Annotated in this window: 108 protein-coding genes, 2 tRNA genes and 1 pseudogene (1 of these 111 cut by a window edge); 60 read left to right on the top strand and 51 right to left on the bottom strand. The window is 69.8% G+C overall.

What is annotated here, in order from left to right:
• A protein-coding gene (locus WYO_RS12335) for a hypothetical protein (protein WP_007562764.1) crosses the window boundary here: on the top strand, window positions 1-137 show its end. Its footprint begins 640 nt before the window's first position; only the last 137 of its 777 coding nucleotides appear in the window; its start codon lies off the left edge, out of view; the stop codon is at window positions 135-137.
• Between the two features lie 47 nt (window positions 138-184).
• Here WYO_RS12335 and WYO_RS12330 read toward each other — a convergent pair whose 3' ends face one another.
• Together WYO_RS12330 and WYO_RS12325 are read right to left on the bottom strand one after the other, a co-directional pair.
• Entirely contained in the window at window positions 185-1,693 is a 1,509-nt protein-coding gene (locus WYO_RS12330; RefSeq protein WP_039902815.1) for a malonyl-CoA synthase, read from the bottom strand.
• A 108-nt stretch (window positions 1,694-1,801) separates the two neighbouring features.
• Window positions 1,802-2,251 carry a DUF4188 domain-containing protein gene (locus tag WYO_RS12325; RefSeq protein WP_007562760.1) on the bottom strand — a complete coding sequence of 150 codons (450 nt, stop codon included), beginning with the start codon at window positions 2,249-2,251 and terminating at the stop codon, window positions 1,802-1,804.
• 54 nt (window positions 2,252-2,305) lie between these two features.
• On the opposite strand from WYO_RS12325, the gene WYO_RS12320 reads away from it, so the two are divergent.
• Entirely contained in the window at window positions 2,306-2,887 is a 582-nt protein-coding gene (locus tag WYO_RS12320) for a TetR/AcrR family transcriptional regulator (protein ID WP_007562758.1), read from the top strand.
• Window positions 2,888-2,896: 9 nt separating this feature from the next.
• On the opposite strand, the gene WYO_RS12315 is transcribed toward WYO_RS12320, so the two are convergent.
• Together WYO_RS12315 and WYO_RS12310 are read right to left on the bottom strand one after the other, a co-directional pair.
• Entirely contained in the window at window positions 2,897-4,306 is a 1,410-nt protein-coding gene (locus WYO_RS12315) for a malonyl-CoA decarboxylase (RefSeq protein ID WP_007562756.1), read from the bottom strand.
• Window positions 4,307-4,537: 231 nt separating this feature from the next.
• Window positions 4,538-4,729, bottom strand: coding sequence for a hypothetical protein (locus tag WYO_RS12310; RefSeq protein WP_007562754.1), 192 nt, complete (start codon window positions 4,727-4,729; stop codon window positions 4,538-4,540).
• A gap of 317 nt (window positions 4,730-5,046) precedes the next feature.
• On the opposite strand from WYO_RS12310, the gene WYO_RS12305 reads away from it, so the two are divergent.
• Window positions 5,047-6,222, top strand: coding sequence for an MFS transporter (locus tag WYO_RS12305; RefSeq protein ID WP_007562752.1), 1,176 nt, complete (start codon window positions 5,047-5,049; stop codon window positions 6,220-6,222).
• Here WYO_RS12305 and cobD read toward each other — a convergent pair.
• Window positions 6,215-7,243: a threonine-phosphate decarboxylase CobD gene (gene cobD, locus WYO_RS12300; RefSeq protein WP_047170794.1), complete on the bottom strand. Its 1,029-nt coding sequence runs from the start codon at window positions 7,241-7,243 to the stop codon at window positions 6,215-6,217. The two genes, WYO_RS12305 and cobD, sit on opposite strands and share 8 nt — an antisense overlap.
• Between cobD and cbiB the strand changes: the two genes are divergently transcribed.
• Together cbiB and WYO_RS12290 are read left to right on the top strand one after the other, a co-directional pair.
• The gene (cbiB, locus tag WYO_RS12295) at window positions 7,235-8,218 is read left to right on the top strand and encodes an adenosylcobinamide-phosphate synthase CbiB (RefSeq protein ID WP_007562747.1); all 984 of its coding nucleotides are present in this window, start codon (window positions 7,235-7,237) and stop codon (window positions 8,216-8,218) included. The two genes, cobD and cbiB, sit on opposite strands and share 9 nt — an antisense overlap.
• Window positions 8,219-8,327: 109 nt before the next feature.
• Complete coding sequence (locus WYO_RS12290; protein WP_007562745.1) at window positions 8,328-9,242, top strand: NAD(P)-dependent oxidoreductase; 915 nt, start codon at window positions 8,328-8,330, stop codon at window positions 9,240-9,242.
• Between the two features lie 5 nt (window positions 9,243-9,247).
• Here the strand turns inward: WYO_RS12290 and WYO_RS31540 are convergent, their stop codons facing one another.
• The 5 genes from WYO_RS31540 to cobU all read right to left on the bottom strand — a co-directional run bounded on the left by WYO_RS31540 (window position 9,248) and on the right by cobU (window position 13,553).
• Window positions 9,248-9,424: a hypothetical protein gene (locus WYO_RS31540; RefSeq protein ID WP_007562744.1), complete on the bottom strand. Its 177-nt coding sequence runs from the start codon at window positions 9,422-9,424 to the stop codon at window positions 9,248-9,250.
• A gap of 101 nt (window positions 9,425-9,525) precedes the next feature.
• A complete protein-coding gene (locus WYO_RS12280; protein ID WP_007562741.1) occupies window positions 9,526-10,875 on the bottom strand; it encodes an MFS transporter in 1,350 nt (449 codons plus the stop codon).
• A gap of 79 nt (window positions 10,876-10,954) precedes the next feature.
• Window positions 10,955-12,397, bottom strand: coding sequence for a cobyric acid synthase (locus WYO_RS12275; protein WP_007562740.1), 1,443 nt, complete (start codon window positions 12,395-12,397; stop codon window positions 10,955-10,957).
• Window positions 12,398-12,420: 23 nt separating this feature from the next.
• Complete coding sequence (cobO, locus tag WYO_RS12270; protein ID WP_007562738.1) at window positions 12,421-13,023, bottom strand: cob(I)yrinic acid a,c-diamide adenosyltransferase; 603 nt, start codon at window positions 13,021-13,023, stop codon at window positions 12,421-12,423.
• Complete coding sequence (cobU, locus tag WYO_RS12265) at window positions 13,020-13,553, bottom strand: bifunctional adenosylcobinamide kinase/adenosylcobinamide-phosphate guanylyltransferase (RefSeq protein ID WP_039902831.1); 534 nt, start codon at window positions 13,551-13,553, stop codon at window positions 13,020-13,022. Before cobU ends, cobO begins: the two co-directional genes overlap by 4 nt.
• 127 nt (window positions 13,554-13,680) lie before the next feature.
• On the opposite strand from cobU, the gene WYO_RS12260 reads away from it, so the two are divergent.
• Window positions 13,681-13,756 (top strand) — tRNA-Glu (locus tag WYO_RS12260).
• Between the two features lie 415 nt (window positions 13,757-14,171).
• On the opposite strand, the gene WYO_RS12255 is transcribed toward WYO_RS12260, so the two are convergent.
• Window positions 14,172-15,242, bottom strand: coding sequence for an IS630 family transposase (locus WYO_RS12255; RefSeq protein ID WP_007562734.1), 1,071 nt, complete (start codon window positions 15,240-15,242; stop codon window positions 14,172-14,174).
• A gap of 42 nt (window positions 15,243-15,284) precedes the next feature.
• Between WYO_RS12255 and WYO_RS29875 the strand changes: the two genes are divergently transcribed.
• From WYO_RS29875 to WYO_RS12235, 7 genes are all read left to right on the top strand, one after another.
• On the top strand, window positions 15,285-15,779 hold the full coding sequence (locus WYO_RS29875; RefSeq protein ID WP_081496967.1) for a hypothetical protein: 495 nt from the start codon (window positions 15,285-15,287) through the stop codon (window positions 15,777-15,779).
• 69 nt (window positions 15,780-15,848) lie between these two features.
• Window positions 15,849-15,924 (top strand) — tRNA-Ile (locus WYO_RS12250).
• Between the two features lie 157 nt (window positions 15,925-16,081).
• Complete coding sequence (locus WYO_RS30865) at window positions 16,082-16,264, top strand: hypothetical protein (RefSeq protein ID WP_007562733.1); 183 nt, start codon at window positions 16,082-16,084, stop codon at window positions 16,262-16,264.
• Window positions 16,265-16,549: a hypothetical protein gene (locus tag WYO_RS12245; RefSeq protein ID WP_007562731.1), complete on the top strand. Its 285-nt coding sequence runs from the start codon at window positions 16,265-16,267 to the stop codon at window positions 16,547-16,549.
• 69 nt (window positions 16,550-16,618) lie between these two features.
• On the top strand, window positions 16,619-18,862 hold the full coding sequence (locus tag WYO_RS29870) for a KAP P-loop domain protein (RefSeq protein ID WP_007562729.1): 2,244 nt from the start codon (window positions 16,619-16,621) through the stop codon (window positions 18,860-18,862).
• Between the two features lie 47 nt (window positions 18,863-18,909).
• Complete coding sequence (locus WYO_RS30860; RefSeq protein ID WP_128754990.1) at window positions 18,910-19,539, top strand: hypothetical protein; 630 nt, start codon at window positions 18,910-18,912, stop codon at window positions 19,537-19,539.
• Window positions 19,540-19,606: 67 nt separating this feature from the next.
• The gene (locus tag WYO_RS12235) at window positions 19,607-20,323 is read left to right on the top strand and encodes a thermonuclease family protein (protein ID WP_007562724.1); all 717 of its coding nucleotides are present in this window, start codon (window positions 19,607-19,609) and stop codon (window positions 20,321-20,323) included.
• Window positions 20,324-20,888: 565 nt separating this feature from the next.
• Here WYO_RS12235 and WYO_RS12225 read toward each other — a convergent pair.
• Window positions 20,889-21,458 (bottom strand): hypothetical protein, encoded by a 570-nt coding sequence (locus WYO_RS12225; RefSeq protein ID WP_128754989.1) that lies wholly within the window; start codon window positions 21,456-21,458, stop codon window positions 20,889-20,891.
• A 176-nt stretch (window positions 21,459-21,634) separates the two neighbouring features.
• Between WYO_RS12225 and WYO_RS12220 the strand changes: the two genes are divergently transcribed.
• Window positions 21,635-22,717, top strand: coding sequence for a YeeE/YedE family protein (locus WYO_RS12220; protein WP_007562718.1), 1,083 nt, complete (start codon window positions 21,635-21,637; stop codon window positions 22,715-22,717).
• Window positions 22,718-22,721: 4 nt separating this feature from the next.
• Here WYO_RS12220 and WYO_RS12215 read toward each other — a convergent pair whose 3' ends face one another.
• Window positions 22,722-23,672 (bottom strand): MBL fold metallo-hydrolase, encoded by a 951-nt coding sequence (locus WYO_RS12215; protein ID WP_230367253.1) that lies wholly within the window; start codon window positions 23,670-23,672, stop codon window positions 22,722-22,724.
• A 50-nt stretch (window positions 23,673-23,722) separates the two neighbouring features.
• Window positions 23,723-24,049 (bottom strand): metalloregulator ArsR/SmtB family transcription factor, encoded by a 327-nt coding sequence (locus WYO_RS12210; RefSeq protein WP_007562714.1) that lies wholly within the window; start codon window positions 24,047-24,049, stop codon window positions 23,723-23,725.
• A gap of 331 nt (window positions 24,050-24,380) precedes the next feature.
• Between WYO_RS12210 and soxC the strand changes: the two genes are divergently transcribed.
• The 12 genes from soxC to WYO_RS12150 all read left to right on the top strand — a co-directional run bounded on the left by soxC (window position 24,381) and on the right by WYO_RS12150 (window position 32,994).
• The gene (soxC, locus tag WYO_RS12205; protein WP_230367287.1) at window positions 24,381-25,562 is read left to right on the top strand and encodes a sulfite dehydrogenase; all 1,182 of its coding nucleotides are present in this window, start codon (window positions 24,381-24,383) and stop codon (window positions 25,560-25,562) included.
• The gene (locus WYO_RS12200) at window positions 25,546-26,214 is read left to right on the top strand and encodes a cytochrome c (RefSeq protein WP_039902808.1); all 669 of its coding nucleotides are present in this window, start codon (window positions 25,546-25,548) and stop codon (window positions 26,212-26,214) included. The genes soxC and WYO_RS12200 overlap by 17 nt, the downstream gene beginning before the upstream one ends.
• Before the next feature lie 20 nt (window positions 26,215-26,234).
• Window positions 26,235-26,582, top strand: coding sequence for a sulfur oxidation c-type cytochrome SoxX (gene soxX / locus WYO_RS12195; RefSeq protein ID WP_007562708.1), 348 nt, complete (start codon window positions 26,235-26,237; stop codon window positions 26,580-26,582).
• Between the two features lie 13 nt (window positions 26,583-26,595).
• A complete protein-coding gene (gene soxY / locus WYO_RS12190) occupies window positions 26,596-27,084 on the top strand; it encodes a thiosulfate oxidation carrier protein SoxY (RefSeq protein WP_007562706.1) in 489 nt (162 codons plus the stop codon).
• A 28-nt stretch (window positions 27,085-27,112) separates the two neighbouring features.
• Window positions 27,113-27,424: a thiosulfate oxidation carrier complex protein SoxZ gene (gene soxZ / locus WYO_RS12185; RefSeq protein ID WP_007562704.1), complete on the top strand. Its 312-nt coding sequence runs from the start codon at window positions 27,113-27,115 to the stop codon at window positions 27,422-27,424.
• Window positions 27,421-28,281, top strand: coding sequence for a sulfur oxidation c-type cytochrome SoxA (gene soxA, locus WYO_RS12180; protein WP_007562702.1), 861 nt, complete (start codon window positions 27,421-27,423; stop codon window positions 28,279-28,281). Before soxZ ends, soxA begins: the two co-directional genes overlap by 4 nt.
• An 8-nt stretch (window positions 28,282-28,289) precedes the next feature.
• Window positions 28,290-28,598 carry a hypothetical protein gene (locus tag WYO_RS12175; protein ID WP_007562701.1) on the top strand — a complete coding sequence of 103 codons (309 nt, stop codon included), beginning with the start codon at window positions 28,290-28,292 and terminating at the stop codon, window positions 28,596-28,598.
• Window positions 28,595-30,376, top strand: coding sequence for a thiosulfohydrolase SoxB (gene soxB / locus WYO_RS12170; RefSeq protein WP_007562699.1), 1,782 nt, complete (start codon window positions 28,595-28,597; stop codon window positions 30,374-30,376). The genes WYO_RS12175 and soxB overlap by 4 nt, the downstream gene beginning before the upstream one ends.
• Complete coding sequence (locus tag WYO_RS12165; RefSeq protein WP_007562697.1) at window positions 30,373-30,840, top strand: hypothetical protein; 468 nt, start codon at window positions 30,373-30,375, stop codon at window positions 30,838-30,840. The genes soxB and WYO_RS12165 overlap by 4 nt, the downstream gene beginning before the upstream one ends.
• Window positions 30,841-30,853: 13 nt before the next feature.
• Window positions 30,854-31,309 (top strand): hypothetical protein, encoded by a 456-nt coding sequence (locus tag WYO_RS12160; RefSeq protein WP_007562695.1) that lies wholly within the window; start codon window positions 30,854-30,856, stop codon window positions 31,307-31,309.
• On the top strand, window positions 31,296-31,811 hold the full coding sequence (locus WYO_RS12155; RefSeq protein ID WP_007562693.1) for a heme-binding protein: 516 nt from the start codon (window positions 31,296-31,298) through the stop codon (window positions 31,809-31,811). Before WYO_RS12160 ends, WYO_RS12155 begins: the two co-directional genes overlap by 14 nt.
• A gap of 274 nt (window positions 31,812-32,085) precedes the next feature.
• Window positions 32,086-32,994, top strand: coding sequence for a substrate-binding domain-containing protein (locus WYO_RS12150; RefSeq protein ID WP_230367288.1), 909 nt, complete (start codon window positions 32,086-32,088; stop codon window positions 32,992-32,994).
• A gap of 211 nt (window positions 32,995-33,205) precedes the next feature.
• Here the strand turns inward: WYO_RS12150 and WYO_RS12145 are convergent, their stop codons facing one another.
• Genes WYO_RS12145 through WYO_RS12135 form a run of 3 tightly spaced genes read right to left on the bottom strand, consistent with a single transcriptional unit; the run spans window position 33,206 to window position 35,600 of the window.
• On the bottom strand, window positions 33,206-33,976 hold the full coding sequence (locus WYO_RS12145; protein WP_007562690.1) for a hypothetical protein: 771 nt from the start codon (window positions 33,974-33,976) through the stop codon (window positions 33,206-33,208).
• Between the two features lie 32 nt (window positions 33,977-34,008).
• A complete protein-coding gene (locus WYO_RS12140) occupies window positions 34,009-34,935 on the bottom strand; it encodes a c-type cytochrome (RefSeq protein WP_007562687.1) in 927 nt (308 codons plus the stop codon).
• Window positions 34,932-35,600: a c-type cytochrome gene (locus tag WYO_RS12135; RefSeq protein ID WP_007562685.1), complete on the bottom strand. Its 669-nt coding sequence runs from the start codon at window positions 35,598-35,600 to the stop codon at window positions 34,932-34,934. Before WYO_RS12135 ends, WYO_RS12140 begins: the two co-directional genes overlap by 4 nt.
• A gap of 580 nt (window positions 35,601-36,180) precedes the next feature.
• On the opposite strand from WYO_RS12135, the gene WYO_RS12130 reads away from it, so the two are divergent.
• The 4 genes from WYO_RS12130 (at window position 36,181) to WYO_RS12115 (ending at window position 38,836) form a co-directional block, all read left to right on the top strand.
• The gene (locus WYO_RS12130) at window positions 36,181-36,876 is read left to right on the top strand and encodes a DsbA family protein (RefSeq protein WP_007562682.1); all 696 of its coding nucleotides are present in this window, start codon (window positions 36,181-36,183) and stop codon (window positions 36,874-36,876) included.
• Between the two features lie 62 nt (window positions 36,877-36,938).
• Entirely contained in the window at window positions 36,939-37,457 is a 519-nt protein-coding gene (locus WYO_RS12125) for a DsrE family protein (protein ID WP_007562681.1), read from the top strand.
• A 19-nt stretch (window positions 37,458-37,476) separates the two neighbouring features.
• Window positions 37,477-38,283, top strand: a complete 807-nt coding sequence (locus WYO_RS12120) for a TlpA family protein disulfide reductase (RefSeq protein WP_007562678.1) — start codon at window positions 37,477-37,479, stop codon at window positions 38,281-38,283.
• Window position 38,284: 1 nt separating this feature from the next.
• Window positions 38,285-38,836: a thermonuclease family protein gene (locus WYO_RS12115; protein WP_007562675.1), complete on the top strand. Its 552-nt coding sequence runs from the start codon at window positions 38,285-38,287 to the stop codon at window positions 38,834-38,836.
• 14 nt (window positions 38,837-38,850) lie between these two features.
• Here WYO_RS12115 and WYO_RS12110 read toward each other — a convergent pair whose 3' ends face one another.
• Together WYO_RS12110 and WYO_RS12105 are read right to left on the bottom strand one after the other, a co-directional pair.
• Window positions 38,851-39,450, bottom strand: a complete 600-nt coding sequence (locus WYO_RS12110; RefSeq protein WP_165486552.1) for a response regulator — start codon at window positions 39,448-39,450, stop codon at window positions 38,851-38,853.
• Between the two features lie 267 nt (window positions 39,451-39,717).
• Window positions 39,718-40,968 carry an FAD/NAD(P)-binding oxidoreductase gene (locus tag WYO_RS12105; protein WP_007562671.1) on the bottom strand — a complete coding sequence of 417 codons (1,251 nt, stop codon included), beginning with the start codon at window positions 40,966-40,968 and terminating at the stop codon, window positions 39,718-39,720.
• Window positions 40,969-41,295: 327 nt separating this feature from the next.
• On the opposite strand from WYO_RS12105, the gene WYO_RS12100 reads away from it, so the two are divergent.
• Window positions 41,296-41,619, top strand: coding sequence for a metalloregulator ArsR/SmtB family transcription factor (locus tag WYO_RS12100; RefSeq protein WP_007562669.1), 324 nt, complete (start codon window positions 41,296-41,298; stop codon window positions 41,617-41,619).
• A gap of 14 nt (window positions 41,620-41,633) precedes the next feature.
• On the opposite strand, the gene WYO_RS12095 is transcribed toward WYO_RS12100, so the two are convergent.
• The gene (locus WYO_RS12095; RefSeq protein WP_007562667.1) at window positions 41,634-42,950 is read right to left on the bottom strand and encodes a sensor histidine kinase N-terminal domain-containing protein; all 1,317 of its coding nucleotides are present in this window, start codon (window positions 42,948-42,950) and stop codon (window positions 41,634-41,636) included.
• On the bottom strand, window positions 42,947-43,609 hold the full coding sequence (locus WYO_RS12090) for a response regulator (protein WP_007562664.1): 663 nt from the start codon (window positions 43,607-43,609) through the stop codon (window positions 42,947-42,949). Before WYO_RS12090 ends, WYO_RS12095 begins: the two co-directional genes overlap by 4 nt.
• A gap of 106 nt (window positions 43,610-43,715) precedes the next feature.
• Between WYO_RS12090 and dsbD the strand changes: the two genes are divergently transcribed.
• The 4 genes and pseudogenes from dsbD to WYO_RS29010 all read left to right on the top strand — a co-directional run bounded on the left by dsbD (window position 43,716) and on the right by WYO_RS29010 (window position 47,465).
• A complete protein-coding gene (dsbD, locus tag WYO_RS12085) occupies window positions 43,716-45,500 on the top strand; it encodes a protein-disulfide reductase DsbD (RefSeq protein WP_007562663.1) in 1,785 nt (594 codons plus the stop codon).
• A gap of 34 nt (window positions 45,501-45,534) precedes the next feature.
• Window positions 45,535-46,167: a DsbA family protein gene (locus WYO_RS12080; protein ID WP_007562661.1), complete on the top strand. Its 633-nt coding sequence runs from the start codon at window positions 45,535-45,537 to the stop codon at window positions 46,165-46,167.
• On the top strand, window positions 46,167-47,015 hold the full coding sequence (locus WYO_RS12075) for a L,D-transpeptidase (RefSeq protein ID WP_007562659.1): 849 nt from the start codon (window positions 46,167-46,169) through the stop codon (window positions 47,013-47,015). The genes WYO_RS12080 and WYO_RS12075 overlap by 1 nt, the downstream gene beginning before the upstream one ends.
• Before the next feature lie 7 nt (window positions 47,016-47,022).
• Window positions 47,023-47,465 (top strand): annotated as a pseudogene (locus WYO_RS29010) (DsrE family protein).
• Between the two features lie 37 nt (window positions 47,466-47,502).
• On the opposite strand, the gene WYO_RS12065 reads toward WYO_RS29010, so the two are convergent.
• Complete coding sequence (locus WYO_RS12065) at window positions 47,503-47,961, bottom strand: DUF2892 domain-containing protein (protein ID WP_007562657.1); 459 nt, start codon at window positions 47,959-47,961, stop codon at window positions 47,503-47,505.
• A gap of 168 nt (window positions 47,962-48,129) precedes the next feature.
• On the opposite strand from WYO_RS12065, the gene WYO_RS12060 reads away from it, so the two are divergent.
• From WYO_RS12060 to WYO_RS29865, 6 genes are all read left to right on the top strand, one after another.
• Window positions 48,130-48,555 (top strand): YeeE/YedE family protein, encoded by a 426-nt coding sequence (locus WYO_RS12060; RefSeq protein ID WP_007562656.1) that lies wholly within the window; start codon window positions 48,130-48,132, stop codon window positions 48,553-48,555.
• Window positions 48,556-48,558: 3 nt separating this feature from the next.
• Window positions 48,559-49,008, top strand: a complete 450-nt coding sequence (locus tag WYO_RS12055; protein ID WP_007562655.1) for a DUF6691 family protein — start codon at window positions 48,559-48,561, stop codon at window positions 49,006-49,008.
• Window positions 49,008-49,814 (top strand): sulfite exporter TauE/SafE family protein, encoded by an 807-nt coding sequence (locus WYO_RS12050; RefSeq protein ID WP_007562654.1) that lies wholly within the window; start codon window positions 49,008-49,010, stop codon window positions 49,812-49,814. The genes WYO_RS12055 and WYO_RS12050 overlap by 1 nt, the downstream gene beginning before the upstream one ends.
• Window positions 49,815-49,833: 19 nt before the next feature.
• Window positions 49,834-50,745 (top strand): MBL fold metallo-hydrolase, encoded by a 912-nt coding sequence (locus tag WYO_RS12045; RefSeq protein WP_007562653.1) that lies wholly within the window; start codon window positions 49,834-49,836, stop codon window positions 50,743-50,745.
• Between the two features lie 11 nt (window positions 50,746-50,756).
• On the top strand, window positions 50,757-51,143 hold the full coding sequence (locus WYO_RS12040; protein WP_007562652.1) for a rhodanese-like domain-containing protein: 387 nt from the start codon (window positions 50,757-50,759) through the stop codon (window positions 51,141-51,143).
• 528 nt (window positions 51,144-51,671) lie between these two features.
• Window positions 51,672-52,385: a recombinase family protein gene (locus tag WYO_RS29865; RefSeq protein WP_081496966.1), complete on the top strand. Its 714-nt coding sequence runs from the start codon at window positions 51,672-51,674 to the stop codon at window positions 52,383-52,385.
• A 666-nt stretch (window positions 52,386-53,051) separates the two neighbouring features.
• Here the strand turns inward: WYO_RS29865 and WYO_RS30855 are convergent.
• The 7 genes from WYO_RS30855 to WYO_RS12005 all read right to left on the bottom strand — a co-directional run bounded on the left by WYO_RS30855 (window position 53,052) and on the right by WYO_RS12005 (window position 60,697).
• The gene (locus tag WYO_RS30855; protein ID WP_128754988.1) at window positions 53,052-53,666 is read right to left on the bottom strand and encodes an HGGxSTG domain-containing protein; all 615 of its coding nucleotides are present in this window, start codon (window positions 53,664-53,666) and stop codon (window positions 53,052-53,054) included.
• Between the two features lie 462 nt (window positions 53,667-54,128).
• The gene (locus WYO_RS32160; protein ID WP_052311416.1) at window positions 54,129-56,723 is read right to left on the bottom strand and encodes a bifunctional DNA primase/polymerase; all 2,595 of its coding nucleotides are present in this window, start codon (window positions 56,721-56,723) and stop codon (window positions 54,129-54,131) included.
• A gap of 29 nt (window positions 56,724-56,752) precedes the next feature.
• Window positions 56,753-57,208: a hypothetical protein gene (locus WYO_RS12020; protein ID WP_007562649.1), complete on the bottom strand. Its 456-nt coding sequence runs from the start codon at window positions 57,206-57,208 to the stop codon at window positions 56,753-56,755.
• Complete coding sequence (locus tag WYO_RS12015; RefSeq protein WP_007562648.1) at window positions 57,205-57,483, bottom strand: hypothetical protein; 279 nt, start codon at window positions 57,481-57,483, stop codon at window positions 57,205-57,207. Before WYO_RS12015 ends, WYO_RS12020 begins: the two co-directional genes overlap by 4 nt.
• 412 nt (window positions 57,484-57,895) lie before the next feature.
• Complete coding sequence (locus WYO_RS30845; RefSeq protein WP_128754987.1) at window positions 57,896-58,333, bottom strand: hypothetical protein; 438 nt, start codon at window positions 58,331-58,333, stop codon at window positions 57,896-57,898.
• Window positions 58,330-59,484: a tyrosine-type recombinase/integrase gene (locus tag WYO_RS12010; RefSeq protein ID WP_230367255.1), complete on the bottom strand. Its 1,155-nt coding sequence runs from the start codon at window positions 59,482-59,484 to the stop codon at window positions 58,330-58,332. The genes WYO_RS30845 and WYO_RS12010 overlap by 4 nt, the downstream gene beginning before the upstream one ends.
• A 454-nt stretch (window positions 59,485-59,938) precedes the next feature.
• Window positions 59,939-60,697: a DUF72 domain-containing protein gene (locus WYO_RS12005; protein ID WP_007562645.1), complete on the bottom strand. Its 759-nt coding sequence runs from the start codon at window positions 60,695-60,697 to the stop codon at window positions 59,939-59,941.
• Between the two features lie 67 nt (window positions 60,698-60,764).
• Between WYO_RS12005 and WYO_RS12000 the strand changes: the two genes are divergently transcribed.
• Complete coding sequence (locus WYO_RS12000; protein WP_007562644.1) at window positions 60,765-61,127, top strand: DUF4186 domain-containing protein; 363 nt, start codon at window positions 60,765-60,767, stop codon at window positions 61,125-61,127.
• Between the two features lie 84 nt (window positions 61,128-61,211).
• Here WYO_RS12000 and WYO_RS11995 read toward each other — a convergent pair whose 3' ends face one another.
• The 5 genes from WYO_RS11995 to WYO_RS11975 form a co-directional block, all read right to left on the bottom strand.
• Window positions 61,212-61,847, bottom strand: coding sequence for a methyltransferase domain-containing protein (locus tag WYO_RS11995; protein WP_007562643.1), 636 nt, complete (start codon window positions 61,845-61,847; stop codon window positions 61,212-61,214).
• A gap of 161 nt (window positions 61,848-62,008) precedes the next feature.
• Entirely contained in the window at window positions 62,009-62,767 is a 759-nt protein-coding gene (locus tag WYO_RS11990) for a DeoR/GlpR family DNA-binding transcription regulator (RefSeq protein WP_007562642.1), read from the bottom strand.
• Between the two features lie 58 nt (window positions 62,768-62,825).
• A complete protein-coding gene (gene pdxA / locus WYO_RS11985) occupies window positions 62,826-63,827 on the bottom strand; it encodes a 4-hydroxythreonine-4-phosphate dehydrogenase PdxA (RefSeq protein WP_007562641.1) in 1,002 nt (333 codons plus the stop codon).
• Window positions 63,824-65,110 carry a four-carbon acid sugar kinase family protein gene (locus WYO_RS11980; protein WP_007562640.1) on the bottom strand — a complete coding sequence of 429 codons (1,287 nt, stop codon included), beginning with the start codon at window positions 65,108-65,110 and terminating at the stop codon, window positions 63,824-63,826. Before WYO_RS11980 ends, pdxA begins: the two co-directional genes overlap by 4 nt.
• Window positions 65,070-66,083: a 2-keto-3-deoxygluconate permease gene (locus WYO_RS11975; RefSeq protein ID WP_007562639.1), complete on the bottom strand. Its 1,014-nt coding sequence runs from the start codon at window positions 66,081-66,083 to the stop codon at window positions 65,070-65,072. The genes WYO_RS11980 and WYO_RS11975 overlap by 41 nt, the downstream gene beginning before the upstream one ends.
• A 645-nt stretch (window positions 66,084-66,728) precedes the next feature.
• Here WYO_RS11975 and WYO_RS11970 point away from each other — a divergent pair.
• Window positions 66,729-68,462 (top strand): EAL domain-containing protein, encoded by a 1,734-nt coding sequence (locus WYO_RS11970; RefSeq protein ID WP_007562638.1) that lies wholly within the window; start codon window positions 66,729-66,731, stop codon window positions 68,460-68,462.
• A gap of 25 nt (window positions 68,463-68,487) precedes the next feature.
• Window positions 68,488-69,408, top strand: coding sequence for a BLUF domain-containing protein (locus WYO_RS11965; RefSeq protein WP_007562637.1), 921 nt, complete (start codon window positions 68,488-68,490; stop codon window positions 69,406-69,408).
• Between the two features lie 91 nt (window positions 69,409-69,499).
• Here the strand turns inward: WYO_RS11965 and WYO_RS11960 are convergent, their stop codons facing one another.
• Window positions 69,500-70,570 (bottom strand): malate/lactate/ureidoglycolate dehydrogenase, encoded by a 1,071-nt coding sequence (locus tag WYO_RS11960; RefSeq protein ID WP_007562636.1) that lies wholly within the window; start codon window positions 70,568-70,570, stop codon window positions 69,500-69,502.
• A 177-nt stretch (window positions 70,571-70,747) separates the two neighbouring features.
• Here WYO_RS11960 and WYO_RS11955 point away from each other — a divergent pair, with 177 nt between their 5' ends.
• The 5 genes from WYO_RS11955 (at window position 70,748) to WYO_RS29005 (ending at window position 76,249) form a co-directional block, all read left to right on the top strand.
• Window positions 70,748-71,911: an ABC transporter substrate-binding protein gene (locus WYO_RS11955; protein ID WP_007562635.1), complete on the top strand. Its 1,164-nt coding sequence runs from the start codon at window positions 70,748-70,750 to the stop codon at window positions 71,909-71,911.
• 44 nt (window positions 71,912-71,955) lie between these two features.
• Window positions 71,956-72,831, top strand: coding sequence for a branched-chain amino acid ABC transporter permease (locus WYO_RS11950; protein WP_007562633.1), 876 nt, complete (start codon window positions 71,956-71,958; stop codon window positions 72,829-72,831).
• A complete protein-coding gene (locus WYO_RS11945) occupies window positions 72,828-74,678 on the top strand; it encodes a branched-chain amino acid ABC transporter ATP-binding protein/permease (protein ID WP_007562632.1) in 1,851 nt (616 codons plus the stop codon). The genes WYO_RS11950 and WYO_RS11945 overlap by 4 nt, the downstream gene beginning before the upstream one ends.
• 5 nt (window positions 74,679-74,683) lie before the next feature.
• Window positions 74,684-75,442 (top strand): ABC transporter ATP-binding protein, encoded by a 759-nt coding sequence (locus WYO_RS11940; protein WP_007562631.1) that lies wholly within the window; start codon window positions 74,684-74,686, stop codon window positions 75,440-75,442.
• 243 nt (window positions 75,443-75,685) lie between these two features.
• Window positions 75,686-76,249 (top strand): SAM-dependent methyltransferase, encoded by a 564-nt coding sequence (locus WYO_RS29005; protein ID WP_047170798.1) that lies wholly within the window; start codon window positions 75,686-75,688, stop codon window positions 76,247-76,249.
• Between the two features lie 12 nt (window positions 76,250-76,261).
• Here WYO_RS29005 and WYO_RS11930 read toward each other — a convergent pair whose 3' ends face one another.
• From WYO_RS11930 to WYO_RS11910, 5 genes are all read right to left on the bottom strand, one after another.
• Complete coding sequence (locus WYO_RS11930; RefSeq protein ID WP_007562629.1) at window positions 76,262-77,605, bottom strand: amino acid permease; 1,344 nt, start codon at window positions 77,603-77,605, stop codon at window positions 76,262-76,264.
• Between the two features lie 178 nt (window positions 77,606-77,783).
• On the bottom strand, window positions 77,784-79,073 hold the full coding sequence (locus WYO_RS11925) for an FAD-binding oxidoreductase (RefSeq protein WP_007562628.1): 1,290 nt from the start codon (window positions 79,071-79,073) through the stop codon (window positions 77,784-77,786).
• Between the two features lie 8 nt (window positions 79,074-79,081).
• On the bottom strand, window positions 79,082-79,813 hold the full coding sequence (locus tag WYO_RS11920) for an amino acid ABC transporter ATP-binding protein (protein ID WP_007562627.1): 732 nt from the start codon (window positions 79,811-79,813) through the stop codon (window positions 79,082-79,084).
• A complete protein-coding gene (locus WYO_RS11915) occupies window positions 79,810-80,463 on the bottom strand; it encodes an amino acid ABC transporter permease (protein ID WP_007562626.1) in 654 nt (217 codons plus the stop codon). The genes WYO_RS11920 and WYO_RS11915 overlap by 4 nt, the downstream gene beginning before the upstream one ends.
• 5 nt (window positions 80,464-80,468) lie before the next feature.
• Entirely contained in the window at window positions 80,469-81,236 is a 768-nt protein-coding gene (locus WYO_RS11910) for an ABC transporter substrate-binding protein (RefSeq protein WP_007562625.1), read from the bottom strand.
• A gap of 149 nt (window positions 81,237-81,385) precedes the next feature.
• Between WYO_RS11910 and WYO_RS11905 the strand changes: the two genes are divergently transcribed.
• Complete coding sequence (locus WYO_RS11905) at window positions 81,386-82,003, top strand: cupin domain-containing protein (protein WP_047170797.1); 618 nt, start codon at window positions 81,386-81,388, stop codon at window positions 82,001-82,003.
• Between the two features lie 157 nt (window positions 82,004-82,160).
• Window positions 82,161-82,943, top strand: coding sequence for an SDR family oxidoreductase (locus WYO_RS11900; protein ID WP_007562623.1), 783 nt, complete (start codon window positions 82,161-82,163; stop codon window positions 82,941-82,943).
• A 7-nt stretch (window positions 82,944-82,950) separates the two neighbouring features.
• On the opposite strand, the gene WYO_RS11895 is transcribed toward WYO_RS11900, so the two are convergent.
• The 8 genes from WYO_RS11895 to WYO_RS11860 form a co-directional block, all read right to left on the bottom strand.
• Entirely contained in the window at window positions 82,951-84,327 is a 1,377-nt protein-coding gene (locus WYO_RS11895) for a TAXI family TRAP transporter solute-binding subunit (RefSeq protein WP_007562622.1), read from the bottom strand.
• A gap of 54 nt (window positions 84,328-84,381) precedes the next feature.
• Window positions 84,382-85,737, bottom strand: coding sequence for a CHASE3 domain-containing protein (locus tag WYO_RS11890; RefSeq protein ID WP_007562621.1), 1,356 nt, complete (start codon window positions 85,735-85,737; stop codon window positions 84,382-84,384).
• Window positions 85,738-85,994: 257 nt separating this feature from the next.
• Window positions 85,995-87,287: a family 16 glycosylhydrolase gene (locus WYO_RS11885; RefSeq protein ID WP_007562620.1), complete on the bottom strand. Its 1,293-nt coding sequence runs from the start codon at window positions 87,285-87,287 to the stop codon at window positions 85,995-85,997.
• Window positions 87,288-87,382: 95 nt separating this feature from the next.
• Window positions 87,383-88,699, bottom strand: coding sequence for an HlyD family type I secretion periplasmic adaptor subunit (locus WYO_RS11880; RefSeq protein ID WP_007562619.1), 1,317 nt, complete (start codon window positions 88,697-88,699; stop codon window positions 87,383-87,385).
• Window positions 88,696-90,420 (bottom strand): type I secretion system permease/ATPase, encoded by a 1,725-nt coding sequence (locus WYO_RS11875; protein ID WP_007562618.1) that lies wholly within the window; start codon window positions 90,418-90,420, stop codon window positions 88,696-88,698. The genes WYO_RS11880 and WYO_RS11875 overlap by 4 nt, the downstream gene beginning before the upstream one ends.
• Before the next feature lie 70 nt (window positions 90,421-90,490).
• Window positions 90,491-92,629 (bottom strand): hypothetical protein, encoded by a 2,139-nt coding sequence (locus WYO_RS11870; RefSeq protein ID WP_007562617.1) that lies wholly within the window; start codon window positions 92,627-92,629, stop codon window positions 90,491-90,493.
• Between the two features lie 210 nt (window positions 92,630-92,839).
• Entirely contained in the window at window positions 92,840-93,484 is a 645-nt protein-coding gene (locus WYO_RS11865; RefSeq protein WP_007562616.1) for a hypothetical protein, read from the bottom strand.
• Window positions 93,481-94,122 carry a hypothetical protein gene (locus tag WYO_RS11860; RefSeq protein WP_007562615.1) on the bottom strand — a complete coding sequence of 214 codons (642 nt, stop codon included), beginning with the start codon at window positions 94,120-94,122 and terminating at the stop codon, window positions 93,481-93,483. Before WYO_RS11860 ends, WYO_RS11865 begins: the two co-directional genes overlap by 4 nt.
• 120 nt (window positions 94,123-94,242) lie before the next feature.
• Here WYO_RS11860 and WYO_RS11855 point away from each other — a divergent pair, with 120 nt between their 5' ends.
• On the top strand, window positions 94,243-95,196 hold the full coding sequence (locus tag WYO_RS11855; RefSeq protein WP_047170795.1) for a hypothetical protein: 954 nt from the start codon (window positions 94,243-94,245) through the stop codon (window positions 95,194-95,196).
• Here WYO_RS11855 and WYO_RS11850 read toward each other — a convergent pair.
• Both WYO_RS11850 and WYO_RS11845 read right to left on the bottom strand, forming a co-directional pair.
• Window positions 95,184-96,362, bottom strand: a complete 1,179-nt coding sequence (locus tag WYO_RS11850; RefSeq protein WP_007562613.1) for a glycosyltransferase family 4 protein — start codon at window positions 96,360-96,362, stop codon at window positions 95,184-95,186. The genes WYO_RS11855 and WYO_RS11850 overlap by 13 nt on opposite strands.
• Entirely contained in the window at window positions 96,362-97,402 is a 1,041-nt protein-coding gene (locus tag WYO_RS11845) for a glycosyltransferase family 4 protein (RefSeq protein ID WP_039902793.1), read from the bottom strand. The genes WYO_RS11850 and WYO_RS11845 overlap by 1 nt, the downstream gene beginning before the upstream one ends.
• A 60-nt stretch (window positions 97,403-97,462) precedes the next feature.
• On the opposite strand from WYO_RS11845, the gene WYO_RS11840 reads away from it, so the two are divergent.
• From WYO_RS11840 to WYO_RS11820, 5 genes are all read left to right on the top strand, one after another.
• Window positions 97,463-99,517: an HAD-IIB family hydrolase gene (locus tag WYO_RS11840; RefSeq protein ID WP_039902792.1), complete on the top strand. Its 2,055-nt coding sequence runs from the start codon at window positions 97,463-97,465 to the stop codon at window positions 99,515-99,517.
• A gap of 31 nt (window positions 99,518-99,548) precedes the next feature.
• A complete protein-coding gene (locus WYO_RS11835; RefSeq protein WP_007562608.1) occupies window positions 99,549-100,433 on the top strand; it encodes a galactosyltransferase-related protein in 885 nt (294 codons plus the stop codon).
• 8 nt (window positions 100,434-100,441) lie between these two features.
• A complete protein-coding gene (locus WYO_RS11830) occupies window positions 100,442-101,563 on the top strand; it encodes a glycosyl transferase (RefSeq protein ID WP_007562606.1) in 1,122 nt (373 codons plus the stop codon).
• A gap of 178 nt (window positions 101,564-101,741) precedes the next feature.
• Complete coding sequence (locus tag WYO_RS11825; RefSeq protein ID WP_007562604.1) at window positions 101,742-102,659, top strand: galactosyltransferase-related protein; 918 nt, start codon at window positions 101,742-101,744, stop codon at window positions 102,657-102,659.
• A complete protein-coding gene (locus WYO_RS11820; RefSeq protein WP_007562603.1) occupies window positions 102,656-103,714 on the top strand; it encodes a glycosyltransferase in 1,059 nt (352 codons plus the stop codon). The genes WYO_RS11825 and WYO_RS11820 overlap by 4 nt, the downstream gene beginning before the upstream one ends.
• On the opposite strand, the gene WYO_RS11815 is transcribed toward WYO_RS11820, so the two are convergent.
• Window positions 103,711-104,439: a lysophospholipid acyltransferase family protein gene (locus WYO_RS11815; protein WP_007562602.1), complete on the bottom strand. Its 729-nt coding sequence runs from the start codon at window positions 104,437-104,439 to the stop codon at window positions 103,711-103,713. The two genes, WYO_RS11820 and WYO_RS11815, sit on opposite strands and share 4 nt — an antisense overlap.
• 353 nt (window positions 104,440-104,792) lie before the next feature.
• Here WYO_RS11815 and WYO_RS11810 point away from each other — a divergent pair, with 353 nt between their 5' ends.
• The 3 genes from WYO_RS11810 (at window position 104,793) to WYO_RS11800 (ending at window position 110,903) form a co-directional block, all read left to right on the top strand.
• A complete protein-coding gene (locus tag WYO_RS11810; protein WP_052311415.1) occupies window positions 104,793-107,216 on the top strand; it encodes a PAS domain S-box protein in 2,424 nt (807 codons plus the stop codon).
• Between the two features lie 136 nt (window positions 107,217-107,352).
• Window positions 107,353-108,852: an ATPase domain-containing protein gene (locus WYO_RS11805; protein ID WP_007562600.1), complete on the top strand. Its 1,500-nt coding sequence runs from the start codon at window positions 107,353-107,355 to the stop codon at window positions 108,850-108,852.
• Entirely contained in the window at window positions 108,849-110,903 is a 2,055-nt protein-coding gene (locus WYO_RS11800; protein ID WP_007562599.1) for a PAS domain-containing sensor histidine kinase, read from the top strand. The genes WYO_RS11805 and WYO_RS11800 overlap by 4 nt, the downstream gene beginning before the upstream one ends.
• The last annotated feature ends 20 nt before the right edge of the window (window positions 110,904-110,923 follow it).

Below are 110,923 nucleotides of genomic sequence, written 5' to 3'. Positions count from 1 at the left end.
GGGAGGTGACCAATATGGGCCGCGAGTTCGTCCAGACCGCCCTCGACCCGGACAACCTCAACGCGGCGGTCCGCAAGGCCGCGGATTCCGATGGCCACACGCCGCCGGCGAACGAGCGGGCTGCGCACAACCTCTAAAGAGGAAGTTGCCGCCTGCCAGCCTGGACGCTGGCGGGCGGTTTCATTCAGGCTCGATACAGCCCCGCATGCGCCTCGCGGAGCAGGTTTTTCTGCACTTTGCCCATGGTGTTGCGGGGCAATTCGTCCACGAACAGGACGCGCTTGGGGCATTTGAACCGGGCGAGCCGGCCCTCCAGGGCCGTCACGATTCCCGCCTCGTCCGGGGCGTTCGTCCCGCCGACCACCACGGCGGTGACCGCCTCGCCGAAATCCGGGTGCGCCAGGCCGATCACCGCGGATTCGACCACGCCCGGCAGGGCGTCGATCTCGGTCTCGACCTCCTTCGGGTAGACGTTGAACCCCCCGGAGATGATCAGGTCCTTGCCGCGCCCGACGATGTGGACGTAGCCCCGGGCATCGACCTTGCCGAGGTCGCCGGTGATGAAGAAGCCGTCCGGCCGGAACTCGGCTTCGGTCTTCTCGGGCATCCGCCAGTAGCCCTTGAACACGTTCGGGCCCTTCACCTCGATCATCCCGACCGCGTCCGGGCCCAAGGCCGCGCCGGTCTCGGGATCGACCACCCGCAGGGAGACGCCCAGCAGGGGGAAGCCGACCGTGCCGGCGACCCGGTCCCCCGTATAGGGGTTCGAGGTGCTCATGTTGGTCTCGGTCATGCCGTAGCGCTCGAGGATGGCGTGGCCGGTGCGCGCCTGCCATTCCCGGTGGGTCTCCGCGAGCAGCGGCGCCGAGCCCGACACGAACAGGCGCATGCCCCTGGCCGCCTCTTGGGTGAGGCCGGGTTCCTTGAGGAGGCGCGTGTAGAAGGTCGGCACGCCCATCAGGGCAGTCGCCCGGGGCATCAGGCTCAGGATCAGCTTCGGGTCGAGGCGCGGCAGGAACAGCATGGTGCCGCCGCTCGCCAGCACCGTGTTGGTCGCCACGAACAGCCCGTGGGTGTGGAACACCGGCAGGGCGTGGATCAGCACGTCGTCTTCGGTGAAGCGCCAGACATCCACGAGCGTGCGGGCGTTCGACGCCAGATTGTCGTGCGTGAGCATGGCGCCCTTGGAGCGCCCGGTCGTGCCGGAGGTGTAGAGGATCGCGGCGAGGTCGTCCGGCCCCCGGGGCACGTCCGCGAACGCCGTCTCGTGCCGGTCCGCGGCCTCGGCGGCGCTGCCGGTTCCCGCCGCATCCAGGGTCCAAACTTCGCGGATGCCCGCGGCGGCCTGCACCAGGGCCTCGCGTCGGCCCGGGTCGCAGACGAAGATCGTGGGCTCGGCGTCGCCGAGGAAATACCCGATCTCCGCCGGGGTGTAGGCGGTGTTGAGCGGCAGGAACGCGGCGCCCGCGCGCACCACCCCGAGATACAGGAAGATCACCTCGGCGCTCTTCTCGACCTGGACCGCCACCCGGTCGCCGGGCCGCACGCCGGCCGCCTGCAGGGCCGCCGCGTAGGCGCCGGAGCGGGCGATGAGATCCGCGTAACTGTATCGGCGCCCTTCCGGCGTCTCGATCACGGTCTTGGCGGGATCCGGGACGCCGTCCCGAACCAGGGAGAAGAGATGGTTCGTCATCGTGAGGCTGGAGCTATCACGGACCGCAGGGTTCAGGCAGCCATAGAACCGTTCCGGATCGCCCCGCAATCGCGGTCCGCCTCTCGCCTCCGCTTTCCGGGGCCTCTGTCAGGCCGCGAGCCGCTGCCGCGAGGACAGGAAGGCGCCGTCCGGGACGCGCTCCGGGGCGAACAGCCCGAAGCCGACGGGTGCCGGCATCCCGACATAGATCGCCTCCATGCCGCCCCGCATATACGCCTCGTGCCAGAAGCCGGAGCCCTGGGAGTTCCGGGAGAAGGCGCGCCACCAGGTGCGGTGCGGCTCCGAGCGGGTGAAGCGCTCCAAGCTCTCGAGGTCGCGCCAATACTGGCGCATGCCGACATGGTTCAGCCCGAACATCAGGTTTTCGTGGGCGAGCAGGCCCTCGGGCTGCCCGCGCACCGCCTCGGCGATGCTGCGCCCGAGCCCCATCAGGGCGAGCAGACCGCGCCAGCGCGTCACCCGAAAGCCGAGATACACCACGACGAGATCGGGATAGGCGGAGAGATCCACGGAGCGGCGGATCGGTGCGGCTTGCATCACGCGGCCTCCTGCGCTTTGTGTGCAGCGTAAACTTACCGCGGTGTGCGTACAGTGTCAACATCGACGGCCGAGAAGGCCTACCATCACGGCGACCTGGGCGCGGCCCTCGTGTCGGCGGCCCTCGACCTGCTGGAATCCGACGGCGCGGCGGCGCTGTCGCTGCGGGCGGTGGCCCGGGCCTGCGGGGTCTCGGCGATGGCGCCCTACCGGCACTTCGCCGGCAAGGAGCAGCTCCTCGAAGCGGTCGCCGCCCGGGGCTTCGAGGATCTGGCCGAAAGCCTGGATGCGGCCGACCGCTCGGCGGAGGGGGCCGAGGCCTTGGCCGCCCAGGGAGCCGCCTACGTCGCCTTCGCGTGCCGGCGCCCGGCCCTGTTCCGGCTGATGTTCATGACCCCCTGCCGGAAGCCCGACACGTCCCGGGCCTACCGGATCCTGGAGATGCGGGCCGCCGCGCTCGCCGGCCCGGGCATGCCCGCCGCCGACCTGACCCTGGCCGCCTGGGCGCTGGTGCACGGGCTCGCCGCGCTGATCCTCGACCGCCGGGTGCCCCTGGAGGCCGGCGAGACCGAGGCGGTCGCCCGCCGGATCACCGGGCAGTTCGCCCGGCTGACCGCTGGCCTTACCGAGGCGTGAGCCGGGCGGTCAGGCCTCGGCCAGCACCACCGCCCGCGGCGGCGGCAGCTTGGCGCGCAGCTCCCGGGTCACCGCCGGCGAGGCCGCCACGGTGCCGAGATTGGCGTAGGTCTCGTGGTTCTTCTCGATCGCCGCGAGATCGTAGAGGTAGTTCACCATCAGCCCGTGCGACTGGGCCAGCCCCTTCTTCGAGGTGTCGCCGAGGAAGTTGATCCGGTCCAGACGGGCGCCGTTGCCGAGATGGAACCGGGCCACCGGGTCGAGGGGGCGCCCGCGCTCGTTCTTGGCGCGCAGGAAATAGGCGGCCGCGGCCGGGATCAGCGCCTTGCGCACCGTCTCGGCCCGGGCCTTGTCGGCGTGCCAGTCCGGATCGTCCAGCGCCCGCAGCACCTCCACGTCCTCCGGCAGCAGCCCCTGCGGGCTGTCGGCCCGGCGCTCCCGGGCGAGCCAGGCGGCGAAGCCCGGCACCGGCGAGAGCGTGACGAAGGTCTTGAGCGAGGACACCTCGCGGGTGAGGTCCTCGACCACCTGCTTGATCAGGAAATTGCCGAAGGTGACGCCGGCCAACCCCTTCTGGCAGTTGGAGATCGAGTAGAAGATCGCCGTGGTCGCCGCCCGCGGCTGCAGCGGCTTGCGCTCCCGCGACAGGATCGGGGCGATCGCCGGCGCGACCTGATCGGTGAGCGCCACCTCGACGAAGATCAGCGGCTCGTCGGCGAGCGCCGGGTGGAAGAACGCGAAGCAGCGCCGGTCCGGCGGCTCGATCCGGGCGCGCAGGTCGTCCCACCCGGTGATCGCGTGCACCGCCTCGTACCGGATGATCTTCTCGAGGATATGGGCGGGCGTGGTCCAGTCGATGTGCCGCAGCACCAGGAAGCCCCGGTTGAACCAGGAGGCGAACAGGTGCTCGAAATCGGAATCGAGGCTGTCGACGGCGTCGAGCACGGCGGGGTCGGCCTCGGCGCCCGTGCGCAGCGCCTTGCGCAGGTCGAACAGGTCCTCGCGCATCCGCACGAGGCTCAGCGTTCCGCCGCGGGCCAGGTTGAGGCGGCGGATCAGCTCCTGGCTGCGCGGCTCGGCGGCCTCGTGCAGGGTGCCGAGGCGGGCGCGGGTCGGGTCCGCCCGGTAGGCAGCGATCGCCTCGTCGACGGCGGCATGGTCCGCGTCGAAGTCGAGGGCGATCCCCCGCAGGAAGGCGTGGCGCTCGGTCTGGCCGAAGCTGGCGTAGCGGTCGAGGATCAACCGGGCCAGCGCGACCCCGGAGGCCTCGCCGCGCCGCGAGATCAGGTCCTCGCACAGCTTGACCAGCTCGCTCGCGCTGGCCCGGCCGGTGATGTCGCTGCGGCCGATGCCGATCAGGTCGCGGCCGCGCTCGCTGATGGTCTGAAGCAGGTCGCCGAAGAAGGAGATCGCCGCCATGACCCTCGCACTGACCCCTGTCGGACCGGACCTGATGCGTCTCCGGTCTCATGACGCCGGCGCATGGCCCCGCGCATCCGTGAGGGCCCGGCCCTCGTTGCATGCTGGTCCCGGCTCTAAGCCACCATTCTACGGTGGCGGGGCGGTCGCGACCAGAGCTTGACCGGTCGCGAAAGGCTCACCGTGCGGCCCCGAGACGAAGGTCGTGTGACGGCGCGATCCCGGAATGCCTCAGTGCCGCTCGGCCAGGGTGGCGAGGTCGGCCCGCTCCCGCCAGTCGCCGATGCCGTGGTGGCGGGCGAAGCGGAGCTCGGCGGCCCGGAGGGCGCGGTCCGGGTCGCGGGCCCGCATGATCTCGACGGCCCCGATGGTGAAGGGCACCCCGAGGATCTCCTTGGCAAACTCGACGCGGTAGTTCGGCATCCCGTACTCCCTGCTGCGGTTTTTCCGGACGTGTCGTTCGGAACGAATCCGGCCCGAAAACCGTATCCGGGTCACGAACCCAATTGTGCGTTCGACGCCCGGCACGCGGACGGCCGGAACCGCGTCGATGGCATATGGTGCAGGACGCCGGACCGTGAAGGGGCGCGGGGCGTGACCGAGGGCTGCAGCCCGGGCGCTTGCCGCATGGCGCGCCCGGCCCGTATCGGTCCCGGCTCTTCCCTCCCCGACACGGATTCCACGATGGCCCCCATGCCGGCCCTGAAGCGGCGGCGCGCCTGCCCGCCCCCGACCCTGCCGTGACCACCATCCTCGACGCGAAGGCCCGGCTCGGCCTGACGCTGATCGCCGGCGGGGCGGTCGCCAACATCTATTACAACCAGCCACTGCTCGGCCTGATCGTGTCCGAGTTCGGCGACGCCGCCGCCCTGTGGGTGCCGACCACGGCGCTCGTCGGCTACGGGCTCGGCATCATTGGGCTGGTGCCGCTGGGCGACGCCCTGCCCCGCCGCCGGCTGATCGTCTGGCAATGCCTTGGCCTCGCCGTGGCGCTGCTCGCCGTGGGCCTCGCCCCGAACCTCGCCTGCCTGGCGCTCGCCCACCTTGTGGTCGGCGTGCTCGCCTGCGCGGCGCAGCAGGCGGTGCCGTTCGCGGCCGAACTCGCCCCGAATGCGAGCCGCGGCCGGATCGTCGGGCAGGTGATGACCGGGCTGCTCACCGGCATCCTGCTCGCCCGCACGGCGAGCGGGTTTCTGGGGGCGCATCTCGGCTGGCGGGCGGTGTTCCTGGCCGCGTCGCTGCTCGCGCTCGCCATGGCCGGCATCGCCCGGGCGACCCTGCCGCACACGCCCCAGACCCAGCGCCTGCGCTACCGGGCCCTGATGCTGTCGATCCTGCACCTCGCCCGGTCGCAGCCGGTGCTGCGCACCGCGAGCCTGTCGCAGGCGCTGCTGTTTGCCGCCTTCAACGCCTTCTGGGCGACCCTGGCGCTGCTGGTCGAGAACCCGCCCTTCGGGCTCTCCGCGGCCGGGGCCGGCCTGTTCGGGGTGATCGGCGTCTGCGGCGCCTTCGTGGCGCCGGTATCGGGCCGCTTCACCGACACGCGCGGCGCGAAGCCGGTGGTGCTCGGCGGCAGCCTGATGGTCGCCCTGTCGTTCCTGGTGCTCTGGGCCGGGGGCACGTGGTCGCTGGTGGCGGTCGGGATCGGCGTGCTGCTGATCGATATCGGCATGAACGGCGCGCTCATCGCCAACCAGACCCGGGCCTACGCACTGGTCCCGGGGGCGCGGGGCCGGATCAACACCGTGCTGTTCACGACGCTGTTCGTGTTCGGGGCGCTCGGCGCCTTCGCGGGCTCGCAGGCCTTCCTGGTGGTCGGCTGGCCCGGCGTCTGCGCGGTGGGCCTCGCCTTCTCGGCGCTCGCCGTTCTGGTGGCGGCCCGCGATCCGCACGGGCCGGCGACGCCGACTACTTGAGCACCCGCGAGAGGCGGCACCATGCCGCCTTCCCCGCCGGCAGCCCGAACCGAAGCCGTTCGGGTCGCTCGGGGAAGCGCCGCACCGCGATCCCGGCTTGCGCGAGCCGGCGGTACAGGCCCGGCCCGTCGGGAAAATCGGCGGTGCGGAACAGGCTGGTGCCGCCGACGATCGTCCCGCCGCCGCGGGCGATCAGCCGGTCGAGGCGCTCGGCATCCGCCGCCCGGGCCTGGGCGGCCTCGGCCCGCCACGCCGTGTCCGACAGGGCGGCCCGGCCGATCGCCAAAGCCGGCCCGGACACCGCCCAGGGGCCGAGGGCGGTGGCGATCCGGTCCGCCGTCCCCGGCTCGGCCACCGCGAAGCCGAGGCGCAGGCCCGCGAGCCCGTAAGTCTTGCCGAAGGAGCGCAAAACCACGAGCCCCGGGGCCGCGTGCGGGCACAGGCTCGCCACCGGCTCCAGGTCGGCGAAGGCCTCGTCGGCGACCAGCAGGCCGCCGCGGGCGCGCAGCGCGTCCGCCAGGGCGAGCCGCTCAGGTAACGGATGGGTCCGCCCGTCCGGATTGTTCGGATCGACCAGCACCGCCACGGCCGCGTCGCCGATCGCCGCGATCCCGTCAACCTGCGCCACCCTGTGCCCGGCCCGTGTCCAGGCGGCTGCGTGCTCGGCATAGGTCGGGCCGATCACCGCGACCCCGGTCGGCGCCACGAGCCGGGGCAGGGTCTCGATCAGGATCTGGGTGCCGGGGGCGGGGACGACATGCGCCGTATCGGGCGCGCCGTAGGCCATGGCGGCCGCCTCCCGCAGGGCTTCGCCCTCGGCGGCGGCGGGAAGCCGCATCCAGGCGCTGGCCTCCACCGGCGGCACGGGATAGGGGACCGGATTGATCCCCGTCGAGAGGTCGAGCCAGGGCTCCGGCGCGTCCGGGAAGGCGTGTCGGAGGCCTCCGAGATCGCCGCCATGGGGGATTGGCCCCGGGATCGCCCCCGGCCGCGGAGCGGAATTCCAGAAACGATGGTCCATCCGCCCGATACGCTCGCCATCCTCGCCCTCGCCCTCGGGATCGAGGCGGCGTCCGGCTACCCGGACGCGCTCTACAAGGCCATCGGCCACCCTGTCACCTGGATCGGCCGTCTGATCTCCGGGCTGGAGCGCGGCCTGAACCGCGGGTCCGAAGGGCGGCGTCGGGTCGCCGGCTGCCTCGCCCTGGTGCTCCTGCTCGCCGCCACGGGGCTGCCGGCCTGGGCGCTCACCGGGCTCGCCCTCTGGGCCGGCCCCCTCCCCGGCTTCCTGCTGCTCGGCCTGCTCTGCGCGAGCCTGCCGGCGCAGCGCAGCCTGAACGACCACGTCGCCGCCGTGGAGACGGCCCTGCGCGCGGGCGGCCTCGAGGCCGGACGCCGCGCCGTGGCGATGATCGTCGGGCGCGATCCCGACCGGCTCGACGCCCCGGCGGTGTGCCGCGCCGCGATCGAGAGCCTGGCCGAGAACTTTTCCGACGGGATCGTGGCGCCGTCCTTCTGGATCGGCTGCCTCGGCCTGCCCGGCGGCGTCCTCTACAAGGCGATCAACACCGCCGACAGCATGATCGGCCACCGCACCCCGCGCTACGCCGCCTACGGATGGGCCGCGGCGCGGCTCGACGACCTGGTGAACCTGCCGGCCTCGCGGCTCGCCGGCCTGCTGATCGTCGGGGCGGCCGCCCTGCGCGGCGCCGATGCGCGCGGCGCGCTCCGGGCGATGGCCCGCGATGCCGGCCGCCACCGCTCGCCCAATGCCGGCTGGCCCGAGGCCGCCATGGCCGGGGCGCTCGGCCTGCGGCTCGCGGGCCCGCGGGTCTATGACGGCACCCTCGTCCCCGACGCCCATATGGGCGACGGCCGGGCCGAGGCCACGGCCGACGACATCGCCCGGGCGCTGAGCCTGTACCGCACGGCCTGCCTGATCCAGGGCGGCCTCGTCCTGGCCCTGCTGACCCTCTGGTTCGTCGGGATCGGCTGACCGGACGGCGCGAGTCCAAGTGCTCGGTGCAATGTGCGCGCCGCCGGACCGGTATCCAATGCGGCGGCGCGCGTTCTAAGCTCGGTCGAGCGGGACCGAGGAGAAGCCCATGCGCGCGGTGTTCGTCGATGCCAGCGAGACCCTGGCGGCGGTGGCGCGGCGCCTGCTGCGGCCGGACGATCCGCCCTTCGCGATCAATCTCCAGCCCGACATCGCCCCGGAGGATCTGCCGGCTCTGCTCGCCGGGGCGGAGGTCGCGGTGATCGACCACACCGCCCTCCCCGTCGCCGTGGCCCGCGCCTGCCCGAGCCTGCGGCACGCGGTGTTCCTGGGCACCGGCGCGCGCAGCTACATGGACCCGGAGGCGCTCCAGGCCGAGTGCGGCGTCACGGTCCACACGATCAAGGGCTACGGCGACACCGCGGTGGCGGAATGCGCCTTCGCGCTGCTCTGGGCCGCCGCCCGGGGCCTGCCCGAGATGGACCGGGCGATGCGGGCGGGGCGCTGGCTGCGCACCGAGGCGATCCAGCTCACCGGCAAGACCATCGGGCTGATCGGCTTCGGCGGGATCGCGGCCGAGATGGCGCGGCTCTGCCGCGGCGCCGGCCTGCGGGTGCTGGCCTGGAACCGGACCCCGAAAACGCATCCGGGGGTCGAGTTCGTCCCGCTCGAGCGGCTTCTGGCCGAGAGCGACGTGGTCTCGCTCCACCTGCTCCTGACCGAGGAGACGCGCGGCTTCCTGTCGGCTGCGCGCATCGCCGCCCTGAAGCCCGGGGCGATCCTGATCAACACCGCCCGGGGTGTGGTGATCGATGAAGCTGCCCTGGTGGAGGCCCTGCGCGCCGGGCGGATCGCCGGGGCCGGGCTCGACGTGTTCACGGTCGAGCCGCTGCCCGCCGACCACCCGCTCGCGTCACTGCCGAACGTCGTCCTGTCGGCGCATTCGGCCTTCCGCACGCCCGAGGCCAGCGACAACCTGATCGGCGCCGCCCTCGACCATTGCCGGCGGATCGCCGGCGGCTGATCCCGTCAGTGCTCCGTCCCCGGCATGTTCTGACGCGGCGCCCCGCCATGGTCGCGGATCACGTTGGACCGTTCCGGGGCGCCCTTGGCGTCGGCGACCTGCTTCCGGGCCGCGGCGGCCAGGAACCAGACGACGCCCAGAGTCCCCAGGGCGAGGATCAGAAGCGGAATACCTTCGCTCATCGCGGTGCCCTCCTGGATGATGGTCCGCAGGGGCACGGATTTGCATCATCGTGCCGGACGGTCCGGCATCAGGCAGTATAACGCGCGATACCGTCCGATGTTCAGGCCGTGCGCGGGGCCGGGGATGCCGCCGCCCGCTTGGCCGCGTCCCGCCGCAGGGCAGAGAGCACGATGAACATCAGGCCGGCCCCGATCGCCAGGCAGGCGGACAGGAACAGCATCGGCACGAGGTCGCTCTGGGTCTGGTCGCGGATGAACGGGACCATGTTCTGCGCGACGAACCCGCCGAGATTGCCGACCGAGTTGATCGCCGCGATCCCGGCCGCCGCCGTGGCCCCGCGCAGGAAGGTCGCGGGCATCGACCAGAAGACCGGCTGGGCCGAGAACGTCCCGGCCGCCGCCACGCACAGGCAGACGAACTTCACCGCGTTGCCCGGCAGGATGACGCTGAGCGCGAGCCCGGTCGCCCCGACCAGGGCCGGCCCGACCACGTGCCAGGTCAGGGCGTTGCCCTGGGCGCCGGTGCGGGCGGCGTGGCGGGGGACCCACCACAGGGCGACCGCGGTGGCGGCCCACGGGATGATGTTGAGGAAGCCGTTGGTCAGGTTCGAGACCCCGAACCCCTTGACCACCGTGGGCAGCCAGTAGCCCAGCCCGTAGGCGGCGAGCGGCAGCGAGACGTAGACCCCGGCCAGCATCAGCACGCGCTTGTCGAGGAGCGCCGCGAACGGATTGCCGTGATCCACGAGGCCGCCGCTCTCGCGCTCGGCTCGGAGCGTCTGGGCGAGCCAGGCGCGCTGGTCCTGGGACAGCCAGGGCGCCGTCTCGGGGCCGTTCGGCAGGATCAGGAGCACGACTGCGGTCATCAGGATCGCCGGCGCCCCCGTGGCCAGGAACACCCATTGCCAGCCGGCCAGCCCCAGGACCCCGTCGAGGCCGAGCAGGGCCCCGCCGATCGCCGCGCCGACGGCGTTGGCCACCGCGCTGGCGATCATGAACCAGCCGATCATCCGGGCCCGGTGCGCCTGCGGGAACCACAGCGTCAGCGCGAACAGCACCCCCGGGAAGAAGCCGGCCTCCGCGGCGCCGAGCAGGAAGCGCAGCACGTAGAACATCGCGGCGTTTTGGGTGAAGCCCAGCAGGATCGTGACGATGCCCCAGGTGAACATGATCCGGGCGAACCAGACCCGGGCGCCGACCCGCTCCAGGAACACGTTGGCGGGCACCTCGAACAGGAAGTAGCCGAGGAAGAACAGCGACGCGCCGAGCCCGTAGGCGGTCTCGCTGAGACCCAGGCTGCCGACCATGTCCAGCTTGGCGTAGGAGACGTTCTGCCGGTCGATATAGGCGATCAGGTAGAGCAGGCCGAGCAACGGCATCAGCCGCAGGGTCACCGTGCGGACGGTGCTCTCGGCAAACTCCTCGCTAACCAGGGGCTGCGTGGGGGGCATATGGCGTTCCTCTGGACCCGTGCGGCCCCTCGTGGCGAGGGCCGGCATTACACAGAGTAATCCCTGGCCCGGCCCTCGCCTACCGGGCAAGCGCCAGGAGTCGGTCGCAGTCGACATGGGCCGCGATGTGTCGCGCCAGGCCGTCGAGCGCCGCCTCGACCCCGGCCTCGTAGCCCGCCCCCTCCGAGACCGTGCCGAGGCGGGTGAGCCAGGCGGCGCGCTGGGCATCGTGCGCGAACAGCCCGTGGACGTAGGTCCCGGCCACCAGCCCGTCCGCCGAGACCGCCCCGTCGACGCGCCCGTCGGCGAGGCGCAGCAGCGGCCGGGCCGCGTCGGGGCCGTGCGTGGCGCCGATATGCATCTCGTAGCCCGTAAACGGCACCGCATCGGGCAGGCTCGTGCCGGTGGCCGCGGCCAGCCGCTTGTCCGGTGTCATCACGGTCTCGACGTCGAGGAGCCCGAGCCCCGGCACCGTGCGGGGTGCCCCCTCGATCCCGTGCGGATCGGCGAGGCTGCGCCCCAGCATCTGGAAGCCGCCGCACAGGCCGAGCACCCGCCCGCCCCGCCGGACATGGGCCCGCAGGTCGATGTCCCAGCCCTCGGCCCGGAAGACGTCGAGATCGTCGATCGTGGTCTTGGAGCCCGGCAGCAGCACCAGGGCGGCCTCGGCGGGGATCGGCGTTCCGGGGCGCACCAGCACCACCGACACCCCGGGCTCGGCCCGGAGCGGGTCGAGGTCGTCGAAATTGGCGATGCGCGGCAGCACCGGCACCGCGACCGTGACGGTCCCGGCCGGGCGCGGCCCGGAGCCCGCGAGCCCGAGCACGTCCTCGGCCGGCAGGCGCGCGGCCTCGGGGAAGTGCGGCACGAGGCCGAGCGGCGCCCAGCCGGTCCGCTCGGCGATCAGCCGCATCCCGTCGGCGAACAGGCTCGGGTCGCCCCGGAAGCGGTTGACGATGAAGCCGGCGATCATCGCGGCGTCCTCCGGGTCGATCACCGCCTTCGTGCCGACGAGGCTGGCGATCACGCCGCCCCGGTCGATGTCGCCGACCAGCACCACCGGCGTGTCGGTAGCCCGGGCAAAGCCCATATTGGCGATGTCGCCGGCCCGGAGGTTCACCTCCGAGGCCGAGCCCGCGCCCTCGACCAGGACCAGGTCGGCCTCGTCCGTCAGTCGCGAAAAGCTGTCCAGGACGGCGTGCATCAGCCGCGGCTTCCAGGCTTGGTAGTCGCGCGCCTTCACGGTGGCGACCATCCGCCCCTGCACCACCACCTGGGAGCCGATCTCGCTCTGGGGCTTGAGCAGCACCGGGTTCATGTGCACCGAGGGCGGCACCCGGGCGGCCCGGGCCTGGAGCGCCTGGGCGCGGCCGATCTCGCCGCCACCCGGCGTGACGGCGGCGTTGTTCGACATGTTCTGCGGCTTGAACGGCCGCACCCGCAGACCCCTCTCGGTGAAGGCGCGCGCCAGCCCCGCCACGAGCAGCGACTTGCCGACATCGGAGCCGGTGCCCTGGATCATCAGGGCCTTCTTCGGGGGCGGGCTCAGAACTCGATCCCCTCCTGGGCCTTCACGCCGGCGGAAAAATGGTGCTTCACGCTGCCCATCTCGGTGACGAGGTCGGCGGCCTCGATCAGGTCCGGCTTGGCGTTGCGGCCGGTGACGACCACGTGCAGGTCCGGCCGGCGGCGCGTGAGGGCGGCGACCACCGCGTCGAGGTCGAGATAATCGTAGCGCAGGGCGATGTTGAGCTCGTCGAGGACGAGCAGGCGGATCGTGGGATCGGCCATCAGGCCCTCGGCCACGGCCCAGGCGTGGCGGCAGGCGGCGATGTCCCGGGCCTTGTCCTGGGTCTCCCAGGTGAACCCCTCCCCCAGCGTGTGCCAGGCGACCCGGTCGCCGAAGACCGCGACCGCGTGGCGCTCGCCGGTATCCCAGCCGCCCTTGATGAACTGCACCATGCCGACCCGCCAGCCGCGGCCGAGCGCCCGCAGCATCAGCCCGAGCGCCGCGGTGCTCTTGCCCTTGCCGGGTCCGGTATGGACCATCAGCAGACCCTTCTCGAGGGTCTTGGCCGCCACCTCGGCGTCCTGCACGGCCTTGCGCTTCTCCATCTTCTCCCGATGACGGGTCGCGTCGTCGCTCATGCGGAGGCTCCGGAGATGGGGGCTTGAAGGGGGGCTTGGGGCTTCACGACCAGCGGCAGGCCGGCCACGGTGAGCACCACCCGGTCGGCCCGGGCGGCGAGCCGCTGGTGCAGGCGCCCGGCCTCGTCGCGGAAGCGGCGGGCGAGCGCGTTGTCCGGCACGATCCCGAGCCCGACCTCGTTGCCGACCAGCACCAGCGGCCCCGGTGCCTGCGCGCAGGCGGCAAGCAGTTGCGCGACGGCCGCCGCCACATCGGCCTCCGCCAGGATCAGGTTGGTGAGCCACAGCGTGAGGCAATCGACCAGGACGGGCCCCGCCGCCGCCGCCACCGCCTCCGGCAGGGCGAGCGGCACGTCGCGGGTCTGCCAGGATCCGGTGCGCCGGGCCCGATGCTGGGCGATGCGCGCGACCATCTCGTCGTCGAAGGCCTGGGCGGTGGCGAGATAGAGCCACGGTCCGGGACAGGCCTCGATCAGCCCCTCCGCGTAGGCGCTCTTGCCGGAACGCGCCCCGCCGAGAACGAGGGTCATGCGGGGCGGGATCTGCACCATGCCCCTCCATCGCCCCAACCCGTCCCGCGGTCAAACCCGCGCTACCATGCGGATCGACGGTTGCCGGACGCGCCGCCGCCGACTATAGAACCCCGGCCTAGCCAAAGCGCCCTTCGTCTAGCGGTCCAGGACGTCGCCCTTTCACGGCGAAAACACGGGTTCGATTCCCGTAGGGCGCGCCAACAAAATCAAGCACTTAGCTGAATTTGCTGGCGCGGCTCACATTCCGGTCTCACATAGCTTGGGTTCGACGGCTGGTGTGGCTGTAGCTAGCGCGCGTCGACGAGAGAGACGTTGCTAGCGTGGCCGGCCAGGCAGTGGCGGGAACCTCGCGGTTTCACACGACCACGATGCCGCTGTCGTTGGTGGTTGGTCCCGGAGCCACGGCGGAGCCAATTGACCGAAAGATCGCATCAACGGAGTGTGGCAGCATGCCGCGCGACGTTGAGAGGCTCCGGGCAGGCGTCACGTTGAGCACCGCGAGGACCAGGGGAGTGCAATGATACGGTTTGCGACTGCGCCTCTGATCCCGAGCGCCAAGAAGGAAGAAGTTGAGTCACCGATGGCAAATGACGACACGCTCGCTAGTGCACTGACTCATTCGGATGGTGCAGCGTTGCCATTGACGGCATCGAGGATGGCGGCGGCCGGCTTGGTCCAGACGAAGGGCTTCGGCCTGTCGTTGTGCTCGGCAATGTAGCGGTTGATCGCAGCCTGAAGGTCGACGATCCCGCTGAAGCTGCCCCGCTTCAGCCTGCGCCGGGTCAGGGCCGAGAAGAAGCCCTCGACGGCGTTCATCCATGAGGCCGAGGTCGGGGTGAAGTGGAAGATCCAGCGCGGATGCCGGGCTAGCCAGGCCCGTACCTTCGGGTGCTTGTGGGTGGCATAGTTGTCCAGGATCACGTGGATCAATTTGCCGGCCGGCACCGCCGCCTCGATGGTGTTGAGGAAGCGCAGGAACTCGTCGTGGCGGTGACGCTGCATGCAGCGGCCGATCACGGTGCCCTCCAGCACGTCGAGCGCGGCAAACAGCGTCGTGGTGCCGTGACGGACGTAATCGTGGGTCTGGGTTTCGGGACGACCTGGCGTGACGGGTCGGCTTGGGCGGGTGCGCTCCAGGGCCTGGATCTGGCTCTTCTCGTCGAGCGAGAGCACGACGGCGTGGCGCGGCGGATCCATGTAGAGGCCGACGATGTCCTCGACCTTCTCGGCGAAGGCCGGATCGTTGGAGCGCTTGAAGCTGCGGACCCGATGCGGCTGGAGGCGGTGGGCATCCCAGATGCGCTGGACCGACCGCAAGGAGATCCCGATGGCTTGCGCCAGGGCGCGGCCGGTCCAGTGAGTGACCTCACCGGGCGGCTCGGAGCAGGTCAGGGCGAGCACCTCGGCGACGGTGTCGGTGGAGTGAGGCGGCTTGCCGGGCGGACGGGTTTTATCGCGCAAGAGGCCCTCGACGCCTTCTTCGGCGTAGCGCTGTTGCCAGCGCCAGACGGCTGGCCGGCTGACACCGGCCTGGTGGGCGACGTCGAGGACGGAGAGGCGTTCGGCCGAGAGCAGGACGATGCGGGCGCGCTGGATGTGCTTGAGAGGCCGGGCCCGATCGACGACGATGGCGGACAGGCGCGCCAGGTCGGCGGCGCTGGGGATCACGCAGACAGTCTGAGCCATGCCTCAGACTCGCATGCCTCACGCGCCTTGTGAATCCTCTGAATGCGTCAATGCACTAGGGCCTTGGCCAACGTTAGGCACCAGCGCGAGAGCCTTGAGGCTGAGTACGAGCGCGTGAGCGGCGAGCTGACGAAGCTCCGTCTCGCTGAGCGGTCACTTGCATCTATCGTGGAAGGCACACCGCTGGACGAGCCTGCCGACGATCTGTCAACTCGTCGTCGCGCGCCAGCGAGCGTGGACCGGCCTCGTGGTAGCCGTGGCCCCCGGGGACCGCGCGCCAACTCTGCCAAGGGGCGGTTAAAGGCGCTCCTTGAGGAAGCTGGTTCTGAGGGTCTGACGCACGCCGAGATCAGCGAGCGCCTGACAGACGTGGCGGCCACCACCCTGAACACGTACCTCAGCGTGATGGCTAACAGCGGCGAATTAGAGCGGCAGGGCGATAAGTACCGGGCCGGTGCTCCGGCGGCGAGCGCAGCGGAGGAAGGCGCTGTTGAAGACGATCATGAAGACCGCGAAAAGGCTGAGGCCGCCGAGTAGCCTCGCCAGTCTTGCGCTGCTCTGTTGACAGGTTGCGCCTGCAGGACAGCGAAGGCTATGCGGGCTCGGGGGCCTGTAGCTCAATGGTTAGAGCCGACCGCTCATAACGGTCTGGTTGCAGGTTCGAGTCCTGCCGGGCCCACCATATCGAAGCCGCCGGCGTCATCTTCATCGACGAGAACGGCGAGGGGCTGCGGGTGCGACCACGGAAAGCGGCATCCGATGCAACCTAGAGCGTCTTGCGTACTGACTTAGTGGAAATACGCCCTAGGTCACTCGCCCACAGGTTGCGAGGAGCGCCGATGTCCGAGAGCCCCAGCCACGTTCAAGGCTACCGCGAGACGAAGGCGGCAAAGGCTGCCGACAGGTACGATCAAGCGAACGAAGTCTGGGCGGAGGTCGAGGCGGAACGTCGAGCCGTCAACGAGCGGACAGCAAAGTTACGTGCGATGCGGCTGGCCCGCGAGAGTGAAGCGTCCTCGTAGATGAGGACGAGCCGCGTTCTGGCCGCTGCCCTCCTGCTGATCTCCTGCACTGCTGCGGCCGCCGCGTGTCAGTGCACCGGCTGCGGCTGCAAGGGCGGCCCAGGCTTCCGCGGGCCGAACGGCCGGTGCGTCAGCTACAAGCAGCTCGACAAGGTGTGTGGATCGCCGCCGACTTCGAAGTGCGTCTTCGAGCGCCACAAGCAAGAGTGCGAGCACGAAGGCGCGATGCCGGACGAGAAGGGCATGGAGCGCTACCGCCGTAGCATCGAAACCATCACACACTGACCGACGCCGACGCGATCTCTATCAACGAGAGCGGCCGAAGGGCAGTGCTTAGGAAAGCGCATTCGAAGCATGTCCCGACCTCAGTTCTCTGACGACAACCCCAAAGAGAACCCATGGACCGAAGACCGGCTGGGCTTCGCGCCTTTCGCCAAACGGCTGGCGGACTCGATCTTAGAGGTCGATGCCCCAAACGGCTATGTCATTGGCCTACAGGGCGCTTGGGGATCCGGAAAGTCGACCGCGCTCAATTTCGTTCAAGCCTTTATCGAAAAGCACAATGAAGAACTTGAGGAAGGCAAGAAACCGATCCACGTGATCGATTTTCGGCCATGGATTGTCTCCGGTCACCAGGACCTCATCGAGTCATTCTTCAAGATCATCACTGAGCAACTTGCGGATCAGAAGGACGCTTGGGCTAAGCGACGGAAGGCAGGGTTGCGTGCGCTGCGGAAGAACGTCGATCCGGTTGTCGATGCCGCAGCTGCCATAGGGAGCATCCTCGCTCCTGGGGTCGGAACTCTGGCCGGCATCGGGATCAAATTCGCCAGTGAGGCGGCCAAGAAAGGCGGTGCGAGTAAAATAGATGAATGGCTAGCAGAGCCTTCCCTTCAGTCTGCCTACGAAAAGCTGCGAAAGCGCATTGTCGATCAGGACGAAAAATTCCTAGTGATCATTGATGATCTTGATCGGCTCACAAAGGACGAAATTCGAACCATTATGCAAATGGTCAAGACGTTAGGGCGATTGCCTCACGTTGTATATTTGTTGGCCTATGATCGGAACATTGTTTGGCCGGCTCTTGATGATGGTCGGAAATCGGAGAAATTCGGCCCCGGATTCGCCGAGAAAATCATACAACAGGAAATCGAGCTACCTAAGCCTAGCCGAAATGCTTTACTGTCCTTGCTAGACACTGAAATAGGATTTCTAACCGGAAATATTTCACAGAGCGACAGATGGTATCGTATAGTGGTGGACGGTGTGCATAATTGGATAAGATATCCACGAGATGTTGCCAGACTTTCAAACGCTGTAAAATTTACTTGGCCGGCGATTGAAAATGAGATTGATCCGCAGGATGTGCTGGCGATGGAAGGAGTTCGCTTATTTGAGCCAGATCTATTCGATTGGATAAGGGGCAATCGAGAGTCAATATTCGGTACTGGCAACTGGGATATGGCAACGGACACGGGAAAGGCGAAAGCTGGAGACGCATTCATGTCTTTGTTTCCGATTTCCAGTCAAGAACGAAATGCGAGGCTTCTGTGCCTTTTGATCCCTTCGATGACAAAATTGTTTGAGAAAAAGCACATTTTTGCACTCAATTCAGAGACGCATGTTCGAGTTGTGAACCGGCGAGGTATTGGATCTGAGCAGGGATACGATGCCTATTTCGGTCTTCACATTCCTGATGATAGCATATCAGTCAAAATAATTGAGCGCGCGCTATCTCATCAGACTACTCGAGCAGAACAGCTAGCTATCATGCGGGGCATATTCTCTCGTGAGGCAAGTCCGAATCGACCTCCTATTGGTGAGTATTTCCAGGATTTGCGTTTTCGTTTACATGAAGCCTCACAAAACAGCGCTCCCATTAATCTGTTGGAGGCAATATTTGATTTCGGGGAGGTGATACTGAGCATTGATAAAGACGTTGGCGCGCTTATGCTTGGACCTCAGGCCAATGCATCCCTTTTGTTGTTAGAAATTTGCAAGCTCAACAGGAGTGAGGAATTTAAAGATCGACTAATCAAGTTATTCGAGTCTCGACCATCGCTCTGTTTTGCTGCTGGATTTTGGGTTTGGCGTGCCGCGGAGGCAGGTCTTATAAAAATTGATGGACATACTAGAGAAGATACTCTCGACGAAAATCTGGTTCGACAATTGCATGGCATATTATCAACGCATATCGAAGAGAGTATCGAGAGTGGAGAAATTTACAACGAACCGGTCTATTTCCATATTTCCGAAGTTTGGGCATTCAACGACAATGATAAGAAAGTTAGATCATGGATTTCGGCATCTTCATTGGCCGATGGTCGCTTTTTGGCGAAAATTTGCCGTGGCATTCTAGGGCATACTGTAGGATCGAATCCTCGCCGGTACTCAATGCACGAGGCGCCAAAGGAAAAATTTTATGATGTTTCTCAGCTTCATACTGCTGCAGAAAAGCATGTGGACGATCCTGATCTCACAGAAGATGAGCGGTCAAGGATCAAGACGCTTCGCACAGGCTTGGCGAGTTTGTTAGCTACACGAGCAGCCGCTGAAGCTTCGGCATCATCTCCGCAGGGCGATGGCGAAGAAGACTGACCACCGTCTACCGCGGCCCAGCACGACGTCGTTGAATAGGTTGCCGGTTGTCGAAGCTCAGCTATCCTGCCCCGATGCGCACAGTCCTCGCAGCCCTCGCTCTCATCGTCGCTACCGGTGGGGCACACGCACAGAGCGCGTCGGACATTGCCGCCTGCCGGGACGTGAAGGACTCGCTGCTCCGTCTGCGGTGCTTCGACGATGTCTCGAAGCCGGCGGCTCAGGCAGCGCCCAGCGCTCCCACCGCGGCGACCAAGCCGAAGACGCCGGACTTCGCCGCCTATGCAGCCGTTCCATACCGCGGACCCATCGGACTCCCGGATTTCCGAGGCCGTGACCGCCGGCATGCCTCATATCGAACCCGCATCTTGGCCGGCGCCAGGGCCGGTCCGAACTTCGCGGGCCACCTCGCCCTTGTGCCGATCGGCTGCGGTGCCGGATGCGTGTTCGTGCCCGTGGTCGAAGTGCAGACTGGAAGGGTGTTCGACTCACCTCTCGGGGGCGAGGATCAGCTGTCGCTCGACATGAAATACCAGGTCAACAGTCGGCTGATTGCCGCTCGCTATATCGCGGATGAGCGCTGCAAGTTCGAGGAGATCGTCTGGACCGGCAGTTCGTTTCAACGAGGTGCGGTCAGGGATCTCGGCGAGCGGGAGGCGTGCTGGGCAGCAGATTAGTCCGCTCGCGGACTCTCCGTGGCGCTGCGCCGCGCGACCTACGAGACTGGCTTACCCGCGGGCAAAGATGCGCTATCGCTCGCAGATGCGCCACGCCCTTGCTGCCCTCATGCTGCTCACCGGCCCGACCCTGGCCGCCGAGCCGATCGTGGGCCGTGCATCCGTCACCGACGGCGACACGGTCGTGATCCGTGGGACCCGCATCCGCCTGCACGGCATCGATGCTCCGGAGAGCGCGCAGCTCTGTCAGGACGCGGCCGGCAAATCCTACCGCTGCGGCCAGGTAGCGGCCTTTGCCCTAGCGGACCGAATAGGCGAGGCGAACATCTCATGCGAGCCGCGCGACACCGACCAGTACGGCCGCACTGTTGCCGTGTGCCGGAAGGGCGAGGAGGACCTGAACGCCTGGATGGTGAGCCAGGGCTATGCCACAGCCTACCAGCGCTACTCCCGCGACTACGTCGGGGTCGAGACCAGCGCGAGGGCACTGAAGCGCGGCCTATGGGCCGGCACGTTTGATCCGCCTTCGGACTGGAGGCGTGCCAAGCGCGCCAGCGGCGTTGATACCCGGCCGGAGATGGAGAGGCCTCCGGCAGCCACGCCGGCGCCCATACAGGCCGCCTGCGCGATCAAGGGCAACATCTCGCGCAAGGGCGACAAGATCTACCATCTGCCCGGTACCCGAGACTACGACCGGACCGTCATTGACGCAGGCTCCGGCGAGCGAATGTTCTGCAGCGAGGACGAAGCGAAGGCGGCGGGTTGGCGGGCGCCGCGCGGCTGACCGGGTCTCTTGTCGGGGCAATTGGAGCCGCTGATCGGCCCTGTGCCGATCCCTCGAGCCCTATCCCCTGCTTACGATCACCGCGAGCCTAGACAACCACAGCGCGAGAGCGACAATCTCTGGTGGCTTGGAGATCGTCATGCGAATCGCAGTTGCCGCAGCCGCCTTCCTGGCCTTCGCTAGCTGCGCCCAGGCAGAGGAGGTCGCCTACTTCGCGATCTACTATCAGGGGGCCGACCAGATCACCTTGAACGCACAGGCGACGCCGATCCCCGTGCCTGCAGTCGGGTCCGCGATCGAGGTGTCCGATCAAGGCCGAGGGTTGCGCGGGTATGTGCGCAGCGTCTCTCACGAGGTTCAGCGGACGAGCGGCCCGGTCCCGTTCCGCTTCTACATCCTGAAAGTTGAGATTGATCCGACAGTGCCCGCAAGGGCGACAGGTCCACGCGGGTTCCGACGGTAGGACGCAGTCAGCTTAGCGCCTTCACTCCTGATCACCTGCAGCTCAGGCCGCGCCGGCCGGCCCGGGATCTGGGCGGTAATGTTCAACGTCATGACCCCTCCCTCAGGTCCGGTCGCTCAGGTCTTCCTTCGCACCGGGCTCTGAGATGCCCATGTCGGCCGTCAGGCCGCCACGGCTACGCACCCGCACGGCCGTCGCCCGAACGCCACTCCGGCGAAGACCCGTGATATCGATCTGGCCGTGGAAGCTGGCGTTCTCGAACCGCTCCGCCGCCGCGTGCATGCGGTCCGCAGCGGCCTGCATGTCGGCCCTGCTGCCGCCCCCGCTCAGGCCACCCGGCGACAGGTCAGGGATCTCTAACCCGCTGCGGGTGATCGACCGGACCGACCCGTCCGGCATCTTCATCGTGGCGTTGCCGAGGTCGAGGCCTTCCTTGCCGTCGAGGCCCTTTATGAGGCGGGGCTCGCCGTCGGGCGACTTGGCTGCGACTGGGCCGTCCTTCGGCATCGGCACCGGTGTGATCGTACCAATGCCCTGGCGCTTACCGATCTCAGCAGCGAGACCGAAGCCGGTTGCAATCTTGTATGAGGCATATCTCGATGCCACGTAGCCTCCGCCGACAATCATAGAGGCGTTGCCCGAAGCGGCCACCTGACTGATCAGGACAACCACCTGAAAGCAGGCGTAGCAACCGCCGGGTATTCATGTGCGAGGGCGTTGACCGCATTTCGCGAACGCCCGCACCATCGGAGGACAGCCTTCTGATCCTATGGATTCGCGGCTGAGTGTTCCTCCCAAGCAGCCTCATAAGCTTCCCTTAAGCCGAGCCTTGAAGCTTCTTGAGCTCAATGAGCCCCGAGCCGATCGAGTTCGGCGAGGCGATGGGAGGAATGATGGAGCCGCATCTCATTCGTGCGGCCCTAGGTTTCGGCATCGGATTTGCGCTCGGTTTTGCAGCGCGGCGCGGCCGCTTCTGCACGCTCGGTGCTCTAGAAGATGCCGTCTATGGGCAGGATACACGGCGTCTGCGCGCCTGGGCGCTGGCCATTGCCGTGGCAATGGTCGGGGTCCATGGCCTTCAATTGAACGGGCTCGAACTCCACCGAACGCTGTACGCCTCATCCCAACTCGAACTCGGCCCCTTGGTCTTCGGCGGCCTCACCTTCGGGTTCGGCATGGCACTCGTCGGCAATTGCGCCTTCGGGAATCTCCTGCGGCTCGGCGGCGGGGATCTGAAAGCTTTGGTCGCTCTCCTCGTCGCGGCCGTCTCGGCGGTGATGGCGATGCGCGGGCTCACCGCCGTCGTGCGGGTGAAAGCGATCGATCCTTTCTACGTGGCGATACCCGGCGGGCGCTTGCAACTCCTTCCGGACCTGCTCGGCGTCGGGCCACCCGCATCGATGATCCTCGCAGTCGCCTGCGCCGCCCTCCTCACGGGCTACGCCCTCGCGGATGAAGCCTTCCGGAAGGACCGGAAGCTCGCGGCGGCGGCGGTCGTCATCGGTTTGTGTGTGACCGCGGGCTGGTGGGCGACAGGTTTCGCCGGGTTCGATGCGTTCGGGACCGAGCGGCCGCTGTCGCTGAGCTTCGCCCGGCCGGTCGGCGACACCGTGCTCTTCGCGATGCTGGCCTCCGGGATGCAGGTGGATTTCGGGATCACCTCAGTCCTGGGCGTGCTGATGGGGGCGTTCATCGAGGCGCGGCAGGCGCAGCGCTTCCGCTGGGAGGCCCCGGACGATGTGGGCGAGTTGCGGCGGCACATCGTGGGCGCGTTCCTGATGGGCACCGGCGGCATCACGGCGCTGGGCTGCACCATCGGCCAGGGCGTCACCGGGATCGCGACGCTGTCCATCGGGTCGGCCATCGCCCTGGCGTCGATCGCCCTCGGCGGCCGTGTCGGCCTCTACTACTTGGTGGAGCGGCAGGTATGACCGCCTAGGGTTCGGGCTTCTTGCCGTCGCCGAAATTCGCGCCTTCGAGCTCCAGGAAGATCCGGTAGGCGTTGCCACGGTTGTTGGCGGTGAAGGCCGGGAGCGTGTCGTAGGCCGACCAGTCGGCGGCCCGATATGCGACGTCGAAATCGGTCCAGGTGTCGACCGCCGCTTTCATGACCCGCCGGACATCGGCGATGTAGCCCGCCGTGAAGGCGATGGCCTTCGCCGCCTCGGTCGAAGGCTCGCCGTGACCGGGGATGATGAAGCGCGGCTTCAATCCCTCGACCTGCTTCAGGGCCGCCAGCCAGCGGCCGGTATCGACGTCGTCGCTGTTCATGTGCGGGATGCGGCCATTCTGGACGATGTCGCCGGCGAACAGGACTCCGTCCGGCTCGACCATCATCATCATGTCGCTCGCCGAATGGGCGGGCCCGGCATAGAGCAGCACGAAGCGCTTGCCGCCGAGCGTGAGGGTCACCCGTTCGGCGAAGGTGATGTCGGGCGGCACGATCCGCGTGTGCTCGTCGACCCAGGGGGAAAGCGCTCCCTGCCGCTGGCGCAGGCGGGCGTCGGCCCGTTCGTCGGCAGTCTCGTCGTTCTCGCGGTACTCCGCGGCCCGCTCCTGAGCGATCACGACGGCGCCGGTATGGTCCTTGAACGCCTGCAGCCCGTAGATGTGGTCGGCGTGGTAGTGGCTCACCACGACGTAGCGCACCGGCTTGTCCGTGACCTTCCGGATCTGCTCGAGGAGCGCCCAGCCGAGGCTCGGCGTTCCGAGGGCGTCGTACACCACCACTCCGTCAGCCGTGACCACGAAGCCGCCATTCGAGGTGTTGCCCTCGTTGGCTTGGCTCGGCACGCCGGTGTTTCCGAGGCTGTAATAGACCGGTTCGCCAGGCACCTGCGCGACGGTGAGCGGCCTGCTGATCGGCGCGTAATCAGAAGCGGACACCGACCCTGTGAGCAGGACAGCCAGGATCAATGCGGCCCGCCGGATCATCCCTACAGGTCCTTGCAGTAGAGCTGCTTCAGGAGCCCAATCACCGCGACGGCGTTCGGGTCCTTGACACTGTAGTAGAGCGTCTGGGCCTCCCGCCGGAATGTCAGCACCCCATCCTCCCGCATCCGCGCAAGATGCTGCGACAGGGCGGACTGGCTGAGCCGAAGCTCCTCGACCAATTGGCCGACAGACAGTTCCCCGTGCACGATCAGCAAGCAGGCAATCATCAGCCGGTGCTCGTTTCCGAGCAGGCGCAACAGGCGCACCGCCTCAGCGGCCTGCTCCGCGAAGGCATCCAGGGTCGTCTCGTCGATCGTCGTCGCCTGCATGGTCTCGCAAAACCGGCTTGGCCCAATCGCGTTGGGCAGGGGGAAGGTGTCGCCATGGTTGCCTGAACGCGGCGCCCTGGCCAGTCAGCAGACCGCCACAGCACCGCGATGATCCGTATATCAGGTTTTTCTAACTTTAGTATTGACTGATAGAAGACGGCTGGCTAGCCCTAGTGAAACGGCAGAAGCCGGTCAATTCGGGAGGAAGCCGGTGACGAACCGGGCTGACGGGCGCACGCCGCGGGGCGGAGCGTCGACGCGATCTCTTGCCCATTCCCCTGGTCGCCGGAGTTTCCTGCGCCTCGCGGCGGTCGGGGCCGGCGGGGCAGCGCTGCCCACTCTGGCCGGCGCCGGGGAGGCCGGGCCGCCGGCTGAATATCCCTGGTCGCAGAGCCTCGGGGCCGGCGTCGTGGACAAGCCCTATGGCCAGCCCGCCGCGCAGGAAGCGGGCGTGATCCGCCGCAATGTGCCCTGGCTGACGGCGGGCACCGAATCCTCGATCAGCTTCTCGCCGATCCAGGACCTGAAAGGCATCCTCACGCCCAACGGCCTGTTCTTCGAGCGCTACCATGCCGGCCGGGCCGACGTAGACGCGGAGCAGCACCGCCTGATGGTCCACGGCCTCGTGGAGCGTCCGCTGCTGCTCTCCATGAGCGACATCGTCCGCTACCCGTCCGTCTCGCGCATCCACTTCATCGAGTGCCCGGCCAATGGGGGCATGGAGTGGCGCGCGGCGCAGCTCAACTCCCTCCAATTCACCCACGGCATGATCTCCTGCGCCGAATGGACCGGCGTGCCGCTCGCGACGCTGCTCGCGGAGGTCGGCGTGAAGCCCGAGGGCAAGTGGGTGATGTTCGAGGGCGCGGACGGCGCCCACATGAACCGGTCTCTCCCGCTGTCCAAGTGCCTGGACGATTGCCTCATCGCCTACGGCCAGAACGGCGAGGCGCTGCGGCCCGAGCAAGGCTACCCGCTGCGCCTCGTGGTGCCGGGCTGGGAGGGGAATGTCAGCGTCAAGTGGCTTCGCCGTATCAAGATCGGCGACCAGCCGTGGTACACCCGCGAGGAGACCTCCAAGTACACCGACCTGATGCCCGACGGAAAATCCCGGGGCTTTACTTGGAGCATCGACGCCAAGTCGGTCATCACTTTTCCCTGCCCCGAGAAACCGCTCGGCAAGCCGGGTCTCTACGAGGTGCGCGGCCTCGCCTGGACCGGCAACGGCAAGGTCAAGCGGGTCGACGTGTCGTTCGACGGCGGTGTCAACTGGCAGGCCGCCACCCTGCATGAGCCGGTCCTGTCGAAGGCCCTGACCCGGTTCTCCCTGCCCTGGCAGTGGGACGGCAAGCCAGCCCTGCTGGAATCCCGGGTCATCGACGAGACCGGCTACGTGCAGCCGACCATCGCGGATCTGCGCAAGATCCGCGGCGTCAATTCCGTCTACCACAACAACTCGATCCAGACCTGGCAGGTGAAGCCGGATGGCAGCGTGTTCGATGTCCAGACCGCTTGAAGCCCTTCTCGCCGTCGGCGCGCTCCTCGCGCTCGCAGGCCCCGCCCTGGCCGGGGACAAGCCTCTCTACGGCTACGGCACGCGCCCGACCCAGGCGCAGATCGACGCCTGGAACATCGACGTGCGCGGGCAGGACGGCCTCGGCCTTCCGGCCGGCAAGGGCAGCGTCGATCAGGGCAGCGAGGTCTTCGCCGAGAAATGCGCCGCCTGTCACGGCACCTTCGGCGAGGGTGTCGACCGTTGGCCGAAGCTCGCGGGTGGCGAAGGCACCCTGAAGGCGGACCGCCCGGAGCCGACGGTGGGCAGCTACTGGCCCTTCGCGGCGACCCTCTACGACTACATCGGCCGGGCGATGCCGTTCCCGAACCCGCGCAGCCTTGCGCCGGACGAGGTCTACGCGCTCACCGCCTACATCCTGAACCTCAACAACCTCGTTCCCGGCGACTTCGTGGCCGACAAGGACAGTCTGCCCAAGGTCGGGATGCCCAACCACGACAACTTCACCTGGGAGGATCCGCGGCCCGACACCCGCGCCGAGCCGTGCATGAGCAACTGCCGCGATCCGAAGGCGGTCACCATCACCTCGACCGCCGAGGGCAAGACCCTGACCCCGCGCACCACGGGGCCCCTCGACGACATGCAGCCGAAATGACGTCCCCGAAGGAGGCCCCCATGCGCCGGCATCCCGTCACGGCACTCCTGGCCGCCGCCCTGATCCTCGCCCCGGCGGGAGCCGCCCTGGCGCAGGGCGATGCGGCCGAGGGGAAGGCCATCGCGTTCGACCGCGGCCGGGGCAACTGCCTGTCCTGCCACGCAATTCCCGGCGGCGACCTGCCGGGCAATATCGGCCCATCGCTGGCGGGCCTGAAGGAGCGCTACCCGAACCGCGAGGACGTCGTCGCGATCATCCGCGACGAGACCTTGCGCAACCCGGCGACGGTGATGCCGCCGTTCGGGCGGAACCTGCTCCTCTCCGACCGGGAGATCCGGTCCGTCGTCGAGTACCTCTATTCGTACTGAAAGGGAGGCCGTCATGGCTGCCTATGACAGCAAGATGTTCGACCGTCGCTTCGTCCTCCGGGCGGCGGGTCTCGGGAGCGTTCTGGCGGCGACCGGCTTCGGTTTCCCGCTCCGGGCTTCGGCCAGTACCGCGGCCGCCTATCCCGCCGATGCCTTCAAGCAGAAGGGCGAGGCGGACGCCGTGAAGACGCTGTTCGGGCAGGCCGCCACGGCCTCCGACAAGGTGAAGCTCGACGCGCCCGAGATCGCCGAGAACGGCGCCGTCGTGCCGGTGTCGGTCAGCACCGACCTGCCGGACGTGACCGCGATCGCGATCCTCGTCGCCGAGAACCCGAGCGCGCTGGCCGCCCTGTACAAGTTCGCGCCCGGCACGCCGCCCACCGTGGCGAGCCGCCTGAAGATGGCCAAGACCACGCCGGTCATCGCCGTCGTGGAGGCCGGGGGCAAGCTCTACAGCGCGACCAGGGAAGTGAAGGTCACGGTCGGTGGCTGCGGCGGCTGACGACGATCACACGACGGGAGGAACACAGATGCCATCGACCATCCGCGTGCGCGCGACCGCCAGCGGCGACCAGACCGATGTCCAGTCGCTCATCCAGCATCCCATGGATTCCGGCTATGTGAAGGATGCCAAGGGGGAGCTGATCCCTCCGCACTACATCGAGACCGTCACCTTCGAGCATGACGGCAAGGTGGTGCTCACCGCCTTCTGGGGGCCGGCAGTCTCCAAGGACCCGTACCTGAAGTTCAAGTTCTCCGGGGCCAAGAAGGGCGACGAGCTCAAGGTTACTTGGACCGATAATCTGGGCAAGACGGATTCGTCCGTCGCCAAGATCGGATGAGTGCCCGCCACGCCCCGGCGGCCGGGCTCGCCCTGGTCCTCGGCCTCGCCGTCTGCGGCATCGCCGGGGCGCGTGCCGCCGACGCCGTCGATCCGAAGGCCGATATGAAGGCGTTCCAGGCCTATTTCTACGAGAAATTCCCGAACGTGAAGCACGAGGACTTCGTGAACGGGCCGTATTCGATGGACGAAGGCATGCGCAAGCAATGGGAAGAGAAAGAAGAGTTTCCTCCCTATGACTTCGCCGTCGAAAAGGGCAAGGAACTGTTCGAGACGCCGTTCAAGAACGGCAAGACCTTTGCCGACTGTTTTGAGAATGGCGGGATCGGCGTGCGCCAGACCTATCCGCGCTTCGACGCCAAGCTCGGCGAGGTCGTCACGCTCGAATACGCGGTCAACCGCTGTCTTACCGAGAACGGTGAGACGCCCTATTCATACGTGAAGGACGACATGGCCGCCGTGACCGCCTACATGGCGTTCACCTCGCGCGGAAAACCCTTCGCGATCACGGTGCCGGACGATCCGCGGGCGCTCGCGGCCTACGAGGCCGGCAAGCAGTACTTCTACACCCGCCGGGGGCAGCTCAACTTCTCCTGCGCGAGCTGCCACGTCCAGAATCCCGGCCGCCGCATCCGCGCCGAGGTTCTGGCGCCAGCGCTCGGCATTACCGCGGCCCTGCCGATCTACCGCTCCGAATGGGGCGGGATGGGCACGGCGACCCGCCGCTACATGTCCTGCAACAGCCAGGTCCGCGGCACCCCGCTGGCGCCCGACGACCCGCTCTATCGCGACGTCGACTATTTCCTCTCCTTCATGAGCAACGGGCTGCCGATCTCCGGCCCCGGTGCGCGTCCGTGAGGTCCGGCATGATCTCGGCATTCGCGCGCGTGGTCCTCGTGTTCCTTCTGCTCCCGGGCTCGGCCGCCCTGGCGGCGAACGCGCAGGAAGCGAACGACGCCTATGCAGCGGCCAAGGCGCTGTCCGACAAGGCCGCCGCCAACAAGAACCAGTGGCCCGCCACGGCGACGGCACTCGCCGCCGCGAAGGCCGCGAGCGAGGCGGGTCGCACCGACGAGGCCCTCGCCAAGGCGAAGGAAGCCGAGGCGCTGGCCCGCGCCTCCATCGACCAGACCGAGCGGGAGAAGACCGCCTGGAAGGATGCGGTGATCCGATGACGCGCGACCTCGACGCATCGAGCCCCGGCCTGCGCCGGCGGCAACTCCTCCAGGCCGGCGGCGCCGCCCTGGCACTGCCGTTCCTGTGGCGCCGCGCCCTGGCGCAGGACACGGGCGCCGGCCTCTACGAGCTGCAGCCGTTCGGCAATGCCCGCCTCCTGCACATGACCGACACCCATGCCCAGCTGCGGCCGGTCCTGTTCAGGGAGCCGAGCGTCAATATCGGCATCGGTGCGATGCGTGGCCGCCCGCCCCACCTTGTCGGCGAGGCGTTCCTGAAGCGGTTCGGCATCGCCCCCGGCAGCCGCGAGGGCTACGCCTTCACCTATCTCGACTTCGAGGCGGGCGCGAAGCGCTACGGCCGGCTCGGCGGATTCGCGCATCTGCGGAGCCTCGTCGGCCGGCTGCGCGCCGAGGCGCCCGGCGGCCATGCCATGCTCGTGGACGGCGGCGACCTCTGGCAGGGCAGCGGCCTCTCGAATGCCCGCAAGGGCGCCGACATGGTCGAGGCAGCCAATCTCCTGGGCATCGAGGCCATGACCGGCCACTGGGAGTTCACCTACGGGCAGGATGGGCTTCGGGCCAATCTCGACCGGTTCAAGGGCGAGTTCCTGGCGCAGAATGTGTTCCTCACGGAGGAGGCGGCCTTCAACGAGGCGCCGGCCTTCGATTCCGCGTCCGGCCGGGTGTTCAAGCCGGCGACCGTGAAGGCGTTCGGCGACCGCCGCGTGGCGATCATCGGTCAGGCCTTCCCCTACGTGCCGATCGCCCACCCGAAGCGCTTCACGCCGGACTGGACCTTCGGCATCCGCGACCACGAACTCCAGGCCCTGGTGGACGACCTCCGGGGGAAGGAGAAGGTCGACGCCGTGGTGCTGCTCTCCCACAACGGCATGGATGTCGATCTGAAGCTCGCGAGCCGCGTCTCCGGTATCGACCTCATCCTCGGGGGCCACACCCACGACGCGGTGCCCGAGCCGGTCGCGGTGGAGAACTCCGGCGGCAAGACGCTGGTCTCGAATGCCGGCTCGAACGGCAAGTTCCTGGCGGTGGTCGATCTCGACCTCGCCCCGGGCTCTCTGCGGGGCATCCGCTACCGCCTGCTCCCGGTCTTCGCCGACCTCCTGAAGCCCGATGCCGAGATGGAGGCGTTGATCGCCTCCCTCGAAGCCCCGCACGCGGCCGCGTTCGGACGGCGCGTCGCAACCGCGGAAGGCCTGCTCTACCGCCGGGGCAATTTCACCGGCACGATGGACCATCTGCTCTGCGACGCCCTGCGCGGGCAGCTCGACGCGGAGATCTCCCTGTCGCCGGGCTTTCGCTGGGGCACCACGACGCTCGCCGGCGGCGAGATCACGGCTGCCGACGTGCTGGCCCAGACCGCGACGACCTATTCGGAGGTCTACGTCCAGCCGATGACCGGCGCCCAGATCCGCTCGATCCTGGAGGATGTCTGCGACAACCTCTTCAATCCGGATCCGTATTATCAGCAGGGCGGTGACATGGTCCGCGTCGGCGGCCTGAGCTATCGCTGCGAGCCCGGGGCCGAGAGCGGCAAGCGACTCTCGAACCTCACCCTCACGGGCGGCGCCCCCCTCGATCCGGCCAGAACCTACAAGGTGGCGGGCTGGGCCTCGGTGAACACGCAGGAGGGCAAGCCGGTCTGGGAGGTTCTGGAGGCCCATCTCGGGCGCTCGGGCAGGGCCACCCTGTCTGCCGACAAGCCGGTCGAGGTCGGTGGCGTCGCGGGCAATCCCGGCTATGGCGGAGCGGCGTGAGCCGGTTCGGCCTCCCGCGCAGGCTGCTGCTCGGCGCAGCTCTGGCTCCGGTCGCCGCACAAGCGGCCGGAACCGTCGGCGGCGGCCCGGCGCCGGAGGTATCGGCCTTCGCCGAGCATCGCCTCGCCCTGCAGCTCTCCGAGCGCGAGCCGCACCGGCAGGACCTCGTGCTCAGCGTCGCCAACAACGTGCTCAAGGCCTATGGACCGGACAAGGTCGCCATCGAGGTGGTCGCCTTCGGCCCCGGCATCGACCTCCTGCGGGCGGAGAGTCCCCGGAGGAGCGCGGTCGACAGTCTCGTGTCGCAGGGCGTGCGCTTCGACCTGTGCCTGAACACCGTCGAGACCATCGCCCGCGAGACCGGGCAACGGCCGGCGCTCAACCCGCACGCCATCCCGGTCGAGGCTGGGGTGGTGCAACTCATGACGCTCGCCGAGGCCGGGTACATCCTGGTCCGGCCCTGACCGGGGATCCGCCATGCGACAGCCCGCCCGACGCCTGATCCTGCTCCTGCTGGCCGGGCTCGCCGCCGCCCCGGTCTCAGCCGCCGAAGCGGGCAAGCAGCACCGCGTGGTGTTCCAGGTGGACACGGCCGACCCGGCCACGATGAACCTGACGCTCAACAACGCCACCAACGTCGTCGACTACTACCGCGCCAAGAACGAGGAGGTGGAGATCGACATCGTCGCCTTCGGGCCGGGCCTCGCCATGTACCGGGCCGACAAGTCCACCGTGGCCGACCGGATCGCGCACTTCGCCGATTACGGCTTCCCGTCGAAGATCCAGTTCTCGGCCTGCAACAACACGAAGACCGCCATGGAGAGGGCCGAGGGCCATCCGATCACGCTGCTGCCGCAGGCGACGATCGTCCCATCCGGTGTGGTGCAGGTCATGGAGCGGCAGGAGCAGGGGTGGAGCTATGTACGGCCGTAAGGTGATCAGCCGGCGCGCGGTCTCCGTCGCCCTCGCGAGCCTGTTCCTCGTCCGCCCGGCCGCGGCAGAGGAGGCGCTCGTCACCTACAAGTCGGTTTCACCCGACATCGCCTTCGAGATCGCCCAGGCTGCCTTGAAGCGGTGCCGGGAGGACGGGCTTCAGGTGGCGGTCGTGGTCATGGACCGGTTCGGTGCGCCGCTCGTGCTGCTGCGCGACCGCTTCGCCGGCCTGCCCTCGGCGACCACGGCCTCGTCCAAGGCCTACACCGCACTGAGCTTCCGCAGCACCACGGCGGAGTTCGCCAAAGGCATCGCGACGCAGCGCCTCGATGCCGGCCTCGGCCGGTTGCCGAACGTGGTCGCCATGGCCGGCGGCCTGCCCATAGAGGCGGGTGGGGGCATCGTCGGCGCGGTGGGCGTATCCGGCGCGCCGGGGGGCGACAAGGACGATGCCTGCGCCGCCGCCGGCATCGAAGCTGTGCGGGACAAGCTGGATTTCTGAGGCGACCGGACCTTGTTGTCGTCATCGACTTTCGAAGACTTCATCCCCTCCAGAGAGTTCAATGGCAAAGCAGCGGGGCATCTTGCAGCGCTCCACCCTACACCCGCCGAAGGACTTTTCCGTTCGGATCCTTATCGTCCCATCGTCTTGAGGCATGGCAAGGCATCGACGTTCGTTTGACGCTGACGGCGCGAAGCCGCCAACGGAGGAACCAATGCTCTCAGCAGGATGGCGCACCCTGATTGCGATGGCGTGCGCGACGAGCGTCCAAGTGATGCCGGGCTACGCTTCAGAACTCTCTGTCGACCGGTTACCGCCCTGGCAGAATGGCGCCAACAACCCCGCCCAGGACAAGGGCCTGGAATTTACGGTCAAGGAAGCTGACAACCTCGCCGACTTCCACGGCGATGTTACGAATGCTCGCCTCGTGCTCTATGTCGGCGGCAATTACTTCTTTGCCATGGCACCGCTGGTGGCGGCCTTCGAGGCGAAACACACCGATCTCAAGGGCCGCATCTATTACGAGACCATCCCGCCTGGGCTCCTCGCGCGGCAGATGAAGGCCGGCGGGCGCATTACCGTCGGCAACATGACCTGGACGGCTAAGCCCGATGCCTATTTCTCGGGGCTCATGGCCGTGAGGCGTCTGATCGAGGCCGGCGAGCTCGTCGGCCCTCCGACGATCTACGCCACGAACCAGCTCGCAATCATGGTTCCCAGGGGCAACCCGGCCGGGGTGAAGGGTCTGGCCGATCTCGCCCGGCCGGGCCTCAAGCTCGCCATGCCGAACCCAGAATTCGAAGGCGTGGCCCGCCAGATCAAGGCCGCTTTAGCCAAGGCGGGCGGTGACGCACTGGTAAAGGCGGTCTACGAGACCAAGGTCGCTGACGGCACGACCCTGCTGACCAGAATGCATCACCGGCAGACGCCCGTCTGGCTGATGCACGGGCGCGCCGAGGCTGGCATGACGTGGCGCTCCGAAACAATCTTCCAGGAACAGGCTGGATTGCCGACTGGGCGCGTCGACATTCCGGCCGACCAGAATGCCACGGGAATCTATGCCGGCGCGGTGGTCAAGGACGCCATCCATCCCGCCGAGGCGAAGCTCTGGCTCGACTTCCTCATGAGCGACGAGGCCAAGGCGATCTTTGCCCGCTACGGCTTCGGCGAATATCGACCCTGAGCTGCCCTGGGTCGGGCGCTACGCGCCAGAGCGCGGTTGAGCGCTTTCAAGCTCCGGTCGTCCCTGGAACAAAGTTCGTGGGCGAAGGCGTTTTCCAAGTATACCGCCTCCGACGAGCGTATCGGCCGCCTGGTCGCCGATGCCTCCGTGGCCCAGGCAAGGGTGAGCAGCCCGACGAGCGCCAGCACGGCTGTCCCAGGCATCGCGCGCCTCACTTCGCGTAATGGAAGCCAGCCTGCTGCAATTCGGGCAGCGTGCCGACGGCCCCGGGGGTGAGCACCACGCCTGGGATCAGGTGGTTCGTGAGTTCTGCCGCCAGTGCGTCGTGCGATAGCTTGTCGGGGTTGAGGTCGCGCTTGATGAGCGCGGCCGCCTGCTCCCAGATCGCGTTGTGGCAGGAAAGGAACACGACGCCCCGGGCCATCAGCGCGGGGATGGAATTGTTTTCCGGCGAGAACACGCCCGCCGGATCCTCGAAACTGGCGGCATCTGCCTGCGCCGCCTTCTTGGCCACGATCAGCGTGTTGATTGCGAAGGCCTCGCCAGCGAGCTTCGTCAGTTGATACTTGTCCCACATCGCCTGGTCGTAGAGGGCAATGTTGGCCGAGCCGTGCGTTGCCGAAGCCGCCAGGAAATCGGGGTGTCGGAACGACCAGACCTGATTGTTCAGGGCGTTGCGCATCAGGTTGAGCCAGGGCCCGCCGATCTCGGTGTTGTCCCAGACCTGCCGCGGGCCGCCCCGGTAGGCAATCACCGCCGACAGGGCCTCGTGATCCCAGAGGTCGGGCCGGTCAAGGATCATTGGAACGGACTTGAATTCGCGACGCCGGGGCGCCTTCGCTAAGCACTCCGAGAGCGCGCCCAAGGTCCGCGCACCCTCCGGCGATTCGGCGGCGCCGGCTGTCGTGGCGGAACGGGCTTCGGCAAGCCCCGCCGCGAGACCGGCACCGAGGGCAAAAAGCGTGCGGCGTTCAGGATTCATCTTAGTCCCTCCTGTCTGACCCCGACGACGGATCAGCGCGCCACCGTCCCAGCGGGCGAGGACTGGGCGCCGAGCGTCACGCCGTCCACGGTCTGCCCGTAGAAGTCGTAAGGGCTGTCGTGATGGGCGGCGCGCGTCGCGGCGAGGTCGCCGGTGAAGCGTGGGTCCTGCGGGCGCTCGCGGCTGTCGATGTAGGCCGCCACGTCCCAGGCTTCGGCATCGGTCAGGCTGTTGCCCTGGCCGAGGGGCATGTTGGCCTTGATGAAGCCCGCCGCGTTGACGACGGAACTCATCCCCGCACCCCAGTTGTAGGACCTGCCGCCCCAGAGTGGCGGGAAGACGAGCGTCCCGTCAGAACTCGCTTGGCCCGCGCCGTTCTCCCCGTGGCACAGTGCGCATTTCGCAGCGTAGACCTCCCGGCCGTGGGGGATGTCGAGGCCTTTCGGCTTGGTCAGCTTCGGATAGCCTTGGCCCGGAAGCTTCACCCCCACGGGAGCGCCGTGGGCGAGGAAGGCGGCGTAGCTTTCCAGCGCGACCAGAACGGGATCGCCGAGCGGCGGCGCCTTGCCGTTCATGCTGTAGCGGAAGCAGCCCTGAAGCCGCTCGGCGAAGGTGTTCACGTGCCGGTTCTTGGCGCGATAGGCCGGATACGTCACGTAGGCGGCCCAGAGAGGGGCCGAGTGGCCGAGACGGCCTCGGTCAAGGTGGCAGTTCGTGCAGCGCAAATCGTTGCCCACGAAGGCTGGAGCCTGGTTGCGCGTATCGTGGAAAATGTGCTCGCCGAGCCGGATGACCTTGCCGAGGTCGTCATCGGGGATCGCCGAATCCGGCGGCGGTACGAACGGGGGGACAGCCCCCTCTCGATCGGCCCCTGCCGCGCCGATCTGCGGCAAGGCCAAGGTAAGTCCGAGGGCCAGGACAGTCGCCAGCGACGCCGCGCCGTGTCTCGTGAGGCTCATCGGCTGTCTCCGACCTGTGAAGCCGGTAGGGCGGCGTAATAGGCGGACACGGCCGCCCCGTCCTGGTCGCTGAGCTTGTCGGCGATCCCCTTCATCAGCCCGAGCGGATCGTTGTGGCGTGTTCCGGTCTTCCAGGCGGAGAGTTGTGCCATGAGGTAGGCGGCCGGCTGGCCGGCAAGCGCAGGGAAGGCGGCGCCGACGCCCTGTCCCGCCGGACCATGGCATTGTCCGCAGGCGGGTACTCCTCGCGACCAATCGCCCGTCTCCGCTAGATTTCGGCCGCGGGAAGATATGGCTCCGTCCGGGGCAGAGGCCTCGGCCGCCTTCGGTGCGGGGAGTCCGGCGTAGTAGGCGGCGACCGCCCGTCGCTCGTCCGACGTCAGGGCCTGGGCGATGGCGCCCATCGTCTCGTTCTCCCGGCTACCGTCGCCGAAACTGTCGAGTTCGTGCGTGAGATAGCCGACAGAGAGGCCGGCGAGGCGGGGAAAGCCACCTTCGATGCTCCCGCCCCCGTCATCCCCGTGACACGCGGCACAGGCGGGTGCGCCGGTCTGCGTGCCGTTCCGCGCGATCTCGCTGCCGTCGATGGCGCAAGCTGGACTGGCAGCGAGAAGGACCATCAGCCCTCCGAGAGCGATGCGGGCTTTCCCGCCTTTCAGTCCCATCGACCCCTCCCGCGTCTTCGGTTTTACTTTCCGGCCAGGTCGGAAGACATCTCGCCAGCCTCACCGCTCCGCTTAAGCCAAGCTTAAGACGGCCTGATAGCGTCGTCTTGAGGCAATACCTATGCGCTCCTCGTCGTGGAAGACGATCCGATCCTGGAGAACGGGCTGACCTTCGGCGGAACACCCGCCGACTGCGTGGGCAGATGCGACGAGGCGGCCGCTGCTTTGGCGACCTGCGGCAGCCAGCCACCTTCGCCGCGGGCCGATGACATCCGACCGGTCGCTTGGCAAGGAGAGGCCCATCTCTGCAACCCTGTGCGACCGACCCCTTCGGGATACCGCTGGCAGCACCCCAGGACCCAGGTGCCCGCACTCGCCTCGCGATGGTCGAATCCTGACGCGCATGGCGCACGGGGACTACACCTGGGTCATCCCCGTCCCTCTCCTCACTTAAGCGTCACTTAAGCTTGCAGGCCGAGCCCCGTTCGACGTCTCGGCGCTTCGGCAACCAGCCCTCCCGGTCACCCGGCTGAGCGGTGGCTGTCGCGACCCGACGGCAGGCGTTCCAGGGGTGAATTCCATGCTGCCTCCGAACCGGCGACAGACTTTGCGGCTGGCCCTCGGTGCCGTGGTGGGGTCCCTCATCGTCGATGCCTCTGCCTGGGCGGACGACTTCTGGTACGACCTGCATGGCGACGATGGCGGCCCGGTCCGGAACACCAGATTGCCCGGCGAGCTGACCGGTGAGCTCGCCGGCCTTCCGAGTATCATCTGGGCCGGCTCGCGCGACGACGCGCTGACGCTCTACGAATTCTACGACGACAACTGTCCTTATTGCCGCGGCGCCGCCAAAGACATCGACCGGATTCTACGTCAGACTCCCGATCTTCGTCTGGGATTGATCAACAACGCTGTCCTCTCGCCCCGCTCGGTCGAGTCGGCGAAGGTCGCGTTGGCGATGCTCAGCCTGAAGAGATCGAGCCTGGCATACGCGCTCCAGCAACGGCTGATGGCGATGTCGGGACCCGCCGACGGCGAACGCGCGCTGCGGATTGGCGTCGAGCTCGGCGTGGATCGCGAACTGCTTCGTCAGCGGGCTGAGAGCGCCGAGGTCAAGACGATGCTCAACCGGCAGATGCAGTCCGCCGCCGATCTGGGCTTGTCGGCGACCCCGGCCTTCGTGCTCGGGAACAGCGGGATCACCGGCTATCCGGGATCGAAATCGCTTTCCAAGATCATCGCCGCGGGGCGCGTCTGCGGCGAGCCGGTTTGCTGAGCTATTCCCCGCCCACAACGCCCCACATTGCGACATCCGCACATTCGCCGAAGGACCTGATCATGAAACGCAACTTAGCCGCCTGCGCAATGGCCTGCATTCATCTTGCCATCACGATCCCGCTTTCTACCCCAGCCCTCGCACAGGATCTCAATGCCAGCGGGCTTCATATCGACGTTCCCGTGAAGGTCAGGGACAGCCGCGTGGCCTTCAACATGGACCATCTGGCGTTCAACGGCGATCAGTCGATTGGACTAACATACATGCAACTGATGCTGAAAAACTATCGAGCGTCCGGGGCGAAGCTGGAGATCATAGCCGTCTTCCACGGAGCAATCGGGTACCTCTTGCTGGATGATGCGGCCTACAACAGGGCTCGGAAGACCAACCGGGGCAACCCGTACAAGGACGAGATCCTGGATCTGCAGAAGCAGGGTGTTCGATTCGAGGAATGCGGCCAGACGGCCCGGAACAACGGGTGGGTGAATGCCGACCTTATTCCCGGCGTGCTGGTCAATTCGGGCGCCAACCTTCGGCTGGTGCAGCTGCAGCAAGACGGCTTCGCCGAAATCCATCCTTGATCAGTGAGCTCCAGGCGACGTGAACGCGATCTCACTCGGCCCGTTGGTCCTTGACCCTGAACGTCTCGCGGTCGTGGCCGGCATCGGCGCGTACCTGGCGGCCGCGTCGGTCCTCGCTCCGCGGTTCGGCCGGGGATTGTATGCCTGGGCGGCGTGGACCGTGGTCGCGGCCCTGGCAAGCGCGCGGCTCGGCTATGTTTGGGAGAACTGGCCGTCCTTCGCGCCTGCGCCCTGGCGTGCGCTGGCGGTGTGGCAAGGCGGCTTTCAGCCCGGCGCCGGGCTTCTCGGGCTCGCGCCGGTCAGCGCCATCTACCTGCGCTCTTGGCGTTCTGTGGCGGCCGGCACAGCGGCCGCCGGTGGCGGACTACTCGTCTGGCGGGTGATCAGCCTTCTCACCGCGGCGACGCTCGGCCAAGCCGCGCCCGACACGCTGTTCGAGCAGCTCGAAGGGGAGCCGCTCGCCATCAGCGACCTGCGCGGCCGTCCTGCGGTCGTCAACATCTGGGCGACGTGGTGCCCCCCGTGCCGGAGCGAGATGCCGTCGCTCGCTCAGGCCGCCGCCGCCGAGTCGGCGGTCGCCTTCGTCTTCGTCAACCAGGGCGAAAGCGCCGACCGGGTTCGCGCGTACCTCGCCGCGAGCAAGCTCTCGCTCGCGCATGTGCTTCTGGACAGGGGCATGGAGGTTCCTCGCCATTACGGCACCCGCGGCATCCCGCTGACCCTGTTCCTGCGTGCCGACGGGACCCTCGCGGATATGCATACGGGGGCGATCTCCGATGACGCGCTCGCGGCGGGAATCGCGCGGCTGCTGAAAAGGCCCCGATAGCGTGGCCGTACCGAAGCGCGCACTCGCGATGAGCCGGATGTGGGGACGAGACGCCAGGCTGCGTTGTGTTGGCGCGATCCTCCTGACCGCCGCCCCCGCCTGTGCTGGCGACACCCTGACCGGAGCCGCGAAGGTTCTGGACGGGGACACGCTTGAGCTGCAGGGCCGCCGCATCGATCTGTATGGCATCGACGCCCCCGAGGCCGAACAGGTCTGCGCGCGGGCCGATGGCAGCCAATACCGGTGCGGGCAGACAGCGGCCGGCGCGCTTCGGCAGCGGATCGGAACGACACCGGTGTCCTGCACGCCGCAGGGCGGTGCTACGCAGGACCGACTGACGGCGGTCTGCCACGTTGGCGAGACCGACCTCTCGGCGTGGATGGTGGCGCAGGGGCATGCGCTCGCGCTCCGCGACGTCACCGGGGCTTATGCGGCGACGGAAGGCGTCGCGTGGGGCCTGCGGGTCGGCCTGTGGGCCGGCGTCTTCGACGAGCCAGCCAGCTGGCGGCGGTCCCACCGTCGCGCGGAGCCGATAGAAGGTGGCGAGCGATAAGGTGGTGGCGCGCCTCAACGCGGATCGCCTGCCGAACAGGGCCTGCGCCTGGCGAGATCGGCGCTGCCGGGCTCCGGCAGTTCGAGAAGGCGCCGCAGGGTAAGGGGCCTGACCCTCAGCAAGCGCGCGGCCGCGGGCAGGTTGTTCTCGACGCCCCGCAAGGTTGCGTGCGCGTGCAGGCGGGCCGCTTCCGCTAGGCTCGTCACGCTAGGCAGCGGCGCCGAGCCATACCCTGTCCGTACCAGGGTATCGATCTCGTCGGCCGAAACCGGTTGGGTCAGGAACTCGTCGGCACCTGCCTTGATGCAGGCGACGGCGCCTGACAACGAGGCGATATGCGACAGGAGGATGATCCGAATGTCCGGACTGAGTGCGCGAAGGGCGCGAACTGCGCAGGCGGCTTCTCCCGCGAGACTGCTGTAGTCCAGGACCGCCGCCGAAGGGACCGGGGCCGATAGGTCGTCGAGGGTCTCGGGAAGCCTCTCATAGGTCGTGACGGGATACCCGCGCGATTGGAGAGCCTCGGCGAGCATCATCGCCCCTTGTCTGTCGGCATTGACGAGAAGCAGGGCGCCGGGAAGTACCGCGTCACGTGTTGTTTCGGCTGGATCCATCGGCGCCTTCTTCGTTCTCTGTTCAGCCAGGAAGCGTGACGTCCCCTTCGCGTCAGCCCTCGGTCGGGAGCATCGACGGGTATGCGAGGCACCGGGCGCCGGTCCCTCGCGTCGCCGCTCAGGCCGCGCACGGCGACACATTCCCACTATGTCCTTCATCAGGGCTCTCTCCGTCGCAAGCGAGGGAAACGCGAGGCGCCCCGGTGACGTGGAGCATGCAGCCCGGGGCGCCGCTCTGGATTGCCTCGCCTGCGAGGGAGAGCAGCTTCAGGCAGCTTCCTCGGCCTTGCGGGGCTTCGCCAGCCACTCGCGGCCCTTCAACATGGCCTTCCAGTAGATCGGCGGCAGCATCCGCTCCTTCAGGAACCACGCCAAATGGCTCGGCTTCGTCCCGTCGATCAGCCACGCGGGGAAGCTCGGCATCAGCTTGCCTCCGTAGCCGAACTCGGCGAGCACTACCCGCCCGCGCTCGACGGTGAGAGGACAGGACCCATAGCCGTCATAGATGGCGGCAGGAGCGCGACCGTCGAGGGTGGCGAGCAGGTTCTCTGCCACAACCGGCCCCTGCTTGCGCACCGCGGCCGCCGTCTTCGCGTTCGGAGCCGAGCAGGCGTCGCCCAAGCCGAAGATATTGCCAAATCGACGGTGACGGAGAGTGCCGGGATCGACCTCGACCCAGCCGGCCGAATCCGCCAGTTCGCTCTCTCGAATGATGCCTGGCGCCCGCTGAGGCGGACAGACGTGCAGCATCTCGAAATCGCGCTCGACGATACGGAGAGTGCCGTCGGCATCCTTCGTGGAGAATCGGGCCCGCTTGGCCTGACCATCTACCGCCGTCAGGGTCGATGTCAGGTTCAGATCGATCCCATAGCGCTCGATGTAGCGCATGAGGGACGGCACGAAGTGCTCGACCCCGAACAGGGTGGCGCCGGCAGAATGGAACTCCACATCGATGTCTTCGAGGCGGCCAGCTCGGCGCCAGCGGTCGCAGGACAGATACATGGCCTTCTGGGGAGCGCCCGCGCACTTGATCGGCATCGGCGGCTGCGTGAACAAGGCCCGGCCTCCACGAAGGTCTCGCACTAGCCGGTCGGTATAGGGAGCCAAATCAAACGAATAGTTCGACGTGACACCGTTCTGGCCCAAGGTGTCCCGCAGGCCCTCAATCCCATCCCAGTTGAGTTCGATGCCTGGCGCGACCACGAGGGCGTCATAGCCAATGCGCGTTCCGTCCGTCAGGCTGAGCCGGTTCAGCGCCGGCTCAAACCCGGCAACCGCCGCTTGATGCCACTTGGCGCCAGTAGGAAGGGTCGATGCCATCGCCCGGGCAGTCTTGGCTTGGTCGAAAATGCCGCCGCCGACCAAGGTCCAGCCAGGCTGATAATAGTGGGTGTCACGCGGCTCGATCACGGTGACGTTGAGATCGGGTCGGCGCCGAAGCAGGCTCGCGGCGGTCGCAAGGCCGCCAGCACCACCGCCAACGATGACGACAGTGGCATTGGTGAGGGGCAGGGTCATAGGAAGTGATCCATTTGGATGAACGAAGCACCGCTCACGCTTGGGTGCGCATCGGCTCGACGCAGATGGGCGGGTGACTGACGCTATTCCTCTTCACGCAGCGAGAGGCGGCCCGGCTTGCCCGAGCGGTCACCTGGTTCGAGGACAGCAGGCTCTTAGGGCGGCCAGAGTTTCCTTCGCGAGGTTCAGGCGGTTGGCTCGCCGTGAAGGGCACTCGTCGAGGGGCGTTCGTTCTCCTTTCGAGCTACCAGGGGCAATAGAGCGTCGCTGGCCTTATATGTTAGATTATTCTAAATAAGTCAATGCTAATTTATAGGACATGCCCGCGTGGATGCCGTGACGCCCTCCGACCTGCTGCACCTCCAAGACAAGACGGCCGATGCGGCGCGGCTGTTGCGCCTGCTCGCCAACGAGAAGCGCCTCCTCATCCTCTGCCTGCTGATCGCGCGCGGCGAGATGGACGTGACCAGTCTCGCCGAGGCCGTTGAACTCAGCCAGTCGGCCCTGTCGCAGCATCTCGCCAAGCTTCGCGAAGACGGGCTCGTGGCGTTCCGGCGAGAGAGCCAGACGCTCTACTACCGATTGGAGGATCCGCGGGCGGCGCGCGTGCTCGCGACCTTAAAGGATATCTTCTGTCCGAACCTCGGCTGAGCGCACGAGCGCGATCAGCCTCGGAAGATCTCCGCTTCAAGCCCCGGCCGGTCAGACCGGTTGCGGAGCTGCAGGCTCAATCCACTCCGGCGCGACGCCAGTTCCGCGATGGCCAGCCCGAGACCGCTCCCCGTCGCACTCTTATGGCGTCCCCGGAAGAAACGCTTCGTCACGTGCGGCAATTCCTCGTCTGGAATGCCTGGACCCTCATCGCGCACGAAGACGCCCCCGCCCTCCGGTCGCCGTCCCCACTCGATCGTCCCGGTCTCCATGTGCTGCACGGCATTCTCGTGCAGGTTCCTGACAGCGAGGCGCAGGCTGTCCGGGTCCCCGCGGATCGTGAAGCCCCGCAGCTCGGGATCGATGACGGTCCGGATGCCGGGCGGCGTCCGCATGGTCCTCACGGTCTCGGTGACCAGCGCGCCCAGCTCGACATCCGTCAACGGCCGGGCTTCCGTGGCGGCGTCGAGCCGGGCGGCGTCGAGGAGCTGGCGAACGAGATGCGCGGTTCGGTCCACCGCCGCCATGATCTGGCGGAGCGCGGCCCTTGTGACGTCCGGGTCCGTGGCGGCCAGCGCCACCTGGGCCTGGGTCTTCAGGCCGGTCAGCGGCGTACGCAGCTCGTGCGCGGCGAAGGCTGTCACGTCCCGCTCGTGACGACGGGCCGCTTCGACCTTAAGGAACAAAGCGTTAAGGGCGGCGGCCAGGGGACGCACTTCCGTCGGCGCCAGTGCGGCGTCGATGGGGCTCATGTCGTCGGCGTCCCGTGCCGCCAGGTTTCGGGCCATCAGCCGCAAGGGGCGGAGGCCACGCCCCAGGCTCACCCAGATCAGCAAGCCGAGCAGCGGGACGATGAGGAGGGCCGGCGCGAGCAGGCCCATGATGAGGTCCGTGACGAGGCGCTCACGCAAGCCGAGGCGGTCGCCCACCATGACGCGGACCCCCTTCTCGGGCTCCTCGACGGTGAAGACCCGCCAGGTCTCGCCATCCACCTCGCGCTCTGAGAAGCCCGCCGGCGCATCGCTCAGGCGCCGCTCGGGGGCGCCGCTAGACCGTGCCACCATCCGACCGTCGATGGACCAGATCTGGCAGGAGAGCTGCCGTTCGTAGGACATCGGGGCCTGGAACGTGCGCGGTGTCCCGTCCGAATCCGGGCCGCCCACCGCACCGACGAGCGAGCTGACCATGCGCGCGGCTTCCTGGAGGCGGTTGTCGAGGACCCGTTCCACCTCGCGCCGGGAGCCCAGGTAGATCCACGCCATGGCGCTCAGCCAGATCAGGCCGGTCGCGAGCAGGAGGATGGCGAAGAGCCTGACGCGCAGCGACTTCATGCGACGGCCCTCATGCGATAGCCGAGGCCGCGAACCGTCTCGATGGCGTGTTTGCCGATCTTGGCGCGCAGGTTGTGGATGTGGACCTCGACCGCGTTGCTCTCGATCTCCTCCTGCCAGCCGTAGAGCCGGTCCTCCAGTTCGGACTTCGAGCGCAGCACGCTCGGCCGTTCCATGAGGGCCGCCAGCACCATGAACTCGCGCCGGGAGACGGTGACCGTCGCCCCGTCGACCGTGACGGTCAGGGTGCCGGGGTCGAGCCTAATGCCGCCGTGCTCCAGGCTCGCCGCCGCTCGTCCCGAGGCCCGCCGCACGACGGCGCGGATCCGGGCGGAGAGCTCGTCGAGATCGAAGGGCTTGCTGAGGTAGTCGTCAGCTCCACCATCGAGCCCCGCGATCCGGTCCGCCACGGCGTCCCGGGCCGTCAGCAGGAGGACGGGTGTTCGGTCACCGCGGCCGCGCAGGCTGCGCAGCACGTCCAGGCCGGAACCGTCCGGCAGCATCAGGTCCAGGACAACGGCACCGAACCGGCTCGCCGCGAGGGCGGCATCGGCGTCGGCGCACGTGGCGACGCAGTCGACCGTCGCGCCGCTCATGGCGAGGCCGGCCCGGAGGCCGTCCGAGATGATGTGGTCGTCCTCGACGACGAGAATGCGCATGCATGTCTCCCTGGCTGTCCGGCACCCTCCGAGCTTGGCTTAAGCCTGGCTTAAGCTGCGCTTCCGACCCGCGGCGGACCGATCCGATCCCGGACCCCGCCCGCTCATGCCGAACCTTTTCGCCCACATTGGTCTCGCCATCCTCGTCTGGACAGGCGCGGCCCTCTGGTCGCCGGGGCAGTGTCAGGAACAGTCCGCCCGGCGGACGCCTTTCACTCTCACCGCCACCCGCGAAGCCGACCTCTCGCTCCGCCTGCATTGGACCATTCCTCCCGGCACTTACCTCTACCGGGACAAGATCGGGGCAGAAGCCAGGGCCGGCCTTGAGCTTCCCGTCAGCACCGCGCCGGGCGAGACCAAGGACGATCCGAATTTCGGGCCCACGGAAGTCTACCACGGCTCGGCCGAGGCCATCGTTCCGGGCACAGCGCTCGCCAGCCTGCGGGAGGTGCGGGTCACCTTCCAGGGCTGCGCCGAGGGGGGCATCTGCTACCCGCCGGTCACAAAGCGACTGGACCTCGCCGCCCTTGCAAACGCCGATGCACCCTCAGGCGGCGAAGCCGTCCGTGCCGCCGAGCCTCCCGGCGGGACGGCCACGACGGCCTCGCGCCCGGGCGTCTTTCCCGCCGGACCTGCCATCTTCCTCGTCGGCAACCTGACCGGCGTCCTAATGGGGATGTTCGGGCTCGGCCTCCTCCTGGCGTTCACCCCCTGCGTGCTGCCGATGGTGCCGATCCTGTCGGGCATGCTGGTCCGCTCCTGCCAAGCGCTCACGCCAGGGCGGGGGCTCGTGTTGTCCGGGAGCTACGTCCTCGCCATGGCGGTAGCCTATGCTAGCCTCGGCGTCGCGGCGGCATGGCTGGGTCGCAACCTGCAGGTCGCCCTCCAGACACCCCCGGCCCTCGGCCTCATGGCCGCCGCTTTCGCCGCACTCGCCCTGTCGATGTTCGGTCTATTCGACCTCCAGGCACCGCGCTGGTGGCGAGATCGCCGGAGTGGCGCGCCCGCGGCGAAAGGGGGATCGATCCTCGGCGCCGCGCTGCTCGGCTTCAGCTCGGCCCTGATCGTCGGGCCTTGCGTGACGCCGCCTCTCGCCGCCGCGCTCCTGTACGTCGCCCAGACCGGCGACGTCCTGCGCGGCGCGCTGGCCCTGTTCGCGCTCGGCCTTGGGATGGGCGCACCGCTCGTGCTGGTCGGCACGTTCGGCGCCGGTGTCCTGCCGCGGTCCGGCCCATGGCTGGTGCGGGCCAAGCAAGCGTTCGGCTTCGTCTTCCTGGCGCTCGCGGTCTCGCTGATCACCCGCCTGCTGCCGGACGGGCTGTCGCTCCTGCTCTGGGGCGCGCTCGCCATCGGCTTCGGGCTGTCGGTCGCGGCGGTTGCCACGAGCGGCATCCCGGCGCGCGTGGGCAGGACGGCGGGGATCGTGACCGTCGCCTACGGCTGCGCCCTCGTCGTTGGCGCCGCGGCGGGCGGATCCGCCCCCCTCGGACCGCTCGCCGGCTTCGGCTTTCCGCAGGTGGGTCGGGCCACCGAGGCCCGCACGGTTTCCTCCGTCTCCGCATTCGAGACCGCCCTCCAGGCCGCACGTGCCGAGGGGAAGCCGGTGCTCATCGAGTTTGCCGCCGACTGGTGCACCGTCTGCAGGACGAATGAGCGGACGGTCCTGGCCGATTCCGGGGTCCGCGAGAGGCTCAAGGCCGTCTCGGTTATCCGGGCCGACGTCACCCGCGACGACGCCGACACGCGTGCCCTGATGCGGCGCTTCGAAGTCGTCGGACCGCCGACCCTCATCCTGATGCGCCCCGACGGGGGCGAGGTGCGGGAGGGTCGCACCGAGGGCGAGCTCACGGTCGAGGCCCTGACCCGCCGCCTCGCCCTGGTCGGCGCCTGAGCCAGCCGCCTTTGACAACCCCACGGAGACCGTCATGGACCGCAGGACCCTGCTCGCCCTTCTGCCCGCCGCCGCGCTCGCGCCGACCCTGCTGGCACCGCCGGGCATGAGCCAAGCCTTCGCCGAAGGCATCGACGCGAATGCCATCCTCAACGACCCCGAGGCGCCTGTCTCCGGCAACGCGAAGGGCGACCTGACCATCGTCGCCTTCCTCGATTACAATTGCCCCTTCTGCAAGAAGTCCGAGCCCGACCTACTCCGGCTGGTGAAAGCGGACGGACGGATCCGCCTCGTCCACAAGGACTGGCCGATCCTCGGCGACGCCTCCGTCTACGGTGCCCAGCTCGCCCTCGCGGCGAAGTACCAGGGCCGCTACGACGCGGTGCATCGGGCGCTCATGGCCATTCCGGGCCATAAGATCCCGAAGGAGCGGATGCTGGAAGCCGTGTCCGCCGCGGGCGTCGACATGGCCCGCTTGGAAGAGGACCGGAAAACCCATCAGGCTGAGATCGCCGCTCTGCTCCAGCGCAACCTAGACCAAGCCGATGCTCTCGGCCTGCAGGGCACGCCCGTCTTCCTGATCGGCCCGCTGAAGGTGGCCGCGGCCCTCGACTTTGACGGATTCAAGCAGGCTGTGACCCAGGCGCGCGCCAGGGGCCGCTCGTGATGCGGCGGGCCTTGCGTCTCCCGGCATTGATCGCGCTCGCCGCGGCACTCGGCGCCTGCACGGCCTCGATGGGGGCGCCAGCCCGTGTCGCCGGAGCCAGGCCACACATCGCGCCGGATGCCGTGCGCCGGTACGCGACGATCACGGACGAGCCGTTCCCGGTCGAGGCGGTCGATCCGCGCGACCTCAAGGCCCGCAACGTCCGTCAGGTGGTCGACTTCCCCACGAAGGAGCCGCCCGGCACACTCGTGGTCGATCCCTACAGGCGGTTCCTCTACCTCGTCCTGGAGGGCGGCAAGGCGATGCGCTACGGGGTCGGCGTCGGCAAGGCGGGTTTCGAATTCACCGGCGAGGCAACGATCGCCCGCAAGGCCACCTGGCCGCGCTGGACGCCGACGCCCGACATGATCCGCCGGGACCCGGAACGGAATCGGCGCTGGGCCGGCGGCATGCCGGGCGGGGAGAGGAATCCCCTCGGAGCCCGGGCGCTCTACCTGTTCAAGGACGGCAAGGACACGCTCTACCGCATCCACGGCACCACGGAGCCATGGAGCATCGGCGAGGCGGTCTCCTCCGGGTGCATCCGCATGCTGAACCAGGACGTCATCGACCTGCATCGGCGCGTGCCCATCGGCACGAAGGTCGTGGTGCTCGGGTCGCGGGGCACCCTCGACGCCGCGCGCCGGGTCGGGCCGGAGACGACGGGCAGCGTCGGGAGCGGCACGTCCGCCGGACCGGAGCCTGAGGACGGGTTCGATCACGCGCGGCTCGACAGCCTGTCCGCCGGCCACCCGAAGGCTCCGGAGCTGCAGACTGACGACGGAGAGCCCGACGACGACCGTCGTTAGGAGCCGAATGCGCGCGGTCCTGCTCGCGACCTCGGAGCGGGCGCCGCCCCGGCCGGCTCGGCAGCGCCGGCCGGGTACTACGCGGACCAGAAGGTGGTCTATCACAACAGTGGGGGCGGTCCGGACGGTACCGCTTACTTCGAACACCTGCTCGGCAATCTGCGCAACCATGTGGAGGCCGTAGGCAAGGAGCACGTCGACATACGCGTGGTGAGCCTCCGCGACGGGGTCGCGCTCCTCCAGTCTGCCGTGGACAACAAGGATCTTGCCGGACGCATCGATGCCCTCCGGGCCGCGGGCGTCAGGTTCCTGGTCTGCGCCAACACGTTGAGGGAACGGAAAATCGACCGCGGCGCTCTCTACGGCGTGAGCGAGGACGATATCGTGCCGAGCGGCGTCGCCGAGTTGGCGCGCCTGCAGGGCATGGGGTTCGACTACATCCACCTTTAGCTCGGCGAGAAGGCGAGGCCGTTCCGGCGTCCTACCATCAGAGCCTGGCCGCCATGAGCGCGTGACCCGCCCGGGTGTCGTGGTCGCCCGGGCCCGGTCCGATGGGGCCGAAATCGCCCCGGAGCGCCTTCAGAGCGTTGCGCTCGACCTCAATCTCGCGGGCCGTGCGGAAGCCGAGCCGCCGAAGCACCGGCAAGGGCGGGCACCAGCCCTGAACGGCGTGCTGGAGCAGGAACGCTGTCACCGCCAGCGGCAGGGCGAGCCAGCGCCGGTCGGCGGTCATGCCCAGCACGGTTCCGGTGAGCGCCAGCGTCGCGGCATTGGCCTCCAGTGTCCGCTCGATGTCCCACTCCGCGTCGAGCTCGCGTATCCGGCGACCGATGGCCTGCGGGTGCTCGGCATGCCAGCGGACACTGGCATTGAGGTCGGCGGCGATGCGCTGGTTGTCGTGCGCGCCTGTGTGAAGCGGGACCCGCTTCGCCGTTCCGGGGATCATTGGCCATCTCCCTCTTGACGTTAGATTAGAAATATCTAATTAAGCATCATCTAATTCTGCTGCGGTTGAGTGCGGGGGGGCCACCCGTCCAACGACAACCGCGGAAGTGGCCTGAGGATCATGCGGCGCCCACGGGTTTGCCGCTGCCGCAGCTCGGGAGAGATCACCATGGACGGCTTCACGCCACTCAGCGCTACCCTCGGCGGCCTCATGATCGGCGCCTCCGCAGCCGTGTTCCTGCTCCTCAACGGACGCGTGGCCGGCATCAGCGGCATCCTCGGTGGGCTGCTCGCCCGGCCGTCACGAGAGACCGGCTGGCGGATCGCCTTTCTGGCCGGCTTGGTCCTGGCGCCGCTGGTCTATGCCGGCCTGGGAGGCAGCCTGCCGCCGGTGACGGTTGCCACTTCGTTCCCGCTCCTAGTGTTCGCGGGCCTGCTCGTCGGGTTCGGCGCGCGCCTTGGGGCCGGCTGCACCAGCGGCCATGGCGTCTGCGGCATCGGTCGCGGCTCACCCCGCTCCCTCGTCGCGACGGGCACCTTCATGGCCGTCGCCATCCTGACCGTCCTCGTCACGCGTCGCCTGCTCGGAGCCTGAGCCATGGCCAAGATCGCCTCCGCCTTTGCCGTCGGCCTGCTATTCGGGCTCGGCCTGCTCGTCTCCGGCATGGCTAACCCGGCCAAGGTCCTCGCTTTCCTCGACGTGACCGGACGTTGGGACCCGAGCCTCGCCCTCGTCATGGCGGGCGCCGTCGCGGTCTCGGCCGCTGGCTACTTGATCGCGAGGCGCAGGCGCCGGCCGCTGCTTGCGCCACGGTTGGAGATCCCGACCCGGCGCGATCTCGATCCGCGCCTGATCACCGGTGCCGCGATCTTCGGTGTGGGCTGGGGTCTTGCCGGCCTCTGCCCCGGGCCGGCGCTGACCATCCTCACGGTCGTTCCAGCCCAGGCCGCCACTTTCGTGGCCGCCATGGTCGTCGGCATGCTGCTGTTCCGCCTTGTGCCCTCGGCGGCCTCGAAGCCCTCGGCGGTGCAGGGAGTGGACGCGTGATGCCCAACTTGCTGACATCCGGCCTCGCGACCGGCTCGGGCGGGGTCGTCGGCGTGATCCTCGGCCTCGTTGGCGGAGGGGGCTCGATCCTGGCAGTTCCGCTCCTGACCTACGTGGTCGGGGTGAGCTCGCCTCACGTGGCCATCGGCACGAGCGCCCTGGCGGTTTCGGCCAGTGCGGCGGGCAACCTCGTCCCGCATTGGCGCGCCGGGATGGTGAAGTGGCGGTGCGCGGCGGTGTTCTCGCTCGCCGGTGTCCTTGGTGCGCTCGCCGGCTCGGCGGCGGCCAAGGCGGTCGCTGGGCAGAGCTTGCTGGCCCTGTTCGGGGTCGTGATGCTCGTCGTCGGGGGTATGATGCTGCGCAAGCGGCGCGGCGCGGGCGATCCGGACGTGCGCCTGACCAAGCAGAGCGCCCCGGTGCTCCTGCCCTGGCTGCTCGGCATCGGCTTCGCCGTGGGCCTGTTCTCCGGCTTCTTCGGCATCGGCGGAGGGTTCCTGATCGTGCCGGGCCTGATGCTGGCGACGGCCATGCCCCTGCCGATGGCCATCGGCACCTCGCTGGTTGCGGTCAGCGCCTTCGGCGCCGCCACCGCGGCGAGCTACGCCGCCTCCGGCCTGATCGATTGGCCGCTCGCCGGCCTGTTCATCCTCGGAGGCATGCTCGGCGGCGTCGCGGGCGCCCGCCTCGGCAAGCGCCTCGCCGCGCACAAGCGCGCCCTGACCATCACCTTCGCCGGCCTCGTCATCCTGGTCGGCCTCTATGTCGTCGCCCGCGGAGCGCTACCGCTCCTCGGCGCGGCGACCTGAACCCGGACGGAGGAGATTCATGTCGGACCAGACCACCGCGCCCTTGCGCGGACGGCCCATCGTGACGGGCTTCCACGACGAGCCGACCGGCAGCATCCAGTACGTCGTCGCGGATCCCGACACGAAGCGCTGCGCCATCATCGACCCGGTGCTCGACTTCGACCCGAAGTCCGGCGCGACCGCCACCCGGTCCGCCGACGCCCTGCTCGCCCATATCGAACGTGAGGGCTACGCGCTGGAGTGGATCCTCGACACGCACCCGCACGCCGACCACTTCTCGGCGGCCGGCTACCTGCACGACAGGACCGGCGTCCCGACCGCCATCGGCGAGAAGGTCGTCGCGGTGCAGCGGCTCTGGAAGGGGCTCTACAACCTGCCCGACACGTTCCGAACGGACGGCTCACAGTGGTCGCGCCTCTTCGCCGACGGCGAGCGCTTCGGGATCGGCAACCTCGACGTCGAGGTGATGTTCACGCCGGGCCACACCCTGGCCTCCATCGCCTACCGGGTGGGGGACGCCGCCTTCATCCACGACACCTTGTTCATGCCCGACAGCGGCTCGGCGCGGGCCGACTTCCCGGGCGGCGACGCGCACGTGCTCTGGCGTAGCATCCAGCGCATCCTGGCCCTGCCGGACGAGACGCGGCTGTTCACCGGACACGACTATCGCCCGGGCGGGCGGGCGGCGGCGTGGGAGAGCACCGTCGCGCGGCAGCGGGCCGAGAACAAGCACCTGACGGAGACCGAGACCGAGGAGGCGTTCGTGCGGATGCGCGAGGCGCGCGACCGTGAGCTGCCGATGCCGAAGCTCATCCTGCCTTCGCTGCAGGTCAACATCAGGGGCGGCCGCCTGCCCGAACCCGAGGCGAACGGAAAGCGGTACCTGAAGATCCCGCTGAACGCGCTCGACGGCGCGGTTTGGGGCGAGTGATGGAGACGATCATGACGACGAAGAGCGCGAAGGACTTGGTGGCTGAGGCGAGCCGCGCGGTGGAGACCCTGTCGGCCGAGGAGGCGTTGGCGCGCCTCGGGCAGCCGGACACGGTGTTCGTCGACGTGCGCGAGGGCGAGGAGCTGAGCAAAACCGGCAAGATCGCAGCAGCGGTTCACGTGCCGCGCGGATTCCTGGAGTTCCAGGCCGATCCGTCGAGCCCGACCCACAGGGCCGAACTCGGAGGTGGCAAAAAGCTGCTGCTCTACTGTGGCTCGGGTAATCGCTCGGCGCTGGCTGCCAAGACGCTCATGGACATGGGGATCGGCCCGGTCGCTCACGTAGCCGGCGGCTTCTCCGCGCTAGAGAAAGCGGGCGGGCCAGTAGAGCGGATGTGACCGCAGGCGAACTGTATCCGGCGCTTGGCCCCTACAACGGTTATCCTCGGCGTTTAAGTCCTCACCTGGGGACAAGTGTCGGCGTGCCGCCTGAGGCGCAGGCACGGGCCGAAGTAAACTGGACAAGTGTCTGTTTCGAGTTGGGAAGCGGGCCCCACGATTGCCGCCGCTCATGTTCCGCTTCGAGTCACATGGAGGTCGACTGAGCCGCAATGAAGGCCCGCTTCTGCCGTTTGAACGCCGGAAGCGGACGAGCCGCTTTCGGCCAAACCTAATCATTTCTAATTGCCGCTGCGCTGAGATGCTGATCACGATGCGGACATTTTGTCCGGATCGCCCTCGCGAGCGCAATTTTGTCGACGTGTCTGGCGAGCGCTGACAGAGCTGCTGCGTGGGTATACCGGGAGGGGGCATGCCCCGGGATAGAGCCACCCTCAAAGGTGCAACGCTCACCTAAGCGCCATTGACAGACAGTTTCCCTGTATCACTCTGTGCAATGTCCGTTGCACAGAGTGATACATGTAGCTGATGGCCCATAGCCGCTTCATCTCCTACCTACGCGTCAGCACCGATCGACAGGGCCGGTCTGGGCTCGGACTGGAAGCACAACGCGCAGACGTTGCTGACTACCTCAATGGTGGCGCCTGGAAATTGGTCGCCGAGGTAGTCGAGATCGAGAGCGGCGCGAACAGTGAGCGGCCGGAATTGGCCCGTGCCCTTGCGCTCTGTCGCGCCCACCGCGCCACGCTTGTGGTTGCCAAACTCGACCGGCTTGCCCGGGATGCGCATTTCTTGCTCGGCCTGCACAAAGCCGGCGTCGACTTCGTCGCGTGCGACATGCCTGCGGCGAACAGGATGACTGTGGGCATCATGGCGGTGGTCGCCGAGGAGGAGCGGCGGATGATCTCTGCCCGGACGAAAGCTGCTCTCGCGGCCGCTAGAGCGCGAGGTCAAACGCTTGGAGGTTTCAGAGGCCGGGCGGGCACGGCCGCGGACACAGCCAAGGCTCGTGCTGCCCGCGGACGCAAGGCCAACGCTCAAGCCGAGGCTCTTGCGCCAATTCTGGCGCGCCTCGATCCGACCGGTGTAGCGTCGCTGCGCGCTGTTGCGGCCGCATTAGAGTGCGAAGGGATACCTACGCCAAGCGGAGGCGGTAGATGGACTCCAACCGCCGTAAGAAGGCTGCGCAGCCGCCTTGCGCCCGAAAGAGAATTGGGCGCCTCAGCCAGCAAAAGCTTATAGCCGGCTGATCGCACCGGTGCCCTCCCCTGCCGATTCTGGAATATGCAGGAGTGCTGCCCAGTTTCACATAAGCACACGCTGTATGAAGTTCCGCGTATTTCATCTGTCTGATCTGTCTGATGACTAGCCATCGATATCAGACAAAGTGTCTTATTTGACTTGAGGTGTAATTTGTGTTGTTTATTGGGCATGCAGTCGGTTCGTTTTGCTGATTGGAAGGATGTGAGCAATGATGCCATTTCTTAGGAAACATGATAATGGCATATACTACATACATTGGGTCGAAGGCAGGCGTAGCCGCAGGAAAACAACTAAAATGCGGGATGATCGCAGCGCGGTGATCTATTTCGCTAACTGGGTGCTGGACGAATGGGCGGCTCTGCCATTCGTTCCACCAAAAAGTCGAGACGCGCGTATGAGTGCTGTCTGGGAGAGACTAAAGCCGAGGTATGACGAGGAGCGCCGAGCCGAGTGCCGTGCGATCGCACAGCGTCAGGCCGAACGTCGTGCTGGCTAGGCGATCGCGCTGTGACGCTGAACTTGCACGGGGTGCTTCGAGCTTGATGATAGGATTTGTGCAGCTCAGATGCGCTTTGAGCGGTGACGCGTCGGACATTTTGTCTGATGCTCGATGGTCTGCCCAAAGCCATTTGGCCATTGAGCGTTTCAGTCGAACAGCCCACTGATTGGTGTCTCGTTCTCTGTGGGCTCCGTTATCTCAGCGTCGAGCTGCGCGATGTGAGCCTGAAGCCTCGCCCGGAGCATCTCGAGTTCGGCTCGATCCGGCGTCGGCGCAGAGGGTGGCTCACGCATAATCGTCTCGAGCCACCGGCGCGCCTCGCGATTGCGGCGCACATGCGCTCGCTCCGCCGCGCTGCCGGGCTTGTGCGTCCGTTGCCACTCCTCGTAGCGTGCACGCTCATCCGCCGTCATAGCCGCAACCCGAGCGCGCTTCTCACGCTGTTTCCAGGCCTTGTAGGCGTCGCTGCGCGGCTTGCCTGTTGGCAGGCCACTGGGGAAGCCTGGTGTATGCCAGCCAGCTGGTCCGTCGCCGCGCGGCGTGGCACCGCCGTGAAGTTTGCACCGCTTCCGGCCTTTTGCTGGGATCTGCCGGCAGGGCTCACCGGTCGATTTGGCCATCGCACCGCAGATCGGGTGCAGGTGCCGTTCGGCGTTGAACCGCCGCAGCGCCGCGTTGGCGATGGCGCGGAATTCGGTCGAGGATGACCAGGGGTGTGGCTGCCTCGGCCGGTCGTTCGTGCCCGGCAATCGTCGTTTCATGGTACGACCTCGTGAGGTATGGCGGTCAGCCCGCCGTCTCGCCGGCAAGCGGATGTTTTGTCGGCTGGTCCCCGAAGCGCCCCGTCGTTCGCCGCAGCCCACCGCTTCCGCATGGCCTCGCGCGGCGGAATCGGGGCGACCGCCGCTACGGCGTCGACCTGGCGCAGGGTCTCGAAGGTGCGGTCGAACAGACCGACAGATAGATGGGCGCTCGTGCGCCAGCAGCGCAGTCGGGCGATGCACACGGCGTGTTCGAGGTCAGGGACAAACGGGCCCCGAGCGTCGGCCGTGGTGATCATGACCGACCATACACTCAGCAGACGGGGGTTTGGGGTGTTTGGGGGGTCGGTTCTACCTCTATACAAGAAACTGTCGCTGCTTCTTCCCGCGTAATGATCATAGGAACCCCCCAAAACCCCCAAAACCCCCGTGAAGCATCACCCATGGTCAGGATGCTAGCCGTCATCGTGGACCGCTCGTGGCGGGATCGATCGCGCAGAGCGAGAAGCGGTTGCCGTGGCTGCCGTCGACCTTCATCTCGATGCGCAAGCTGTCGACCACGCGCCCGCTTATGCGTGCCAGCCATTTGCCGAGGCGCCGGCTACTGACCGCGCCGCCGTCGCCGGCCTGTCGCAGCAGCAGGTCGCGGAATTCTGGCCTCAGAAACTCCTGCTGATTGGGATGGAGGCTGCTGGAGGGCGCCTTCTCGCACGCGGACTTGATAATCGTGTTCGTGGTGAAGCCGCTCGACAGCCCCAGTTGCTCCTGCCAGTGACCGAATAGCTCGCGGATGGCGGACAGTTCGGGGTCCTCCTCGCGCGCAGTCTCCATGCTCGCGCACGGGTCCGGCTGGCCGAGCCAGATCAGCGGCGCGCGCACCGCCTCGGTCCAGTCCTCGTAGCTGCCGACCGGACCGCACACCTTCGGTGCGCCCGCGGCACGGTAGGCCCTGATGATCGTGAGCACGGCCGCGACGTACCGGCCGCGATCGGTCATCACCCTGTCGATCGGGTCGAAGTCAAAACCGCGAAGCTCGGGGCGCTCGGCCTTGGTGTCCAGGGTGCAGAGCACGGTGCGCCGGGTCATGTCGCCGACCAGGATCAGGCCGTTGCCGGTGGCGAACACCGTCGCGCGGCACTCCAGCTCGGGCGCCTCGCTCTTGCCGAGAATCCGGACCCGCACGAGCGGCCGTTCGGTGAGCTGGCACAACATGTCGCCGCCGAGCTCGCCGTTGACGTTATCGATCGACACGATCGGCACCGCCTCGCGCAGCAGTGCGCCGAGCCGCTTCTCGGTCTCCTCCTCGGTCTTGCCGGCCGCGATCACCGGGCAGCACCGTCCGGTGGCGATAGTACTGGCGAGATCCACGAGGTAGCTCTTGCCCGTGCCCGGCGTGGAGGCGCGGATCGCGTGGAGGGGGGCGGTGGTCAGCACGCTGCGTACCAGCGCAGTGAGGATGCCCGACAGCGCCACAGCGCGGTCGACCGGGCCGACGAATGGGAAGCCGATCAGCAGGTCTTCCAGGAGTTGCAGCGCAAGCTCGGCGTCCGCCCGGCTCGGATGCTCAGGGATCGCCGGCATCCGAAAGTCCCGATCCAGGGAGAGGAACAGCCGAGTCTCGGGATCGTAGCCGGGGTGGTCGAGGATCGTGCCGTCCGCGCGCAGGGTCGGCGTGGTGATGATGCCCGCGATCGGGTGCAGCTGCCAATCGCCGTCGCGGGCGAGAAGCGCGGTCATGATCTCGGCCGGTGGGTTGATCGTCACCCAGTCCTTCGACCGCCCGTCGAAGCGCTGGTAGCGGACGGTTCGCGCGACGTGGTCGGCGAGGCTGTGCACGCACATCGGCTTGAGGCGCGCCGCCGTCGTCTGATGCCCCTTCGCTGCCGGAACGGCCTCGATCACCGGCCGGACGAGGCTGCCGGAGCGGGTGAAGATCGGCACGTCCGCCGCGAGGATCGCCTGCTCTGTCTCGGTGACGGCGCGCGGCACCTCGCCGTTGACGACACGGATGGTGGGGAGGTCGTCGAGCCCATCTTCTCCGTCTGTGGCAGAAGATCCACTGCGGCGCTCCTCACGGTTCTGGACGGGCGCCCCGGAGCGTACTTTGCGCTCAGGAAACGCGCGCGGCTTGGCGGCGCCGGAGGTCAGCCCGCTCTCGATTGTCGCGAGGGCAGCGTGCTGGCCGTCGTCTTGGACGAGGCCGCTAGTGACCGCGGCCTCAAGGAGACGATGCGTGGCCGTGCCGGCGTCGAGGCGACCGGCGCCGACGAAGGTGCCGAGCTTGAACGCGGCAACGTTCAACACCGAATTGCGCTGGCCCCGCGGCGCCTGAGCGACGGCGGCGCACTCTTCCTCGACAGCACGAAGGATGTAGCTGTCGGGCACGTCGCCGTTGATTGCGCGGGAGCGACCTCCGTTCGATCTCGCGTCGGGCTCATGCTCAGGCGCGACTTCGGCGCGGGGCGATACTTTGGATGCAGGTGTCGGCTCCGCCTTCCTGAGCAGGTCGAGCAGCCGGTCCGGGACACGCGCGAACTGGAATGCGTGCTCGGGCTGCGCGAGGCGGTACTCCCGGCCGTCCGCCCTCCGGCTCGGTGCGGCGATGATGTAGCCGCCAATTCCGCGCACGTCGATGCCAGGTGGCAGGGCGCCGCGGCTGTTGGTGATGGTGATGCTCTCCGGGTACGCGAAAAGCAGGTGGAGGCCACCGCTGGGGGTGATGTGCGTATGGGTCGTGGGCACATCGCCGTGCGCCGCGGTTACCCACTCCCAGGCCGCTACCCCGTCCGGGTCACCCGGCTTCTTCGGCACGTCTTGGTCGATGGCGAACAAGCCGGACTCAGGACCGGTGCGCAGGCCGATCATGGCGTGCGGGTGCTCGCGCCACCACGCGCGGATCTGCGCCTCGTCGCAAGTCGCCTTGTAGAGGCCGCCGGTCTTGGGGATCGGGTTGCCGTTCGCATCCTCGTCCCGCGGGACCAGCGGCTGCTTGGTCGCTGGGTTGCAGGGGAGCACTGGGATCCCGTGGCGGGCATAGATGAGGGCGTGCTCGACCATGCTGACGCTATGATCGGAGGGGCGGGCATTCACTGCGCCGTCTCCCTCACGCTGACGAGGATGAGCGCGGCGTTCGGGTTCTCAGCCCTCACCATTCCGACCCATTCTAGTTCGCGCTCAGGGCGGGTCTCGATGACGAGGCCGTTCGATCCGAACGCGATAGGGGCCTTAACCGCCTCCTCGTAGGCAATCTTCAAGGGTGCGGCGGCAACGATGGCGACGACGCGAGATCGGGCGATCAGGCGGCGGACCGATTTCGGATGGAAGCCGGCCGGCCCCATCGCTGTGTGCATGTCGTCCCCAATGATCGCGATGAAGGGCTTGGTCTTGGGGACGTCAAACCGGCCGGCGTGCTGGGGTATCGTCGCCCAGGCGACGCCGTGGTCGCGCACGGCCAGCAGGATCGGGCGCATGTGATCCGGCGCGAACGCGAGCGCTGTGTCGAGCCGGGAGCGCGGCAAACCGGTGTGGAAGGCGACGCTCATCGATCGCTCCCACCTTGCTGTAGTCGCAGGGTCAGCGTGACGAAGCTAGCCGTGACGATGACCTCCTCATTGAGGCTGTGGGCTACTCCAGCGACCTCGACGATCTCCTCGCCAATCCACTCCTCGCCGTGGTTCGCGCGGCAGCGAAGGAAATTGGCAACGTCTAGAACGGACACGCTTTGTCCGGCGCGCATGTGCTTGAGGAGGCGCATACGGTCGGCGACCGCGCTGCGAGCAGAGGTGGGCATCTGCCCAGGCGTTTTACTCTTCATCATCGGAGGGCCATGCGCGCCGCATTGGATCGCTTTGCCCGTGCCGCGGCGCCGCGGTTTCCCGGCCTCCAAGGCTCGGCGTTCTCAACGAGGCTCAAGACACCCGCAGTCTCGACGACAACCCGGCCGGCGAGGCGCTTGAGCTTCAGCCGACCTTCCGATGCCAGCCGATAGATCGTCGTGCGGGAAAGCCCTGTGACATCGCCGGCGACGTCCATGCGGAGGTGCGGCCGCTTTTGCCACGGGATGGCATCACGTCGCTCGGCGGGTCTTGGTGAGCGGGTCATGATGATCTGCCTCGTCTGATCTGTCGGACGACATGACCATAGCCGGCAGACAGAGACCTGAGGCGCAGACAAAAACTCGATTGGCCTAAGTCATTGAAAAATAGTCGAAAGTACGTGAAAAATTTCGATCATGAATTTTCTTCCGCGCGACGCCTCATGGCTCGCCGCTCACGCCTGTACTCCTGTTTGACGGCATCTATTTTGCGATGTGGCTCTTGCTCGGCGACAGCAGCTGAGAACCCGTGCTGTCCGGTGTGTTGAATGACTTTTATGATGCGTAAGAGAGCGACAAAGTCCGACACCGGCGGCCGTCCAGGCTTAGCTTCGCGCCACTCGTAGACCGGCTTCGGTGGCCCAAATGGCCTTACCGTTTCACCTGTAATCGGGTGTGTTACGAGTTCTGGATTCCTGAGACGTTTAAGGTAAAGCTTCATTCGAGCTGGCTTTGCCTTGAGAGAAGATTTTTCGATCACCGGCGCAGCGTTCTTCGATTTTTTGACCGGACGCCCTAGATACTTCCCATTTACGGTGCGCTTGGTCTTCGCGAGCTTCCGCGCCATCTTCATGCTGCGGCTCCGTCGACAGGCTGCAGCGTGGGTACTGGGCTCGGTGCCAGGGGCGTGACGGCTCGGCGCGCGATCTCCTCCGTCGCCTCGACGATGTAGGCGGAGTAGTGGTCCTCAATCATCTGCACGCTGGTATCGTGCAGTGCCGCGACGAGCCTTACCGGTACGCCAGCGCTCAGCGCCCGCACGATCGAGCTGTGGCGCAGGCACAGCATGACCGTCCCGGGGGGCGCCTCGGCCCGGGTCCGAGCCCTGTCCCATAGGCGCAACGCCGCCGAGGCTGTGGCCCAAGGCCCTCGATCGACCCGCTCCCAGGTGACGGGCCCGACTTGTCGATGCCGCCAATGCATCAGGAGCGGCTCGTGCCCGCGCCGGCCGGCGAGGACGGGCTGCAAACGCTCGATCACGTCGGCTCCGACCGGCACAGCGATGGGCGTCGGACGCTTACCAGCGCGGCCCTTGTTCGAGGGTGGCACCATGATCCGACCACGCGCGGCCTGCACGTCGCCCACGGTGATCCTGGCGACCTGCGAATGGCGAGCTCCCGTGGCGGCCATGACCAGCACGAGCCGCCCAAAATCGCCGGTCTCGTCAACGACGAAGGCCGCGTCGACCAGGCGCCGGATCTCGGCGTCGGGCAGGATCTGCTTGCGCGCGCTTGATCCTGCTGAGATTGCCTTCGTGCCGGTGCGGATCTCAGCGGCGAGCGTGGCCGGCAGCGCGCGAAGATGGTGTTCGGCGGCTGCATTGAGAGCGGCGCGCAGGTCGTTCAGCAGACGGTTGACGGTGGTGGGTTGCAACTCGCCCGATAGGCGCTGTCGCCAAGCCCGGATGGTGCTAGCATTCAGCTTCGCGAGGTGCGTATCAGCGAAGACCTGATCAGAGAGGACGTGCTTGCCGAGGCGCTTCTCGGCGTCCCTCCCCGCCGCTGGAGCACGCGCTGAGCGGGCGGCGACATAAGCTTCGACTGCGGTGCGGACGCTTAGGACCTCGGTACCACCCCCCTCCCCTTCGCCGTCGAGACGACGTACCTGAGCGCGCGCCCATTCGATGGCTGCCGTCACCGCAGCTGGGTACGAGAGGGCGTCTGGATCCGATCCAGGGTCGTCAGCCTGGGCGAGGCGTTGCTCGACGCGGTTCCCATCGATCACCAGCTTGACGATCCAGGCGCCAGGTCCTCGCGCAGGCTTGCGGTAGCCCAGGCTAACGCCGCCCCGCCCTCCTGAAACACCCTGCCAGCGTGGGTTCTTAGCCGGCGGAAGCCGGGCCCGCTTAGCGACACTGTCGAAGCTGCTAGGTTTTGCCATCGATTGGTCTCACACAGCGTCTCACACAGACCGATCGACCAACTATGATAGCGGGAGACGGGAAATGCCAGTATGCTGAGCGGATTACCGCGTTCGCTTTTATCCTCTCTGCCTCGTGGCGGCCCTTTCACGGCGAAAACACGGGTTCGATTCCCGTAGGGCGCGCCACTTGCGCACGGAACTGCGAGCGGCGGGTACGGTCGCGCCGCGCGATCCAGTCAAGGCAGGCTCCGGGTTCTCCTTGGCACCGACGCTGCGGATCGGATCAGCCCGGTCGAGGATCGCCCTCCTTCGGAGATCAGCGTGCCGTGATGACGGCGCGCTCTGTTGCGAGCGCGAGCATCTCCAGAGCGTTCCCGACGGCGGCAAACTCCGCGGTGTTGTCGAAGATGCACCAGGCGCGGCGGCCGAGGGCCCTGTGCTGGTGCAGGCGCTCGGCCATCCGGGTGAGGATGGGCGGCTCGTAGGCCGAATGGTACATCCGTGGGGAGCCGTGGAGCCGGTAATAGATGAGGTCCGGCCAGCCGCCCGGGGTGCCGGCCCCTCGCACCGGCGCGGGGTCGGCGGCGACGCGGGCGATCGCGAGGTCGGACAGGCGCTGATCGACGTCCTGCGCAAACCAGGTGGCGTGGCGCGGCTCACAGACGACGTCCCCCGGGAAGGCCCGCCGGAAGCCCGCCAGAAACGGCGCGGCGGATGCCGGATCGAAGGCCAGACTCGGCGGAAGCTGAAGCAGCAGGGGCCCGAGCTTCGGCCCGAGGCCCGCCACCTCGGCCAGGAAGCGATCCAGGGCTTCGTCCGTGCCGACCAGGCGCCGCGCATGCGTGATCGTCCGCGGCACCTTCACGGCGAAGCGGAACCCGTCCGGCACCGCGGCGGCCCAGCGCGCGTAGGTCGTCACCCGATGGGGTCGATAGAAGGACGTGTTGATCTCGACCGCGGAGAAAAGCTGCGCGTACCGCTCCAAATGGCTGCCGGCTTCGGGGAAGTGCGCGGCGTGGACCTTCGGCAGGCTCCAGCCGGCGGTTCCAAGGGCGATGGGGTGTGAGCTATGCATCGGATCCGACGACGGGCCATAAGCCGGGCCGGCCAGAGGGGCGCCAGGCGATCGGGTAGGTCTGCGCATGCGCGGGGTTGAAGAGGTCTTCGATCGTCTCTCGCGGTCCGCATTCCGTCAGCGCTTTCGGCTTTCGGCCGCCGACCGGGCCTACCTGGATGAGAAGGGGCTTCCGACGGTTCTAGAGCACGCGCGAGACTTCGTGAAACGGCGCCTCGCGCCCGCAGAGCCGAGGAACGACGGCAAGCAGACGCCGTTTCGCGGCCATCCGGTCTTCACGGCGCAGCACGCGACAGCCACCTGCTGCCGCGGTTGCCTGGCCAAGTGGTACGCCGTCCCGGCCGGGCAGGCGTTGACCGCCGCCGAGCAGGCCCATGTGGTCGAGGCCATCGGCCGCTGGCTGCGCGCTCAGGGCGGCGACGGCGCCTGACGAGGCCCGCGCCTCCCCCGCGATCCCAGGTCGAGACCGACGCCCCGCGGATCGGCTCCCGGACGCGAGCGGCCGGCGCGTCGGCTAGGCCGTGGCGGTCCAGCCCAGGACCGCCGTCAGCGGATCGCCGGCGTCGCCTTCGGGCTTCAGGATGCGGGCCTCGATGCGCGCGAATCCCGCGCGCTGCAGATACAGCTGCACCAGTTGCGCGTGGCCCGTGCCGTCGAGGGCGCTCCAGATCGCGACCGCCTTGGTCGGGAAGCAGCGGTTCGAGAAGCTGATGACCACCGGCGCGCCGGGGCGCAGGACCCGCGCGACCTCGGACAGGACGTCCACGGGGCGCTGCAGATACTGCACCGAGACGCAGATCAGGGCCGCGTCCACGCTCGCCGTGTCGAGCGGCAGCTGCGGCTGCGCGTTGAGATCCTGCATGAAATGCCGCGTCAGGCGCGGATTGGCGGCCAGCTCCGCCGCGTTGAGGCCCTGGCCGATGACGCGCGCGTAGGCGACCTCGTCCGGCAGGTGGCTGATCCAGCTCGACATCAGGTCGAGGACCACACCGCCCGGGGGGACGACCGCCCTGTAGAGGTCGGTCACGGCGGCGATGGCGGCGGCATCGATATGGGTGACGAGGCGCGGCTGCGCGTAGAAGAGCGGGTCCGGACTGCGATCGGGCTTGGCGAACGCCTCTGCGGGCAGCTCCGGCAGATCCTGAACCATGCGGGGTATGCCTTCGTGTCGCGCCAAGGGCCGGATTTGCGCCGCGGCGCCCGCCCCGGGGCGGGCGGACGCGATGCCACCCTGAGATAGGCGCGGTGCGCCCTGCGGCCCGCCGCGGCGCAAGATGCCGCATCGGACAAGGATCGAGGGCGGTCCGCGCCTCAGGCGCCGGCCACCACCAGGTCGGCGCCGGCCTCCGCGAGGCTGTGCCGCTGGTCCTGCGGGACGGCCGCGTCGGTGACCAGAATCCAGCGCCGCGGCAGGGGCGCCCAGGCCATCTGCTCCGCCCGGCCGAGCTTGCCGGCATTGGCGAGCACGACCGTCTCCCGCGACTGCGCGATCATTGCGGATTTGAGGGCGACCTGATCGAGGCTCGCCTCGCACAGGCCGCGTCCCGCGACCACGCCGTCCGCGCTCATCACCGCCCGATCGGCGGTCATCCGCTGCAGGGCTTCGATGGCCAGCGGGCCGACGGTGCTCATGCTCGTGGCTCTCAAATTGCCGCCGAGCACGACGAGATCGATCCCGGGCGCCTGGGCGAGACAGGGGAGCAGCGCGAGATTGTTCGTGATGATGCGCAGGCGCCGGTCGAGCAGGAGGCGCCCGAAGGCCGTCACCGTCGAGCCGGCATCGAGGATCAGGGTCTCGCCATCCGCGATGAGCGCGAGGGCCGCGCGGGCGATCGCTAGCTTCTCGGGCCCGTTGATCGCGAGCCTCTGGTCGAGGGTCGTCTCGGGCGCCGCCCCGGCCAGTATGGCGCCGCCATAGGTCCGGCGCACCGCCTTGGTGTCGGAGAGGTGCTGGAGGTCGCGCCGGACGGTCGAGGCGGAGACGCCGAACCGGTGCGCGAGATCGTCGACGTCGATCTCACCCAGCCCAAGCGCCTCCAGCAGCCGCGCCCGGCGTTCCGTCCCGCGCATAAACCCGCTCTCTCACCCTGCTCCCGGCGGGAGCGCCTCGGTCCGTGCCGGCGCCCCGTCAGGCCGCCTGCGATTTCGGCGCCAGCTCGACCGCCTGCCGCAGCGCCTCGATCAGGCTGCGCTCGTCCGCGACGCCCGTGCCGGCGATGTCGAAGGCCGTGCCGTGATCGACCGAGGTGCGGATCACCGGGAGGCCGACCGTGATGTTCACCCCGGCCTCGAGACCCAGCACCTTGATCGGGCCATGCCCCTGATCGTGATACATGGCCACCACCATGTCGTAATCCCCCCGGCCGGCGAGGAAGAACAGCGTGTCGGCCGGCAGGGGCCCGCGCACGTCCCAGCCCTTGGCGCGGCAGGCCTCGACCGCCGGCGTGATCTTCTCGGCCTCCTCGCCATGGCCGAACAGGCCGTTCTCGCCGGCATGCGGGTTGATGGCGCAGACGCCGATCTTCGGCTCAGCAATGCCGGCCTTCACCAGCACCGCATGCCCGCGGGCGATGACGCGCTCGACGAGGCCGGGCTCGATCCGCGCGATCGCGTCGATCAGGCCGATATGGGTCGTGACGTGGATCACCCGGAGCTTCGGGGAGACCAGCATCATCGACACTTCCGGCGTCCCGGTGAGGTGCGCCAGCATCTCGGTGTGGCCGGGAAACTTGTGGCCGGCCGCGTGCAGCGCCTCCTTCGACAGGGGCGCGGTGCAGATGCCCTGCGCCTGCCCCGCCTGCACGATCTCCACGGCCGCCGCGATGCAGCGATAGGCGGTCTCGCCGGCGACCGGGGACAATTGCCCGAACGGCAGGTCCTCGGGGACGCATTTCAGGTCGACGCATTGGACCGCATCCATGCCGAAGGCCGCCGCGCCCGCGTCGGCGAGCGAATCGACCCCGATCGTGGCCCCGACGATGCGGCCCGCCTGCCGCAGGCGCCCGGCATCGCCGACCACCAGCGGCTGGCAGATCGCGTGGACCTCCGGGTGCGCCAGCGCCTTCATGATGATCTCTGGCCCGATGCCAGCGGGATCGCCCATGGTGATGGCGATGGTCGGACGGGTCATGTGAGACTTCCTTCGGTTCGAACGTGGCGCAGGCGGTCCCGGATGCGCACGAGGCTGTCGGCGTCGCCGAAGGCACCCGCCTTCGTGGCGATCGGGATCGCGAGTTGCCCCAAGGTGAGGCCGAGCGAAACACCCGGCTCGATCTCGTCGGTCAACTGGATGCCGTGGACACGAAAGCGCGTCAGCAGCGCGGCCGCGGTCTCGCCGCCCGTGGCGGCGAGCGCCCCGATCCGGCCGGCGATTGGGGCGAGGGCGTCGGCCAGCGCGTGGGCCAGCCGGGGGCCGAGGCTCATGTCAGGTTCGCCCCCCAGCATGATCTCGACCAGGACGTCCTGGCCGGCGGCCAGCCGTTCCGCGAGGGGCGTCGCCAGGTCCGGCCGGCCCTCCACCGCTTCGAGCAGCGTCTCGGGCGCGACCGGCAGATGCGCCACGGCGCCGTCGGCGAGGAGGCGCCGGGCGCCCGCGCGCGAGACCTCGGCGAGGGAGCCGACGACGAGGAGGGAGCCACGCCGGTCGGGCGCGATCCGGACCGGCGCGAGGGCGGCAACGGGGCCGGCCGCCGCGAGCGCGTGCGCCAGCCCGGCGCTGCCGATGAAGACGGCCGACGCCGTCGCGGCGAGGCCGGCCTCGGCGATGCGGGCCAGATCGGCGTCGGTTTCGGCATCGCAGACGGCGATCTCGGCGGGACCGGCCGCGGCCTCGGCCAGCGCGCCGGCGAGTTGCCCCCCGCGCACGATCGGCAGGGTGAGCGTCGTGGACCGGATTCCGGCCGAGGCCAGTATCGCGCCGAGATCGGCGCTGGCGTAGCTATGGTCGCGCCGCCACACCTCCGCCTCCTCCAGCGGGCGACCGCCCACCCGCACCCGGCCCTCCAGCGTGGTCCGGCCGGTCCCGGGGAAAGCCGGCGCCAGCACGCCGAAGGCCTGGCCGGACCGGGCGCGCAACTGCGCGAGCGTCGCGGCGATCTCGGCGGCGGGCTGACCGCGCATCGTCGAGTCGATCTTCTTGAACAGGCGCCGGTCCGCGCTGTGCAGCCGCCCCAGCAGGGCCGCGTGGCGCTGCGCCGCCGCCTCGGCGGTGAGGCCGCGGCTGTCGGCGTCGTAGGACAGGATCGGGATCCGTTCGTCCTGCACCGCCTCGCCCCAGATCACGGCCGCGGCGTTGCCGCGGCGGCGGAACGCCACCGCGCAATCGGCGGCGCCCGTCAGATCGTCGGCGAGGATGAGCCAGCGCGCGTCCATCTCAGGCGCGGCGGACGGGTGCGGGAACGACCGGCTCGCCATCGGGCGCCTCCGCCTCGTCCGCGCCGCGGCCGACGACCTTCGCGGTCCAGGCCGTGACGATCGGGACCAGGATCGCCGTGACGACCACGCAGGCGGCGACGAGGATCGTCGCGGGGCCGGCGGCATCGGCATAGGCCGGGTTCGCGGCGGCGACGATCGCCGGCACGGCCGCGGCGTTGCCGGCGGTGGACGCGGCGGCGACCCCCGCGACGCCGGTGCCGCCGGTCAGGCGATCGGCGAGGAACAGCGGGATGCCGGTCAGGACCACGACCGCCACGCCCATGGCGAGGCCGAGCAGTCCGGCCTGCCAGACCTTGCTCAGATCGAGCCCCGCGCCCAGCGCGAAGGCGAAGAACGGGATCATGACCGGGATGGCGCGGCTCAGGAAGGCGCGCATCTCGCGGTCGAGATTGCCGATGATCATGCCGACGAGGAGCGGCAGGATGGCGCCGACCAGGGTCTGCCAGGGAAACGCCGAGAGGCCGGCGACGCCCAACGTCACCATGGTGAGAAACGGGCCGCTCTCCAGCGACATCACCGTATAGGCCCCGACATCGCGCGGGCGGCCGTACTGGCCCATCAGCGCCATGTAGAGGCCGCCATTGGTGTCGTTCATGCTGGCGACGACGGCCAGGGTGGACAGCCCGGCGAACATCCCGGCCGCGACCGGGGCCTCACCGAGGACCTGCCCGAAGATCAATCCCAGGATCAGGGCGATGCCGATCTTCACGATCAGCAAGGTGCCGCCCTTCTTGACGATGTAGGGGGTGGCGCGAAAGTCGATGCTCGCGCCCATGCAGACATAGAACACCGCCAGGATCGTCAGCGCGCCCGAGAACAGGGCGCCGGTGAAGGATCCGAAATACTTGGGCGTGCCGGGAAAGAAGGTCGCGATGAGCGCCCCGACGAGCAGGGGCACGACCATCATGCCGCCCGGAACGCTCTCGATCGCCCGCTTGATCGGGATCTGCATACTCGTTCCCTCCCTGCGCGATTCACGCAGATGTTGCTTGAGGCTCGCGACCGATTGATCGACGGCGACTGGAATTCGTCGTGAGCCTTTCGGGGTGATGCGCGCATTGTGCGCATTTCGTCAACCGTATTGCGCAGTCTGCGCAGAAATCCGGAGATCCGCTGCTACGGCAGCTGGACCCGTTGCGGGGCGTGCCACCCGGCCGGCGGCGTCCCGAACCGGTCGCGCGGCAGCCGTCGCGTTCAGACCCGGACGATCATGGAGTCGGATACCGTGCGGGGACGCGATCCGTATGCGGGCCGACACACAAGCGGCCGCGTTCGGTCGACTGCACGTGATAATCCAGTTGTCGGTCCGTTCGATCCGAATAAAAACCGCCCTGCCCTGTCTCCGGGGCGCAGGACAATTGGTTTCATCGGGCCCAGGTCGTGCGGTCTCGTGCGGAAACATTCCGGTTGGTCGCCGCGCCTGAATACGCCTTGATCGAAACACCCGCTGTACGATCCGCCCTATGCCTCGACTGAAATAGCATATTCACTAAGTAATAGCGTGGAGCATGCACCAGAAATTAAGAATTCTCCTATAGAACTGGCTTTTGTTAAGTTTGGCGTGCCGCCCGGCAGCCTCGAACAGGGCCTTCGCGCGATGAGTGCCGACCTGCACCACCTCGGCACGGCGCGGCTTATGAAGATGCCGCCGGCGACCCGGACGGATCCGGGCGCGGCCTCGCTCCTGACGCAGCGCCACGACCTCGACGTGATCAGGCACGGCCTGCTGACGATCGGCGCCTCGGGCTACGTGGTCGCCTTCAACGCCCCGGCCGAACGCCTCCTGGCCGGCCTGGACGTCGCCCTGGCGGTCGACCTGCCGGCCATCCGGCTGGTCCGCAGCCTGTGCGCGAGGACCGTGCAGCCGCGCCGGGAGGTCTTCCGATCCTTGCGGCAGGCGCTCGACCGTCGGGCCTCGGCCGCCTTCGAGGTGACGCGCCAGGATCGCACCCTGCATATCGAGCTCCACCGCAGCGACGCGGGCGGCTGGGTTGCGACGCTGGAGGATGTCAGCGCCCGCAAGGCGAGCGAAGCGCGGGCCGACGCGATGGCGCGTCTCGACCCGCTGACGAGCCTGCCCAACCGCCTGCTCCTGCGGGAGCGCCTCGACGAGGCTTTGGCGCGCCTGCAACGCACCGGCGAGGCCTGCGCGCTGCTCCTCATCGATCTCGACCGGTTCAAGCCGGTCAACGACACGCTCGGCCATCCGATCGGCGACGCGCTTCTGGCGAAGGTCGCCGACCGCCTGCGCTCGACCGTAAGGCCCACCGACACCGTGGCCCGGATCGGAGGCGACGAGTTCGTCATCCTGCAGACCGGCATCCGCGAGGCCGCCCATACGCAAGCCCTGGCCCGGCGCCTCGTCGACCTGATCGGCCGAACCTACATGGTCGAGGGCCATCTCCTGACGATCGGCGCCAGCGTCGGCGTGGCGTTCGCGCCCGCGGACGGGACCAGCGCGGACAAGCTCCTCAAGAACGCCGACCTGGCCCTCTACCGGGCCAAGCTCGATGGCCGCGGGACATACCGGTTCTTCGAGCCGGAGATGGATGCGCGCATGCAGGCGCGCCGCCGGCTCGAGCTCGACATGCGTCAGGCGCTCGCGCGGCGCGAGTTCCAGCTGCACTATCAGCCGCAATTGCAGCTCGACGAGGATCGGCTGATCGGCTGCGAGGCCCTGATCCGCTGGAAGCATCCCGAGCGCGGGATGATCTCGCCGCTCGATTTCATCCCGCTCGCCGAGGAGATCGGCCTGATCGTCCCGATCGGCGAATGGGTCGTTCGCCAGGCCTGCCGGGATGCCATGACGTGGCCGGCCGGGATGTCCGTCGCGGTGAACGTCTCGCCGGCCCAATTCAAGAGCGACCGCCTGGTCGAGACGATCATCTCGGCGCTGGCCAGTTCGGGCCTGGCGGCCCGGCGGCTGGAGGTCGAGATCACCGAGGGCGTCCTGCTCGAGGAGAGCGAGAAGACCCTGCAGACGCTCCACCGCCTGCGCGAGCTCGGGGTCCGGGTCTCGATGGACGATTTCGGGACCGGCTATTCGTCCTTGAGCTATCTGCGCAGCTTTCCCTTCGACAAGATCAAGATCGACCGATCCTTCGTGAAGGACCTGACCGGCAAGCCGGATGGCGATGCGATCATCCGGGCGATCGCGGGCCTCGGCAAGAGTCTCGGCATGACGACGGTCGCCGAGGGGGTGGAGACGCCCGAGCAGATGCAGCGCATCCGCGACGAGGGCTGCACCGACGTCCAGGGCTACCTCATCAGCAGGCCGATCCCGGCCGACGATGTGCTGGCCTTCCTCAAGACCTACGGGTCACCCACGTGATGCAACCAGCATATCGGATTGCCCCATGAGCGAGCTCTATCGCCTCGTCTATGCCAGCAAGAACCTGCTCCACGGTTCGGAGGCCGAGCTGACGGCCATCGTCGGCCAGATCCTGGCCACGTCGCAGCGGAACAACGCCCGATCGGACGTCACCGGCGCGCTGATGTTCAACGCGGGCGCCTTCGCCCAGGTCCTGGAAGGACCGCGCCGGGGCGTCGAGGAGACGTTCGAGCGGATCCAGTGTGACGACCGCCATGGCGACGTCACGGTCCTCCAGTGCGGCCCGACGGAAAGCCGCAGCTTCGCCAATTGGTCGATGGCCTTCGTGGGCCAGTCGGCCGGGGGGCAGGAGCAGTTCAGCCGGCTCGCGGCCGAGAGCGGGTTCGACCTCGCCCGGCTCGACGGCGATGCCGTCTTCGCCATGCTGCACGAGCTGGTGCTGGAGGAGGAGGGCCTCCCGCGCGCGCCCCGCACCGCCCCGCCGGCCGAGCCCGCCGCGCGGGGGCTCGATGTCGCGCAGCTGCGGGCGGAGATGGCACAGCTTCGGCCCGATGGGGCGGTCCCCCAGACCGCATCGGCCGCGGACGGGACGAGCAGGGCCGCCACCGACCGCAATGCCCCCCGCCCCCACCCGATCGAGGACATCGCCCCTGCCAAGGCGGCCACCGAGGCGGCCCTCGCGGTGCTCAAGCTCGCCCTCGCCGCCGAGCGGCAGCGCACGAGCGATCTGCGGACCGAGATCGACGGGTTGCAGGTGTCCCTCGCGGTGAGCCGGGATCAGCGCGACGCCCTGCGGATCGAACGGGATCGCTGGGCCGGACGCGCGCGCCTTCTCGCCGCGGCGATGGCCCAGGAGGCCGGCGACGCCCAGACGGCCACGCACCCCGGCGGTTCCCCCGACGCGGGGATCGGCGCAGGCGACGCCGCGGACATCCTGGCCGCCTAGGCGCTGGGGTGTCGGCCTGTGGGGCCCAAACGAGGACCACAGAGCCGAGCACGCTGGATCGCCCCCGAAGACGGGGCGACCTCCACCGCCGTCAGGCGCAGTAGGCCTGCCCGTCGAGGCCGTGCGGCCGGCCGGCTGCCAGGAGGGTCTCCCAGACCGGGGCGGGCAGCGGTACGCCCTCGGCGAGGCGTTCCGCCTTCATGCGGCGCTCGGGCTCGCCCGGCAGCAGCACCGCGCCGCCCGGCGCCGGCTGGGCGGAGGCGAAGAAGTCGAGATAGCTGCGCGCCTCGGCGGCGATCGCATCATCCGAGCCGAAGGCCTTCGGCGTCATGTAGAGCGAGAGCATGCCGTTGCAGACCCGGCGCTGGCCGGGTCCCGCCGTGCCGGATCCGGTGAGCGCCCCGGCCAGGAGCTCGCACATCAGCGACAGGCCCGAGCCCTTGTGCTCGCCGAAGGCCCGGATCGCGCCCGCGCCCTTCTGGTTGTCGCGCTCCGGCCCGTCCAGCGGACCGAACAGGGTGGCCGGGTCGGCGCTGAGGCGGCCGTCCGGCTCGATCAGCACGTCCGCGGGCAGGGGCTTGCCGCCCTGCGAGGCCACCAGCACCTTGCCCTCGGCGACCGCCGAGGTGGCGAAGTCGAGGACGATCGGGTCGCGCCCCGGCACCGGGAAGGCGGCCGCGATGGGATTGGTGGAGAAGCGCCGGTCCACGGAGCCGAACGGCGCCACCAGCAGGCTGCCGGCGACGTTGACGAAATGCACCGAGACGAGGCCCGCGGCCGCCGCGCGCTCGGCCCATTCGCCGATCCGCCCGAGATGCCCGGCATGCCGTAGGGCGACGACCGACACGCCGTGCTCCTGGGCCTTGGCGATGCCGAGATCCGTGGCGAACGGGCCGGCGGTCTGGCCGAAGCCGTACCGGGCGTCCACCAGCGCGAAGGCGCCGCCATCGACCAGCACCGCGGGGGTCTGGTCGGCCACGAGCTCGCCCGCGCGCAGCCACGCCACGTAGCGCGGCACCCGGATGACCCCGTGGCTGTCGTGGCCGGTGAGGTTCGCGGCCACCAGGAACTGGCCGATCCGGCTCGCTTCCGCCTCCGAGCAGCCCTCCCGAACGAAGATGTCCCGCACGTAGGCGGTCAGTCCGGCGGCGTCGATCCGCATGATGGTTCATCTCCCGTCGTCGCGCCTCACCGGGCGCGTTCGGGTAACGATCCTAGGCTTTCTTAACCCGCAAGGCGACCACTTCCGGCGGTGCGGGATGGACATCGAAGCGCTGCGCGTGGCCCAATACTGACAACGTCGGGCACAAGAACCGGCGACGACGGGACGGATACGCCGATGAAGACGACGCGTCGCGTTTTCTTGACGGGTGCCGCATGCGCGGCTGCCAGCGGTTTAGCCCCGGGGGTGATCCGGTCGAGTGCCGCGCAGGGCGCCGGCGCGACGATCCGGATCGGCATGGTCCTGCCGGTGACGGGCCCTGGCGCGGATGCGGGCCGCTTCGCCCTCAACGGCGCCAAGATCGCCCTGGAGGCGGTCAACAAGGCCGGCGGGGTGCTCGGCAAGCCGCTGGAGATCGTCACCGAGGACGACCAGACCACCAATCCCGGCGCGGTGCTGGCCTTCTCCAAGCTGGCCTCGCAGCCCGATCTGGTCGGCTTCCTGGGCTCGGTCCGCTCCACGCAGAACCACGCGATGGCGCCGGATATCCTCAAGACCGGCAAGCCGATGTGCTTCGGCGGCACCGACCCGGTCCTGACGCAGCTCGGCAATCCCTGGCTGTTCCGCTTCCGGCCCAACGACAGCTTCTCGGCCCGGGTGATCGCCGAGCACGGCGTCAACGGGCTCGGCAAGAAGAAATGGGCGATCATCCACTCCACCGACGCCTTCGGCACCAGCGGCGCCAAGGCGCTGACCGAGAGCCTCGGCAAGATCGGCGCCACGGTCGTGCTCGACCAGGGCTACGCCAACCAGGGCCAGGACTTCACCCCGGTCGTCCTGGCGATCCGGCAGGCGGGGGCCGACGTGATCGGCTCGTACTTCACCTTCGAGAACGACCTCGGCATCTTCGCGCGCCAGCTCCGCCAGCTCGGCGTCACCGCCCCCTGGGTCGGCTCGCCCTCGATCACCAACGTCACGGCGCTGAAGCTCGCCGGGCCCTCGCTCTACGGCACCTACGGGGTGGCCGACTACGCGGAGGAATCGAGCGACGCGGCCCGGGCCTACGGCAAGGCCTACCGCGCCGCCACCAAGATCGCCCCCGACAACCAATCCTCCTGGACCTTCGACGCGGTGACGGTGCTGGCGCTGGCGATCAACAAGGCCGGCAAGACCGACCCGCAGGCGATCCGCGAGGCGCTGCTGGCGGTGCGCGGCCACGCAGGCGCCGAGGGCACCTACAACTTCGACAAGAACGGCGACGGCCTGCACGGCTACAACGTCGTGCGCAACGACAAGGGCACGATCACCTTCGACCGGCGCATCGACTTCTATCAGGGCTGAATCCGGGGCCGCGGACGGGGAACGGACGCAGACATGGACCTGACATGGACCTGATCCTCCAGCTCCTCTTCACCGGGATCGGCATCGGGTCGGTCTACGCCCTGGTCGCCCTCGGCTTCGTGCTGATCTTCCGCGCCACCAACGTCGTGAACTTCGCGCAGGGCGAGTTCTCGATGGTCGCGGCCTTCCTGATGGTGGTGTTCGCCGTCGACCTCGAATGGCCGTACTGGCTCTCGGTGCTGCTCACCATCGGCGGGATGGCCCTGCTCGGCGCCCTGTTCAATCTCGGCGTCTACTATCCCCTGCGCCACCGCACCTACCTGCCGGTGATCATCTCGACCATCGGCGCCTCGATCTTCCTGGCCAACACCACGCTCGCCCTCTACGGGCCGCAGCCGCAGGTCCTGCCGCCGGTCTTCGAGACGCAGGGCTTCCTGCTCGGGCCGGTCTTCCTCGACAGCCAGTACCTGCTGATCATCGCGGTGACCGCGGCGCTCGTGGCGTTCCAGTACTGGTTCTTCGAGCACACCCTGGTCGGCAAGAAGCTCCAGGCGACCTCGCAGGACAAGGAGATGGCCGCGCTGCTGGGCATCCCGGTCGCCGGCATGATCATGCTGACGTTCGTCTACAGCGCCGTGCTCGGCGGCATCGCCGGCATCCTGGTGGCGCCGGTGCTGTTCGTGTCGATCCAGATGGGCGCGACCATCGCGCTCAAGGCGTTTGCCGCGACGATCATCGGCGGGTTCGGCGACGTGACCGGCGCGATCATCGGCGGGCTGGCGCTCGGCATCATCGAGACCTTCGGGGCGGCCTACGTCTCGGTGCCGTACAAGGATGCCTTCGCCTTCATCGTCCTCGTGGCCTTCCTGGTCGTGCGCCCGCAGGGGCTGTTCGGCGAGCGTGTGGCGGAGAAAGCATGAGCGCCGATCCGACGACGGCCAACCCGACCCTCCCGGCCGCCCCGGCCCGGCCGCTGCCCCTCGGTAGCCTCGCCTACGCGGCGCTCGCCGCGGCCGCGGTGGCGCTCGCCGCGACGACGCCGTTCAGCGGCTACGTCCTCAACATCCTGATGCAGGCCGCGACCTACGCGATCGCGGTGATCGGGCTCACCGTCGTGCTGGGGCTGTGCGGCCAGATCAACCTCGCCCAGGCCGCCTTCTTCGGCATCGGCGCCTACGCGGTCGGCCTCGGCACGGTCGATCACGGCCTGAATTTCTGGCTGTGCCTGCCGATCGGGCTGGCGCTGGCGGTCGTCCTCGGGGCGATCCTCGGCGCCTCGACGCTGCGGCTCGGCGGGCACTACCTCGCCATGGTCACGATCTCGTTCCAGCAGATCCTCACCCTGGTCCTGACCAACTGGATCCCGGTCACCCACGGCCCGGACGGGGTGCCCAACATCCGCCGCCCCGCTTTGTTCGCGGACGGGCAGAGCTATCTCGCGCTGTGCGTGCTGGTCCTGGCGGTGGTCGGCTGGCTGGTCTGGCACCTGCCGCGGACCCGGCTCGGGCGCGCCATGCGGGCGGTGCGCGACAACGAGCTGGCCGCGGGCGTGAGCGGCATCGACGTCTACCGCACCAAGGTCGCGGCCTTCGCCATCGGGGCGCTGCTGGCGGGGCTGGGCGGTGGGCTGTTCGCCGGCAGCTTCACCTATATCAGCCCGGACCAGTTCTCCTTCGCCGAGTCGATCGTCTTCCTGACGATGGCGCTGCTCGGCGGCGTCGGCTCGCCGGTGGGCGCGGTGATCGGCACCGGCCTCCTGATCCTCATCCCCGAATGGCTGCGCTTCCTCAAGGAGATCCCGGGCCTGTACCTGGCGATCTACGGGCTCGCGGTGATCCTGATCGTCGTGTTCATGCCCGACGGCATCTGGGGGTTTTTGGGCGATCAGGTCCGCCGGCTGCGGCCGGCCAAGCCGGCGCCGCCGCCCGCCCCGGAGCTGACGCTGACCCAGGGGCGCGACGCCTCGGAAACGCTGCTCACCGTCTCCGGCCTGTCCAAGCATTTCGGCGGCCTCAAGGCCGTGGACGCGATCGATTTCACCGTCACCCGCGGCGGCATCCACGCGCTGATCGGCCCGAACGGCTCGGGCAAGACGACGACGCTCAACGTCCTGTCCGGCCTCTACACGCCGACCGGCGGCACGATGCGCCTCCAGGACCAGGACATCACGGGCTTTCCCCCGCACCGGCGCGCCGCGGTCGGGATCGGGCGCACGTTCCAGAACATCCGCCTGTTCCGCTCCATGAGCGCCCTGGAGAACGTGGTGATCGGCGCCGAGCGCCCGAACAACCCCCTCGGCGCGCGCGACCGGCCGGCGCTGGAGGCCCGCGCGCGTTCGGCCCTGGCCTTCGTCGGGCTCGAGGCGCGGGCGCGGGAGCCGATCTCCGGCTTCTCCTACGGGCACCAGCGCCTGATCGAGATCGCCCGGGCGCTCGCCGGCAACCCGACGCTGCTGCTCCTCGACGAGCCGGCCGCCGGGCTCAATTCCAGCGAGAAGAACGCCCTGACGGTGCTGCTGCGCCGTATGGCGGCCAAGGGTCTGACCATCCTGATCATCGACCACGACATGACCCTGGTCAGCGACGTGGCGAGCCACGTCACCGTCCTGAACTTCGGCCGGCGCATCGCCGACGGGGTCACCGCCTCCGTGCTGCGCGAGCCCGCGGTGATCGAGGCCTATCTCGGGGAGGACGCCGCGACCGGGCCGGGCGCGGGGCTCCAGACCACGCTGAAGACCGACCTCAAGACCGACCTGGCCCCGGCCTGACCCCGATGAGCGCCCCCGTGTCACAACCGGTCCTCGAGATCCGCGACCTCACCGTCCGCTACGGCGAGATCGAGGCGGTGCGCGGGCTCTCGTTCGTGGTCGGCACCGGCGAGGTCGTGACCCTGCTGGGCTCCAACGGCGCCGGCAAGTCGACCACCCTCAAGGCGATCTCCGGCCTCGTGAAGCCGGCGGGCGGCAGCATCCTGCTCGACGGAGAGCCGCTCACCGGCCTGAAGCCCGAGGCGATCGTGCGCCGCGGCGTCGCCCACGTGCCCGAGGGGCGCCGGGTCTTCCCGGGTCTCACCGTGCGCGAGAACATCATGCTCGGCGCCTCGAACCGTCCCGGCATCCCGAAGCGCGTCCTGCGCGACGAGGTCGAGGCGATGTTCGAGCTGTTCCCGGACATCCGGCGCTTCGGCGACGCCCTCGGCTGGACCCTGTCGGGCGGCCAGCTCCAGATGGTGGCGCTCGCCCGCGGCCTGATGGCCAAGCCGCGCCTCCTGCTGCTCGACGAGCCGTCGCTGGGCCTCGCCCCGGTGATCGTCCAGGCGGTGTTCGCGATCATCGCGGAGGTGCGCCGGCGCGGCACGACGGTGCTGCTGGTCGAGCAGAACGCCCGCATGGGCCTGTCGGTCGCCGATCGCGGCTACGTTCTGGAGACCGGCCGCCTCGTCCTCGAAGGCGACCCGCAGGCGCTCTGGGCCAACGACGACATCCGCGCCGCCTATCTCGGAGGCCGCACAGCCCAGGGCAGCGCCGCCTGACGCCGCCGCACCCCGGAACCGCCCCGACCGCGCTCGGTTGCCCTTCTGATCCCCGACGGTGCGGTGAGGCCTATCGTGCGCGACCGCAAGCCAGATTCCCGGCGCCGCCTGCTGCAGGCCGGAGGCGCCGTCGCGGCGAGCGCGGTGCTCGGGATCGGAAGCGTCGCCGGCGCGGAGACCGATCCCGCCGAGACGCCGACGGGCCGCCGCTCGAAATCCCTCGATACCGAGTACTTCAAGGGCATGTACGCCACGGAATCCGATCCGTGGCGCTTCGCCTCCAGCCCCTACGAGCGCGACAAGTACGCCGCGACGCTGGCGGCGCTGCCGCGGGCCCGCTACGCGTCGGGCCTCGAGGTGGGCTGCTCGATCGGCGTCTTCACGCACGCGCTCTGCCCCCGCTGCGACGCGCTGGTCGGCCTCGACGTGGTGCCGTCGGTCCTGGACGCCGCCCGGGCGCGCTGCGCCGATTGCCCGAATGCCCGCTTCGAGCTCGCCGCCGTCCCGGGGGCCTGGCCGGAGGGCCGGTTCGACCTGATCGTGATCTCGGAGGTCGCCTATTATCTCGACCGCGCCGACCTCGCCCGGCTGGTCGCGCGGGTGAGGGGCGCGGTGCTGCCCGAAGCCGACATCGTGCTGGTCCACTGGCTCGGCGTCACCCATTACCCGCTCTCCGGCGACGAGGCGGCGGAGGGCTTCATCGCGGACGCGCAGGACTTCGCGCGGGTCCTGAAGCAGTCGCGGACCGCCGAATACCGGCTCGACGTGCTGCGGGTGACCCGATCCGATCCGAAGCCTGCCCCCTGAGCAGCGTGACCCTCAGCGCGGAGGGGCCCGGCGCGCCGTCCTCCGCCCCCACGCCGTCGCGACGCCGTACAGGACGAGCCCCGCCAGCATCAGGGCCAGGCCCGCAAGCGACTGGAGCGGCCGGACGGCGACGAGGTGGACCAGCATGAACAGCGTGACCGCCAGGAAGATCAGCGGGGTGATCGGGTAGCCCCAGGCCCGGAACGGCCGGGGCAGGTCGGGCCGCGTGATCCGGAGCTTGATCAGCCCGATTACGGTGAGGAACGAGCACAGGATCAGGCTGAACTGGATGAAGTCGAGCACCGCCTCGAAGCTCTGCGTGAACAGCAGGATCGTGGCGATACAGGCCTGGAGGAGAAGCGCGGCATTCGGCACGCCGCGCCCCGAGCGGCCCGCGAACAGGCGCAGCAGCGGCACGTCCTCGCCCATCGCCACGGTCACGCGCGGGCCGATCCACATCATCGCGCTGATCGTTGGGATCAGCCCGGCGCAGATCAGCGCGCCGACGATGCGCCCGCCCGCCTCCCCGAAGACGTGACGGCCGGCGATCAGCGCGACCTCGACCTGCCCGGCGAGGTCCGCCACGGGGGTCGTGTAGAGGAACACCGCGTTCAGCGCGACGGAGAGCGCTACGACGAGGCCGGTCCCGGCGACCAGCGCCCGCGGCAGGCTGCGCGGCGGGTCGGCGAGCTCACCGACGATGTAGGTCGCGGCGTTCCAGCCCGAATAGGCGTACATCACGAAGACCAGGCTGATGGCGAAGCCGGCGCTGACGACCTGCGCCGGATCGAAGGCGGCGGGGGAGAAGCCGCTCCCCTGGCCGCCGCCCCGGGCGAAGCCCACCCCGATGAAGGCCGCGATCAGCGCGAGCTTGAGCAGCGTGAACCCGATCTGGAAGGCGCTGCTGTGGCGCGTCCCGCGCAGGTGCACGAGCGAGACGATCCAGATCGCCGCCAGGCCGAGCAGCAACGGCGGGGCGCCAGGCAGGATCGCCTTGCCGTACTGGCCGAGCGCCATGGCGGCGAGCGCCACCGGCGCCGAGAACCCGACGGTGGCCGAGAGCCAGCCGGCCATGAACCCGACGGCCGGGCCGTAGATCCGCGTGAGGAGATTGTACTCGCCGCTGGAGCGGGGAAACATCGTGGCGAGCTCGGCGTAGCAGAGCGCCCCGCACAGGGCGACCACGCCGCCGACGAGCCACAGCAGCAGCACCGTGAACCCGGACGGGATGTCCGTCACCTGGAAGCCGAGGCTGGTGAAGACCCCGATGCCGATCATGTCGGACACCACGATCGACGTCGCCGCCAGGGTGGAGACGGCCGGGGCGGCTCGCGCGGCGCTCGATCTGTCGGTCATGACTCCTGTCCGCCATGGTCCGACACCGGAACGCGGCGCTCGACGGGAGCCCGGACGGTCTCGACAGGGCAAGACTGTCATCGCGCCGTTCGATCCCGGATGACGCGCAGTAATCGGTATGGGCGCCCCCCTGGGTGGCCGTTTGCCGCGTGCGGTGCGGCATTCGCCATCGGGCGGCCTAGCGGATGCCGCCGTCGCTGAGCCGGTACCAGGCGATGATCGCCGAGACGTAGAGGCGGTGGAACGCGTGCATCGGCAGCGGCGCGATCGGCGTCAGCGGCAGCGGCAGGCTGTCGGCATCGCCGGTGGCGATGTACTGGGCGATCGCCCGCCCCATGGTGGATTGCAGGCCGACGCCGCGGCCCTGGCAGCCGATGTCGATCAGGAGCCCGGGGGCGGGCTCGTGGAGATGGGGCAGGTAATCCTGCGTGATCGCCACGCGGCCGCACCAGCGGTGGTCGAACGCGGTGCCGTCGAGCTGCGGGAACAGCTTGCCGACGATGCGCTCGAGATGCGCCCAGTCCCGGGGCGTGCGCGGCTCGCGGAACGGGCCGCGGCCGCCCATCAGCAGGCGGCCGGTATGGTCGAGGCGGAAATACAGGAGCAGCTTGCGCGTGTCCGAGGAGACCTGGCCCTCCGGCAGGATCGAGCGGCGCAGGTTGTCCGAGAGCGGCTTCGTGGCGACCTGGAAGGAGTTAGCCGCGATCACGGTCTGCGCCAGCCCCGGCCACAGGCCGCCGGTATAGCCGTTGGTGCACAGGACGACCCGCTCGGTCGAGAGCCGGGCCCCCTGCGCGGTGGTGACGGTCCAGGTCGATCCGCTGCGGGACAGGCCAGTGACAGGCGTCTGCCCGTGGATGGCGGCGCCGGCCTTCAGCGCGGCGCGGGCGAGACCGCGGGCGTAGCTCAGCGGCTGGATCGCGCCGCCGCGGCCGTCGAGCCAGCCGCCCAGGTACCGCTCCGTCCCGAGGAGCCGCGCGGTCTCGGATCGGTCGAGGACCCGGGTCGGCGCGCCGAGGCCGGCCCATTGCTCCGCCCGGCGCGCGACCTCGGCGAGCCCGGCCTCGGTATGGGCGCCCTGGATCCAGCCGGCGCGCCGGTGCGGCACGTCCATCGCGTGCCGGGCGATCAGGTCGAAGACCGTGTCGGCGGTGCTGCCGGCAAAGCGCGCCAGCCGCTCGCCGCGCTCGGGCCCGAACTTGGCGACGAGGTCGGCGGGATCGTATTTCAGCCCCGGGATCACCTGGCCGCCGTTGCGCCCGGATCCGCCGAAGCCGACCTCGCGGGCCTCCAGCACCACCGGCCGGATCCCGCGCTCGGCCAGGTGCAAGGCGGTCGAGAGGCCGCAGAAGCCGCCGCCGACGATGACGACGTCCGCCTGCCCGGATTCGGTCAGCGGCGGCGTCTCGGGTCCGGGCGGCGCGGTGGTGGCCCAGAGCGACGGCGCGAGGGGAAACGGTTCGGCCACGGGGATCCCTAGAGCGGATGCAGCACGCGCTGCAGGAAGTCCTGGGTGCGCGGGTGCTGCGGACGGTTGAGGATCTCGGCGGCCGGGCCCTGCTCGACCAGGCGTCCGCCGTCGAGGAACAGCACCCGGTCGGCGACCTCCCGGGCGAAGCCCATCTCGTGGGTCACGACCAGCATGGTCATGCCCTCGTCGGCCAGCCCGCGCATCACCCGCAGGACGTCGCCGACGAGTTCGGGATCGAGCGCCGAGGTCGGCTCGTCGAACAGGATCGCCTCGGGGCGCATCGCCAGGGCCCGCGCGATGGCGACGCGCTGCTGCTGGCCGCCCGACAGCTCGCTGGGCCGCGCATGCTCCTTGCCGGCGAGGCCGACCCGGGCGAGCAGCGCCCGCGCCCGCTCCTCGACCTCGGCGCGGGGCTCCCGCTTCACGTGGACCGGCCCCTCGACCACGTTCTCCAGGGCGGTGCGGTTGGCGAACAGGTTGAAGCGCTGGAACACCATCGAGACGCGGGTGCGGATCGTCTGGATGCTGCGCTTGTCCCGGTCGACGCGCTGGCCGTCGACCCGGATCTCGCCGCCGTCATAGGCTTCGAGCCCGTTAATGCAGCGGAGCAGGGTCGACTTGCCGGAGCCCGACGGCCCGATGATGCAGACCACCTCGCCCTTGGCGACCTCGGCCGAGACGCCCTTGATCACCTCCAGCGAGCCGTAATGCTTGCGCACATCCTGGAGGACGATCACCGGTGGCGCCCCTTCGCTTCGAGATGGCGCACCAGGAGGATCAGCGGCAGGCTGAGCGCCAGGTACATCAGCGCCACCATCGTATAGACGCTGGTGTTCTTGAAGGTCGAGGAGGCGATGAGCTTGCCCTGGAGCGCCAGCTCCGCGACCGTGATGGTCGAGGCCTGGGACGAATCCTTGAGCATCATGATCATGATGTTGCCGTAGGGCGGCAGCGCGATCTTGACCGCTTGCGGCAGGATCACCCGGCGCATGGTCATCCACCAGCCCATGCCGATCGAGAGCGCCGCCTCGACCTGCCCGCGATCCACCGCCTCGATGCCGGCCCGGAAGTTCTCGGCCTGGTAGGCCGAATAGGCGATCCCGAGCCCGATGATCGCCGCCTGGACCGCCGTGAGCGACAGGCCGAAATCCGGCAGCACGAAGTAGATGTAGAACAGCTGCACGATGATCGGGATGCCGCGCAGGATGTTGATCATCACCGCGCTGAAACCGGCCAGCACGGCGATCCCGGAGACCCGCAGCACCGCCCAGAACAGGCCGAGCAGGGTCGAGACCACCAGGGAGGCCAGGGTGATCAGGACCGTGAGCTGCACGCCCTGGAACAGGATCGGCAGATAATCCTGCGCGTCGGCGAGGAACTCGCGCATGAAGCTCAGGACCGGTCGGCGGAGGGCGGCAGACCCCACTTCGTCAGGATCTTCTCCAGCGTCCCGTCGGCCTTCAGCTTGGCCAGAGCCGCGTCGATCTTGGCGAGCAGGGCGGTGTCGGCCTTGCGCACGCTGATCCCCACCGCGGCGACCACGCTCGGCTTGAGGCTCTCGACCAGCCGGACGCCGGGAAACATCCCCTGCTTGACGTAGTAGGCCAGGATCGGCGCGTCGGCGAAGCCGGCCTTGAGCCGCCCGGAATTCACGTCGCGGATGATGTCCGGGATCGCGTCGTAGATCTTCACCTCGGCGAACAGGCCGGACTTCTTCAGCGGCTCGACGAAGGCGGTGCCGACCTGGGCGCCCACGGTCTCGCCCTTGAGGTCGGCGAAGGAGGTGTAGTCCTTCGTGTCGGCCTTCGGGACGATCAGCCCCTCGCCGTAGCTGTAGACCGGCGCCGAGAAGGCCACGACCTCCTTGCGCTGGGGCGTGATGAACATCGCCGCCGAGATGATGTCGATCTTCGAGGCGGTGAGCGCCGGGATCAGCGTCGAGAATTGCAGCGGTTCCACCGCGACGGCGAAGCCGGCCTCCTTGCCAACCGCGTTCACGAGGTCGACCATGACCCCCTGGATCGTGTTGGTCTTGGTGTCGAGGAAGGTGAAGGGCAGGCCGGTGGGCGTCGCGCCGACCCGCAGGGGCGGCTCGGCCCGGGCCGGGCCGGGGATCAACAGGGCGAGGCTCAGGCACAGGCTCGGAAGCAGGCGTCTCATGGCGCGGATCCTCGACACTGGCATAGCGCGGCGTTGCGCTATCGCTCTTCTGTTTTCATATCTGTGAAGATTACCGCACGGTTCGCGGCTCGACGCAAGGTGATTTCACGTGCATGAAGATGCCCCGGAGTCTCCAGGATGACGCTGCGGTGAGCAGGCCCAAAGTCGAACCGACAGGCGCCGATCCGGTGGACCGGGCCGTGGGCCAAAGGCTGCGGGCCCTGCGCCAGGAGCGGCGCCTGTCGCTCGAGAAGGTCGCGGCCAGCACCGGGCTGTCGATCGGCTTCATCAGCCAGGTGGAGCGCGGCCTGTCCTCGCCGTCGCTGCGCGTCCTGGCCCTGCTCGCCGACACGCTCCAGACCGGGATCGGCGGCCTGTTCGAGGGGGCCCCGTCCGAGAAGGATCCCGACCCGATCGTGGTGTTCGAGCGGGACCGGGCCGAGCTCAAGCTCTGGCGCGCCGGGATCACCAAGCAGCTGCTGACGCCCGCCGGGGGGACGCAGAGCCTCAGCCTGTTCCACATGGTGCTCGAGCCGAAGGCCAGCACCGGCGACGAGCTGTTCAGCCACGACGGCGAGGAGGCCGGCCTGGTGCTGGAGGGGCGCCTGACCCTGGTCGTCGAGGCCCGCACGCTGGAACTCGCGGCCGGCGACAGCTTCCGCTTCGCCAGCCATCGGCCGCACCGGTTCGCCAATCCCGACGGCCGGGCGCGCGCCGTCGTCCTGTGGGTCAACGCGTTGGCGGGGGAGCGACCGGCCGGTCCGTGAGCGCCGGCGGCTGAGGCCAGCCCCGTGGGGTCGCATCGCCCCTTCACGCTTCCGGTTGCACCGGCAATAACGGTTTCTCGCGTGTGGGACTTCCACGACCCGCCCGAACCGATCCCCTCCGCCGCCTCCGGGCGGCCCCCGCCGACGGACACGACCCATGAGCGACACCCAGGACCGGACCGCGCTGGTGACGGGGGCGGCCCGCGGCATCGGGCTCGCCGCCGCGACCCGGTTCCTCGCGGAGGGATGGCGGGTCGCCCTGCTCGACATCGACGGGCCGGGCGTGGACGCCGCCGCCGCCGGGCTCGGCCGGCCCGACGCGGTGCTGGCGATCACCGCGGATGTCTCCGACCCGGAGGCGGTGGCGGGCGCGATGCGACAGGTGGCCGACCGGTTCGGCCGCCTCGACGCGCTGGTCAACAATGCCGGGATCGCGATTTTCAAGCCGATGATGGAGACCACCTTCGCGGATTGGTCGCGGGTTCTGGCCGTGAACCTGTCGGGGCCGTTCCTGTGCACGCAGGCGGCCGTGCCGCTGCTCGCCGCGCGCGGCGGCGCGATCGTGAACATCACCTCGATCTCGGGCCTGCGCGCCTCGACGCTGCGGACGGCCTACGGCACCAGCAAGGCGGCTTTGGCGCAGCTCACCAAGCAGCAGGCCGTCGAGCTGGCGCAGTTCGGCATCCGGGTGAACGCGGTCGCCCCCGGCCCGGTGGACACCGCGATGGCCAAGGCGGTCCACAGCCCCGAGATCCGCGCCGACTACCACGACGCCGTGCCCCTCGGGCGCTACGGCCTGGAAACCGAGCTCGCGGAGGCGATCGTGTTCCTGTGCTCCGAGCGCGCCTCCTTCGTCACCGGCCAGCAGCTCGCCGTGGATGGCGGCTTCGAGGCTACCGGCATCGGCCTGAAGACCCTGCGCGGCGCGCGGCGGGACTGACCGCCGCTCAACCCTGCGCCCCGGACGGCGCCCCCCGCCTCGCGGCGCCCGGACGCAGATCCGCGATCGTCGCCCGGGCGGTGTCGAGGGCGATGGCGACGGCCGACATCGTCGCGGCGTCCGGCGCCCGCTCGCGGGCGTAGCGGACCGCGTCGGCGGCCAGGCGATCGACCTCGCGGGCCAGCCCGGCAAGCGCCGCCGGGTCCCGGGCGGCCCGGGCCTGCTCGGCGATCTCCAGGAGCCGCTCCACGATCTCGTCGACGTGCTCCCGGCGCAGGCCGGCCAGGCGCTGCCGGATCCAGGCCAGGACCGAGACCAGGCCGCCGGCCAGCGCGCCGAGCAGGTAGAGGGTGTCGCCGTAGCGCTCGACGAAGCCGTGCTGCTCGCGCTCGTAATAGTCGAGCGCGCCCGGATGGATCGGGATCCGGGCGCTGGTCGCCGCAACCGTGGTCTCGTAGGACGGGGCCTGGACGTAGTCGGCCGCTTCCGTGGCGTGGCCGGCTTCCGTGCGCTTCTCGAACAGCTGCTGCGTCATGTCGGCCGCCACGGCGCGGCTCAGGGAGGCGCGGGCCATCAGGCGGTACGAGGCGCCCACCGTCTTCACGTCGTCGGCCGGCAGCTTCGGCCGGCCGCCGAACAGGCCGCCCGGGATTGCCACCGCCTGAAGCTTGGGGAAGCGCTCGATCACGGCGTCGTCGTCCTCGACGGCGACGAACTCGACCTTGCCGCCGCGCGCCACCGAGCGGACCGCGGCGACGAGGTCCAGGGCCTTGGGGGCGGAAGGAGCGATGATGCTGATGAAGGCGTCGATCCGCTTCTCGCGCAGCGCCCCGCCCACCGCGTCCTCGGCCACCGGCACCAGCACGACCGCCCGGTCGCCGGGTCCGCCCCCCGCCCCCGGCTCCAGGCTCAGCCCGTAATAGCCGAGGAGGCTCTTGAGCAGCCAGATATCGGCGTCCCGGTGCGCGCCGATGCCGAGCCGCTTGCCGGCCAGGTGCGGGAAATCCTTGATGCCGGCCTGCTCGGGGGAGGCGATGATCATCGCCTGGTCGCGCAGGATCGCCAGGGTCAGCCCGTTGGTCGGCAGCAGCACGTCCGGCCGGACGACAGCCAGATCGGCGCGCCCGTCCTGCAGGGCGGCGGCGCTCTCGCGTACGTCGTCGAAGGCGAGGATCTTGAGACGCAGGCCGGTGCTGCCCGAATCCAGGGCGTCCGCGTAGGCTTTGATCAGGCCGGGTTCGGTCCCGTCCCGGGGGGCGACCGCGACGGTCAGCACGGTCGCCTGCAGCAGGTACCAGGCGGCCAGGGCCGCCGTGCCGAGGATCGCGACCGCCCCGGCCAGCAGGGTCTCGCGGCGCAGCAGCCAGGACAGGTCGGTCGGCATCGGCCCCTCGGTTGGTCGCGTCCGCGCCGCCGGCCGGCGCGGCTTGAAAGGCGGCTACAGCGCCAGCTCGGGGGCCGGTTCGGGCGCGGCCTGGCCCGGGGGCTCGACCGAGAAGTACGCCATCGGCTCCCGTCGGCCGCGCAGCGGCTCGCGGCTGACCTCCCGCCACAGGGCTTTCGCCGAGCCGGCCGCGCGCCGGACGGCCTCCGAGGCCAGGATCGGCACGCCGTGGGCCTTGGTCGCCTGCTCCAGGCGGGCCGCGACGTTCACCGTGTCGCCCAGGACGGTGAACTCGTAGCGCGCCTCCTCGCCGATGATCCCGCTGAACACCTCGCCGCAATGGAGGCCGACGCCGATCCGGACCGCGGCGTCGTGCTCGCCCTTGAGGTTCCAGCGGGCGATGATCTCGACCAGGTCCCGGGCGAAGGCCACCGCCCGGGCGGCGTCGTCGGCGCGCGCCTCGGGCAGGCCGAACACCACCAGGGCGCCGTCGCCGATGAACTTGTCGACGACGCCGTTGTGCAGCCGGGCCATGCGCATCACCCGCCGCCGGAACGCGGACAGGAAGGCCGAGAGCTGCTGCGGGTCGAGGCGCTCGGCCAGGGCGGTGGAGCCGCGCATGTCGACGAAGGCGATGACCGCCTGCTGCCGCCGGCCGGCCCGCAGGCTGCCGTCGTCGTCGGCCAGGCGCGCGACCAGCTCCCGCGGCAGGAAGCGCGACAGCCGGCGCCGCCGCCCGGCCTCGCGCATGGCCGAGACCGCGAACAGGATCAGCACCAGGACGAGCCCGGCGAGGGCCGCCCAGATCAGCAGCGCGATCCGGGACACCGCCGCCTGGCGCCGCTCCATCTGGGCCGCCTCCTGGGCCTCCATCCGGCGCACGACCGTGCGGATCTCGTCCATCAGGCGGCGCCCCCTGCCCTCGCGGACGAGGGTCCGGCTCGCCTCGGGATCGCCGCCCCGGTGCAGGTCGATCGTGGCGCCGAGCTCGCCGAGCTTCTCCCGGATCAGCAGGATCAGGCTGTCGAGCTCGGCGCGCTGGCTGTCGTCGTCCCGGAGCAGGTCGTGCAGCCGGGCGATCTCGCCGTTGACCTTGGAGCGGCCGGCCCGGAACGGCTGCAGGAAGTCTTCGTCCCCGGTCAGCAGGTAGCCGCGCTGCCCGGTCTCGGCGTCCTGGACCGCCGACAGCACGCGTCCGAGCCGTCCCTCCACCGCCAGGGCGTGGCGCACGGCCTCGCTGCCGCGCTGCTGGTAGACCGAGGCGCCCACCGCGATGCCCAGCATCGCCAGGATCACGGCGAGGCCGGCGATCATCCGGTCGACGGTCTTCGAGCGCCCGGGCAGCTGCGCGATCACCTGGAGGGCGCGCCGCGCGGTCACGCCGGAACTGCGCAGGACGGGGCCGTCCACGCGCCGGCGATCCCGCGGGCCGGGGCCGCTGGCCGTAGGGGCTCGCGCATGGTCGCGCTCCGCGCCGCGGGCACAGCGATCTCCTGTCTCGAGGGGGTCGGCGGACGATCCGGACCGGGCCGACGGGTGGAACCGCCAGCACAAAAGACGGCCCCGGCGATGGTTCCCGCTCCCTCGGGCCAACATCACGGCGGACGGGGGTTTTCGGCCCGTGCTGCCGCAATCGTGATCCGGGCGGCCCGCCCCCTCCCCGGCCGTTAGAGGCCGAACATGCTCTGGGTCGGGGCGTGCAGCGTGAAGGCGTGGCCCTCGTCGATCCAGCCGGTGCCGGCGTGGCCCTGCTCGATATAGGTGATCTCCGCGGCGCTCGATGCGTAGTAGTGGCGGCCGCTCTCGGTGTTGACGAACCGCTCGATGTTCATCGCGGCCCATCCGGCGGCTGACGGATCCGTGTAGGCCTCGAAGGCGACGCCCTCGTAGCGATAGCCCGAACCGGAGCCGATCAGGCCGTCCCGTTCCGCCGCGCTGGCCGTGTAGAAATGGTCGCCCGTCGCCGCGTTGGTGAAGTGGAACACGTCCGTGGTGCCGGCCGACCCGGTGGGGGCGGCCCAGCCGACCCCCTGATACGCGTAGGCCGATGGCGACGTCTTCAGCGCGTCCCGCTCCGCCGTGCTGGCGGTGTAGAGGTGCTGGCCGGTGGACGGGTCGTAGAAGTGGAAGACCGGCTCCAGGGGGGCGCTCGCGTTCGGGTTGGCCTGGTAGGCGCGCAGGTAGTCGATGTTCATCTGGGCCGGGAACGGCGTCGTCGCGTCGGCATCCCCCGGCCACGTGCCGCCGACCGCCAGGTTGGCGATCATGTACATCGGCTTGTCCAGGCCGGTCGGGGTGGGCGTGCGGAAGACCTCCCGGTTGTCGAAGTAGAAGGCCAGGCTGTCGGGGCCCCAATCGACCCCGTAGGTGTGAAAGCCGTCGCTCATGTCGGCGACCTGGGTCGAGGCCTGGGCCAGGGTGTGGTCGCCGGCGGTCTGGCCGGGTCCCAGGCTGTGCACGCTGGTGTAGAGCCTGCCGGGCTCGTGCCCGAGCATCTCCATCACGTCGATCTCGGGCGGCCAGGACCCGTCCTTGGCGAGCAGCCAGAAGGCCGGCCACATCCCCTGCCCGGCCGGCAGCTCGGCCCGCATCTCGAAGTAGCCGTAGGTCTGGCTGAAGCTGTGGGACGTGTTGATCATCCCGGACGTGTAGGGCTGGCCGCCGAGATCCGGCAGCAGCGCCGGGTCCGAGGGCGCGGCCGTGATGGTCAGGACGCCGTTCTGGACGCTGAACGGGTTCGGCAGCGCCGCGCCGCCCCCGCCGACGCCATGGTCGGCCCGGAGGTACCATTCCTGCTCCTGGTTGAACGGCCGCGTCCCGGTCGCCGTGACGTAGCTGCCCCATTGCGGCCCGCCCGCCGTGTCGAGGCCCGAGGTTCCGTTCCAGAGCTGGAGCGTGTCGAACTCGGCGCTGTAGGTCAGGGTCGCGGTCTGCGCGAGGTTCTTGGGGTCGATCGGCATCGTGGCTGGCCCGTCGGTTCCGCCGAATTCTGCAGGAACAAGCCCTGTATACAATCAGGAGTTGCAAAAGTCCTGCCGAACGGCCCCGGACGGCCCTACTTCTCGCGAAACGCCCGGCGCGCCTGATCGACCAGGGGCTTGGTGAGGTAGGACAGCACCGTCCGGTCGGCGGTGCGGATGAAGGCCTCCACGGGCATGCCGGGCATCAGCTTGGCGCCGTCGAGGCGGCCGAGCTCGTCCTTGGTCACCCCCAGGCGCACCAGGTAGTAGAAGCTGCCGGTCCGCTTGTCCTCGCTGACATCGGCCGCGATCCGGGTGACGCGGCCGTTGAGTTCCGGCGTGGTCCGCTGGTCGAAGCTCGGGAAGCGCAGGCCCGCGGCCTGGCCGGTCTGCAGCCGGTCGATGTCCTGGGGGGCGACCCGGACCTCGGCCACCAGGGAATCGGCGTTCGGCACGATCAGCATGATCGGCTCGCCCGGGGCGATCACGCCGCCGCGGGTATGGACCGCGAGCTCGTGGACGTAGCCGGTCTGCGGCGCGCGGATCTCGATCCGCTGCAACTGGTCGAAGGCGGCGATCCGCTGCTCGGTCAGGGTCGCGGCCTTGGCGCGGTTCTCGGCCAGCTCCTTGGCGACGTCGCTGCGCAGGTTCTGCTCGAGCTGGATGATCTGCAGCTCGGTCTCCGAGACCTTGCCCTTGGCCTGGGCGATGTTGGCCACCAGGACCCCGCGCTCGCCCTTGAGCCGGGACATGTCCCGCTGCAGGCTGGTGAGCCGGGTCAGCTGGATCAGGTTCTTCCGCCAGAGATCCTCGACGCCCTCGTATTCCCGGCCGATGATCGCGGTCTCCTGCTCCTTGGCGGCAGCCTGCTCGACCAGGCCCTTGATCTCCTCGCGCAGCTGGCCGATCCGCTCGCGCAGCTGCGCCTTCTGGCCCTGGAGCGCGTCGCGGCGGAAGCGGAACAGCTTGCGCTCGCCGTCGACGATCCGGGCGACGTCGGGCCCGGCCCCGGCCAGCTCGGCCGGGAAGGCGGGCTCGTCGCGGCCGTCGCGCTCGGCCTCCAGGCGGGCGTTGCGGGCGGCGATCTCCCACAGGCTCTTGGTGACGCTGTCGTAGGTGGCCCGGGTGGTGGTGGCGTCGAGCCGGACCAGCAGGTCGCCGGCCTGGACGCGGGCGCCCTCCTGGATCGGCAGTTCGGCAACCACGCCGCCGGTCGGGTGCTGGACCTTCTTGATGTTGCTCTCGACCACCAGGGAGCCGGTGGCGATGATCGCCCCGGACAGCTCGGTGGCGGCGGTCCAGGCGCCGGTGCCGGTGGCCAGCACGATCACCGCGGCGACGCCGACGACGTGCCGCCGGAGCGAGCGCCGGGTCTCGCGGGTCGGGTCGTCGGTGGCCTGGTTCCGCGTCATGCGACCCTCGTGGGTGTCTGCCGGGTCAGGGCGCCGAGCTGCGCCAGGACCTCGTCGCGGGGCCCGTGCAGCCGCACGCGGCCCTCGCCCAGGACCAGGATGCGGTCGACCGCGGCCAGCGCGCTCGGCCGGTGGGCGATCACCACCACGATGCCGCCCCGGGCGCGCACGCCCTGCACGGCCGCCGACAGGGCGCGGTCGCCGTCGACGTCGAGGTTGGAATTGGGTTCGTCGAGCACCACCAGGAACGGGTCGCCGTAGAGCGCCCGGGCCAGCGCGATCCGCTGGCGCTGGCCGCCCGACAGGCCGAGCCCCCCGGCGCCGACCCGGGCGTCGTAGCCGCCGGGCAGGCGCAGCACGACCTCGTGGACCCCCGCCGCCTTGGCGGCCGATTGCAGGGCCTCTGGGTCGGGGGCCGGGTCGAACCGGGTGATGTTCTCCGCGATGGTGCCGTCGAACATCTCGATGTCCTGCGGCAGGTAGCCGATGGCGCGCCCGAGGGCGTCGGGGTCCCACTGGTCGATCGCCGCGCCGTCGAGGCGGATCACCCCGCGGACCGGCCGGGCCAGGCCGACCAGCGCCCGGGCGAAGGTGGACTTGCCCGAGCCGCTGGCCCCGATCACCCCGAGCGCGCTGCCGGGGGCGAGGGCGACGTTGACGTCGTGCAGGATCAGGCTGTCGGTCCCGGGGGCGGCGATCGACAGGGCGGTCACGCGCACGCTCTCCCGGGGCGCCGGCAGGGGCGTCAGGGCCTCCGGCTCCCGCCCGGGCAGGAACGCCACGAGCCGGCTCCAGGCCTGCCGGGCGGCCGAGAACGACTTCCAGTTGGCGATGGCGAGGTCCACCGGGGCCAGCGCCCGGGCCGACAGGATCGTGGCGGCCAGCATCACCCCGGCGGTGGCCTCCTCGCGCACCACCAGGTAGGCGCCGAGCCCCAGGATCCCGGATTGCAGCACCGTGCGCAGCAGGCGGGCCACCGCGCCGAAGCCGATGGCGAGGTCGTTGCCGGAGGTGGCGACGTCGAGGTTCTTGCGGGTCCGGACCTGCCAGAGGTCGGCCACCCGCGCGCGCATGCCCAGCGCGCAGAGCAGCGGCGCCGTCCGGTGCGCCATGTCGGTGAAGGCGCGGCGCTCGCCGGCGACCCGCACGCTCTCCCGGGTGGTCTCGGCGGAGGCCCAGTCGGTCAGGACCGTCAGCACGCACAGGAACAGGGCGCCCCCCGCGATCGCGGCCCCGAGCCAGGGATGGAACAGGAAGCAGACCGCGATGTAGAGCGGCACCCAGGGCAGGTCGAAGAAGGCGGTGAGCGCCAGGCTCGACACGAAGCCCCGCACGGTGTCGAGGTCGCGCAGCGCCTGGGGGCCATCGCCGCCGCGGGGCGTCTCGGAGCCGCGCGCCAGCAGGGTCCGGAAGATCCGCGGGCCGAGGCGCTCGTCCACGAGGCGGCCGAACCGCGACAGGATCCGGGCGCGGAACACCTCGAACACGCTCTGGATCAGGAACAGCATCAGGGCGATGCCGGCGAGCCCGACCAGGGTGGCGATGCTCCGGCTCGGCAGGACCCGGTCGTAGACCTGGAGCATGAAGATCGGGGCGGTCAGCATCAGCAGGTTGATCAGGCCGCTGACGATCATCACGGTGATCAGGGCGGTGCGCCCGGCCCGGATCGCGTCCCAGAATTCCCGCCGCTTGGCAGCACGCAACACGCGTTCGTCGGTCACAGGACTTTCCCCCGGCGGCTCGGTTCGGCAAACGAAAACCCCCGCCGCAGGCGCGGCGGGGGCTGGGCCGTCACAGGCCGAGCAGGTGCAGGCCGCCCGTGGCCGTATGCGGGGTCGGGTCGGTGTGGTGGATGTCGGCGTGGCTGCCGAGATCGATCGTGACGATCCCGAGATCGAGGCTCGCCCCGTGGGAGCCGCCCGCCTCCCCGCCTCCGGCCGGCGCCGCCGCGGCCGGGCTCAGGATCTGCCCGACCAGGGAATCCGCGCCGCCGCCGCCGCCCTGCGGCAGCAGGATGCTGTCGCCGGAGAGCAGGCTGGCGGTGGCCAGGCTCGGCTGGTCGGCGCCCACCGCGATGGCGCTCGCCTGGACGGTGTGGGACGGATCCGCCGCGGGGGTGAGCACGGCCGCGTTGGCCAGGGGCGTCGCGGTGGTCGGGCCCGCGGCCACGTCGATCAGCGGATGGGTCCCGGCATCGCCCGAGCCGCCGCCGGTGAGACCGCCCAGCAGGCCGCCGACCGCCCCGGATTCGGACCCGCCCAGGGCCGAGGTCACGGTCCCGAGCACGCCGTCGAGCGGGGTGCCGCCGGTGGCGGCGCCCGAGAGGGCCCCGGTCACCGACCCCAGCACGCCGCCGGCCGCATCCGCGACCTGCCCGACATCGCCCACCACCTGACCGATCGCGGGGGCCGCATTGCCGCTCAGCACGGCGCCCGGCAGGTTGAGCACGTCGGTCACGAGGTTGCTCGACTCGCCGAGCTCGCCCAGGCCGACGGTGGTGCCGAGATTGATCACGGCATGGAGCGGCTCGTTCAGAACCGGCACGTCGTGGCCCACCTGCTCCAGCACCCCGTGGATGCCGTCGATCGCGCCGTTGGCGAGGCCGGCCACGGGCTGCAGCGGCGCGCTCGCCCCGAGCAGGGCGCCGGTACCGCCCGCCTGGCCGCCGGTGAGGCCCCCGAGCAGACCGTCGAGGGGCGTCGCGCCGTGGCTGCCCAGCAGACCGTCGACCGCCGACGTGACCGGGGCGAGCAGGCTGCCGCCCGGCGCTCCGGCATCGCCGCCGAGCCCGCCGAGGAGGCCGGTGACGCCACCGAGCAGGCCGCCGGCGGCGTGGGTCACGGTGCCGACATCGTTGAGGATCGGCGACAGCGCCCCGAGGCCCTGACCGCCCAGCAGCTCGCCGGGCAGGGCCGCGACGTCGGTCAGGAGGTTGCCGCCCTGCCCCAGATAGCCGAGGCCGATCGTCTCGCCGAGATTGGTCAGGCCGTGGAGCGCGTCGTTCAGGAGGGGCACCCCGTGCCCGAGATTCTCGAGGGTCGCGTGGAGGTCGAGGATGGCGGTGTTCGCCAGGTTGGTGACCGGCGCCAGCAGCCCGTCCGAGGACAGCAGGCCCCCGGCGCTGGCGGCGCCGGTGACCGAGCCGACCAGGGTGTCGGCCGAGCCGAGGACGTGGCCGAGATCGGACAGGACGGGGCTGGCCGAGGCGAGGCCGCCGCCGGCCAGGAGCGATCCGGGCAGCGCCAGGGTGTCGGTGAGGAGGTTGCCGCTCTGGCCCAGATAGCCGAGGCCGATCGTCTCGCCGAGCGCCGTGACCGCGTGGACCGGCGCGTTGAGCACCGACACCTGATGGCCGGCATCCTCCAGCGTCGTGTGCAGGTCGAGGACGGCCTGGTTGAGGATGCCGGTCGCCGGGCTGAGGATCCCGCCGGCCCCGACAAGACCGTTGCCGCTCGCCGGCACGGCGGTGACCGATTCCAGCAGGGTGCCGGCAGCCACGGTAACGGCGCCGGCATCGCTCAGCAGCGACGGGATCGCGCCGGCGCCGGCCGGGTCGGCGACGGCGCCGGTCAGGTCGGTGATCAGGTTGCCGGCCTCGCCGATATGGCCGAGGCCGATCGTCTCGCCGAGATTGGTCAGCCCGTGCAGCGGTCCGTTGAGCGGCGCGACCGCGTGGCCGAGCCCTTCCAGCTGCGCGTGGGTGTCGAGCACCACCTGGTTCGCCGTGGCGCTGACCGCGTCGGGCAGGGCCGATCCGCTCGCATCCGCGGAGCCGCTATCGACGGTGCCCTCGATGATCGACGCGATCGGGCCGAGGCTCGCGAGCTGGCCGGTGGAGAGGGCGGTCGTGGACAGGAGCGCTTCGGGGCCGACGAGCCACGCGAGCGAACGGGACGCCGGGCTGAGGATTGCGGTGGACGAGAGCGACATGAGCACCTCCGGGTTCACCCAGTAACCATCTCTGCAACTCTGGGTTGCAAATTTGGCTGTCGGTACTGAATACGGAGGTTTGTCTTGGTCTGGCCGACGGCGCTGTCGGGAAAGTTAGGTCTCGGCCGGGGCCTTGCCGGGTGTTCGGGATCATCCGGGGACGCATGATTGGGGCGGGGCGAAGATCCGTCCCGCGCCCCACCGCGTCGGCTAGGCCCCGGCCCAGGCCGCGTGGACCGGCCCGGCGGCCGTGTCCGGCTTGGCGTCGCCGATGAAGATCACAACCGGGCCGTGCTCGGCGCGGCGCGGGTCGTAGAAGTCGAGCAGGTCCGGATAGAGTTGCTGGACGAAGGCCGGGCGCAGGCCGTCCCGGCGGAGCAGGTAGTCGATCACGACCTGGTCCCCGTGCACGGCGTTCGGGACCGGGCCGCAGGAACCGGCCGCCATCCAGCGCTCGGGCTCGGCCGCGAAGGCCGCGTAGAGGCCGGCGAGCTCGTCCCCGTGCCAGCGCAGCAGGGCGCTGGAGAGCCGCCCGCGGTGGAAGTAATCCTCCATGGCGGCGAGGCCGGGCTCGGCCAGGGCGTCGGCCGGGCCGGTGAAGACGGTGTCGAGGTCGCACAGCAGGGTCGTGCCTTCCGCCAACCCCGGGCGGAACGCCTCCATCTTGGCCCACCAGGCCGGCCAGCCGTGCCGCAGCGGCACCCGCTCGACCCCGGCCACGGCCAGCGGCAGGTCGGTCAGGCACAGGATCCGGTCGAAGGCCGGCGCGTGGCGGCGCACGCCCCGGGCCAGGCGCTCGACCCAGGTCGCGTCGTAGCGGCCCCCGCTCCTCAGGACGGTGATCAGCGTGGTCATGGCGTGTCCGTCGCGTCCGGTGGGTGCAGGCGCAGGCGCCCGGCCGCCGCGGCCTCGGCGAACCAGGCCCGCTCGGCCGCCCAGGGATGGCCGGGCCAGCCCGCGAAGCCGAAGCCGTGGATGTCGACCGGGCCGGATTCCGCGGGGCGGTCGCGCAGGAACGCGAGGCTGACCAGGAAGCCGGTGCTCGGGTTGGGGCATCCCTCCGTGCCGGGCGCGAGGCGGCGCCGCGCCTCCGCGTGCAGGGCCTCGGGCAGGAGATGGACCGGCTTGCCGAGGGGGCGCAGCAGCGCCAGGGCCTCGCGGGTCCAGCAGATCGGCTCGGGCGCGTTCGCCTCCGCGGGCAGCATCGGGAACGGCAGGATGAACGCCTCGGCCTGCCGGACCACCGGGCGGTCCAGGAATCCCGGATCCGCCAGCCATTCGCGCATCTGCCCGCCGCGATTGACCAGGGCGAGATGCGTGACCCGCGATCCGGTGCGCCCGCCGAAGCCGGGAGCGTTGTTGAAGCGCACGACCTGCGTGGCCGCGTCGATGGCGCGCGCCGCCGGGCCGATCCCGGGCGCGTTGCCGACGATGGCGAGGGATGCGCGCGGGTCTGCGCGCGCCGCACTTGGGGGATCGATGGCGGTGGGCATGGGCGATGGGGGCGTGAGGAACAGCCGAGGTATGGCGCCGGCTCCGCGCCACCAGGGCGCCGCGACAAACCGGAGCGCCCGGTGACGCGCCCGCGCCGCTGCTTCGTCTGCGCCGCCGACATGCTGGCGCCGAGCACCCGGAACCTCGACTTCCCGGGCGGGCGCCAACGGGCGTTCCCGGTCGGCTGCGGCTCCTGCGGGGTCCTGATCGCGCCGGAGGCGGACCCGGACCGATGCTGGCGGGATCTCGCCGGGCGGCTCGCCGCGCCGGTCTTCGTCCCCGACCCGGAGGCGGGTTACGGCCTCGACCTCTACACCCTGCGCAGCGCCGCGACCCGCCTCGGCCGCGGCATCCGCCCCCTCGGCCCGGCGGATCGCGCCGCCCTGCAGCAGCCCCACAGCGCGCTTGCCGCGGAAGGCGCGCTGTACGACCTCGACGGCGCCGAGCGGCGCCCGGTCTCGCTCGGTGTGATCTGCCGCCCGGCTGAGCGGGATTCCGTTCTGGCGGCCCTGCCGGCGCAGGCGGCCTGGGCCGCGGATGTCGCGGTCCTGCTCGACGCGGCCCCTGCCCCGGCCCGGGCCGTGGCGGTTCCGGGCTTTTCCCCCGGCGCCGTGCGGGTGGCGGCCCGGCCGCTGGCCGGCGACTTCGCCGCCCAGCGCAACGCCCTGCAGGATCTCGCCCGCAGCGCGTGGATGCTGCAGCTCGACGCCGACGAGAGCCTCGATCCCGCGACCGGCACGCGTCTCTCCGCGCTGGCGGCGCTCGCCGAGGCCGGCGCCGTGGTCTCGGTCGGGCTGCCCCGGCGCAACCGCGTCGACGGCATCCTGTCGGATGTCTACCCGGACGTGCAGTACCGGCTGAACCGCACGGCCATCCGCTATGCCGGCCGGGTGCACGAGCGGCCGGCGCTGCCCGGCGGCTGGAAGCAGAGCTTCATCGCGCTCCACGGGGCGATCGACCACGCGCTCACCGGCGCCCATGTCCGGGCGCGCTCGCAGCGTTACGAGGCGCTGGATCCGGGGCGCGGGCGGGTCGAGGAACGGGACGCGCTGCTGAGGCCCTATCGCGCCTGAGCGATCGCCCGGCGGTAGAGGGCGAGGGTCTCGCGCCCGAGGCTCGCCCGGTCGAACCGGCCGGCGGCCTCCAGGGCCCGGGCCCGGTAGGCCGAGCGCAGGGCGGGATCGCGCAGGAGCGGGCGCAGGGCCTCGGCGAGGTCCGGGCCGGTCGCCGCCCGCGCCAGCGGCCCCGCCCCCGGGACGCCCACGAAGGCCCGGGCGCTCGCATCCTCGGCGCAAGCCACCACCGGCCGGCCATAGGCCAGGGCCTCTTGATAGACGAGGCCGAAGCTCTCGTAGCGCGAGGGCGCCAGCACGACCTGCGCGCCCGTATAGGCCTCGGCCAGGCCCCGCGCGTCGATCCGGCCGCGGGCCCGGATGCGGCTCCGGGCGGCCTCGGACAGGTCGGCCGGCAGGTCGCCCGGGGGCACCCCGACGAGGTCGAGCGCGAAGGGCGGCAGCACCCCCCGCGCCTGCTCCCCGGCCAGGATCGCAACGGCGTCGAGCAGGGCGTCGAACCCCTTGCGCGCCTCGGCCCGGCCGACGAAGAGCAGGCGCACCGGCCCCGCCCCGTCCGGGTAAGGCGCCGCCCGGGCGGCCGCCGCGATCTCCGGCGGCAGGCTCAGGCCGATCACCGCCTCCGGCCGTCGGCCCGCCAGCCCGTAGGCCCGGGCGATCACCTCCGCATGGGCCTGGGTGTTGGCGATCAGCCCGGCGCTACCCCGCGCCTGACGGCGCTCCAGGCGGTCGGCGGCTAGGCCGTCGAGGCGGTCGCGCAGGCCGGGCGTGCCGTCGCGGGTGAAGGCGGCGGGGGTCGAGCTGCGGGTCACCAGGGGCAGGTCCCGGCCGCCGGCGAGCAGCAAAGCCGGGGCGTACCAGTTCGTCGCCTCGACCACGGCGAACGGCGCCCGGGCATGCTCGGCCAGGACCGCCCGCCGGACGGCGAGCGGCGCCGCCAGATGGCCGATCGCCCCCCACAGGCGCAGCCGCGCCAGCCGGCCCTCCGGCGGCAGGGCGAGGCCGACCACGGTGACGCCGCCGACCCGCTCCCGGCCGGTCCGGTCGAGGGTGAAGACCGTCACGTCCGCCCCCGCCCCGGCCAAGCTCTCGGCGATCTCGCGGGCCGCCGTCGACAACCCGCTGGGGGCCGGCGGGTAATCCCAGGCAACGAGGGCGGTGCGCATCAGCGGCCGAGCAGGCGCCGGTACAGCGCGAGGTAGTCGCGCGCCATGCGCTCGGCGGTGAAGCGCGCTTCGAAATTCTTTCGAACGATCGCTCGGTCCAGCGTGCCGATCCTGCGCAGTGCCGCCGTCGCCTGCGCCTCGGATTCGACGACGAACCCGGTCACGCCGTCCTCGACGATCTCCGGCACCGATCCGCGGTTCCACGCCACCACCGGGGTGCCGCAGGCCATCGCCTCGATCATCACCAGCCCGAACGGCTCGGGCCAGTCGATCGGGAACAGCAGCGCCCGGGCGCTGCCCAGGAGGTCCCCCTTCCGAATGTCGTCGACCGGCCCGAGATAGGTCGCGTCGGGCCCGAGCAGCGGTCGCACCTGCCGGTCGAAATAGTCCGGGTTGCCGACATCGATCGTGCCGCCCAGCCGGATCTGCATCCCGGCCGCCCGGGCGACGCGGATCGCCACGTCCGGGCGCTTCTGGTCGGTCAGGCGCCCGACGAAGGCGACATGGGCCTCCGGCGCGGCCCGGAAGGCGTAGCGGTCCCGAGCGATGCCGTGATGCACGATCCCGGCCCGGTTGGCCGCCGGGATGCCGGTGGCCTGGGCCGCCGAGATCGCCGCCACCGGCAAATCGGGAAAGCCGGCGAAGAACAGCGCGCGGTCGAGCTCGTCCACCCGCCAATGCACCGTGGTCAGGCTGCGCGCTCGGGCCGCACCGAGCAGCGCCGCATGGGCGAACTCGCCGTGACAATGCACGATGTCGAAATCGGGCAGCCGCCGCCGCAAAGCCTCCAGCTGCAGGGCTTCGAGCGCTGCCGGAACCCCGGGCGCGACCCGGCCGTGACGCTGTTCGAGAGCCGCGAGACTCGGGTAATCGCCGACGCGCGGCAAGTCTGTCGCACTGTCCGAGGACGCGAATAGCGTTACTTCCACGCCCAAGCTTCGTAGCGCCGTGCTGAGATCGTGCACAACCCGCTCGGTGCCGCCGTGATGGTTTGGGGGAACGGGAAAAATGTTCGGTGCGACCTGGGCAACACGGATCACGGCGCTCTCTTCACATACGTTAAGTTCACGGAAGCGGCCGACAGCGTCAGCAAACGCCTGATGTTCGTCCTGCACATCGCCCTGCAGGGCTGCCTGCGCGGCCGCGATGTCGTCTACGGCCTCACCGCCGATACCGGCGGCCATATCCGCTACCTGCTGGATCTCGTCGCCGCCTCGGCGCAGGATTTCGGCGTCGCCGAGATCGTGGTGGCCACGCGCCTGTTCCAGGGGCCGCCCGGCCCGGATTACGCCGTGCCCGAAGAGCGCATCTCCGACAAGGTCAGGCTGGTGCGGCTGCCGAGCGCGGCGCCGGGCTACCTGTCCAAGGAGGCGATGCACGACGAGGTCGCGAGCTTCGCCGACAACCTCGTCGCCTGGATCGGCGCTCAGGCGCGCGCGCCCGACCTGATCCACGCCCACTACGCCGACGCCGCCGCGGTGGCGGCGATCGTCGAGGCCCGGCTCGGGATCCCGTTCGTGTTCACCGCGCACTCGCTCGGCCGGGTCAAGGCCGCGATGCTCGGCGGGGACGCCGCCGGCGCGCCCGACCTCGCCCGCCGGATCGCCACCGAGGAGGCGGCCCTCGCCCAGGCCACCCTGGTCATCGCCTCCTCCCGGGACGAGGCCGAGGTCCAGTATGCGGGCTACGAATCCTACAATCCCGGCCGCGTCCGCGTCGTGCCCCCGGGCAGCGACCTCGCGCGCTTCGCCGCCGCCCGGCCCCATCCCCGGGTCGACGCCCTGATCGACCGCTTCCTGCACGATCCCGCCAAGCCGCCGCTGCTGGCGATGGCCCGGCCGGTGGCGCGCAAGAACCTCGCGGCCCTGGTCCGGGCCTATGGCGAGAGCCCGGAGCTGCGGGCCCGGGCCAACCTGGTGATCGTAGCCGGCACCCGCGGCGACATCGACGCCCTCGACGGCGACATGGCCGCGACGATGCGCGACCTCCTGGTCCTGATCGACCGCTACGACCTCTACGGGTCCGTGGCCTACCCGAAGACGCACCGGCCCGACGACGCGCCGGCGATCTACGCCTATGCCCGGGAGCGCGGCGGCCTCTTCGTCAATCCGGCGCTGAACGAGCCCTTCGGCCTGACCCTGCTGGAGGCCTCGGCGGCCGGCCTGCCGCTCGTCGCCACCGACAGCGGCGGTCCCAACGACATCGTCGAGACCTGCGGCAACGGGCTGCTCGTCGATCCCCGCGACCCCGCGGCGATCGCGCAGGCCTGCCTGCGCATCCTGGCCGATCCTGCCTTGCGCGCCCGCTACGTGGCGGGTGGGGCCCGGGCCGCGGCGGCCTATGACTGGGACCGGCACGCCGCGCGCTACCACGCCCTGCTGCGCGCCCTGCTCGCCCCCGAGCCGCCCCTGCGGACACCCTGGCAGCTCCTGGTCTGCGATATCGACAACACCCTGGTCGGCTGCGAGGCGGCGCTCGGCATCTTCCGGCGCTGGCGCAGCCAGCAGACGGGCCTGGCCTTCGGGGTCGCCACCGGCCGCTCGTTCCACAGCGCCATGGCGGTGCTGGAGCAGCAGATGAGCCCGCGGCCGCAGGTGATGATCACCTCGGTCGGCTCCGAGATCTACCATCTCGACGCCAACGGCGTGACCTACACGGCCGACGCCGCCTGGCGCGAGACCATCGCGGCGGGCTGGGACCGGGCGGCGGTGCGCGCGGCGCTGGCCGGCATCGACGGCCTCCTGCCCCAGGGCCCGCTCGAGCAGCGCCCGTACAAGCTGAGCTATTTCGGCGGGGCCGCCGCCGCCCGCCGGGTCGGCGCGCATCTCGCCGAGGCCGGCCTCGCCGCCCGGGTGATCCACAGCCACGACCGCTACCTCGACGTCCTGCCGGCCGAGGCCTCGAAGGGCACGGCGGTGGACCATGTCCGTGCTCTCTACGGCCTGCCGGAGCGGGCGGTGTTCGTGGCCGGGGATTCCGGCAACGACGTCGAGATGCTGCGCGCCCGGGTGCAGGCGATCATCGTGGCGAATTATTCCGACGATCTGGCCAGCAACGCGGCGCTGCAGCACTCCTACGTCGCCCGGGCCTCGCATGCCCGCGGCATCATCGAGGGCGTGGCGCATTTCCGCCGGATGCTGGCCCATGCCTCCTGACGTTCAGCCTCCTGACGTTCGGCCTCCTGTCATGCGGCCCGCTGGGGCGCCCGCGACGAGCGTGCTCACCCTGGTGCGCGGCCGGGCGGCGAGCCTGCGCAACCTGATGCACGGCCTGGCCCGCCAGAGCACGCCCCCCGGGGAGCTCGTGATCGCCTGGATGCAGCCCGAGCCGATCCCGGACCTGCCCGATCCCGGCTGCCCGGTGCGCCATCTCCACGTCCCTGGCGAGCCGATGCCGCTCGCCGCCGCGCGCAACCGCGCCGCCGAGGCCGCCGCCGGCGACCTGCTGATCTTCCTCGACGTCGATTGCATCCCGGCCTCCGGCCTGGTCGGCGCCTACGCGGCCGCGGGCGCCGAGGGCCTGCTCCTCGGCGAGGTCCTGTACCTGCCGCCGGAGGCCGGCCCGGCTCTGGACGCGTCCGATCTCGACGACGCGGCCCTCGACCGCCTCGGCCGCCCGCACCCGGCCCGGCCGAAGGTGCCGGAGACGGGCCTGCGCCGGGAGCCCGATCCCGGCCAGCTCTGGGGCCTGTCCTTCGCCCTGCCCGCCCGGGCCTGGCGCTCGGTCGGCGGCATGGACGAGGGCTTTACCGGCTATGGCGGCGAGGAGACCGACTTCGCCGCCCGCCTCGCCGCCACCGGGCTGCCGACCGACTGGGTCGCGGGCGCCCGGGCCTACCACCAGCACCACCCGGTCCACGTCCCGCCGCTCCAGCATTTCGCGCCGATCCTGGCCAATGCCGCCCGCTTCCGCGCCCGGCACGGGCGCTGGTGCATGACCTACTGGCTCGGCCAGTTCCGCGCCGCCGGGCTGATCGAGTGGGACGACACCGCCCCGGCGATCCGCCTGATCCGCCCGCCGACCGCCCCGGAGATCGCCGCGTCCCGGCGGCCCGACGCCCTGTTCTCGTGAATCAGACCATGAAGAAGCCGATCGCGTTCTTCGTCCACCACCAGGGCCGGGGCCACGCCAACCGCACCATGGCGGTGGCCGCCGAGTTCGCCCGCGACCGCCCGGTCTCGGTGCTGACCGCCGGCCCGCACCTGTTCGACGGCTTCGCGCGCGACATCGAGATCGTGCCGCTGCCCGACATGATCGGCGCCGCCGTGCCGACCCCGCGCCTCTACGCCGAGCCGACCCCGCAGGTGATGCATTGCGTGCCCCTGGGGCTCGCCCCGATGCGCCGGACCATGCGGACCATCCTCGACCATCTCGACGACCGCGCGGTCGGCCTGTTCGTGGTCGACGTCTCGGCCGAGATCGCGCTGCTTGCCCGGATCGCCAGCGTGCCGGCGGTGCAGATCCGGATGCACGGCGACCGCTCCGATATCGGCCATGTCGGCGCCTACGAGGCCTGCGTCGGGATGCTGGCGCCGTTCGACGCCCGGCTGGAGCAGGCCGACTATCCGGCGTCCCTGCGCGCCAAGACCTTCTACAGCGGCGGCCTGTGCACCAGCCTCGACCGCGTCCTCGACCGGGCCGAAGCGCGGGCCAAGCTCGGCCTCGATCCGCAGCGCGAGATCATCGTCGCGGTGACCGGCGGCGGTGGCAGCGGCACCCCCTACGCCCCGCTCACCGTGGCGGCGCGCGCCGAGCCCGACGCCCTGTGGCTGACCCTCGGGCCGACCCACCGGGAGGGCCACGAGACCGATTTCGCCAACCTGCGCGAGCTGGGCTGGGTGCCCTCCGTGACCGATTACCTCGCGGCCGCCGACATCGTGATCGCCTCGGCGGGCGACAACACGGTCCACGAGGTCGCCCGGGTCGGCGGCCGCCTGATCGTCATGCCGGAATGGCGCTACTTCGCCGAGCAGACCCGCAAGGCCGAGGCCCTGGTCCGGCTGGGCGCCGCCGTCCAGGCCCCCGTCTGGCCCGGCGACCTCCAGGGCTGGCGCGACCTCCTGGCCCGCGCCCGGACGCTCGACGGCGCCGAGCTGCGCGGCCTCTACGCCCCGGACGCCGCCCGGCGCGCCGCCGGCTGGCTCGAAGGGCTGACCGACGAGCTCTGGCAGGGCGCCGAGGAGCCTGTCGCGCCTCCCTGACCGGCCACCTGCGCTCGACCGCCGAGACAGGTTCGGGGCGCAATCGCTTTTGCAGGTCTCGACGCGCCCCCTCTCCCGCACGGGAGAGAGGACCCGCGCCCTTCCCAGGCGACGACAAAGCCCCATCGAAGATGCCCGCCCCTACCCCGTCCCCCATCAGCCGGAGCCCGACCGTCGCATGTCCACCGTTTCCGTCGTGACCCTGGCCAAGGGCCGGGCGGCGCATCTGCGCAACGTGCTGCGCGGCCTGGAGCGCCAGACGCAGGCCCCCGCCGAGTTCATCGTCGCGGTGATGCAGGACGAGCCCTACGACCTGCCCGAGACCTCGTTTCCGGTCCGCCAGATCCGGGTTCCGGGCCGCGAGCTGCCGCTGGCGGCCGCGCGCAACCGCGGCGTGGACGCGGCCAGCGGCGAGGGCATCGTCTTCCTCGATGTCGACTGCATCCCGGCCCCCGACCTCGTGGCCGACTATGCGCGCGGGCTCGGCGAGCTCGACGGCCTGCTGATGGGCGAGGTGCTGCACCTGCCCGAGCACGCCACCGCGGGCGCCTGGCGCTACGCCGACCTCGCGGCGAGCGCGGAGCGGCATTCCGACCGCCGCGGGCCTCCGGCCTCCGGCATCGAGTTGTGCAACGATTACCGGTGCTTCTGGTCGCTCAACTTTGCGATCCGGCGGGACACCTTCCAGGCGCTCGGCGGCTTCGACGAGCGCTATACCGGCTACGGCGGCGAGGACACCGATTTCGGCAAGATCCTCGACCAGGGCGGCACCCCGATCGCCTGGATCAAGGGCGCGCTGGCCTATCACCAGTACCACCCGCACCACATGCCGCCGATCCACCACCTCGACAGCGTCGTGCGCAACGCCGAATTGTTCGAGGCCAAATGGGGCTACCGAACCATGGGCCACTGGCTCTACGCGTTCCGGGTCATGGGCCTGATCGACGACACGCCTGACCAGCCGATCCGCATCCTGCGCCGGCCCGACGCCGACGACCTCGCCCTGACCGGGCAGCAGAGCCACCAGCCCTACACCAACTCCGCCTCCGTCATCCGGTATCTGGAATCCCGGGTCGGCGCGGCGGCGACCGCGTGAGGATCGCGCTCCTCGCCCATATCCGCTACCCGGTCGCGCCGCCCTTCACGGGGGGCATGGAGGCCCATAGCTGGCACCTCGCCGCGGGGCTCGCGGCCCGCGGCCACGACGTCGTGCTGTTCGCCGCCGGCGACAGCGACCCGCTTTTCGCGATCGACGCCGTGGTGCCGGAGCATCACGAGCGCCGCTTCCCGGGCCTGGAGCATCGCGGCGATCCGGGGCTGCGGGCCTATGTCGATGACGGCTACGCCGCCGCCTGCGACCGGATCGCGGCGGGCGGGTTCGACGTGCTGCACAACAACAGCCTGAGCCGGCTGCCCCTGGAGCGTCGGCGGACCGCGCGGGTTCCCACCGTGACCTCCCTGCACGTGCCGCCCTACGACGCCCTGCGCGGCTTCGTGCACGACAGTCCCGCGCCCGGTCACCGGATCACCGTGACCTCCCGGGCGCAGCTGCAGGCCTGGTGGCCGGAGGGCGCACCGCCGGAGGCGTCGGTGCTCCACAACGGCGTCGATCCCGCCGCCTGGCCGTTCCGGGACCGGGGCGACGGCAGCGCCGCCTGGTCCGGGCGGCTGGCGGCGATCAAGGGCGCGCATTGCGCCATCGCGGCGGCGAAACGCGCCGGCATCCCGCTGACCCTGTACGGCCCGATCGAGGAGCCGGATTACTGGGCGGCGCGGATCGCCCCGGAGCTCGGCGGCCCGATCCGCTACGGCGGCCATCTCGACGGCCCCGCGCTCGCCGCCGAGATCGGCCGCGCCTCGGTGTTCCTGTTCACCCCGTGCTGGGACGAGCCGTTCGGGCTGGTGGCGATCGAGGCGATGGCCTGCGGCCTGCCGGTGGCGGGCCTCGCCAACGGCGCCGCCCGGGAGGTCATCGGCGAGGCCGGATGCCTCGTGGAGCCCGGGGACGCGGCCGCCCTGGCCGGGGCGATCGGCGCGGCGCTCGCGATCCCGCGCCCGGTGCCGCGGGATCGGGTCCGGCGCCTGTTCAGCCGCGACCGCTGGCTCGATGCCTGCGAGGCTCTGTACCGGCAGGCCCGGGCCGGGCTCTAGGGCCGACCCTGCGCGTCGGCCGGGCGCCAGCGGTCGAGCTCCCGGTCGATCGCGCCCTCGGTGCCGCGCAGGAACTCCGCCGCCGGCAGGCCGGGGGCGAGGGCCGCGAGGTAGCTCACCACGATGGTGCCGGCCCGGGTGGCCGCGCCGCGGGGCCAGAACAGGCCCGAATTCACCGCCACCGGCACCACCGGCAGGCGCAGCCGGCCGTAGAGCAGCTCGACGCCGCGCTTGAATTGCAGCGGATCCCCGGCCCGGCCCCGTGTGCCCTCCGGGAAGATCAGCACCGAGCGGCCCGCCGCCACCGCCGCCTGGCTGCCCTCGATGATCGCCCGCAGGGCCTGGGTGCCGTTGGCGCGGTCGATCACGATCATCGGCGAGCGCCGCAGGAACCAGCCGACCACCGGGATCGCCAGCAATTCGCGCTTGGCCACGATCGCCACGTCGGGAACCAGCACCAGGAAGGCCAGCGTCTCCCAGGTCGATTGGTGGTTGGCCACGAGCAGGCAGGGCTCGTTCGGGATGTGCTCGCGCCCCTCCTCGACGTAGCGCAGCCCGACGATGCGGTGCAGGCCGGCCAGGACCCCGCGCGCCCAGAGCCGCGCCGCCGTGCGGACCGGCCGGGCCGGCGCCCCGGCGAGCGCCAGGACGACGAGCGGCGCCAGGAACAGGGCCGTCCAGGCGGTCCAGTAGGCGACGAACAGGAGGGAGCGGGTCTGCGCCAAGATCGGGATTCGCGTCGGGCCCCGGAACGGGGCGGATCCCCGGCATAGCGCCTCGCGGATCGGGGTGCACGGCAATTCAGGACGGCGCGAAAGCCGCAGCCGCCGTCCGCGGCTTTCGTTTATGCGGGTCGGCGCGCGCGGGTGACACCGGCCGGGCCCCGTAACCGCCTGCGCCGACCTTGAGAACGGCCGCCGCCCTGCTGCGTTATCGGAAGGTCCGGCGAGCGGGCGCTGGCGCGAAGGAGACCGGGTTGGACAGGGTGACGGGGCGTGCGGATGACGGAGGCGCTCTGTCGGACCAGCGGGCGACCGGACCGGTTTCCATCGTGGGCGGCGGCGCGACCAGCGCACTCATGCGGGCGTTCGACTGGTCGTCCTCGCCCCTCGGCCCGCCCGAGGGCTGGCCGCAGTGGCTGCGCGCCGCCGTCAGCCTGATGCAGGGCTCCGGCTTCCCGATGTTCGTGGCCGCCGGGCCGGAACTGGGGTTCCTCTACAACGACGCCTACACGGACGTGCTCGGCAGCAAGCACCCGGCCGCGATGGGCGCGCGCTTCCCGGAGGTCTGGGCGGAGATCTGGCCGGACATCGCGCCCCTGGTCGAGGCCGCGATGTCCGGCGCGGCGAGCTGGGTCGAGAACCTGCCGCTGGTCATGAACCGCCACGGCTATCCCGAGGAGGCCTGGTTCACCTTCTCCTACGCGCCGCTCCGGGACGAGGCCGGCGCGGTCGTCGGCCTGTTCTGCACCTGCACGGAGACGACCGCCCGGATGCGGGCCGAGACCGCGCTCCGGGAGAGCGAGGCGCGGTTCCGCAACATGGCCGACCACGCCCCGGTGATGATGTGGGTGACCGGCGCCGACGGGGCCTGCACCTACCTCAACCGCCGCTGGTACGCGTATACCGGCCAGACCGAGACGGAGAGCCTCGGCCTCGGCTGGCTCGACGCGGTCCACCCGGACGACCGGGATCCGTCGGCCCAGGCGTTCCTGGATGCCAATGCCCGGCACGGGCCGTTCCAGGTCGAGTACCGCCTGCGCGGCGCCGACGGCCGCTATCGCTGGTTCATCGACGCGGCCCAGCCCCGTCGCGGCGAGGATGGCGGCTTCCGCGGCTATATCGGCTCGGTCACCGACATCCATGACCGCAAGGCCGCCGAGGAGCGCCTGGTCGAGACCACGCGCCGGCTCGACGCGATCCTCAACAACACCTCGCAGGCGATCTTCCTGATGGATGAGCGCCAGCACTGCAGCTACATGAACCGCGCCGCCGAGACCCTCACCGGCTTCGCCCTGGAGGAGACCGAGGGCCGCGCCCTGCACGACGTCGTCCACCACACGCGGCCGGACGGATCGCCCTACCCGCTCTGCGAATGCCCGATCGACCAGGCCTTCCCGGAGAACGAGCGCGAGCAGGGCGAGGAGGTCTTCGTCCACAAGGACGGCTCCTTCTACCCGGTCGGCTTCACCGCCAGCCCGATCCGGAACGAGCGCGGCGAGCCGATCGGCACCGTCATCGAGGCCCGCAACATCGAGGAGGAGCTGCGCGCCAAGGCTGCCCTGGAGGCGTTCAACGCCACCCTGGAGCGGCGCGTCGAGGAGGAGGCCGCCCGGCGCGAGAAGGTCGAGGAGGCCCTGCGGCAATCGCAGAAGATGGAGGCGGTCGGGCAATTGACCGGCGGCATCGCCCACGACTTCAACAACCTGCTCACCGGCATCTCGGGCAGCCTGGAGCTCCTGCAGACGCGCATGAGCCAGGGCCGGATGACCGACCTCGACCGCTACATGACCGCCGCCCAGGGCGCGGCCAAGAGGGCAGCGGCGCTGACCCACCGCCTGCTCGCCTTCTCGCGCCGCCAGACCCTCGACCCCAAGCCCACCGACGTGAACGCCCTGGTCCACGGCATGGAGGAGCTGGTCCGCCGGACCGTCGGCCCGTCGATCCATATCGAGGTGGTCGGCTCGGTCGGCCTCTGGCCCGCTTTGGTCGATCCCGGCCAGCTCGAGAACGGGCTCCTGAACCTGTGCATCAACGCCCGCGACGCCATGCCGGAGGGCGGGCGCATCACCATCGAGACCGCCAACCGCTGGCTCGACGACCGCGCCGCCCGGGAGCGCGACCTGCCGCACGGCCAGTACCTGTCGCTGTGCGTGAGCGATACCGGCACCGGCATGCCCCCGGAGGTGATCGCCAAGGCCTTCGACCCGTTCTTCACCACCAAGCCCATCGGCCAGGGCACCGGGCTCGGCCTGTCGATGATCTACGGCTTCGCCCGGCAATCCGGCGGGCAGGTGCGGATCTATTCCGAGGTCGGCCGGGGGACGACCGTGTGCCTCTACCTGCCCCGCTTCCACGGCGACATCTCCGCCGCGGTGGCGCTGCCGGACCCCGCGGCGGCGCCCCGGGCCGAGCAGGGCGAGACGGTGCTGGTGATCGACGACGAGCCGTCCGTGCGCATGCTGGTGACCGAGATCCTGGAGGATCTCGGCTACACGGCGATCGAGGCCGCCGACGGCCCGTCCGGGCTGAAGGTCCTGCAATCGGACGTGCGGATCGACCTGCTGATCACCGATGTCGGCCTGCCCGGCGGGATGAACGGCCGGCAGGTGGCCGATGCCGCCCGCGAAACCCGTCCGGGGCTCAAGGTGTTGTTCATCACCGGCTATGCCGAGAACGCCGCGGTGGGCAACGGCTACCTGGATGACGGCATGCAGGTGCTCACCAAGCCCTTCGTGATCGAGGCCCTGGCCGCGCGCATCCGGGACATGATCGAGGGATGAGGCCCGCGCGCCCTCCTGCGGCGCACGGGCGCCTCATGGCTGCGGCGCCGGCGGCACTGACAAGGCGGGGCACGGTCGCTACCGTGCGCGCCGCACCGGGGACGCGTGGGACCGCGGGGGAGCGTAGGGCAAGCCGATGACCGATACCGACACGGCCCCGCGGCTCTCGACGGGTGTTCCCGGCCTGGACGACATCCTGTGCGGCGGGCTGACGCCGAGCCGGCTCTACCTGTTGGAAGGCACGCCCGGCACCGGCAAGACCACCCTGGCGCTCCAGTTCCTGCGCGACGGCGCGGCAAGGGGCGAGGCGACGCTCTACGTCACCCTGTCCGAGACGAGCCAGGAGCTCCGGTCGTCCGCCGCGACCCATGGCTGGTCGCTCGACGACATCGAGGTCTACGAGCTCGTCAACGAGATGGGGCTCGATCCCGACAGCGAGCAATCGATCCTCCACCCGTCCGAGATCGAGCTCGGCGAGACCGTCCGCGAGGTGATCGCCCGGGTCGAGGCGCTGAAGCCCGAGCGGGTCGTGTTCGATTCGCTCTCGGAGCTGCGCCTGCTCGCCCAGAATCCGCTGCGCTACCGCCGGCAGATCCTGGCGCTCAAGCAGTTCTTCGCCAAGCGCGCCTGCACCGTGCTGATGCTCGACGACCGCACCTCGGAGACCGGCGACCTGCAGCTCCACAGCATCGCCCACGGGGTGATCTCGCTGGAGCAGGCGCCGCGCGAGTTCGGCTCGGAGCGGCGCCGGCTGCGCATCGTCAAGATGCGCGGCATCAAGTACCGGGGCGGCTACCACGATTTCTCGCTGGAGACCGGGGGCATCCGGGTCTTCCCGCGCCTGATCGCCGCCGAGCATCACACCGCCTTCGACCCGCAGGCGCGCTCCACCGGCACGGACACGCTCGACCTGCTGCTCGGCGGCGGATTGGTGCCCGGCACCAACACCCTGCTGCTGGGCCCCTCGGGCGTCGGCAAGACGACCATGGCGATCCGCTGCATGCTGGCCGCCCTGGAGCGCGGCGAGACGGCGACCTACTACCTGTTCGACGAGGGTCTCGCGACCCTGCTCAGCCGGGCCGCCATCCTGGGCATGGACCTGTCCCCGCATCTCGAGAGCGGGCGCCTGACGATCACGCAGATCGACCCGGCCGAGCTCTCGCCCGGGGAATTCTCCAGCATGCTCCGGCAGGCCGTGCAGGAGCGCGGCTGCAGCTTCGTCGGGCTCGACAGCCTGAACGCCTACCTGCACGCGATGCCGGGCGAGGAGTTCCTCATCCTGCAAATGCACGAGATGCTGAGCTACCTGAACCAGCAGGGCGTCACGACGCTGCTGGTCCTGGGGCAGCACGGGGTGATCGGCGAGGTCCGCACCGATATCGATCTCAGCTATCTCAGCGACGCGATCCTGCTGTTCCGGTTCTTCGAGGCCAAGGGCGAGGTCCGCACCGCGTTGTCCGTGGTGAAGAGCCGGGTCAACGCGCATGAGCGCACCATCCGCGAGATGAAGCTGTCGGCCCAGGGGATCCAGGTCGGCGAAGCCCTGACCGATTTCGAGGGCGTGCTGACCGGCCTGCCCTCCTACCGCGGCGCGGTGGCGATGCTGACCGGCGACGTCGCCGGCGGCGAGCGGTGACGGTTTCAGCGCCGGAGGAGGCGCGCGTCCTGATCCTGGCGCCGCGGGGGCGCGACGCCGCGGTGGCCGAGCAGGTGCTGGCCCGGGCCGGAACGCAGGCCGTCATCTGCCCCGACCTGCACGGCTGGCTGGACGCCCTCCGGGCCGGGGCCGCGGCCGCCCTGGTCACCGAGGAGGCGCTCGGGGACGGGGAGCCCACGGCCCTGTTCGCCTGGCTCGAGGCGCAGCCCGCCTGGTCGGACTTCCCCTTCATCGTGCTGGCGACCCGTCAGCACGGGCACCGCTCCCGGCAGGCGTCGCAGCTGCTCGCCAAGCTCGGCAACGTCGTCCTGCTGGAGCGCCCGATCAACGCCGAGACGCTGGTCAGCGCCACGGCCGCCGCCCTGCGGGCGCGCCGCCGCCAGTACCAGGCGCGCGAGCGCTTGCAGGAGCGCGAGCGCGACCGGGAACAGCTCCGTCTCGCCAACGAGGGGCTGGAGCGGCGCGTCTCCGAGCGGACCCAGGAGGTCGAGACCGCCCGCGAGACCCTCGCCTTCGCCCTCGACGCCGCCGGGATGGGATCCTGGGACATCGATTACGGCACCGGCGCGTCCCGGCGCTCGCCCCGCTTCGACGCGGTGTTCGGCTACGACGCGCCGCAAACGTTCTGGACCCGGGAGACCTTCCTGGCCCATGTCGTCGACGAGGATCGCGCGGGCGTCGACCGGGCCTTCGCGAGCGTCGTCCAGACCGGCCGGCTCGACCTCGAATGCCGCATCCGCCGGGCCGACGGGGCGGTGCGCTGGATCGCCCTGCGGGGGCAGGTCAAGTACGACGAGGCCGGCACCCCGACCCGGATGGCCGGCATCCTGATGGATCGCACCGACCAGCACGTCACCGAGGAGGCCCTGCGCCAGGCCCAGAAGATGGAGGCGATCGGGCAGCTCACCGGCGGCGTCGCCCACGACTTCAACAACCTGCTCACCGTCATCGTCGGCGGTCTCGACATGGTGCTGCGGCGACCGGAGCAGGTCGACCGGGTGAAGCGTCTCGCGGAGGCCGCCATGGGCGCGGCCCGGCGCGGCGAGCAGCTGACCCAGCAGCTCCTCGCCTTCTCGCGCCGCCAGATGCTGCGGCCCCAGACGCTCAATCCGAACCGCCTGCTCCTTGACTTCAAGCCCCTGGCGGAGCGCGCCGCCGGCGGCGCGGTCGAGCTCGCCTTCGACCTCGACCCGGCCCTCGATCCGATCCGGATCGACCCGGCCCAGTTCGAGGCCGCGGTGCTGAACCTGATCGTCAATGCCCGCGACGCCATGGAGGGCCGGCCGGGCCATACCCGGATCGCGGTGACGAGCCGCAACGTCCATCTCGGCACCGGCGCGGTGGCCGAGAAGGGCGTGGCGCCCGGTCCCTACGTGCTGGTCTCGGTGACCGATACCGGCGCCGGCATCCCGCCCGACAAGCTCCAGCGGGTGTTCGAGCCGTTCTTCACCACCAAGGAGGTCGGCAAGGGGACCGGGCTCGGGCTGAGCCAGGTCTACGGCTTCACCCGCAGCGCCAACGGCTTCGTCGACATCGCCTCCGAGGTCGGGGCCGGCACCACCGTGAACCTCTACTTCCCCCGCTCCACCGACCCGGCCGACGAGGAGACCGGGGCCGGCGCCCTGCGCACCATCCCGCTGCGCCGCGCCGGCGAGGGCGAGACCGTGCTGCTGGTCGAGGATGACGAGCAGGTGCTCGGCATGGCCGTGGAGAGCCTGGAGGAGCTGCGCTACCGGGTGATCGTCGCCCGCAACGCCGCCGAGGCGCTGGCGCATCTCCGGGACGTGGAGCGGATCGACATCCTGTTCTCGGACGTGGTCATGCCGGGCGGCATGAACGGCTCGCAGCTCGCCGCCGAGGCCCAGCGGGTGCGCCCCGGGATCAAGGTGCTGCTCACCTCGGGCTACGTCGCCAATCTCGACGAGGGCCAGATGATCGGCCACGGCGAGTTGCCGGTCCTAAACAAGCCCTACCGCCGGGACGAGCTCGCCCGCTCCCTGCGCCTCGTGCTCGGCGGCGAGAGCCGCTGAGCCCCGAACGCAGAAAACCC

Source organism: Methylobacterium sp. GXF4, assembly GCF_000272495.1.
Lineage (GTDB): Bacteria > Pseudomonadota > Alphaproteobacteria > Rhizobiales > Beijerinckiaceae > Methylobacterium > Methylobacterium brachiatum.
The sequence above is the reverse complement of the archived record's forward strand: the minus strand, read 5'-3'. Positions and strand labels throughout refer to the sequence as shown.

Excerpts from the sequence above, each read along its gene's own strand:
- WYO_RS31540 (WP_007562744.1), bottom strand. The coding sequence starts at position 9,424 with ATGAGCGAAGGTATTCCGCTTCTGATCCTCGCCCTGGGGACTCTGGGC.
- WYO_RS11835 (WP_007562608.1), top strand. The coding sequence starts at position 99,549 with ATGCGGCCCGCTGGGGCGCCCGCGACGAGCGTGCTCACCCTGGTGCGC.
- WYO_RS11995 (WP_007562643.1), bottom strand. The coding sequence starts at position 61,847 with ATGGTTCAGGATCTGCCGGAGCTGCCCGCAGAGGCGTTCGCCAAGCCC.
- WYO_RS12055 (WP_007562655.1), top strand. The coding sequence starts at position 48,559 with ATGGCCAAGATCGCCTCCGCCTTTGCCGTCGGCCTGCTATTCGGGCTC.
- WYO_RS11950 (WP_007562633.1), top strand. The coding sequence starts at position 71,956 with ATGGACCTGATCCTCCAGCTCCTCTTCACCGGGATCGGCATCGGGTCG.
- cobD (WP_047170794.1), bottom strand. The coding sequence starts at position 7,243 with ATGGACCATCGTTTCTGGAATTCCGCTCCGCGGCCGGGGGCGATCCCG.
- WYO_RS12090 (WP_007562664.1), bottom strand. The coding sequence starts at position 43,609 with ATGCGCATTCTCGTCGTCGAGGACGACCACATCATCTCGGACGGCCTC.
- WYO_RS11945 (WP_007562632.1), top strand. The coding sequence starts at position 72,828 with ATGAGCGCCGATCCGACGACGGCCAACCCGACCCTCCCGGCCGCCCCG.
- WYO_RS12235 (WP_007562724.1), top strand. The coding sequence starts at position 19,607 with ATGCGCTATCGCTCGCAGATGCGCCACGCCCTTGCTGCCCTCATGCTG.
- dsbD (WP_007562663.1), top strand. The coding sequence starts at position 43,716 with ATGCCGAACCTTTTCGCCCACATTGGTCTCGCCATCCTCGTCTGGACA.
- WYO_RS11910 (WP_007562625.1), bottom strand. The coding sequence starts at position 81,236 with ATGAGACGCCTGCTTCCGAGCCTGTGCCTGAGCCTCGCCCTGTTGATC.
- WYO_RS11850 (WP_007562613.1), bottom strand. The coding sequence starts at position 96,362 with ATGCGCACCGCCCTCGTTGCCTGGGATTACCCGCCGGCCCCCAGCGGG.
- WYO_RS11860 (WP_007562615.1), bottom strand. The coding sequence starts at position 94,122 with ATGCCCACCGCCATCGATCCCCCAAGTGCGGCGCGCGCAGACCCGCGC.
- cbiB (WP_007562747.1), top strand. The coding sequence starts at position 7,235 with ATGGTCCATCCGCCCGATACGCTCGCCATCCTCGCCCTCGCCCTCGGG.
- WYO_RS11840 (WP_039902792.1), top strand. The coding sequence starts at position 97,463 with ATGTTCGTCCTGCACATCGCCCTGCAGGGCTGCCTGCGCGGCCGCGAT.
- WYO_RS12200 (WP_039902808.1), top strand. The coding sequence starts at position 25,546 with ATGTCCAGACCGCTTGAAGCCCTTCTCGCCGTCGGCGCGCTCCTCGCG.
- WYO_RS11965 (WP_007562637.1), top strand. The coding sequence starts at position 68,488 with ATGAGCGAGCTCTATCGCCTCGTCTATGCCAGCAAGAACCTGCTCCAC.
- WYO_RS11930 (WP_007562629.1), bottom strand. The coding sequence starts at position 77,605 with ATGACCGACAGATCGAGCGCCGCGCGAGCCGCCCCGGCCGTCTCCACC.
- WYO_RS12135 (WP_007562685.1), bottom strand. The coding sequence starts at position 35,600 with ATGGGACTGAAAGGCGGGAAAGCCCGCATCGCTCTCGGAGGGCTGATG.
- WYO_RS12140 (WP_007562687.1), bottom strand. The coding sequence starts at position 34,935 with ATGAGCCTCACGAGACACGGCGCGGCGTCGCTGGCGACTGTCCTGGCC.
- soxX (WP_007562708.1), top strand. The coding sequence starts at position 26,235 with ATGCGCCGGCATCCCGTCACGGCACTCCTGGCCGCCGCCCTGATCCTC.
- soxY (WP_007562706.1), top strand. The coding sequence starts at position 26,596 with ATGGCTGCCTATGACAGCAAGATGTTCGACCGTCGCTTCGTCCTCCGG.
- WYO_RS30845 (WP_128754987.1), bottom strand. The coding sequence starts at position 58,333 with ATGAAGATGGCGCGGAAGCTCGCGAAGACCAAGCGCACCGTAAATGGG.
- WYO_RS11880 (WP_007562619.1), bottom strand. The coding sequence starts at position 88,699 with ATGACGCGGAACCAGGCCACCGACGACCCGACCCGCGAGACCCGGCGC.
- pdxA (WP_007562641.1), bottom strand. The coding sequence starts at position 63,827 with ATGACCCGTCCGACCATCGCCATCACCATGGGCGATCCCGCTGGCATC.
- WYO_RS29870 (WP_007562729.1), top strand. The coding sequence starts at position 16,619 with ATGTCCCGACCTCAGTTCTCTGACGACAACCCCAAAGAGAACCCATGG.
- WYO_RS12060 (WP_007562656.1), top strand. The coding sequence starts at position 48,130 with ATGGACGGCTTCACGCCACTCAGCGCTACCCTCGGCGGCCTCATGATC.
- WYO_RS30855 (WP_128754988.1), bottom strand. The coding sequence starts at position 53,666 with ATGAAACGACGATTGCCGGGCACGAACGACCGGCCGAGGCAGCCACAC.
- soxA (WP_007562702.1), top strand. The coding sequence starts at position 27,421 with ATGAGTGCCCGCCACGCCCCGGCGGCCGGGCTCGCCCTGGTCCTCGGC.
- WYO_RS11870 (WP_007562617.1), bottom strand. The coding sequence starts at position 92,629 with ATGTCGCTCTCGTCCACCGCAATCCTCAGCCCGGCGTCCCGTTCGCTC.
- WYO_RS11805 (WP_007562600.1), top strand. The coding sequence starts at position 107,353 with ATGACCGATACCGACACGGCCCCGCGGCTCTCGACGGGTGTTCCCGGC.
- WYO_RS12130 (WP_007562682.1), top strand. The coding sequence starts at position 36,181 with ATGCTGCCTCCGAACCGGCGACAGACTTTGCGGCTGGCCCTCGGTGCC.
- cobU (WP_039902831.1), bottom strand. The coding sequence starts at position 13,553 with ATGACCCTCGTTCTCGGCGGGGCGCGTTCCGGCAAGAGCGCCTACGCG.
- WYO_RS29875 (WP_081496967.1), top strand. The coding sequence starts at position 15,285 with ATGCGTCAATGCACTAGGGCCTTGGCCAACGTTAGGCACCAGCGCGAG.
- WYO_RS12155 (WP_007562693.1), top strand. The coding sequence starts at position 31,296 with ATGTACGGCCGTAAGGTGATCAGCCGGCGCGCGGTCTCCGTCGCCCTC.
- WYO_RS12210 (WP_007562714.1), bottom strand. The coding sequence starts at position 24,049 with ATGCAGGCGACGACGATCGACGAGACGACCCTGGATGCCTTCGCGGAG.
- WYO_RS12005 (WP_007562645.1), bottom strand. The coding sequence starts at position 60,697 with ATGCATAGCTCACACCCCATCGCCCTTGGAACCGCCGGCTGGAGCCTG.
- WYO_RS11955 (WP_007562635.1), top strand. The coding sequence starts at position 70,748 with ATGAAGACGACGCGTCGCGTTTTCTTGACGGGTGCCGCATGCGCGGCT.
- WYO_RS12125 (WP_007562681.1), top strand. The coding sequence starts at position 36,939 with ATGAAACGCAACTTAGCCGCCTGCGCAATGGCCTGCATTCATCTTGCC.
- WYO_RS12065 (WP_007562657.1), bottom strand. The coding sequence starts at position 47,961 with ATGATCCCCGGAACGGCGAAGCGGGTCCCGCTTCACACAGGCGCGCAC.
- WYO_RS11830 (WP_007562606.1), top strand. The coding sequence starts at position 100,442 with ATGAAGAAGCCGATCGCGTTCTTCGTCCACCACCAGGGCCGGGGCCAC.
- WYO_RS29865 (WP_081496966.1), top strand. The coding sequence starts at position 51,672 with ATGGCCCATAGCCGCTTCATCTCCTACCTACGCGTCAGCACCGATCGA.
- WYO_RS12110 (WP_165486552.1), bottom strand. The coding sequence starts at position 39,450 with ATGGATCCAGCCGAAACAACACGTGACGCGGTACTTCCCGGCGCCCTG.
- soxB (WP_007562699.1), top strand. The coding sequence starts at position 28,595 with ATGACGCGCGACCTCGACGCATCGAGCCCCGGCCTGCGCCGGCGGCAA.
- WYO_RS12325 (WP_007562760.1), bottom strand. The coding sequence starts at position 2,251 with ATGCAAGCCGCACCGATCCGCCGCTCCGTGGATCTCTCCGCCTATCCC.
- WYO_RS12275 (WP_007562740.1), bottom strand. The coding sequence starts at position 12,397 with ATGATCCAGGGCACCGGCTCCGATGTCGGCAAGTCGCTGCTCGTGGCG.
- WYO_RS32160 (WP_052311416.1), bottom strand. The coding sequence starts at position 56,723 with ATGGTCGAGCACGCCCTCATCTATGCCCGCCACGGGATCCCAGTGCTC.
- WYO_RS12160 (WP_007562695.1), top strand. The coding sequence starts at position 30,854 with ATGCGACAGCCCGCCCGACGCCTGATCCTGCTCCTGCTGGCCGGGCTC.
- WYO_RS11960 (WP_007562636.1), bottom strand. The coding sequence starts at position 70,570 with ATGCGGATCGACGCCGCCGGACTGACCGCCTACGTGCGGGACATCTTC.
- WYO_RS12315 (WP_007562756.1), bottom strand. The coding sequence starts at position 4,306 with ATGGCGGCGATCTCCTTCTTCGGCGACCTGCTTCAGACCATCAGCGAG.
- WYO_RS12280 (WP_007562741.1), bottom strand. The coding sequence starts at position 10,875 with ATGCCCCCCACGCAGCCCCTGGTTAGCGAGGAGTTTGCCGAGAGCACC.
- WYO_RS12095 (WP_007562667.1), bottom strand. The coding sequence starts at position 42,950 with ATGAAGTCGCTGCGCGTCAGGCTCTTCGCCATCCTCCTGCTCGCGACC.
- WYO_RS11895 (WP_007562622.1), bottom strand. The coding sequence starts at position 84,327 with ATGCCGACCGACCTGTCCTGGCTGCTGCGCCGCGAGACCCTGCTGGCC.
- WYO_RS12150 (WP_230367288.1), top strand. The coding sequence starts at position 32,086 with ATGCCGGGCTACGCTTCAGAACTCTCTGTCGACCGGTTACCGCCCTGG.
- WYO_RS12020 (WP_007562649.1), bottom strand. The coding sequence starts at position 57,208 with ATGAGCGTCGCCTTCCACACCGGTTTGCCGCGCTCCCGGCTCGACACA.
- WYO_RS12105 (WP_007562671.1), bottom strand. The coding sequence starts at position 40,968 with ATGACCCTGCCCCTCACCAATGCCACTGTCGTCATCGTTGGCGGTGGT.
- WYO_RS11980 (WP_007562640.1), bottom strand. The coding sequence starts at position 65,110 with ATGGCGAGCCGGTCGTTCCCGCACCCGTCCGCCGCGCCTGAGATGGAC.
- WYO_RS12015 (WP_007562648.1), bottom strand. The coding sequence starts at position 57,483 with ATGATGAAGAGTAAAACGCCTGGGCAGATGCCCACCTCTGCTCGCAGC.
- WYO_RS12045 (WP_007562653.1), top strand. The coding sequence starts at position 49,834 with ATGTCGGACCAGACCACCGCGCCCTTGCGCGGACGGCCCATCGTGACG.
- WYO_RS11970 (WP_007562638.1), top strand. The coding sequence starts at position 66,729 with ATGAGTGCCGACCTGCACCACCTCGGCACGGCGCGGCTTATGAAGATG.
- WYO_RS11825 (WP_007562604.1), top strand. The coding sequence starts at position 101,742 with ATGTCCACCGTTTCCGTCGTGACCCTGGCCAAGGGCCGGGCGGCGCAT.
- WYO_RS12290 (WP_007562745.1), top strand. The coding sequence starts at position 8,328 with ATGCGCGCGGTGTTCGTCGATGCCAGCGAGACCCTGGCGGCGGTGGCG.
- WYO_RS12310 (WP_007562754.1), bottom strand. The coding sequence starts at position 4,729 with ATGCCGAACTACCGCGTCGAGTTTGCCAAGGAGATCCTCGGGGTGCCC.
- cobO (WP_007562738.1), bottom strand. The coding sequence starts at position 13,023 with ATGAGCGACGACGCGACCCGTCATCGGGAGAAGATGGAGAAGCGCAAG.
- WYO_RS12080 (WP_007562661.1), top strand. The coding sequence starts at position 45,535 with ATGGACCGCAGGACCCTGCTCGCCCTTCTGCCCGCCGCCGCGCTCGCG.
- WYO_RS12145 (WP_007562690.1), bottom strand. The coding sequence starts at position 33,976 with ATGAATCCTGAACGCCGCACGCTTTTTGCCCTCGGTGCCGGTCTCGCG.
- WYO_RS11975 (WP_007562639.1), bottom strand. The coding sequence starts at position 66,083 with ATGCAGATCCCGATCAAGCGGGCGATCGAGAGCGTTCCGGGCGGCATG.
- WYO_RS29005 (WP_047170798.1), top strand. The coding sequence starts at position 75,686 with ATGTACGCCACGGAATCCGATCCGTGGCGCTTCGCCTCCAGCCCCTAC.
- WYO_RS12255 (WP_007562734.1), bottom strand. The coding sequence starts at position 15,242 with ATGGCTCAGACTGTCTGCGTGATCCCCAGCGCCGCCGACCTGGCGCGC.
- WYO_RS11915 (WP_007562626.1), bottom strand. The coding sequence starts at position 80,463 with ATGCGCGAGTTCCTCGCCGACGCGCAGGATTATCTGCCGATCCTGTTC.
- WYO_RS11900 (WP_007562623.1), top strand. The coding sequence starts at position 82,161 with ATGAGCGACACCCAGGACCGGACCGCGCTGGTGACGGGGGCGGCCCGC.
- WYO_RS12245 (WP_007562731.1), top strand. The coding sequence starts at position 16,265 with ATGAGGACGAGCCGCGTTCTGGCCGCTGCCCTCCTGCTGATCTCCTGC.
- WYO_RS12330 (WP_039902815.1), bottom strand. The coding sequence starts at position 1,693 with ATGACGAACCATCTCTTCTCCCTGGTTCGGGACGGCGTCCCGGATCCC.
- WYO_RS11865 (WP_007562616.1), bottom strand. The coding sequence starts at position 93,484 with ATGACCACGCTGATCACCGTCCTGAGGAGCGGGGGCCGCTACGACGCG.
- soxZ (WP_007562704.1), top strand. The coding sequence starts at position 27,113 with ATGCCATCGACCATCCGCGTGCGCGCGACCGCCAGCGGCGACCAGACC.
- WYO_RS12000 (WP_007562644.1), top strand. The coding sequence starts at position 60,765 with ATGCGCGGGGTTGAAGAGGTCTTCGATCGTCTCTCGCGGTCCGCATTC.
- WYO_RS12075 (WP_007562659.1), top strand. The coding sequence starts at position 46,167 with ATGCGGCGGGCCTTGCGTCTCCCGGCATTGATCGCGCTCGCCGCGGCA.
- WYO_RS12175 (WP_007562701.1), top strand. The coding sequence starts at position 28,290 with ATGATCTCGGCATTCGCGCGCGTGGTCCTCGTGTTCCTTCTGCTCCCG.
- WYO_RS12220 (WP_007562718.1), top strand. The coding sequence starts at position 21,635 with ATGAGCCCCGAGCCGATCGAGTTCGGCGAGGCGATGGGAGGAATGATG.
- WYO_RS11990 (WP_007562642.1), bottom strand. The coding sequence starts at position 62,767 with ATGCGCGGGACGGAACGCCGGGCGCGGCTGCTGGAGGCGCTTGGGCTG.
- WYO_RS30865 (WP_007562733.1), top strand. The coding sequence starts at position 16,082 with ATGTCCGAGAGCCCCAGCCACGTTCAAGGCTACCGCGAGACGAAGGCG.
- WYO_RS11855 (WP_047170795.1), top strand. The coding sequence starts at position 94,243 with ATGCTGGCGCCGAGCACCCGGAACCTCGACTTCCCGGGCGGGCGCCAA.
- WYO_RS12050 (WP_007562654.1), top strand. The coding sequence starts at position 49,008 with ATGCCCAACTTGCTGACATCCGGCCTCGCGACCGGCTCGGGCGGGGTC.
- WYO_RS12040 (WP_007562652.1), top strand. The coding sequence starts at position 50,757 with ATGACGACGAAGAGCGCGAAGGACTTGGTGGCTGAGGCGAGCCGCGCG.
- WYO_RS11940 (WP_007562631.1), top strand. The coding sequence starts at position 74,684 with ATGAGCGCCCCCGTGTCACAACCGGTCCTCGAGATCCGCGACCTCACC.
- WYO_RS11885 (WP_007562620.1), bottom strand. The coding sequence starts at position 87,287 with ATGCCGATCGACCCCAAGAACCTCGCGCAGACCGCGACCCTGACCTAC.
- WYO_RS11810 (WP_052311415.1), top strand. The coding sequence starts at position 104,793 with ATGCGGGCGTTCGACTGGTCGTCCTCGCCCCTCGGCCCGCCCGAGGGC.